We start from the raw sequence: 115,343 nt of genomic DNA on the forward strand, positions 1-115,343 counted from the left end.
GGGAAAAATAACAAATCTATCTTCATTTTCTTCCAAAATAGGCTCTACTGCTGTGGACATAGTGTTTAATGTTTTTTAGTTAAAAAGTGGTAGTGAATTTACCCGAGAACCGGGCTAACAAAGATTGAAAATTGTTAGAACAATGTAAAGTTTGTTTTATCAAATAAGGGTCAAAGTTTTTAACACAACTTGTTGAAATCTAGGTTCGCAAGTGATGTTCATTGACATTTTGCAAGAGAAATTATTTCTGCCTTTTTTTGGCGGCCTTCAACAACAAAAAAAAGACCAAAGAGTATATTGCCTATATACTTTTTGGTCTCATTATTTATGAATATTGCTACGTAATAGCCTTTTTTTGATAAAAGATCACAAGAGTACGGCCAATTCCTTTGTTTGCCATGCCTCACGATATCGCTCCAGGTAGTTCCCCCAAAACCCAGAACAACATGCAAAACACTTTTAAACCAAGGCTAAATTTTTGCAAGCAGTTTCTTTTAACAGAGGTTGGTTGCCCTGGCCGCACTTTTTCCTGTAATCTTTAAGAACTTTTGTAAAAAGCAATTATTTATTCCTTGCTGACAATTTCATCCCAATCGGCATTTATCTCAGGTTCATTATTTTCCGATACAGCCGCCACTATTAGTGCCAAAATCAAAACAAGAAATAAGATGATGCACTTTTTCATTGTAAATTTTGGTTGAGATTGTTAGCACCGCTAAACTATTGAACCTTATTCCAATACAAAAGACCTTATGTGTGATTGGTTCGCATTTGTGTATAAATGGTTTGGGAAATTTGTTTGCCTTCATGCCATTGCTGAAAAAGCGCCCCATGGTTTAGGAAAAGTTCTACAAAAACGTATTATGGGGCATTTTGACCCATTTATAGCCCCAAATAGTCCATCAACACATAATTTTAAAAAGGTTAAACAGAATAATCCTAAATTTGATTATAGTAATAACCCCGTACATGCTAGAAGCTGTAATTGTAGATGATGAGGTAAAGGCTTTGCAGAGCCTTAGTTGGGAATTGACCAACTTAAGCGATGAGGTGAACATCATTGCCTCGTTTACGGATGCACATGAAGCACTTGACTATCTTGAACGCCATACACCCGATTGTTTGTTTTTAGATATTGAAATGCCCGCTATGGACGGGTTCCAATTCATCAAAACTTTAAAAAACAAGAACTTTCCTGTGGTCATTACCACGGCCTATAATCAGTATGCGCTGCAAGCGTTAAAAAATGAGGCAATTGACTATTTGTTGAAGCCCATCGATTCGGACGACCTTCAGCTGACCCTGACAAAAATCAAAAAATTCAATGCGAAGAACTTTACCGCTGAAAAGCTGGAAAAGATTTTGTTGAACTTTAATGAGCAATCGCCCGGAAAAAAAATCACCATCAATACTGATGGGAAGTTATTGTTTTTGAACAGCGATGATATTCTTTATGCGGAATCAGATGGCAACTATAGCACCATATTTTTAAGTGATGGTCAAAAAATATTGCTCACGAAAAAGCTGAAAGAAGTAAATAATTTGCTCCCGGACCGAAGCTTTTTCAGGATACACAACTCCTATATTATCAACCTCAACAAGATAAAGGAATTTCTAAAAACGGACGGTTATGTGGTTTTGGAGTCGAACCATAAAATACCCGTCTCCCGGCAAAAAAAATCCGATTTTCTGGATATGCTGTAATTTGCAAAGAAATCAGTGCTTGCAATTTTGTTGAAAAAAACCAGTCCCAACGGACACCTAAGGAAAAACATCCTACTCTTATACCTATTTCTAGGTTCGGTAAGTTGCGCCCTGGCCCAAACGATTCCTGAAGACTTTAAAGACAAGGTTGAAAAAATAATCAAGGTCAAGGCGATGACCTATTTGACCATCGATACTGAACTTAAAACGGAGAAGCGCGACACTACGCTTTTGCGCTATTTTGCAGACCAATGTAAGGCAGAAAACTATCCAGAGGGTCTTGCTTATGCGCTCAATCAAATAGGAACTAAGTATCGCAACACCTCTCAATTTAAAAAGGCGGCAGACCTACATCAGGAAGCCCTTCAGATTTCGGAAGAAATCAACAATACTGAATTCAAAGTACTAAGCCTCAACATGCTCGGGGTGGTGTATCGAAGAACCGATGCCATAAAAACTGCCCTGGATTATAATCAAAGGGCTCTTGAACTGGCCGAACAAGTTGAAAACCCTTCTCACCATATCAAAAGGAGCATCAATGTTTCACTGAACTGCATTGGCAACCTTTACCAAACCCTGGAGCAGTATGATCTTGCCATAACGCAATTTAAGCGAGCCTTGACATTTGAGGAGGAACTTGGCAACAAATTGGGGTTGGCCATCAACCATCAGAATATTGGAGACTGTTTGGAACAAAAGGGAGACTTGGAGGGTGCTCTTGAAAACTACAGAAAATCCCTAGCATACAACGAGGAAATAAATTCCGATATGGGTCGCGTTATCTGCAAAAACAGTTTGGCCCAAGTATATTTGAAACAGGATATGCCCCATGCAGCGCTTGTACTTCTCGAACCCCTTCATGAGCTGGCACAATCCATAGGTGACTTTTTTATTACCTCCTCAGTTTTTATCAATACAGGATGGTCCCACACCAAGTTGGGTAACTATGATAGGGCAGAAGCCTTTATTTTGGATGGAATCGAAATGGCCAGAACACACAATATGCCCAGTAACGTTCTATATGGCTATGAGAAACTCTCAGACCTTGAACGGATACAGGGCAACTATAAAGAAGCTTACGAATATTACAAGTCGGCCTACGAGTATGAAAAGCAAATCTCAAATGCCACCAACCTCAGGTACATGACCGACATTATCGTTAGGTATGAGGCTGAAAAGAAGAACAACCAGATATCCGTTCTTGCTAAGGAAAATGAAATCGTACGGCTTCGGCTTCGAAAAAACCAGACTACCTTGTTGGTAAGTGCCCTTATCGTTGGGCTTATTTCTTCCATTCTTTACATTCTATATCGTCAATATCAGAGCAAGAATGAAAAAAGGGTGCTTTCCTTGGAGCAAAATATGCTTCGGAGTCAAATGAACCCACATTTTCTGTTCAATTCGTTGAACTCCATCAAGCTTTACATCATTAACAATGAGCAAAAAAATGCTGTTCATTACCTAAACAAGTTTTCGAAGTTTGTTCGCAAAATATTGGAGGCGTCTTCGGTAAAGGAAATTACGCTATCCGAGGAACTGGAAACAGTTGAGCTTTACATGAACATTGAGAACATCCGATTTTCCAATGAGATTGATTTCAAGATTGCCATTGATGAAGGCGTTGATCCCGATTTTATCAAAGTGCCTTCCCTTACCTTACAGCCCTTTTTAGAAAACTCCCTATGGCATGGACTATCACCGAAAGAAGGAAAAAAAATGGTTCATTTGAATATCAAAAGAAAGAGCGAAAACCATGTGACCATCGAAATCATCGACAATGGTATTGGTAGAACCGCAGCACAAACCAATAAAGAAAATCGTGTGCTAAAAAGAAAATCGGTAGGGATACGTATTACCAAGGAGCGCCTAGCGAACTTTGCCAAGGATTACCAAAACAAGTTCGATGTACATATCGTAGACCTTTTCGATAATGGTGGAACCCCAAAAGGGACCAAGGTAATTTTGGATATCCCAACGGTTTAACTCCTTTCACGGGCCACTTGTTCAAGCTCTGAGTACCAATCTTCACCAAATTTTCTAATCAAAGCTTCCTTGACGAATTTGTAGATGGGTACTTTAAGTTCCTGCCCAAGACTGCAGGCAGAATCACATATCTCCCATTTGTGATAATTGATGGCGGTAAACTCACTATACGTCCTTATTCTGATCGGGTACAAATGGCACGAAATAGGTTTTTTCCAATCGGTAACGCCAGCATTATAGGCTTCCTCCAATCCGCATTTGGCAATTCCCTCAGAGGAAAAGGTAACATAGGCACATTCACTTTGGTTCACCAAGGGAGTCTCCCACTCCCCATCTTCGCCTTTAACAAAGGTACCCTGTTCTTCAATCGAACGAATTCCTTCTGCCCGTAAAAAGGGCTTCACGGTTTCAAAGAGTTCTGCCAATATTTTTGTTTCTGATTCTTCGAGGGGAGCTCCGGATTGCCCATCTACACAGCATGCCCCTTTACAAGCATTTAGATTGCAAACGAAGTCATTATCCAAAATCTCCTCCGATATAATGGTTTTTCCTATTTGAAACATGGGATTTAGTGACCTTTTCGCAAAGGTAATTCAAACTCAAAAACTTAATGATTTTTGTGTGTTTGATAACGTCCAATATCCTCTTTTCCACGTAAATTTGCCGATCAATTTTTTGAACCATGAATTTCAATTTCAAACAGATTGCAACGGCGACCATGATTCTTTTTGCCGTCATAGATATTTTAGGTAGTGTTCCCGTGATCATTTCCCTTCGGAAGAAAGTGGGCCATATTCAATCGGAAAAAGCATCCATAGTGGCCGCTTGCATCATGATTGCATTTTTATTTGTTGGTGAAAGTATTCTATCGCTTATTGGTATCGACGTGAATTCGTTTGCGGTTGCGGGGGCCTTTATTATATTCTTTCTGGCCATTGAAATGATTCTTGGCATCACCTTATATCGAGATGACGAACCCCAGAGTGCCTCTATCGTTCCGATTGCTTTTCCATTGATAGCTGGGGCAGGTACGATGACCTCTATCCTATCCCTCAGAGCGGAATACTACGTGGAGAACATTGTGGTCGCCATAATTGTAAACATTATCTTTGTATATGCGGTTTTAAAATCCAGTTCAAAGATTGAACGGGTTCTGGGGAAAAACGGATTAAGTATTATTCGGAAGGTGTTTGGGGTGATTTTATTGGCCATCGCCGTAAAACTCTTCGCTACTAACATCAACCAACTTTTAAACAATTAACGATAACTTCTGTCCTATGAACAAAACCTTCATCATCATTTTGATTGTTTTGGCGCTTGCCCTTATTGCGTACAACGTCACCTTGATAGATTTTAGCAATCCACTGCAAGGAGATAGCACCATAGCCTTAATCGGTATTGTGGCATCTTTGTGTGCCATAGTGCTACTATTGATCTTTATGACCTCCAAAAAAATTGATAAGAAATTAAAAGGGGAAGACTAGTCGTTAAGTCCCAATGTCTTTTCTTCGGATTTATCCAAGGCTTCTTGTTCATCCAATTCTTTCACTATGGATAACATGGAATCATACTTACCTTTGATTTGTGCCGCTACGTTTGGTGAAAAAAGTTGCTCTGCTATGTTGGCTTTTAAATACGCCTTGATTCTGTCTTCCTGGGCATAAAAATCAAGCTTGATTTTTCGGTTCAGGACAAAATCAATGAACTGATCAAAAAGAATATCATCAACCCTGAAGTTTTCCAAAAACTCGTTCTTGGTGTAGTCCATATATTGGGTCCTGTCCTTCTCAAGGTGCTCAAAAATGAATCTTGAAAAAAACTCGTAGGTATCATCCATGCTATTGATGGCTTCCTCCTCATTACTTCCGATAGGAACAAATACATCAGGAATAATTCCACCACCACCATAGACAATTTTTCCGCCAGGTGTCTTGAACTTCAGCGAATCGGCAACTTTAATACTATCCACCGAAACCAGCTCTCCACTGCTATAGCGATCCATAAATTTCTGATAGTAGTCCTTATTGTGTCCATTTTTATAGGATCTTTGAATGGATCGGCCCGTAGGTGTATAATATCGTGAGACGGTCAGACGAACAGCAGAGCCATCTCCTAAATCCATTTCGCGTTGCACCAAACCCTTCCCGAAAGAACGTCTTCCTACAATGGTGCCCACATCATTATCTTGAAGTGCTCCTGCGATAATCTCACTGGCTGAAGCAGAGCGTTCATTGATCAATACATATACCGGTTTATCCTCAAACCCTCCTTTTTTGGTGGCAAAGGCCCTTTTTATTTTTCCTTTTTTGTTTTTGGTGAACAGGATAAGTTTGTCGTCCACCAAAAATTCGTCGGCCAATTTTTCGGCAATGCCCAAATAGCCGCCAGGATTGTCCCTTAGGTCAAGTACTAATTTTTGGGCACCCCTCAGTTTCAACTTTCGAAGTGCATCCTTAAATTCTTTATGGGTCGACTCAGCAAAACGGTTTATTTTGAGATACCCCACGTCACGGGTAAGCATGTAGTAGGCATCAACACTTTTGATTGGCACTTTGTCCCTTGTAACCGTCATGTTTAGACGACGGTCTTCTGACTTTCGATATATCTTTAGGTCAACCTTGGTGCCTGCTTTTCCTTTGAGTCGGGAAACGATTTCATTATTTGGAATACGCTTTCCATAGAGCGTGTCATTGTTAGCAAGAAGGATGCGGTCGCCAGGTTTGATTCCGCTTACATAGCTCGGGCCATTTTTGATGGCACGAATCACCGTAATGGTGTCGCGATACATATAAAAGCTAATGCCAATCCCAACAAAATCCCCTTTCATATTCTCAGAGACCTGTTTCATCTCATCTTTGGGAATATAAACGGAATGAGGATCCAATTTTCCTAGGATATTGTTTACCGTTACATCGACAATGCTGTCCGTATCAATGTCATCAACATATTCATAGTCAATGTAATCGATAAGTCGATTGAGCTTGTCCTTTTTGGAGTTTGTAGTGAACAGTTTTTCTGGAGTGTCATTAAAATGAAGCTTTCCTCCTATAAAGATACCCACGGCAACAGCCAATGCAAGTAATGTAGGTCCTATGTAACTGTTTCTCTTTTCCATACCGAATGTGGTTAAACCATTTCTTCCAACACAGGGAGATGTTCTACAACTACCCCTGCCCGCTCCAAAAAACGTAATCCTGAATCATCTTTATAGGCAGTCTGATATACCACACGTTTTATGCCAGATTGATGAATCAATTTGCTACATTCCCTACAAGGTGAAAGCGTAATGTAAAGTGTAGCTCCTTCGCAAGACTGTGTTGAAGAGGCTACCTTGGAAATGGCGTTTGCCTCTGCATGTAAAACATACCACTTGGTATATCCTTCCTCATCCTCACAAAAGTTCTCAAAACCTGTCGGGGTTCCATTGTAGCCGTCGGAAATTATCATTCTATCCTTAACAATGATCGCACCTACCTGCCTCCGCTTACAATAGGATAGCCTTCCCCATTCCTTGGCCATACGCAAGTAGGCCTTGTCATACTTTAGTTGTTTGCTATCCTTCATATGGTAAGGGAGGTAAATGATAAAAAATAAAGATACCGGCTTTGAGAGATCCCTACAACGTTATTCCATCAAATTTAACAACGTATTATACAACAAGGGTATTGTTATAACACATATTAAAATCGATAAAGAAATGATAAAATGCGACCTTTTGACTCGCAGGATGCTTTGAACAAGAAAAGCTATGGCCAATACAATCATAATGATAGCCACCTGAGAAAACTCTATCCCAGTTGCAAATCCTAGCAAAGGAACAATTTTGTCTTCTTGATCAGCCATTAACATCTTAAAATAATTGGAAAAGCCAAAGCCGTGAATCAATCCAAAAAAAGCAGTGACCAAAACATGAAGGTACATCCCTACATTTACCGCATCCCTGAACACATAAATAAAATTGAACAGTGCGGTCAAAAGAATGGTAACCGGAATCAAAAATTCAATTAGCCCTACATCTACCGTCATAACGTCAAAAGCCGCCAAGGCAAGTGAGGTGCAATGGGCAATGGTAAATATGGTGGCCAGTATAACTACTCGCTTCCAATGTTTAAACGTGAAGGGGGTCGCCAGAGCGGCAAGAAAAAGGATGTGGTCATAGGCTCCAAAATCCAAAACATGGTTAAAGCCCAATTTGATGTAAAACCAAAAGTCTTGCATAGTTTTTTAGTTTGGGGTTGTGGCTAATTTAAGAAATCCCTCTCTCCTTTTGAATAGTTTCGTATGCCTTTTGTACTTCCTTGAATTTTTCCTCTGCTCCTTTTTTAATGGCCTCGTTCTCTGTGACCACTCTATCAGGATGGTATTTCTTTGCCATTTTCCTATATGCCTTCTTCACTTCATCGTCTGAAACCGACTTCTCTATTTCCAAAATCTTATAGGCATTGTCGGCCGATTTAATGAACATGGCCATGATGCTCTGAAAATCGTATTGTCCTACTTTGAAGTATCGCGCTATTTCTTCCAATTTGCGAATTTCAGCCTCACTTACCCTACCATCGGATTGTGCAATACCAAAAAGAAAGTGTAAAAGTTGAAGCCGAACCTCGTAACGTGTTCGTTGGGCCAAATAGGTGGCAATGCGCTGGGCCGAAATTTCACGCTTTTTAATTACCTCATTGAAGGTGCGGAAAATAGCATTGGCCTTTTCCTTGCCATACGTGCTTAAAAAATATTGGCGAACATAATCAAGTTCGCGCTGGTTGACTTGCCCATCCGCTTTGATGATAATTGAGCAAAGCGATAACAGGTTCAATTCAAAATCGGCAGGAGATACATTGGGCCTTGCATAATCTTGAAAAATGGTGCGGGGATCTCTTTGGCCTCCGCCGACATTATCCAAAAGGCTACCAACGATGAATCCAAGGATTGCGCCCGGAAATCGAAACACCAAATACCCCAAAAAAGCGGCGAACCATTTGATCATTCAAAAAAAGTAAAGCGCAAAGATAATCCTTTGCCCAGAACGAAGTCTTTAGGCTTTGTTAAGAGGTTTAAAAAAAACCGACAAAAGAAGTATCTTTGAAAGCTAAATAAAAAGATGACTATGTATCCTGAAGAATTGGTTAAACCCATGAGAGCTGACCTGGCTACGGCTGGGTTCGAAGAACTATATACCGGTGATGCCGTTGAGAACGCACTGAAAAAAGATGGAACCACTCTTGTCGTGGTGAACTCAGTTTGTGGATGTGCAGCAGCGAACGCACGGCCAGCAGCAAAATTGAGCCTTCAAAACAGTAAAACACCCAATCATTTGGTTACCGTTTTTGCTGGTGTGGACACGGAAGCAGTCGACACCGCAAGAAACCACATGGTTCCCTTTCCTCCTTCATCTCCAAGTATGGCCCTGTTCAAGGATGGGGAGTTGGTTCACATGATCGAAAGACATCATATTGAGGGGCGTCCAGCAGAAATGATTGCCGAAAACCTAATGGAAGCCTATAACGAATTCTGCTAGGCTTTTTTAAAAAATTCGATTTGCAACCACCTTTAAAAAGGTGGTTTTTTTATTTTTACCTGTCATCAAGGGTTATTTATCATCGCCCCTAAAATTGACCTTAACCCATTGTTCGTGATAAAACTGCTTGCATATCCCTTTACAGTTATCTTCTTCCTTTTTTTCGGATTGACGTTGGTAGTTTTTCATCCGATACAATGGTTTTGTTTAAACGTTATTGGATACGACGCACATAAACGAAGCGTAAGCATCCTAAATTGGTTTATCATGCGGTGTACGAACCTGCTCGGAACGCGATATCGATTTGACAATACTCATAATATTCCCACCAATCGGCCTTTGGTCATAGTCACCAATCACCAAAGCATGTACGACATCCCACCAATAATTTGGTATATGCGAAAGTACCATCCCAAGTTTGTCAGCAAAATTGAATTGGGAAAGGGAATTCCCAGTGTTTCCTTTAATTTGAGACATGGAGGTTCTGCTTTGATAAATCGAAAGGATCCCAAGCAATCTATAGAACAACTGGCCAAACTAGGGGAATATATTGAGGAACATAAGCGTAGTGCCGTCATTTTTCCCGAAGGAACCCGAAGTAGGGACGGAGCCCCGAAGAAATTTAGAACCACTGGTCTAAAAGTATTAATGGACAAAGCACCCTCAGCCCTTATTGTGCCCATTAGTATTAACAACTCATGGAAGATTCTTCGTTATGGGAAGTTTCCAATGGGCCTGAGCACTTATATTAAATTCAAGGTGCACCAACCAATCGAAAATCGAGGTAATCCTGACACCTTGATCGAGCAAGTTGAGTCAGTGATTGTTCACGGTATAAATCATTCCGTATGAGTGATGACCCATTAGTTCAAAAAACCATTGACTTTGTCAAAACCACCCTTCAAGGTGCTGAAGGTGGCCACGATTGGTTTCATACCGAGCGTGTTTACAAAACTGCCAAGTTTTTGGCCAAAGAAGAAAACACCGATCAACTTGTTGTGAAATTAGCAGCTTTGCTTCACGATATCGCCGATCCAAAATTTCATAATGGAGATGAAACGATTGGTCCTGAAACAGCCAAGAAATTCTTGAAATCTCAGAGTACTTCCTATGAAGTCGTTCAGCATGTGGTGTCCATCATCAAACACATGTCCTTCAAAAATAGCTTGGGAAGCAATGAAGCAGCTTTCACCTCAGCGGAACTGAAAGTTGTTCAAGATGCTGACCGACTTGATGCCATAGGTGCCATTGGTATTGCCCGCACTTTTAACTATGGTGGCTTCAAAAACCGGGAACTCTATAACCCCGATTTGCCCCCCAACCTAAACATGACCAAGGAGGAGTATAAAAAGTCCTATTCCCCAACAATCAACCATTTTTATGAAAAACTACTTCTCCTAAAGGACAAGATGAACACGGAAACTGGAAAAAAATTGGCCGAAGAGCGTCATCAATTTATGCTCAAATTTTTAGATCAATTCTATAAAGAGTGGAATTCAGATATGTAATTTCCTCGGAACAACCATAAAGCCGAATTCTGGTCTTGTTATCCATACCGAAATACTCTTGTCAATACCCTCTTTTTTGTATCTTCAAGCCAACAACTAAACCCACCACCCAATGCAAAGAAGGAAGTTCCTCAAAAATGCTACTGCAGCCTCCGCAGCCTTTACCATTGTTCCCAGTTATGTTTTAGGAAAGACCCACGTTCCACCCAGTGACACTTTGTATGTTGCGGCCTTTGGTGTTGGAGGTCGAGGCCGTGGGGTCATCAACGGCTTGACTGGTACGCAGAAGGTCAAATTTGTATCCTTTTGCGATGTGGATGACCGACGTGCAGCAGAAACCTATAATCTCTATCCCGATGTAAAACGCTTTAAGGATTTTAGAAAGGTCTATGACGCGCATCTCAATGACATCGATGCTGTAATGGTCGCTACTCCAGATCATACGCATGCTTCCATAGCGCTTCCGTTTATGAGGGCCAAAAAACATGCCTATGTTGAAAAGCCTTTGACCCATAATATCCACGAGGCACGCTTGATGACCAAGGTTGCCAAAAAAAATGGGATTGTCACACAAATGGGAAACCAAGGAGCATCAAGCGATGATAGCCGTATTGCCCGTGAGTGGGTCGAATCGGGAATTATTGGAAAAGTACACACTATTGATTGTTGGACCAATCGTCCAGTATGGCCTCAAGGTGTGCCTGTTCCCACTAGTAAGGAGCGTGTTCCCAAGGGTTTGGATTGGGACCTCTGGTTAGGGCCCGCTGCCATGCGAGACTATAATTCGGCCTACCTGCCATTTAAATGGCGGGGTTGGTGGGATTTTGGCACTGGAGCATTGGGCGACATGGGATGTCATATTATGGAAACCCCTTTTAGTATTTTGAATTTAGGTTATCCTACCGAGGCGGAAGCCAGTTGCACCACCGTATGGGTTGGCGATTTTGTGGAGGCCGACTATAGTCCTTCTTGTCCTCCCTCCTCCAAAATCCATTTGAAATTCGAGCATCCCGAACATGGGGATATTGCGCTAAACTGGTATGATGGTGGATTGAAACCTGACCTGCCTGATGAATTAAAGGATGATGAGACTATTGGTGGCGGTGGTGGCGGAACCGTAATGTATGGCGAAAAAGGCATCTTGGTCTGTGACACCTACTCCAGAAATGCTCGCCTATTACCTTCAGAGGTAATGGACCTCTATAAATCTCCAGCACCTAAATACCCTAGAGTGAAAGACGGTCTGGATGGACATATTGCCAACTTCGTGGAATGTTGTATGAATGGGGGAACCACTTCATCGGATTTTGCCAAAGCTGGACCCCTCACAGAAACCGTGCTCATGGGTAACCTAGCTGTAAAGGCCTATCAATACAAAGTATTGAAGGAAGGCAAAAATATTGGGGATTGGGCCCCTTACGATTATCCTGGACGACGAAAGCTACTTTGGGATGGAGAAAACATGAAAATTACCAACTACGATAAGGCCAATGAATGGGTCACCCGGGAATATCGCCAAGGCTGGGAGTTGAGTTAAAAGCAATTTCATGAAATACTTAGGAATGCGATATTTTTTGGTGCTTTTTTTTCTGTTGTTTTTCTGCTTGGGCCATTCACAAAAAAGAGAGTCAATCATCCATTTTAGAAATGGTGAACAAAAAAAATGTTTGGCCACAATGCGAAAAGGGAAGATTATAGTTTTCCATGAAAACGGGAAGAAAGAAAAGCTTGATCATCGGACGGTTTCAAAAATAGAATATGGGTCTGTATGGGGCACTGGAATCTTTTATTATAAGATTCAAAAAGGTTATAGCGGTGTGATGTTAATTGAGTTGATAAAGGCAGGGGCCGTTAATCTTTACGGCGTTTACATACATCAGACTTCGTTTGATGGAGTTTCGTCGGGAGGCAATATGCTTTATTATTTAGGCAAGGAAAACGAGGGTACCCTCACTAATTTTGAGAGGCCCCAACAGTATGGTCAAACTTGGTTCGAAACCTATGCCAAAGAGTTTTTTGCCGATTGTGGTCCGGTGCTCCAAAAAATTGAAAGGAAGGAATTTAGGAGACTTGATTTGCCCGAAATAGCTGAATACTATAATTCCACCTGTGGAAATTGAATTCCAGGTCTTCCTGTTTCACAACTTATGGTGAGAACATAATCCTAGGAAATCTTTCTTTCCAAATATCGCTTGACCAGCTCATTTTCGGAATGGTCAATGGCCCTGATCAATGTCTCCATATAGGCCTTGTCCCCTAGTTCCTTGAATAGCTCGGCCTTAATGGCATAAAAAAGTCCTGATGTTTCAAAATTGAATTTCGTTTCCAGCTCCATCAAGGCTTTCAGGGCTTCCTTAGCTCCATAAACTTTTTGATGGGCGACAATCCGATTTAAGGCCACCATGGGGGAATAGTGCTGTTTCAATTGTGCATCATAGAGGTATAAAATACTTTTCCAGTCGGTTTCTTCAAAGGTCTTCGCAATACAGTGATAGTAGGATCGTGCAGCCTCCAAATGGTATTGGGATGGTGAATTTTCCACGGTATCCGACTTCTTCAAGTATTCGACACCAATATTTATCAATTCTTGGTTGTATTTGGAGCGGTCATGGTGTTCCAAGGAAACAAGCTCACCCTGATCATCAATGCGGGCATCAAAACGTGAAGCATGAAAACACATTAAAGCAATTAAAGCCTCAAGATTGGGGTGCTTGCAATATTTGTTTTCACGAAGTAATAAGGCCAATCGCAAAGCTTCATGACAAATGTCTCTTTTTAGCACCTGAGCTCCGGTGGTAGCGGCATATCCTTCAGAAAACAGAAGGTAAACTACCCTCAATACCTGGAACAGCCTGGATTGTAATCCCATCTGAACGGGGACCTTCAAGAATTGAACCTTTTCTCGAAACTGTTTTTTCGCCCTAGTGAAGGATTTGGCTACTGCCTCCTCCTTTTTTAGCAGTGCATCGGCCAACTCCTTGTTGCTGAACCCTCCGATAAGTTTCAAACTCAAAATAATTTGATGCTCTTGGGAAAGGGAGGGATGACAGCAAGCAAAAATCATGTTCAGCTGACTGTCTTGAATGTGATTATCTAAGTTGACCTCATTTTCACTGTTGGTTTCCTTTTGTGGGATGGGTCCATCCCCGAGCAAACTAGATTTTTTGTCACGCCTTAAAACATCTATCAATCGATTTTGGGCAACACGGAACAACCATGCCGTCGGATTATCGGGAATTGTTTGATATCCCCATACTTGCATTGCTTTTAGAAAGGTGTCTTGCGCCGCATCCTCAATCTGCTCCAAATTCGAAATTCCATATTTCCCGGTGAGCAAGGCAATCAACTTGCCATATTCATTTCGGAACAAGTGGTCTAAAGTATGGTCTATTTCCTTTGCTGACATTTGGGTTGGTCTATAAATCTGGTAGGGCTACGGGTTTCCATTCAAAACTAAAATCCCCTAGCCCCGACTTGTTTTTGAGGTAGTAATATCAAACATATTCCCCTAGGTCCATGATTTGTCTTACCTCCACAAAACTTCCATCATAATCAAATATGGGACATCCTTTTGATATTTCGGTGGCTTCATCCAAACTGCCCGCGGATATGATCAAATAGCCTCCAACAAACTCGGCTCCTTCGGCATAGGGACCATTGGTGACCAATTCTCCTCGATTATGAACTACTTTTCCATTCTCTGCCAATGGGAGACCGTCCAAGAGATGGCCCTTTTCTTTGAGGCCTCCCATCCACTTTCCCCACTCTTCCATATGGGCTTGCTTCTCTTCTTGTGATAATTTTTGAAAGGCTTTTTCCCCTCCTCTAAACAAATACAAAAAATTACTCATTGGTTTACTTTTTGAGTCCATTCAAACTGGACTGGTTACACTTTATTTTCACCTTTAGGACGAAAAGAAAAGAGTCCATTGGACAGTTCTCTAAATTTATTTAAAATAATCTCATTTGTCCATCCTTAAATTGCCGATGCAAATCCTTACGCAAGGCAGGAAACTTCTTATCCTTGAAATAGCGTTGTTTAGCCAACTTTGCCATGTCATGTATCTGCTTCGCCACCTGGCCTTCTCCCCTGTTTCTGACACCAAACCGGCTGTCATTGATTGATCCTCCATGACATTCTTGAATCAGGTGCAATACTTTTTCAGCCCTATCGGGAAGGGCTTTGCGTATCCAATCTGTAAAAATTTGCCCAATGGCACCATTCAAACGAACCACAGTAAACCCGAAAGAAAGGGCTCCATGGTCAGCGACCGCTTTGGACAATTTTAGCAGTTCGTGACTATTGATACCTGGAATCATCGGTGCCAACATGGCATTGACAGGAATTTTGTTTTCGGAAAGCATTTTAATTGTCTTCAACCTTTTTTGAATGGAAGCTGTTCTCGGTTCCAAAACCCTACGCGTTTTTTCCGATAGGGAAGTTACCGAGATGTTGACACCAACCAATTGATGTTGAGTAAGCTCACTAAGAAGGTCCAAGTCCCTAAGAATCAAGGCGTTTTTTGTGATGATACCGACCGGATGACGATACTTCAAAAATATTTCAAGGCATTTTCGGGTAATTTCAAACTTCTTCTCAGCGGGTTGATAACAATCCGTGTTACCAGAAAGCACAATGGTCTCTGCCTTCCAGCTTTTGCTTTTCAATTTTGCTTCCAATAATGCTGGGGCTTGCTTTTTGACCAGAATTTTTCTTTCAAAATCGAGACCAGCGCTATAGCCCCAGTACTCATGGGCATTACGTGCATAGCAATAAACACAACCGTGTTCACAGCCTTGATAAGGATTCATGGAATACATCATCCCAACATCGGGACTATCGACCTTATTGACAATGGTTTTAGGGAATACGGGTATATATTCCGTTTTATTGCTATCAGGATTTTCACCTTCAATTCTGCAAAATTCCATGAAGTCTTCACGCATTTCATAAACATGGCGAAGAAATCGATTTGGGACATTTTGCTGTGCACCCCGTCCTTTCTGTAGGTTTTTTTGGTTCAAAAGAATATTGGATTTATTCCAAATTTATGGAAATAATCCAATATTAGTGATGTGACTTATGTTAAAGTGGAAGGCGTTCTGAAAATTAAAGTGGCTAATTGAAGGCTACTTTCACCAGCTGCTTTTTCCCGCCACGCTTGGCATAGAACAGCATATTACTGTCCGCCACATTTTTTAAGGGTTTGGAAACCATCAAAGGTAATCGAGCCTCCTGTTGGTCGATGATTTTCTCGTAGTCCATTTTTCCCAGTTCGTCCAAGGAAATCAGAAACACATTTCTATTTCGGCTAAGCCCTTGTTTGAAGATCAGGCGTTCATTGTTGATCAACTGAGGGTTTTCTGCGGCTGTGCAAATGAAGAAATAAGTCTTCCCGTCCTTGATGTAAGAACTGTAAGAAGCATAAGCGCCATCCCCTTGCGTAACTTCTGATTTGTTGATGTTTCGGGCCCAGGCGAGTTTTCCATCCGCCTCCAGTTTGGCGCTAACGATATCATTGTGGTGAAAACGTTCGATTCTCACGCGCTGCCCAGCTCCCGTGACTTGAATGCTGTTGGTAACAAAGTACTCCTCGGCATTGAAGAAGACTTCATCTGCTGGTGTGACCTCCACACTTTTAAAGACAAGGTTCTTGATAACCTTATCTTCCTCTCGGCCAAATTTATCCTCCATAAATTGTTCCGAAAAGGGATTGTATTTTTTGGATTGAATTTCCAAAGAGGCCGGGTTTAATTCAAAAAAGGAGATTCCATTGTATCGATTGTCCCTTCTATCTGCATAAAATCCTGTACAGACCAGTCTGTTTTTAGAAATTAGCGGATATAAGGCCTCAGAGTATTTTCCGGGATCATCGAATGACTGGGTTTGACTTCCATTTTTGGAAACTTTGACCAATTCATATTGAAATTTTCTTTCATCCACCCGAAAACGCTTCTTCTTAAAATAGGCCTTGCCAACAATATATGCCGTTTCTAGGTCTGAAGAAATCGCCACGTTTTCAAAAGCATAGTTCTTTTCCTCAACCCCGTATGAAAAGTCATGCTCAAAACGCTTGTTCAGGCCCGTATCATAGAGATGAATAATGTGTTTGTTTTGCTTTCCTTTTTTATGATGCGTGCTGATCACGAAACCTGTTTTCTCCTTGTTGAAAAGGATTGCAGTGGTAAATCCGTTTGAGAAGTTGCGGTTATAGTAGTTCTTTCCTACAGGGTTTCGCACTTCCGCTGAGGAAATGGTCAAAAGTTTCTCTCGCTTAAAATTGAACGCAATTATTGGGCTTTTGTGTACCCAATATTCATATTGGCCTCGGTCGTAATTGTAGTCGAGAAACAGCAGGTTCAACTGGCCATTTTTTAAAAAACCATCGATGAAGTTCATGCCTTTCAACTTATAGTTATACTCATCCACCAACTCCAAATTGCTGTTGTAGTGTTCAATAAAATAGCCCTTGGGTTTTAGAATTAATCCCTGAAAATATGCTCTGACCAGAATATATCCGCCCGCACCATCATCGTCAATGGTCAAAAGGTTGGAATAGCGATACCTATCATTGAATTTTTCGCCAAAATCGTAGGACACGGGCATTTTTTGGGCATTGGAAGCAAGCCCAATCATAAAAAGAAGTAGAAGTAGTAATGGTTTTTTCATCAAAGTCCGGGTTTGGTTAGACCAACGGCTATGACCCAGGGAAATCTGCTTTTCGCTTTTCTAAAAAGGCAGTGGTGCCTTCTTTGAAGTCATCGGTTCCGAAACAGGTACCAAAAGCATCGATTTCAACGGCATAACCGTCTACGTCATAGCTATAACCCGCATTTACCGCTTTTATTGCGTGTTTTATGGCCACAGAAGAATTATTCGATATCCTGCTCGCTATTTTTAGGCAAAGTGGTAAAAGTTCCTCTTGAGAGACCATATAATTCACCAATCCAAAATCCAAGGCTTTTTGGGCATCTATCATCCCTGCCGTCATTATAAGCTCAAGAGCCCTTCCCTTTCCAACAAGTTGGGGAAGTCGCTGTGTCCCTCCATAACCCGGTATTACCCCCAGAGAAACTTCGGGCAATCCCATTTTTGCGGTTTCGCTGGCAATTCTAAAATGACAGGACATGGCCAGTTCCAATCCACCTCCCAAGGCAAAACCATTGACCGCTGCAATCACTGGAGTGGAAAGGTTTTCTACAAAATCGAATAGCTTTTCTTGCCCCTCTGCCGCGAGCCGTTTTGCTTGCTGAACCGAAAAATCTGCAAATTCTGAGATGTCGGCTCCTGCGACAAAGGCCTTTTCCCCACTTCCAGTTACAACAATTACCTTTATCCCATTATCCTCATCCAACTCTTTGAAGGCATCTTGCAACTCTTCGATGGTCCTTTTGTTCAAAGAGTTGAGTTTCTTGGGACGATTGATCGTTATGGTTGCGATATTGTTCTCTTCTTCGATGTATATGTTCTCGTAGTTCATGCGTTTAGATTTGATATTAAGCCACTTCCTTCACTACCCTAGGGAATTTTACAGTGAATACCGTGCCTTTTCCTTTTTGTGAAGTGAAATCTATTGTGCCGTTGTAATTTTCAACAATATTACGGACCATTCCCAGCCCTAACCCCATCCCACTGGTTTTTGTTGTGAATTTCGGTTCAAAAACCTTATCCCTTACCTCATCGGCAATGCCAACTCCGTTGTCGGCCACGGAAATTTTCACCTTTTCCCCTTCTGAGGCCACCGTTACCAAAATACGTGGCGAAGCAACATCGTTCATGGCCTGAATGGCGTTCTTAACCAGATTGGTGACCACGCGGATGAGTTGGGTGCGGTCCAATTTGGCAATAATTTCCTCTTCATCCGTAATGAAATGAATATAGTTTTCAGTAAAAATATCCAATGCCAATTTCACAATGTTGACCACATTCAAGGTTTCATTTTGCTGCGCCGGCATTTTTGCAAAATTTGAAAAGGCCGAGGCAATATTGCTCATGGTGTCAATTTGTTGAATCAAGGTGTTGGAGAACTCCTTTACCTTTTCTTGGGCATCTTCTGAAGTAGGGTCAAATTTTCTCTCGAAACTTTGAACGGACAAACGCATCGGGGTCAGTGGGTTTTTAATTTCGTGCGCTACTTGTTTTGCCATTTCTCGCCATGCCTGCTCTCGTTCGCTACGAGCCAGCTTAGTTGCACTTTCCTCTAGCTCATCAATCTTGCTGTTGTAAGAATCCACAAGCTTTCGAATCTCCTCACTTGGATTTTCAATATGTATTTTTTCGTTGCGCCGTGTTAAGTCGGTTTCGTTCATTTTATCAGAAATAGTTTGCAATGAACGAGTGATGTATTTTGAGATGAAATAGGCAAAAACGATGGCTGAAAGTAGCATTATAAGGTAGACACCCCCCAACCGGAAGAGAAACTCCCTGAGTTCCATATTACTAAAGGAATTATCCTCAAAATACGGCAGGTTCATTATGCCAATTGGTTTGAATGTAGGGTCTGTGATGTAGGTATAGGAGGCTTTGTACTTTCCGCCAGCGGCAACCTTTTCCTCTACAAAGCGGTGATCTCCATTAGCAGATACCTTGTTAAGGATTTCAGCATCCAAACAATTGGAAATAGAATCAGCCTCAAAACTGGGTCGAGAGCTTTTTACCAATGCCCCCTCCAGATCATATATGTTGAAATTTACATTTTGCACATCCGCAATCTTGTAAATCTCATCCATAAAAATGAACTCTAAATTCTCCGAAATCGGAGGGTAGGTAGTCTCTTTGAGTGTGTATGAAATGCTTTGCAAAATCTGCTCTTCCTTACGCTCCAAACGCTGTTCGTGATAATCCTTGCTTTGTTCACGATATTGGTAGATAGTCACCCCGGCAATCAGCACAGAGGCAATCAGCACCAAAAGAATCATGGTGATAAAAATGCGGGATCGAAGAGATAATTTCTTGAACAATCTTAAAAGAGATTTCGGATAAATTTACGCAATAATCACACCATTATTTGTTCAACCCCCAATCTTCAAATTACAATGTCAACAGATGTGATTGATTTTGCCCCTCGGCTATGCATTGGGGTTCTTGTCCCTGATTCTTTTGTAGAGTCGAATTCCCAACATTAACAAAATGGCAAGAACAAAAATGCCGATGACCCCGTAAATCCAATTAAAGGCATTCTTAAGAATCACCAAAAAGGTGACCGCAAACAGGACCAGGGTCGCAACCTCGTTCCAGATACGCATAAATTGAGAGGTATATTTCACCTCATCCCTTTGCAATTGCTTGAAGATTTGGTGGCACTTTAGGTGGTAGAAAATCAAAAGAACCACAAACCCCAGCTTTACATGCATCCACGGCTGCTCCAACCAAGCAGGCATCAACCACAACAACCAAATGGCAAATAGTGTGCACAAAATTGCCGAAGGCCATGTAATGATGTACCACAGACGTTTGGTCATCAATTTTAATTGAGAGGTCAGTATTTCTTTATCTGGAGAAGGTTTTTGAGAAGCCTCAATATGATAGATAAAAAGTCTGGGCACATAAAAGAGTCCAGCAAACCAAGTGACCACAAAAATAAGATGGAGGGATTTTATATAGTTATAGATTTCCATGGTTATCGGTTAGGATTTCGGCCAAAGGTAAAGGGTAAAAAGCATATTTAAAAAGCCTCTTACCCTTTGCCCAAAACCTATGTTCGCTAGTCTTCAATAAACAAATAGTTCAGTTTTAGGTTATTGAACTCCGTATTGAATTCTGATATTTCCTTATCCACCATGGCATCGAACTTGATGAGTTCTTGAAGTATTTTCTCCGAAAGCTCATTTCTTACGGCAACATCTTGGTCCGTGGGAGGGAAATCATCTATGGATACCAAACTACTTAAGTGCGCCAGTTTATTGGTCAATCGAATTGGGAAGTTCAGCGGGTCTTGATTACTTCGATTTTTAGTTTGGTAAAGCGCTTTTTCAATTTCCCCGAAACCTTCTTTCATTTTCTTTGCCTTCTCAACCAGGCTTTTGGTGGCCTCATTCTTTTCATATTGTTTGGTAAAGGCGTCCAATTGAGTATTGATCTTTTTAATTTTTTTGATGGATTGGTGGGCACGATCCACAGTTTCATTGATTCCAGTAATGAAATCATATTGCTTTTGCATGTCTGCTACCGACACCTCAGCCCTGGGGTCGGGCAGAATCTTAAAGTTTTGGGATTGCTCGGCTCCATTTACATTCAATGAAACTTTATAGGTGCCTGGTGCCGCTTTGGCTCCTTTCAAATTGGCCCACCAAAGAATCATGCCCTTAAGTTTTTCGGCACCCTTGCCTCTTGTATCCCAAACATGGGTATTGCCCCCTTTCTTTGTCTTCAACTTTTTATCCTTGTCCCTGGCAAATGTGTTAAAGGAAGCCAAGGTATCCCCACTTTGGGTCAAGTAAGTAAGACTTATACTGTCTTTCTCGGCTTTGTTCTTCAAATAAAAGTGCGTAATCACTCCATTTGGATGGTTCTGACCTTCGGTTTTTGAGGGTTCTTTGGCAGCGCTTCCCTTGGTTCGATAACTATTTTTGGGTCGATACAGAATGCTAGCAGAAGTTTTTTTCGAAGCATCCAATTGATGCAATACTGTTAAGTCATCGATAACCCAAACACTTCTCCCTTGGGTGGCCACCACTAGATTGTTGTCCTTAATGGTCAGGTCTGTTATGGGAACAATGGGTAGGTTCAACTGAAATTTTTCCCATCCTTGACCATCATTGAAGGAAATGTACATTCCTGTTTCCGTTCCTGCATAGAGCAACCCTTTTCTTTTTGGGTCTTCTCGAAGTACCCTGGTAAAATGCTCGCTATCGATTCCATTAGTGATCTTGGTCCAAGTCTTACCATAATCCGTGGTTTTGTACAAATAGGGCTGAAAGTCCCCTAGTTTATAGCGTGTCGCGGCCAAATAGCAAGTCCCTTCATCGTAGGTCGAAGGTTCAATACTGTTGATCATGCTCCAGTCTGGCAAATTGGTGGGGGTAACGTTCTCCCAATTTTGACCTCCGTCTCTAGTGATATGAACGAGCCCATCATCACTTCCAACCCACATCAAGCCCTCCTTCAAAGGACTTTCGCTAGCCGCGAAGATGGTGCAGTAATATTCAACTCCAGTATTGTCTTGTGTAATTGGACCACCGCTGGAAACCAGTTTTGCAGGATCGTTTCTTGTCAGATCTCCGCTCAACAGCTGCCAAGTTTGACCTTCGTTGGTGCTCATGTGCACATGATTGGAAAACGTATAGAGTTTTTTAGGGTTGTGCTTGCTGAAAATAATGGGGAAATTCCATTGAAATCGGTATTTCATTCCTTCAGCACCATACCCCATGGGGTTGTCGGGCCAAACGTTAATTCCCCGTATTGTTTTGTTCTTATGGTTCACCCTAGTAAGAAATCCACCATAACTTCCTCCATAAACAATATCATTATCTGTGGGGTCAACAGCAATATGGGCACTCTCTCCTCCCGCTGTACGCTCCCAGTCATCCTCGCCAATAGAACCATCATCACTGCGATGGTTGATACGGATGGTACTATTGTCTTGCTGGGCCACATAAATTCGATAGGGAAAGGCATTGTCCGTGGTAACCCTGTAGAATTGTGCAGTAGGTTGGTTGTAATAGGTGCTCCACGTTTCTCCGGCATCGTAACTCACTTGTGCCCCTCCATCATCTCCAATAATCATCCGCTGGGAATTTTCAGGAGCAATCCATAGATCATGGTGGTCCCCATGGGGAGCATTGAAAGTATTAAAGGTCTTTCCGCCATCGGTACTTCGGTGATAGCGCACGTTAAGCACATAAACAATATCCTCATCCTCAGTGTCGGCATAAACACGGGTATAATACCATGCTCGTTGACGAAGTTTTCTTTCATCATTTATTTTCGCCCATTTTTTACCTCCGTCTTCGGAGCGGTACAATCCTCCCTTTTCCTTGTTTTCAACAATAGCCCAAACTCTATCTGAATTGACCGGTGAAACTGTCACACCAATAATTCCCAAGGTGTCTTTTGGAAATCCTTCATTCTTGGAAATCTCTGTCCAAGTCTCCCCGCTATCCGTACTTTTCCAAAGTGCTGAACCGTCTCCTCCACTGCTCAAACTGTAAGGTGTACGTTGCACCCTCCAAGTAGATGCGTACAAAATTCTAGGGTTGTTAGGGTCAAGAGTAAGATCCACGGCTCCTGCCTGATCGTTAACAAAAAGGACCTTTCTCCAATTTTTGCCTCCATCGGTACTTTTGTAAATACCGCGTTCTTGGGTTGGCTTGTAAATATTTCCCATTACCGCTGCATACACAATATCATGATTGGTTGGGTGTACCTTAATACGAGGTACGTGGCGACTCTTTTCCAAGCCTGTTTGTTTCCATGTTTTCCCGGCATCCTCAGTTTTCCATATGCCATAGCCAGAAGAAACATTACCTCGGACTGTTTTTTCGCCACCGCCGACATAAATTACATTGGGGTCGCTTTTAGCAACTTCTACAGCACCGATACTACCTCCAAAGTAGCCATCGGAAATGTTTTCCCAAGATCTTCCTCCGTCGGTGGTCTTCCAAACACCACCACCAGTAGCACCAAAATAAAATAGATTGGGTTCTCCCGGCACCCCGGTTACTGCAGCGGAACGACCTCCTCGAAAAGGACCCACCAAACGATATTCAAGACTTGAATAGAGTTCCTGGGGATATTCAGATGTGGCAACTGTTCTCTTTTTTCGTTGTGCATTCGAAGTGATGGCGATACAACAGATGGCCAGCAGGGCCAAACCGACTTTTACAAGGTTTGATTTCATTTTCTTTTGTGTTGAATTAGTCAGACTTAAAAGTAGGGAAAAAAGGGAAGTTTATCATCAATTTCATGTGAATAGATTACCCGAACATCTTGGTAAAACAGGCATTCGAAACTCTTAAAACTCGAAGTGCTTGCAAAAGCTTCAAATATGGTATCTTAAGGACAAAACATATCAAAATGAAATACGTCATTCCACTCTTGGTCCTTATTGTTTTTTCATGCGAATCCAGAACAGAAAAGACGACAGTAAGGGAACCTGAACCTTTCTCCAAAACCTACATCAATCCCCATAACGGGTATTCAGAAGCCGTTGCTGTGCAGACAGGAAACCTGAAAACCATTTATATCTCTGGCCAAGTGGGCGAGGGTGAAGATTTTGAAGCCCAGTTTCGGGATGCCCTCGGCAAATTGTTCAAAATGTTGGAGGCTTCTGGAGTAACTTTTGATGATGTAGTGAAATACAATACGTATATCGTTGATTACACGCCAGAATATCTTCCCATTTTCCGGAAGGTTCGCAAAGAACTTTTGGGTGATTCGGATATGCCTGCCAGCACTTTGGTCGGCGTAGACGCCTTGGGATTAGAGGCCTGGGGAGTGGAAATTGAGGCTGTGGCTGTTATCCAAAATTAGGAGAACCCATTAAATTTCGGAGAATTTATGCTCTAGAAGCATATCAAAAGTGACATGGGACAATGCTTTTTCATGGGTTGCTTCTAAAATAACAGGTGGGGCCAACCCTTCCCTGTAGGCTTCCTTCCATCGAGATACACAGAGGCACCATTTATCTCCTGCCTTCAATCCCGGAAATTGATAATACGGAATGGGAGTAATCAAATCATTGCCCTTACGCTTGGTAAATTGTAGAAACTCATCCGTCATGATGGCACAAACCACATGGGTTCCAATATCATCCACGCCTGTTTTGCAATAGCCATCGCGATAGTATCCCGTTTTGGGTTCAAAACAACAGGCTTCAAGTTTCGTTCCAAGTACATTCTTATCCATAGTTCCGCAAAGTTAGTCCATGAATCGAACTCTGTAACAACCCCATAGCTTTTTGTACAAATAGAATGGAAGCTTTGGTCATTTTTCATAGCTTTAAGGACAAAACATCTAAACACTATACACATGGATATTTTTGGGAAAATCAAGGAGAAACTCAAGAATGAGTTTATCGATATTGTTGAATGGCTCGACTATACCGATGATACTATTGCCCATCGCTTTGAACGCTATCAGAACGAAATTAAAAACGGGGCAAAATTGATTGTCCGTGAAGGGCAAACCGCTGTTTTTGTGAACGAAGGTCAGCTAGCCGACGTCTTTACCCCCGGCACTTATGACCTTACCACTAAGAACCTTCCCATTTTAGCAACCTTGAAGGGTTGGAAATACGGATTCAATTCCCCATTTAAAGCTGAAGTATATTTTGTAAATACCCATTTGTTCACGGACGAAAAATGGGGAACCAAAAATCCGATAACCCTAAGTGATAATAGATTTGGGTTAGTTGAGATTCGAGCTTTCGGCACCTATGCGTTCCGAATTTCGGATGCCGGGAAGTTCATTATTGATATTGTAGGAACGGATAACAACTTTACCAACTATGAAATCAATGAACACCTAAAAAGTTTGATTGCGACCCGTTTTACCGATACCGTAGGTGAGGCCAACCTACCCATTGAGCTTTACGCCGCCAACACTTCTGAGCTTTCCGAAACCTGCCAAGAGGTCATGGCCCCGGAATTTGAAAGTGTGGGGATTGCTCTGGAAAAATTCTACATCGAGAATGTTTCCATGCCAGAAGATCTCAAAAAAGAAATCTTTGAATACAGCCGAATCGATAAGTTGGATTTGGACAAGCTCACCAAATTTAAAACAGCCAAAGCTGTTGAAGCCGCTGCCAAAAATGAAGGTGGTACGGCGGGCGCCGGTATGGGAATGGGTATGGGCTTTGTATTGGCACAGCAAATGGGTTCAATGATGAATCCGCAAATGGGAGGAACAGTTCAAAACCAGCCAGCCGCTGTACCACCTCCAATGCCTACACAAACGCTATATTATTATGCTGTGAATGGAACGCAACAAGGTCCGGTGACCTTTGAACAAATGCAAGCCCTGTTTGCAGGAAGGACCATCAATCGAGAGAGTTTGGTGTGGAAGCAAGGTATGGGCAATTGGGCTCCTTTACAAGAAGTGGAAGAGTTGAAGTCATTCTTGGGCGGTAATACCCCACCTCCATTACCAACCAAATAAGTCCGAACAATCATTTCGAGTATAGCTGTTACATAGTCAAACCCCTTTATTGAATTCCAATGCCTTCGCAATATCCGTTTGCGTTGGCCAAGAGAAATGATGCAAGAAGATATCCGAAAAACCGAGCTTAAAAAAGCCTGTATCAATTGTGGTGCGGAGCTAAAGTATAAGCCTGGAACCACTTCAATTTCATGCGAATATTGTGGGCATGAAGAATCCATTCAAATGGATGAAACCGGTTTTGAAGAGTTGGAGTTGATGCCTTATCTCCAAGAAATGGGTGCTCAGAAACACAGTGAAGAAATCAGCATGTTGCATTGCAAGAATTGTGGTGCCAATCAACATGTTGAGGAAAACTATAAATCCTTGCATTGTGTGTATTGTAGTATGCCCTTGGTCGTTGAGGATGCCTACAAAGAAGATTGGATTCTGCCAGGAGCCGTACTTCCCTTTCAAATAGATAGCTCGAAATCCCATCGAATTTTTCAAAAATGGGTTAAAAATCTTTGGTTTGCGCCCGGTAAATTGAAGAAAGCCGCTTTGGATCCTCAATTCACCAAAGGACTTTATTTGCCCTATTGGACCTTTGATGCCCAGCTTCAAGCCTCTTATTTTGGCCAAAGGGGTGAGTATTATTACGAAACCCGGAGGGTGAGAAATTCGCAAGGAAAAATGGTCACGCAACGTGTTCGAAAAACAAGATGGTATCCAGCTTCAGGCCAAGTGTCGGGTTTTGTGGATGATACTTTGATACAGGCTTCCCAACAACGAAAAGGTCGGGTGCCCCGTAAAATTTCTCGATGGAATCTGAAGTTATTGGAATCCTTCAATAGCGGTTTTTTATCAGGATTTGTTACTGAGAAATACACCATTCCCTTAAAAGAAGGTCATCTTCAATCGAAGGAAGTAGCTAGGAATATTGCCGAACGTTGGTGCAGACAGGATATTGGTGGAGACACGCAACGGGTGACCCAAATGGACATGCAATTGAGCAATGAAACCTTCAAGCACATCCTTCTTCCGGTTTATGTGAGTGCCTATCGCTATAAGGGCAAGGAATACAATTTCTTTATCAATGGGGAAAACGGAGCAATATCAGGTACAAGGCCTTATAGTTTTTGGAAAATCTTCTTTACCGCCCTTTTTGTGATTATTTTAGTGCTTGTGATTGTATATTTTGCACAAGGCTAATGCGAAACCATATTCGATGAAAAAACTTGGTGCTTTTCTTTTGGTTCTCCTTTGTTTGTCTTGTTCTCCTCCACCTAATGCCAATAATGAATGGCGTATTGTTCTCAAAACGGACAGGGAAGGCAAAGTGCTTAAGGGAAGCAAACAAAATTTGGTCAATGCCGTACGAAACGGTGCCGACCTGAAAATTGGATGGGGTGTAAAGCGGGAAGACCTTTCCATTGAGCATTTGGCCTCTCCCATTTGGTTGGCCATTCTGAGTGAACAGGAAGTGATGGCCCATTTAGACCCTCAGGTACTTTCTGGAATTAACTGGGGAGATTTAAATGCCAGCTATAAAGATTCCACGCTTTTGCATAAAGAATGGCGGGTGGTATTGACCACGAAAGGAGATTTTGATGCCATCTGGTATGACCGCAAGGTAGATTCCGTTATAAGGCGATGGCCCCAAAAGCATAGTATGACATGGTTTGCCAAAGGAGATTCCAAAGAAACCCTCTCCCCTTTATTTTCAACAAGCCCTTAAAAATACGTTGCCCTTTGTAGCGGAATTCTTGGTTTGAAGAAATGCCTCCCATAGAGCCAAAAAACATTTGGCTTCCCTGTTAAATAAATCTTAAGCCTATAAAAATAAACAGGCCCATGTTTTCATTTGACTAATTTACATATCACTTTCCATCATTTGAATTAGTCATGGCCTCGATAAATAGATTGACTTCAAAAAGCCTCTGGCATATATTGCTGCTGCTCACGCTGTTGCTCTTAACCCAAAGTCATGCACAATCAGAGTTCAATTCTCTTGAACTTGATGTAGAAAATGACCTTATTCCGGAAGGAATAGTCATTGATGCCAAATCGCAAACCGTTTTTATCAATAGCCTAAGAAGAAACAAAATTGTGTGTTTCGATTTGGACGGAAACAATCCAGAAGACTTCATTTCCCAAAATCAATACAGCTATCTCCCTGGCTTTGGGATGGAAATTAAAGGCGACACCCTTTTTGCCCTTGGAAATAGTTTGTCAAAAACGAATAACAAGTCCATTTTGCTTCTTATGAAAAGCTCAACTAGAAAGCTCATTGATTCGTATAATTTGGATTCTCCAGACCTCATCTACCTCAACGATTTAGCGGTGGATTCAAAAGGTAAAATCTACATCACAAATTCCGAGGGAAACACCATTTATTATCTCAACCGTAATGAGGGACAACTCGCCGTTTTCTATCAAAATGACCAAATCAAGTATTCCAATGGCATTTGTATTTCTCCAAATGGCCGTTTTTTGTATTTGGCCTCCTATACCTCCGGCATCAGAATCTTAGATCTTGAAACCAAAGAATTGGTCAATCCCCCGAATGCCCATAAAGGTATCGATGGTATGAAGTTTTATCGAAATAGCTTGATTTGTATGGTCAACGGACGGCGCGATTCATCACAGAACGGGGTATATCAATTTCATTTGAATAAAGACGGCAACGACATTGTTGGTAGTGAGAAGATTCACGAGTTTTTCGAAGCCTCCGACATTCCTACCACCTTTGCCATTTACCGGGATACCATGTACTTCATTGCCGATTCCCAACTACACAATTTAAATCAAGAAACAAATGAAATCATAGATGTGGACAAATTAAAAAACTATCAACTGGTCAAAAAACGGCTATCCATAAAACCTAAAAACAACTGAAATCACTATGAAACAGAATTCAATTTTCTCCTATTTAAGCACTCTTTTGCTCTTGGTTTTTTTTGTTGTGGGATGCAAGCAAACGGAAACCCGGGTGGAAAAAGAAGAACCTTTTGCAGTAAAAGGCCCCTATTTTGGAATAGTCCCAACCGAAGAGCCCCAGCTTTTGGTGCCTGAACTATTAGCGTCGCCAGTGACAGAATACAATGGTACTTTTTCACCGGACGGCGCAGAATTCTATTTTACCACTTCCCCTCCAGGGCAGGGCTATATCACCTTTACAGAACTGCAAGCGGATAGTACTTGGAGTGAGCCCAAAATTGCATCCTTCTCCGGGACTTACACCGACTATGACCCCTTTTTCTCACTCGATGGAAATCGCATTTATTTTAGTTCGCGAAGACCGGAAGGAGATATTGAAAATAGTGGGGTTTGGTATGTGCAACGTGAAAATACCGGTTGGTCCAATCCTATTTATGTAGAGCTTATGGGAGCTGAAAAAGATGAATACTATACTTCATTGTCAAAAAATGGAAATCTCTACTTTAACACCTGGTCAAACGGAATGATGTATCGGGGTGTCCCTACGGATTCCATTTATCAAGTTGAACCCTTACCTCAAATCATCAATGAAGGTTCCAATAAGGGAGATCCCTTTATTTCACCTAACGAGGATTATTTGATTTTCCGTGGATATGATGATACACTGGGAAGTGGAGACCTTTATATTTCTTTCAACATGGATGGGAACTGGACCAAACCCGAAAATCTAGGTGGGCCCATAAACTCATCTGCGCATGAAATGTGCCCATGGGTTAGTCCAGATGGAAAACTCTTCATTTTCGCAAGTGGCCGCATTTCTCAGGAACTGGAAACCCTACCCTTGGATTCCATAAAAAAAGTTCATGAGAGATACAGGTCCTTTGACAACGGCCAGCTTAATTTATACTATATGTCAGCCAGTTTTATTGAAGAGATGAAACAAAAACATCTTCAATAGGATATAAGCTTTTTACCTGGGACTGGAAACATTTGTTTAGTTGATGTATTTGTACTTTTGATTTCATGAATGAAAGTACCGTCATTTTGGTCTTAAGTTGCTTGGGTGTGGCCCAGGCCTTGTTCCTTTGTACCTACCTGTTTACCCTAAAAAAGGGGAGTAGGCCGGCCAATATTTTCTTAGCATTTGTCATATTGGGACTCACTATCCGAATTGGGAAATCGGTTCTCAATGTCTACCTAGAACTGGACCCTTGGCAGCGAAATCTCGGTATCTCTGGCATACTATTGACTGGACCCTTTCTATGGATGTACGGCAGGGCCCTGTTGACTGAAAAGAAGCATTTTCATCTTAAAGATTTCTTGCACGTTTTTCCATTCCTGCTATTTGCCATTTTCTCTTTTGTCATTCCGAATGATGGTTCCTTTTGGGGTTATGCCGTTTATATTCTGGTTTTTGTACATCTGGCAGTTTACCTTGTCCTCTCATTTTCTTTACTAAATCGCTTTGGGAATGAGGTGCATCCTCAAAAATCCAAATGGTTCCGAAACCTTGTAATAGGGGTTTTCCTGATTTGGCTTTTTTATATGGGGAATCTGGCCGGGCTCATTTCATTTTATATCGGGGGGGCCTTGTTCTTTTCACTCTTGATTTACATTTTTTCCTTTCTCTTCCTCCAAAAGCATGCTTTTCAGTTGGGAAAGTACAATGCCTCCACCTTGGATAAAACCCGTTCTAAACAGCTCATCGATTCCATTAAGTCGATGTTTGCTAAGGAAGAGCTCTTTTTGGATAGCACGTTGTCCTTGGAAAGTGTTGCCGAAAAACTGAACACTACTCCTCGAAAACTATCACAGGCCATCAATCAAAATGAGCAAAAGAATTTCTCAGATTTTGTCAACGGGTACCGCATAGAAAAGGCCAAGAACCTCCTTCAAAATCCCAAGTACAAAAGGGAAAAAATAGTCACTATAGCCTATGATTGTGGTTTTGGAAATGTTACCTCCTTCAACCTTGCCTTTAAGGCAAAGACCCATCGCACCCCCTCTCAATTTCGAGATAGCACTCCCCCTGCTAATTTTTCGTCTTAAAAATCATGTTTTTTAAAGACTTTCCATAGTACTCTTCCCTTCTTTGCATCAAAATCAGTTTTGATGAAAAGATTATTGATGCTTCTATTGATTATATCGGGAGCATGTCAGGAAAATCGGCCGGAAAAGGTTTCACAATCCAAAAGCTCCTATCATCCTACCAAGAAAGTTATTTTGGAAGGGCTTAATCATCCTTGGAGCATAGCCTTTTTATCCCAAGATGAAGCCTTGATCACGGAAAAGGATGGAACCTTGCTAAAAGTCAATTTGAAATCCAAAATAAGAACAGTGGTAAAAGGTTTTCCAGAAGACTTGACTGATAGTATTAGAGCCTACAATTTGGGAGATAACTCCGGTATTTTTGAAGTGCTTCTTGACCCACAGCATGAAAAAAACCAGTGGGTATATTTCTCTTATGCCGCAAAACGAAAGGGAGAAGGGAGAACCACCAAAATAGTTCGAGCAAAGTTGACACAGGATTCGCTTTATGGGCATGAAACCCTCTTAGAGGCCGAACCCTTTACCCGTGAGTATTTCCATTTTGGTGGAGGAATGACTTTTGGCACAGATGGCAAGTTGTACATTACCATAGGGGAACGTCTTTTTTGGGAAAGGGATAATCCCCCTATCCCCATTGCCCAAGACATTACCGATAGAAGAGGAAAAATCTACCGTATCAATCCTGATGGAAGTATTCCGGAAGATAATCCTGACTACGGACCAAGCGCAGTTGCAGGAATCTATGCCGTGGGAATTCGAGCGGCACAGGGCATTACCGTAGAGCCTAAAACTGGAAACATCTGGTTCAGCGAGCATGGGACCATTCAAGGGGATGAAATCAATTTATTAAAAGCAGGAGCCAATTATGGTTGGCCCAATGTTACCTCCGGGAAACTCAGGAGCAATGATTATACGCCTCCTAAATTGGAAGGTGCCAACTTTACCCCTCCTGTTTGGTTTTGGCCCCATACCGTAGCGCCTACGGGCTTAACCTTCTACACTGGTGACGACTTTCCCAATTGGAAAGACAATCTTATTGTTCCGGGCCTGTCCCGAGGAAGCCTATGGCGATTTCGAATAGAAAACGATACTGTAAAAAGTGCGGAAGAACTCTTTATTGATGACCGAGTCCGCATTCGAAAAGCTAGGCAAAGCCCTTCGGGCAAACTCTATATTCTAACGGATGAGGATAATGGAAAACTAATTCAAATCCTTCCTCAATAAACCTAAACCCATAATTCAAATGAAAAAACTTGTATTACTGATTGTACTTATGCATGGCGGAGCTGTATCGGCGCAATCTGAAACCCAAGCTATCAAAGCAACTCTTGAAGATTATCTGGAAGGTTCTTCCTATAACAACCCAGAGCAAATAGTTTCTGCATTTTACGAGGGTGCCGATTTGTTCTTGCATAAAAAAGATGAAGAGCTTTTTATAATGTCCCCTGCTGAATATGCGGCACTTTTTGCCAAAAGGGAAAAAGGAACGTTCAATGGGCGTGAGGGAACCATCCTTCATATCGATTATGACGTTGACATTGCCACGGCCAAGGTGGCAATATTTATCCCAAAACCCAATCTTCGTTTCATCGATATCTTTCTTTTGAAAAAGTTAGGGGGTAAGTGGAAAATCGTTAGCAAGGCAGCCACCTTGATTAAAGAGTAATCACAACATCATTGTGAAACCTCGAGGGTTGTCTTGATTTCCTTCCTGAGGTAATAGCCTGTTACAATGGTTGCAAGGACATCCGCGATTGGAAATGAAAGCCACACACCCAATTCTCCCAAAAAATTGGGTAAAATCAGTATCAACGGAATAAAGAAGAATCCTTGCCGGGTTAATGTAAGCAGTAAGGCGGGTACTGCTTTACCCACCGCTTGAAAGTAGGCCGCCCCAATCAATTGAAGGGCAATTATGGGTGTTGCCGCAAACACCAAACGCATCGCTGTAGGAGCATGTTCCATTACAAAAGTATTGGTTGCCAATTCTTCAGGTGGTAAGTCTGATCTATTGCTCAAAAATAAATCTGTAAAGAATTCCGGAAATACCATTAATCCGATAAAAACCAATGTAGCCACTAAGGCTGCATACTTTATGGCCGTGTAGATGGATTCCTTTACACGATCGTACTGCACTGCCCCATAATTGAATCCGGCAATGGGCAAAAATCCTTGGGTGACACCAAACACCGGGAAGAGGGCAAACATCAACATACGTCCAATGATGGCGTAAACCGCTACCAGAGCTTCTCCCCCCAAATTGAAAAGTATATTGTTCAGCAAAAGATAAATGATGCTTGTAACGGCCTGTCTGGCCAAGGTTACAAATCCTAAAGATCCTATCTCCCTTAAAATCGTATTGTTCAGCAAAAAATGGGAAAGTCCAATTTTGAGTTCTGAATTTTTGGAAAGGAAGAAATAAAAAATATAGAAAAAGCATAAAAGATATCCAGCGGTTGTGGCCCAAGCAGCGCCGTGCATCCCCCAATCGAAAACATAAATAAAAAGGTAATCCAAAAACAGATTCCCCACTGAAGGGATGATCATGGCAATCATGGCAAACTTGGGCTTGCCCTCAGCGCGAATCACCGTGTTCCCCATCATACAAAGCGCTAAGAAAGGCACTCCATAGAGGACAATGATATAGTAGATTTTTGCCGGAGCAAAAATGCTTCCCTTACCTCCGAAAGCTGGAATTAAGTCATCAACAAAGTAAATCCCCAAAATCACCATGGAAATGGTCACTAAAAGGGTCAGTGTAATCTGGTTACCAAAAGTTTTAAGGGCTTTTTGTTTGTTTCCAGAACCCAAGGCCCTAGAAATGATACTTGAACCCCCGATGCCAATGGCCATACCCAAGGCAGCAATAAAAAATGAGACGGGAAGGACCACGTTGATGGCAGCAATGGCAATAGATCCTATCCAATTCCCTACAAAAATTGAATCCACAAGAACATTAAGGGACATCACCAATATCCCAATAGAAGCTGGAACTGCCTGCTTGACTAGCAGTTGGCCAATGGGTTCGGTTCCTAGTTGTTCTGAAGAGACTTTTGCCATTTACACAGGCAAGGTTTCTTTGGATTCCCATTTGTTTACCCATTGGGCCATAAGGGAAACCCAGGCTTCACTATCGTTCAAACAGGGAATATGTATATAGTGCTCTCCCCCAGCTTCCTCAAACTGCTCTTTGCCTTCCATGGCAATTTCTTCCAAGGTCTCCAGACAGTCGCTTACAAAAGCTGGGGTGATGACGGCCAGTCTTTTCTTTCCTTCTTTGGCTAGTCTTTCAAATTCGTAGTCCGTGTAGGGTTTCAGCCAAGGGTCTCCGGCCAAACGCGACTGGAACGAACTGCTTACTTTGTCTTCTGGTAATCCTAAATATGCTTTCACCAATTCCGTGGTATCATAACATTGATGCCTGTAACAGGTATGATGGGCCACCGAATTAATTTTGCAGCAACTTCCATCAATCTTGCAATGAAATTTTGTTGGATCGGATTTGCGAATATGACGTTCGGGGATTCCATGATATGAAAACAATATATGATCATACTCAAAATCCTTTAGACCTTCAGCAATACTTTCGGATAGCACCTTAATGTAATCAGGACTGCTATAAAAAGCCGGCATCGTCGTCAACTGCATCTCTGGAAAATGTTCTTGCTGAACCTCCATGGTCTTCACCACAACTGTCTCATAAGAAGACATGGCATAATGTGGATAAAGTGGTACCAAGAGAACCTCATCAACATCTTTTTCCTTGAGTTCCTCCAATGCCTTTCGTATGCTCATGGAGCCGTAGCGCATTCCAAGGGCTACGGGCATATCGGTTTTTTGCCGAACTTTCTCCGCGAAGCGCTCAGAAATGATAATGAGAGGGGAGCCTTCCTCCCACCAGATTTTGGAATAGGCTTCAGCCGATTTTTTAGGTCTGGTTTGCAAAATAATTCCCCGTACCAAAACATTGCGCAACCATTTTGGGACGTCAATGACCCTTTCATCCATCAAAAATTCATCGAGATATGGTTTTACGTCCTTTGGGGTCGGACTGTCGGGGGAACCTAAATTGACCAATAAAACACCTTTCATAGCAAGAAAATCAGTTTTTCAATTGTCCCGCAAAAATACTACTTGAAGCTGATCTAACTTTTGTCTGGCCCAATTAGTTTCCTTATAATTCCATAGATAACATTAATTTTGGGTTAATCATTGCCCCATTGGTATGCGCCATTATCCCGTCGTTGTATTTTTCCTCTATTCTTTTTTGAATCTACAGGCACAAATCACCTGCTCTCCTGAGGATTCCACTCTATTTAAGATTAAAATAGAGCAGCTTACGAAAATTGAGGCCGCTCAATGGGGGGATAGCCTCGTCTTCATAGGAAAAACATTTTTAGGAACACCCTATGTGGAAAAAACTTTGGAAATAGGAGATAAGGAGACCTTGGTAGTCAACCTTAGGGGGCTGGACTGCACCACATTTGTGGAAAATGTCTTGGCTTTTGGTCTATGGTTTAAAAATGGTAACAAAACCTTTGAAGATTTTACAGAAAATTTAAAAATCATTCGGTACAGAGATGGCCTTCTTAACGGCTATCCCTCACGTTTACATTATTTTACAGAATGGATACGCAACAATCAAAGCAAAGGATTGGTAAAGGATATCACTTCGGAATTGGGCGGCGAAATCGTGCAAAAACCCATAAATTTTATGGGTACACATCGTACTCTTTATCCCTTTCTGCAGGATGATACGAACTATGAGCGAATGCTCGAGATTGAAAATGAAATTGCCAAAGAAACCATCTGTGTTCTTTCTCAAGAACAAATTATCCAGCAAGAAAATCTAATCAAGTCTGGTGATATCATAGCACTGGCTACTTCCATAAAAGGATTGGATGTAACACATACCGGTATAGCAGTTCGAAAAAATGGAAGAATTCATTTATTGCATGCCTCTTCTTCAGGCAAGGTGACCATTACCGAAAAACCGTTGGTGGATTACCTGAAGAAAATTAAAAGCAACACAGGAATCATTATTGCCCGACCTACCCCTTGATGTATTCGTTGTAAATAGCTATCGGAATTAGCCCCGTCCATCCACAAAAATCCAGTTTGGCGGGCATTCCGTAAGAAATCAAGTCTGGAGCATAGTTTTCCCAAAACGTATCGGTAGCTTCAAAAACTTCAGCTATGGCCGCATAGGTTTTCTCCGCTAAATCTTGAGCCAAATCGTCTTTGCCATTGGCCGTTAATCCTTTGAGTACCATATAGGAAGTAGGTGCCCAAACACCTCCCAACCAATAATCACCCCAACCCTTATAATCCGGGTCAGCCGCAGATAGAGCGGGCAGAGGGGTTTTCCGATAGAATTCATCAGGATTGGTCAGATGTGCCAAAAAGTGGTCCATGTTTTCTTCAGGAATTAACTCACCAAGCAAGGCCCAATACATTCCGATGTGCTTTCTTTTTACTTGCTCTCCATAGCCCAAATCATAATAGAATGTATCTTCTTCATTCCAGCAGAGCCTATTCAGGGCTTCTTTTACTTCAGAATGAAATGTTTCATATTGGCCAAGGTCTGACTCCTCTCCAATTTCCTTGGCAATAAACATCAATTGCTTTGCATACATGGCCATTTGGGAAGTAAAATCGACCAATCGCCCCTGTTTGTTCCAAACCCCTTGAAGGGTCTCAACATAATCGGCAATGAACATATTCAAACGTTCCTCAGCAGTGGACCCTCCCATTTTTCCGAGTTTGTCCCCTAGCTCGTGGTGGGTCATTCCATTGCCTTCATCCGTTGTCCAATTTCTCGGAGACCTTGGAATATTGTCCATTCCCATGCCTAAGGTATCTCCCCAAAAAAGTTTGTCTTCTCCTTGATAGCGGTTCACATGAAACTCAAAGTTCTTTTTCAAAATTGGATAGGCATAGCGCAATCGTTCCTTATCCTTTTTTACAGCATAGATCTCTGTTTCCGCCAAGGCCAACAAAGGTGGGTTTATCGACACAGGATGATCCTTCGACCACAATGGCCGACCATCTTTTCGGTACTCACGACAGATGTAGCCGTCTTCCTCCATACGATCATAGAAATTATCCAAGGCCTGGTATACCGGAAGTTCGTCCATGTGGTATTTGGCAAAACAAACAATGAAGCAGGTATCCCACAAAAAAATATTATCGGAGAAAGCCGCGTCAACAAAGGGTTTTTTAAAGAAGGGTTCGCTATCACCTCCGCGTACTTTCCTTTTTGTAATCTCCAAAGCTTTGGCGTACATGCGCTCGCTAAGTTCAGGTGTCACTTTAAAACCGGTATCAATAGGAACAGGTGCGGTTGTTTGCGTTTCTTCCTTGCAACCCATCAACATCGAACTTCCAATCGCACCAAGTCCCAAGGCTTTGTTGAATTCCCTTCTTTCCATACGTTTATTTGATCTTGTTGTCTATTCGGCCCTACCCAAACACCATAAAATACCCCCGAGAAGATGTTCTTTGAAATCTGGCTCGTCAAAGGATTCTTCCGTATGCCCTCCACCAGTATAAAAAGCACGACCACCATCAAAGGTATGGTGCCAAGCTATTGGGTGATTATCTCCATTGGTGCCCCCTTCATAACTCTTTTCGTCTAGATTGAGCAGTACGGTGATGTTGGGATTAAGGTTTTTGTAATTGTACCATTCGTCACTTCGACTCCAAGTGTCACTTAAATGGGCTGTTGAAGGGTGATTTTTGTTTACTACATCAATCTTTGCATCACGCACGTTTGGATCATTGGGATGACTTTCAAAATAACCGCCGACCAATTTTCCGTACCAAGGCCAATCGTATTCCGTATCCGAAGCGGCATGGATACCCATGAAGCTACCACCACCTTTAATATATGACCTAAAGGCCCTCTGCTGCTCAGCGTTAAGGACATCTTGGGTCGTACTTAAAAAAATGACAAGCTTGTAATTCTCCAAGTTAGAGGGATTGAAATCCTCAGAAGTTTCGGTTTGCAAAACAATGAATCCGTTTTTTCTTCCCAATCGTCTTAAGGTATGCACCCCTTTTTCAATGGATTGATGACGATAGCCTTCAGTTTTGCTAAAGACCAAAATGAAGTCAGGCAATTTTAAGCTATCCTGTTCCGTAGAGGAAGTTTCCTGGGCATGGATGCAGCATACAAAACCTAGGGCAATACAAAGCGTTCTAAAAGGATTCATGGTATGGCAGATTTACACGATGGAAGATAAATATTTTTTGGGGGTTGTGCCATACTTCTTTTTAAAGGATGCAATGAAATGACTTGCCGTGCTATACCCCACTCTCAGACCTACCTCATTGACATTGTGTTTCCCCGATTCCAACATTTTTCGTGCATATTCCATTTTATAGTCAAAAAGAAAACCAAAAACCGAATCGCCATATATCTGCTTAAAACCTTCCTTAAGCTTTCTTAAACTTAATCCGATTTCATTGGACAGTTCGGTTAAGGTAGGGGGTTCGGCCATTCTGGAAATAATAATCTCTTTGGCCATTTTAATGCGTCGTACATTGTCCTCATCTGCCAAAAAGGGACATTGTTCCAAATCGGCATCTTGTGTTTTATTGAAGTATAGCGATATCAATTCATAGACCTTCCCCCGAACGTACAGTTCCTTCATAAAAGGATGTAGGTTATAGTTCATCAATTGGCTGAGTACTACCGCTATGGCAGGAGATACCATCTCTTGGGCATAATATTTCTTTTCCGCAAAATCATCACTTAAAAAGGGAATATAATTGGCTTCGTTGGAGAAGAGCGAATGAAACTTGCGAATGGTCATCACTATGGAAAGCAGCCAGGAGTTGGGTTCTATGATCAAATTCAATGGCAAATCCAATTGGGTATTATATAGCAGCAATGAATTTTCCTCGCTGACTTCCAGTTGGTAATTCCCTTGATTGAATTGAAACTTCGACCCTCCTTTCAAACAAAAATGAAACTGGATAAAAGAACTATCTATTTCCCTTTCAACCAATGCTTTATCTTCGGTTTCATTTTGAATTTTCAACACATAAAACCCGTCTTCAATCAAGATTTCCTCGTAAGAACCTTTGGCGACATTTTTCATTGATATCTAAGTTAATTTCTGTTGTTTTTAATTATTTAGAATTACTCTAAATTATGCAATAAGATATCCCTTTTATCAACAAAATCAGTACTTCAACAAATTTTGCCCGAAACATTGCCCAATCGGGCAAGGATTGTTATTAATTGTACCGCTAGCGTTATTTTTTCAAATATACGGCTTCTATTTTTGTGCTGCGATTTTGTGCTTTATGCGGAATCATCATATTTCACGACATAATTCTTTCTACGCAATTGGCCTTAGTTATAAAAAGGCCGATGCGGAAGTGAGGGGTAAATTTAGTTTGGACGTGCCTGCCATTGATTGTTTAATGGCACAAGGCAAGCAGGAAGGTATTGATGGTCTTTTGGCTATATCCACTTGTAACCGCACGGAGCTATACGGTTTTGCCCAGCACCCTTTTCAATTGATTAAATTATTATGTGACCAAACCCAGGGCAGCGTTGAGGAATTTCAAAATGTGGCCTACGTCTACAAAAATCATGATGCCATCAGCCACATGTTCAAGGTGGGTACTGGACTCGACAGCCAAATTCTTGGGGATTTCGAAATTATCAGTCAAATCAAACAAGGGTTTTATCGGGCAAAAAAGCACGAGATGACCAATCCTTTTTTGGAAAGACTCTGCAATTCGGTTATTCAGGCCAGTAAGCGCATAAAAAACGAGACCGAGCTCTCTTCTGGTGCGACCTCGGTTGCCTTTGCCTCAGTTCGTTATATCTTGGATACTATTCCCAATATCTCCAACAAAAACATCTTGCTCTTCGGAACTGGTAAAATTGGAAGAAATACCTGTGAGAATCTCATCAAACATTCTGATAATTCCCATATTACCTTAATCAACAGAACTCGAGAAAAAGCGGAAGCCATTGCTGGTAAATTCCAGCTAACGGTAAAGGACTACGGTGAATTGCAGACCGAGATAAGGAAAGCGGATATTTTGGTGGTGGCCACCGGAGCTCAGTTACCTACCGTTTCAAAAGCACTTATATATTCCAAAAAACCGCTTCTTATTTTAGATCTTTCCGTTCCTAAAAATGTTTCTGACGATGTTAGGGAATTGGACAATGTTTCCTTGGTACACCTTGATCAGCTTTCACAGGTTACCGATGAAACCCTGACACGTAGGAGGAAATTTGTTCCCAAGGCCGAAGAAATCATAGAGCATGTTAAAAAGGATTTTTTGAAATGGTTGGAAACCCGGAAGTTTGCTCCGGTCATCAATGCATTAAAGGAAAAACTGAAGGTCATGAAAGCAGAGGAAATCGACTTTCAATCCAAAAAGTTATCCGATTTCAATACCGATCAAGCCGAAATCATTTCGGAGCGCATTATTCAAAAAATCACCAAACAGTTCGCCAATCATCTGAAAAAATCCAATGGCGATATGGATGACAGTCTTGAACTCATCCAAAAAGTATTTCAGTTAGAAATCGAATCCAAATGGGCAGACTCATAAGGATTGGAACTCGGGAAAGCGAGTTGGCCCTATGGCAAGCAAAGACGGTTCAATCCAAGATTGAAGCCCTTGGCCATGATACCATATTGGTCCCCATAAAATCCACAGGAGATCAAGTGCTCGACAAGCCACTATACGAACTAGGCATTACGGGTATCTTTACCAAGACACTGGATATTTCCATGCTCAATGGACAAATCGATATCGCCGTACACTCCATGAAAGATGTGCCGACACAGCTTCCAAAAGGAATTGTTCAAGCCGCTGTGTTGGAGAGAGCTGCTACACAGGACATTTTGGTTCATAAGGGATTGGATTTTCTCGAAAGTGAAAATTCAACTAGTACCATTGCCACAGGAAGTTTGCGTAGGAAAGCACAGTGGTTGCATCGTTATCCTCACCACAATGTGGTCGATTTGAGGGGCAACGTGAATACACGCCTTTTGAAAGTGATAGAAAATGACTGGCAAGGTGCCATTTTTGCCAAAGCGGGCCTGGAACGTATAAAGTTAATGCCCAAAGATGCGCTTATTTTGGATTGGATGATTCCCGCTCCGGCACAAGGGGCCATGGTGGTTGTTACTCTGGACAAGGATGAACATTGCAAAGAAGTAACAAACAAACTGAATCACGCTCCTTCAGAAATTGAAACACACATGGAAAGGGAGTTTTTAAGGACCCTTGAAGGGGGTTGCACGGCTCCTATTGGCGCCAGGGCCAAATTTGAAAACCAATCAGTACATTTTAAGGGTTGTCTTTTTTCTTTGGATGGCAAACAAAAAATTGAAGTAGAAAAATTGGTCAAAACAAAAGATTTTAAAGGGTTTGGGGAGCGATGTGCACTGGAAGTGCTAGAAAAAGGTGGGTCCTTATTGATGCAAGAAATCAGGAATGAAAACAGTGCTCTCCACTAAAACACTAACGCTTCCCCAAAAAGAACTCCTATTAAATGCAGGGGTAGCTTTTGTGGAATACAACGCCATTCAAATTGATTTTCTTCCTGTGAAAATCCCCCTAGACTTTACAGATTTTATTTTCACGAGTAAAAATGGTGTTAAGGCTTTTTTGCGGGCTTTGGAGTCAAAAAATGAAAATCTAGACCGCAAAAGAATCAACTGTTTTTGTGTTGGAGATAAAACAAAATGGTTGTTGGTAGAATCTGGCCTTACCGTTTTGGAAACGGCATTAAACGCCTTGGAGCTTGCACAAATCATAGCGGATAACTACAAAACCAACCGGTTTATTTATATTTCAGGAAATCTTCGAAGAAACGAACTCCCCGAACAGCTTTCAAAAAATAACGTTTGGTTTCAGGAAATTACAGCATATCAAACGAGTCTCATCAAAAAACAATTTGATAGAAGTTTTGATGGGATTCTTTTTTTCAGCCCAAGTGGTGTTCGAAGCTTTATGAAAGCAAACAATGCCGTAAAAACTCCATTTTTTTGTATTGGAACAACCACAGCCGACGAAGCCAAAAAATATACAAATAACATTATTATTGCCAATCGACCAACAACGGAAAACGTTTTGGTCCAAGCCATAAAATATTTGAACCAAAATGATTAAAAACGATTTATTTCTAAGAGCACTCAAAGGAGAAACTGTTGACAGGCCTCCGGTATGGATGATGCGGCAAGCGGGGCGTTATTTGCCGGAGTTCATGGAGCTCAAAAATAAATATGACTTTTTTACACGCTGCCAAACTCCGGAATTGGCCTCAGAAATCACTATACAGCCTATTCGCCGTTATGGGATGGACGCTGCTATCTTGTTCAGTGACATTCTTGTCATTCCGCAGGCCATGAACATTGAAGTTCAAATGAAACCTAACTTTGGCCCCTATCTTCCCAATCCCATAAGGGAAGCAAAGGATCTGGACCGTGTTATTGTGCCAGAAGTGCATGACGCACTGGATTACGTTATGCAAGCCATATCAATGACCAAGGAAAAACTGAACAACGAAATTCCATTGATTGGTTTCGCTGGTTCACCTTGGACCATTCTATGTTATTGCGTTGAAGGACAGGGTAGTAAAAGCTTTGATAAGGCACGGGGGTTTTGTTTTACCCAACCGGAGCAGGCTCATCAGTTGCTACAGAAAATTACAGATACCACTATAGCCTATTTAAAGGCGAAGGTGAAAGCTGGCGTAAACGCAGTGCAGGTTTTTGACTCATGGGGAGGCATGCTTTCCCCAAATGACTACCAAGAGTTTTCCTGGCGCTATATCCAACAGATTGTGGATGCCCTTAAAGATGATGCCCCTGTAATCGTGTTTGGAAAAGGGTGCTGGTTCGCATTGAAAGAAATGGCAGAATCGGGGGCTTCCGCTGTTGGGGTGGATTGGACCTGTTCCCCAAAAAATGCCCGTTACCTAACGGGTGGGAAAATCACACTCCAGGGGAACTTTGACCCTGCCAGATTGTTATCCCCTCCATCTAAAATCAAGCGGATGGTTGCTCAAATGATTCGGGAATTTGGAAAAGATCGGTACATAGCGAACTTGGGCCATGGTATTTTACCCAACATTCCGCTAGAGAATGCCAAAGCCTTTATTGATGCCATTAAGGAATTCAAGGAATGAAGCTGGTAAAAACCTTGGGAAGGGTTGGAATCGATAAATTATGGGCCCTGTTAATCCTTGTTTTGAAAAACATTCCCTTTGTTGTTCCGACGATTTTGGCAACAAAACGTTGCGTCGGAATATCGACACAGTATTACGGCCGCCGTCATTATCAAAACGGACCGGCCAATGCCTTTAGGCATGCACTTTGGAACTATCTCATTGTAAAAAGTAGCTTAAATTGGTGGAAAAATGAAAATTGGGCACTTCGTTGGTCACAACAGATAACCGATTGGCATGAGGAAGCCTTTCAAAATATTCCCCTTGCCAAGGCTATGGATTATCATAACAATGAGGTTGGCCGTAGCGTCTTTATAAAACATAGAAATGATGAGCCAGAAGATGTCATTCAATTATTAAGAAAAATGACTGAAGCTTCAATTCCAATAAGTTCGGAAAGTGAGTTGCTCAAGTTGAAACACCGATTGGTACACATCACAGAACCATATGAAGGATAAATTTTACGCTTACATTCAAAACTTGCAAGACAGTATAACCTCAACCCTAGAGGAAGTCGATGGAAAAGCCAAATTTCAAGAGGATCTTTGGAAAAGACCTGAAGGTGGGGGCGGGAGAACTCGGGTGATTGAAAATGGGAATATTTTTGAGAAAGGCGGGGTAAATATATCTGCTGTCCACGGGGAATTGCCTAAAAGCATGCAAGCCTATTTCGGTGTCGAAGACGCTGATTTCTTTGCCTGTGGATTGAGTCTCGTCATCCATCCTAAAAGTCCAATGGTTCCCACTGTACATGCTAATTGGAGATATTTCGAGATGTACAACAAGGAGGGAGAAATTTTTGACCAATGGTTTGGTGGAGGTCAGGACCTTACCCCCTACTATTTGTTTGAGGAGGATGCTGCCCATTTCCATGCTGTTTGCAAAAAAGCCTGTGATGCGCACGACCCAGAATTCTACTCCTCATATAAAAAACGATGTGATGAATACTTCTGGAATGCCCATCGCAATGAGGCTCGCGGCGTGGGGGGACTCTTTTTTGATTATTGCAAGGCCACCGATGATATGAAAATGGAGGACTGGTACAATTTTGTTTCAGAAGTGGGGGATAGTTTTTTGGAGGCCTATGTCCCCATAGTTGAAAAGAGAAAGACAATGCAGTATTCGCAACTTCAAAGGGATTGGCAAGAAATAAGACGCGGGCGCTATGTAGAATTTAATTTGGTCCATGACAAAGGCACCTTGTTCGGCCTGCGCACCAATGGACGCATTGAGAGTATTTTGATGAGTCTCCCACCCTACGTGCAATGGCGTTACGATCATCATCCCGAAGCTGGGAGTGAAGAGGAAAAACTAATTTATGTATTGAAGCATCCTAAGGAATGGGTCTGAAGTTCAAACTTTTGTTAGTTGGGTTCTTGCAAAGCATTTTAGGTTTTGGCCAAAAGGACTCAGTGCAAATACAGGAATATATCAAAACATTTCCAGATAAATTCACCATCCGTCTGGGTCTTTTGAACACTTCCAACAATTTTATTTTTACAGATACCAATACTACAAATAGAATAGAACTCGAACCTAACAAGAAAACATATATAGGTGCTTCATTTTTATTTCGTTCTTTGGAACTGGATCTTGGCTTCTCCCCTAATTTTATTTCAAACAATGCTGATAATGAAGGTTCCAGACTATTCACTCTCAATTTTAGGATGTTCTGGAAACAATGGATGCAAACTTTGGATTTTTATGGTCAAAAAGGCTTTTTTGTCAACAACGATTTAGGCGATGAACAATTTCCCAATATCCGTACTTTGAAAGTTGGTGGGACGACCGCCTATATTTTCAACCAAAAGTTTTCGTTCAGAGCTATAGGGTTTCAAAATGAATGGCAAAAAAAAAGTGCGGGCAGTTTCATCCCTCGTTTCACGTTTTATTACACAAAATATAAGTTACTAGAGACTGACTTTGAGGACGAAGTTAATTCCTATGACATTGCCATTGGTCCTGGATATCACTATAATCTGGTAATTGATGAAAATTACCTATTTGGGGTGGGATCTACCTTGGGAAGTGGGATAAATATTACGAGTTCCGCAATAGATAAAACTGTTTCCGCTTTGTACGAGGTTATTTTTAGAGGAAACCTAGGCTATAATTCCGAAAGGTTCTATTCAGGAATAAATGCCAATGTTATTTTTTTAGAGCATAACACGGACAGACAGACAAGATTGGATGATAGAATATCCTTTTTAGAGTTCTATTTAGGTTATCGATTCGATGCACCAAAAAAGTGGATAAAAGCAGCGGAAGGATTTAATCGTACATTTGGTTTTGATTAAAAAATGAAACAAAAACTTTATCAAATCGACGCTTTCGCCTCTGAGGTTTTCACAGGAAATCCAGCAGCTGTTTGTGTTATGGATTCTTGGTTGAAGGATGAAACAATGCAGAAAATTGCGCAAGAAAACAATTTGGCCGAAACCGCATTTACGGTTAAAGAAGGCAGTCAATATATCCTCCGTTGGTTTACACCGGAAACTGAGGTAGACCTCTGCGGGCATGCGACTTTGGCCACCGCTTATGTCCTTTTCAACTATTATCAAGTTCATGAAAATACCATTCGGTTCTTTTCCCCAAGAAGCGGAGAACTCCTTGTAGAACAGGGCGATGACGGATCGATGAGCATGAATTTTCCTGCGGATGATTTGAAAAAAATTGAAAATGTGGCAGCCATCAATGAGGCTATTGGCAAGGTTCCATTGGAGACCTTCAAGGGCAAAACCGACTATATGGTAGTTTATTCCTCTCAAGAGGAAATCGCTAACATCGCACCCAATTTTTTCTTGTTGGATCAATTGGATTGTCGAGGGGTAATCGTTACTGCCCCAGGAGAAAAGGTAGACTTTGTTTCCCGTTTTTTTGCCCCTCAATGTGGAGTACCTGAAGACCCGGTTACAGGATCGGCACATACAACTATGACCCCTTATTGGGCCAAAAAGCTTGGAAAAAAAGAGCTCACAGCAAAACAGATATCGAAAAGAGGTGGGAATTTGCTGTGCGAATACTTGGAAAACCGAGTAAAAATATCAGGGAGGGCCATTCCCTACCTAATTGGTGAAATTGAAATATAGCTTATGTATCCTTTAATTCGAAACAGAAGACTTCGCGCTTCAGAATCCATTCGGAGGCTGGTCAGGGAAACCATAATCACTCCTGACGACTTTTTGGTGCCTCTTTTTATCGTGGAAGGTAAAGGCATTAAGGAAGAAATTCCTTCGATGCCCAACTATTATCGCATGAGCTTGGACCTTGTGGAAAAGGAGGTTAAAGAGCTGTGGGAAATGGGGTTATGCGCGGTATTACTTTTTGTAAAAGTTCCGGATGAGCTTAAGGACAATAAAGGTTCGGAAGCTATAAATCCCAATGGTTTGATGCAACGGGCCATAAAAACGGTCAAGACCGCGTGTCCTGAAATGCTTGTTATGACTGATGTGGCCCTCGATCCTTTTTCATCCTATGGTCATGACGGAATCGTGGCCGACGGACAGATTCTCAATGATGAAACTTCAGAGATATTGGCCAAAATGAGCGTATCCCACGCCCAAGCAGGGGCTGATTTTGTTGCCCCCAGTGATATGATGGACGGTAGAATTCTGACCATTCGTGAAGCCTTGGAAGATGAAGGTTTTCAAAACACCGGCATCATGAGTTATTCTGCAAAATATGCCAGTGCTTATTATGGGCCATTTCGAGATGCTTTGGATTCTGCCCCGGTGGATATCAAAAATATTCCAAAGGATAAAAAGACCTATCAAATGGATTCTGCAAATCGATTTGAGGCTATTCGTGAAACCCAAATGGATGTGGATGAAGGGGCGGATATCGTTATGGTGAAACCCGGTTTGCCCTATTTGGACATTGTTCGCGAAATCAAAAATGAGGTCGACGTGCCTGTGGCCGTATATCAAGTATCCGGTGAATACGCCATGCTTAAGGCAGCAGCTGAAAGAGGTTGGTTGGACCATGATGCTGTCATGATGGAGCAACTTCTGGCCATAAAAAGAGCAGGCGCCAATGTCATTGCAAGTTATTTTGCCAAAGATGTCGTAAAACTGTTAAGTTGATTCATAAAAAATATCCCTACTTTTAAATCAACCAAAACGTTATGGGAATTCTCCTTTTTTACGCTTTCATTTCCATTTTTTTCTCATTTCTCTGTTCCATTTTGGAGGCAGTGCTATTGAGCATTACACCAACATTTATTAATGTCAAAAAACAAGAAGGTAAAGAATACGCGGCTCAATTGGAATCCCTAAAAAAGGATGTCGATAAGCCGCTCATAGCCATTCTTACCCTTAATACCATTGCCCATACCGTCGGTGCCATTTTGGTGGGGGTTCAAGCCAAGGTAACTTATGCGGAGCTTTACGGAACGCAAACTCTGTTCGGATTGGAATTCACGGAAGATTTAATGGTAGGTGTGGTGTCAACCATTATGACCATTCTTATTCTGGTCGCTTCGGAAATCATTCCAAAAACCATTGGGGCCACCTACTGGAAACAACTGGCCAACTTCACGGCGAAAGCTTTGAACATCATGGTGTTTATACTAAAATGGACAGGTTTGCTTTGGATATTGCAATTGTTCACCCGATTGATCGGTAAAAAAGGGCATCATGGCAGTGTTTTGAGCCGGGAAGACTTTACGGCCATGACAGAAATCGCACATGAAGAAGGGGTTTTTCAAGAATCTGAGTCCAAAGTCATCAAAAACCTTTTGAAGTTTGATGAAATATTGGCCAAAGATGTCATGACGCCCCGTACCGTTATGAAAATTGCTTCGGAAGAAACCACAATCCAATCCTTTTTTGAGGAAAACCGTCCCTTGCGCTTCTCAAGAATTCCGCTTTATAAGGAACGGACGGACAATATCACTGGGTTTTTTCTAAAGGACGAACTTTTGGAAGCCATCATCAACAAGAAAGGAAAAGAGCCTCTCAACACCATCAAGCGTGAAATTTTGGTGACCAATCGAACCAAACCAATTCCCGAGCTGTTCGAAAAGTTTGTTAAGCAAAGAGAGCATGTTTCCCTAGTGGTCGATGAGTACGGTTCGGTCAGTGGGCTGGTGACCATGGAAGATGTAATTGAAACTTTGCTAGGATTGGAAATTATGGACGAAAGTGATAACGTAGAAGACCTTCAAGTACTAGCTCGTAAGACCTGGGAAGCCCGCGCCAAACGTCTTGGAATTATTGAAGAAAAAGATGAATTGGAATAATGGATATTGCTTATTTACAGACACCTATAGGCATTGCCGAGTTTAAAGGTGATGAAAATGGGTTATCTAAAATATCAGTTTTAGACACCAATATACCTATCGGAATAATTCCAGAAACTTTAATAGAGCCTATTCATCAGTTTAAAGAATACTTTGAGGGAAAACGGCAGGATTTTGACTTAAAACTCAATCCTTCAGGTACCGAATTCCAGCAAAAAGTCTGGGAAGCCCTTGTTAAGATTCCATATGGAAAAACAGTATCCTATTTGGAACTTTCCAAAAGATTGGGCGACCCAAAAGCGATACGCGCCGTAGCGGCCGCGAATGGTAAAAACCCTTTGTGGATTGTGGTTCCCTGCCATAGGGTAATTGGTAGCAATGGTGATTTAATTGGCTATGCTGGAGGACTACACAGAAAGAAATGGCTGTTGGAACACGAAAGTCCCGCTCCACAGCAATCGTTGTTCTAATTCCGAACAAAATAGGTAGGGAAAAAAGACAAGGGAACATCCGCCAATAAATCGCCATTTACCGAAGCTTGAATCACTCCGCCCTGGGCTTCATTATCCAATATGGCATATCCTATTAGAAAAACATTACTCAACGGATCATACACCTGAGTGGTAATGGTCAAGTTAGCTCCTACCTCTTGCTCCACTTCTTCAACTATGGAAAACATATCAAGGATATTAATCTCCTTTGTACTCAAATTGTATACTGCCGGACCTTCCGAAAATCTTGAAGGCTGTGGGTAATCGACATTAAAATACAACACATCTCCTGCAAGAATTACATCATTGACCGCGCCAGGTGAAAATCCGAGATTAATGTCCATCGGCACACTATTGATGAAAAGCAGATCGTCAGCCCCGTAGGTGTCCAATGAGGTGTCCAACTGGTTTTTTACAACGGCCAATTCCCCCGCATCCGTAATGAAGAAGCTTATTGGCGTTGTGTTAAAATCAAGTATGGGACCTACTGCCATAACCTCAGTATCATAAAAGGTTAATTTATAGTTACCCATACTATCCGTAAAGGAGATGTAAACTTTTCCATCGAATAACAAGGGGGTAAAGGTAGCAGTGATATTAAAGTCAATGGTAAAGTCTGTACTTTCCGACCCTTGTAGTTCAAAGTCTTGAAGCGCCAGGTTACGAGCTCCATTCGGACCAAAGTATCCAAAAAATACCGCATCCTCATCATTGATACCCCAAGCAATCGATCGTTCTAGGGTGTTCAAGTAAAAATCTTCATAAAGTGTGGTCTGCCCCGTATTTACGTTTTTCAGGGATAAAGAAAAAAAACCATCCTCAAAGGAGTAGAAGGAAAGCACATCATCTTTTTGACGAAGTGTTAAGTAATCCGAGGGTACATTTAATTCTTCAGTTAGATCAATGGAAGAGCCGTTTCCCACAGTAGCGCTATACGTAAACTGATATACCTTATCTAGGTCTTCCCCTACAACCATAAAGTCAACTCCTTGCCCTGAAGTGGGGGTCAAAGGTTGTTCGACGGGCTCAAATTCAGAGGAACATGCAGCAAGGCCCAAAATAAGGGCCAATCCTATCCAATTTTTCGATTTCATAGCTTTTTATCAATTACAAGATACGATTTATTGATTCATACCTATCATTTATCAGTCAAATTAGTATTTTCCCGCATGATCGAAAAACTACTTTTAGAAAACATCCTATTCCTTGATATTGAGACGGTTCCCCTTGAAAAGGAGTTTTCAGAACTGGATGCCAATACTCAAATGTTGTGGGAACAAAAATCCCAATACCAGCGAAAGGACGAAATATCCGCTGAGGATTTTTATGATAGGGCTGGGATATGGGCCGAATTTGGAAAGATTATTTGTATTTCCGTTGGTTATTTCAACATAGGGGAGAATTTCAAAAGCTTTCGGGTAACTTCTTATTCTGGGAACGAGATTACCTTGTTGAAACAATTCAGAAAGCTGATGATCGAGCATTTTAGTCAACCCAAACATCTTCTCTGTGCCCATAATGGTAAAGAATTCGACTTTCCCTACATCGCTAGGCGAATGGTCATCAACGGCATCACTTTACCCTACAAACTTGATCTCTTTGGAAAAAAACCATGGGAAGTTCCGCATTTGGATACCATGGAACTCTGGAAGTTTGGAGACTATAAACATTATACCTCACTAAAACTTCTTGCCAATGTTTTGGGAATTCCTTCCCCAAAGGAAGATATGGATGGCAGTATGGTGAAAGATGTCTATTACGAGGAAAATGATTTAGATCGCATTGTCTCTTATTGCGAACTCGATGTGGTTACCACCGCACAAGTATTTCTTCGTTTGAGAAACGACGAATTACTATCCGAAGACGAGATTAGAAAAATTTAATGGAATCTTGGTAAACCTCAACTTTTTATCTATTCAATAAATTCCATTGGAAACTACTCACTCTAATTTTGCGAGCAATCGGGGCCTAATCTAGTTTTTATAAAACTTGCTGCTTTTTATTCCTGCATAATCCTGAACCACTAAAATATACAATCCAGATGCCAGGTCCGCGACATTGATTTTCTCGGTCGCGCTCCCTTGTTTGGCCACAAATCCAGAAGAGGTCACCACGGAATAAACTGCATCATTAGACAAAGCCGCATCAACCGTAATATAGTTTGTGGCGGGATTGGGATAAACACTAATCTCCAAAGGCTCATCAAAAGAAAAGGTTTCATACCCTATAACTTCAGTATCCCTGCCGTTAAACCAAAACTGGTATTCATCCGAAAAATCAGATACTTTGTTTTCCGTACAAATGGAGCGAATTCGCACCTGATATTCGGTGTCCATTTCAAGTTCCTCCAATGTAAGATTGTTTTCATAAACGTACTCAATTTCCCAAGAGGCAGCGCCTGAAGCTTTGTACTGCACTTCAAAAAGGGTGTCTTCGCTTTCAGCCCAACCCAACATGGCACTTTCTTCATCGAAGGAGGTCAGTTCAATTCTGTCAGGGACTTCCGTGCTACAATTTGAAACTTGAACCCCGCTCACCGCCAAGGCGACATCCTGAATGCCATTTTTTAACTGTCCTTTATGCGTAATGACTATGGTATAGTTTCCTTTTGCATTTTCAATTTCAATCCGCTCATATGGGTCAACTAAGTTGTCTCCTTTGGTTGCCGCATCGTTTGCTCGGTTTGGGTTTAATTTCCAGGGAAGGTAAGCTGTTCCGTCTTTAAAGATCCGGATGTCCAAATCATTCACCAGTGCCCTTGTCGTGCTATTCAATTCCCCTCTATTCACATACTCACCTTCCGGATCGGTCCAAGAAATGGAAGCCATCAAAGGCAAATCTCCTGAAGCCTTAAACTCATAGATCAATGTATCTCCCTGAGACAATCTGGTCTCTTCCATATAGGTCCGGTAGTCCTTGTCCTGTAAAACCTCGGCGGCTCGTTTGGTATTGATCACGCCCCACCCCATTTTGTAATCTGGACCCTTGCTCCCAACATCATCGGCCGTATGCAAAACCAACCCTTTTAAGGTTGCTGCCTTCATATAATTGCCGAACAGCTCACTGTGGTATTGCTGAAGCAACAAGAGCGATCCGGTAACTCCTGGGGCGGCCATGGAAGTTCCCACGGAAGTTTCGTAGCTCGAATTGCTTTTGGAAGAGGTGGAAAGCACTGTAGATCCATCTCCCGCCAAATCAGGCTTTATTCTACCGTCATCCACAGGCCCTAAACTGCTGTAGGTGGTAACACTTGCCTCCTTTAGTTCCCCTCGATTGTCAATTTTGGTGTTTGCACCGGCAATGGTGAGTGCATTCTTGCTTGTGGTAAAGCCCAGTAAAAGGTCGAAACCGTCCGCTGTTTTGCCAAAGATTGGAGCTTCATTGTCAAATGATTTTTGCGCGTTTCCTGCCGCCGATACCATTAAATAGTACGGGGCGTTGTACATAATCTTATCCCAATCCTGTGAAACTCTAATGTAGGCGCCAAAGTACCAATCCGGTACCCGGTCTGATTTAATACCATAGGAATGGTTACTCAGCAAAAGTCCCGCTGCTGCTGCTTGAGCTACCTCTATCTTGTCGCGGGTCCAATCGTGGGTAAAGGCTTCCGCTCCAAAGGCAACTCCTTTAGCCTTTGGTTTCATTCCAGAAGATATTATGGTTCCGGTTACTAAAGTTGCGTGGGAACTAACCGATTCCGATTGATCCCCATTGAAGGCACGCACATCGAATTCTTGATGACTTTCCAAGGCGGTTCCGGCATCCCAAACCCCAACTTGCATCCCTGTTCCATTCAAACCCAATTCTAATGCTCCATTTGTGTATAAAGAATTCGCTCTGGAAACCTCGCTCGATGGTGAATTTAGGGTTGCATAAAAAAGTGGGGTGCCATCATCTCCGACATCATTTAGTTCCACAAAAGTTCCATCAGAAGTTTTTTCTACTTGTTTCCAGCCTTTGCCCGCTAGTAGCTTTTTCATTTGAGTGTCTTTCGAAAGCTGTTCTTTTTCAAACTGGAAAATCAAGGAACGAAGTTGCTCTTTGTTATATGATTTTTGAATCTGATTTCGCTCATTCTTGGATTGTCCAATGACGGAAACAACACAAAAAAAGCAGGTCATTGCGAGGAAAAAAAGCCTAATTGCCGAAATAGGTTTTTTGCAGTCCATGATGTTGGTTAAGTAAGATTTAGACTACAAATCTATTTTATGACCTGTGCTCTATCGACAAAAACCTCCTTTATTTCGATGAACTGCAAGGGTTTTTTAGATGAGCTGTTGTGAAAGTGGAATTTTTTGTGGTATGTAGTATTTTTCTTTCTTTCAATTTTCCTTTAATACCACATAAACCGGAAAATGATCGCTATAACCTCCCAGATATTTTCTTCCCACATAGGTTCTATAGGGGTTCCCTTTATACCTACCTTTCCATTCCTTAAGGAAGCGAGGGGCAAAGATTTTTGCTTTCTTAAAGCTATGGGTGCCTTCTTCAAAATTCAGAAAGCTATGGCTCAACAGAATTTGGTCAAACAGGCTCCATTCGCCCCTGTAATTCGCGCTGCCTGAACCAGGAGATAACAAAGATTGCATCGGATTAATGAACTTTCCTGTTTCCATAAGCCGTTGAATGCTCTTGGACTTGGGGTCATCATTGAAATCCCCCATAATTATGTAATTGTTCCCGGTTACAGACAGTACCTCCAACTTATCAATAATGGTTTCAGCAGCCTTTATTCTTTTATGCTCCGTTTCTTCAGAGCCAGCACGGCGTGAAGGCCAGTGATTCACAAAAACGTGTATCTCTTCCTCATGCAATTTTCCATGTACATATAAGATATCACGGGTCAAGTCACGCTCACCATTTTCTGAGTTCACCCAAAGGGGAATGGTCTCAGACGCTATAACCTCAAAATGGTCTGCATGATAAATCAGGGCTGTATCAATGCCGCGTTCGTCCGGCGAATCGAAATGCACATAGCGGTACTTAATGTCCTTAAGCGCTTTTGTAGACAATAACTTATCAATGGCTTCCTTGTTCTCGATTTCTGCAATGCCCACTAAAACTGGTGGCAAGGCAGTATCGTCTTCCCCAATACGGGCAATGGTCCTGCCCAACTTTTTGGCCTTCTTCCGAAACTTTGTTTCACTCCAATTTTTTACACCTTCCTTAGTAAAGTCATCGTCCAAAGTGTATGGATCATTCTTAGTGTCAAAAAAATTTTCGAGATTATAAAAGGCTACGGTGAATTGATCTTCAGTTTTGCTCAAGGAATTTATTCTTATTGATGTGCTGGTTACACAACCCAAAATACGAAAATCCACTACCAAAACATTATGTAGATTTGCACTTTAGATTCATTTCATGCTTGAAAAGAAGGCCATCGCCTACGAAAAGGCGGTACTTATTGGGGTCATCAACCAGAACCAAAACGAAGAGAAAGTCAAGGAGTACTTGGACGAGTTGGAATTCCTGACCTACACCGCTGGAGGTGAGGTTTGTAAACGTTTTGTGCAACGCGTTGAGGTGCCCAATCCCAAGACCTATATTGGTAGTGGAAAGATGGAAGAAGTGGAAAAGTTTGTCAAATCGAACGAAATAGGTTCGGTTATTTTTGATGACGAACTTTCACCAGCACAGCAAAACAATATCGAGAAATTGCTTAAGTGCAAAATTTTGGACAGAACCAGTCTGATTCTTGACATCTTCGCACAGCGTGCTCAAACCAGTTATGCACGAACCCAAGTGGAGCTTGCACAGTATGAATACCTATTGCCTCGACTTACTGGACTATGGACCCACTTGGAACGACAGCGCGGGGGTATCGGTATGCGAGGACCAGGGGAAACTGAAATTGAAACAGATAGACGGATTGTACGTGATCGTATTGCCCTTTTAAAAAAGAAGCTTACCAAAATTGACCGGCAAATGGAAACCCAGCGTGGTAATCGGGGAGCCTTGGTTCGTGTGGCTTTGGTGGGTTATACCAATGTGGGTAAATCCACTCTGATGAATGTAATTAGCAAAAGCGAGGTGTTTGCCGAGAACAAACTCTTTGCCACCTTGGATACCACGGTGCGCAAGGTGGTTATTGGTAATCTTCCTTTCCTATTAAGTGATACGGTAGGGTTTATTCGCAAGTTGCCCACCCAATTGGTTGAAAGTTTTAAGAGCACCTTGGATGAAGTACGGGAAGCTGACCTTCTTCTTCATGTGGTTGATATATCACATCCCAATTTTGAAGAACACATTGCCTCGGTAAATCAAATTCTGGATGAAATTGGCAGTTCAGACAAAAAGACCATAATGGTCTTCAATAAGATTGATCAATATCACCCGGACATAATTCCCGAAGATGATTTGACAACCGAACGCACTTCTTCCCATTTTACGATGGAAGAATGGAAGAAAACTTGGTTTAATAAAATTGGGGATAGGGCACTTTTTATTTCGGCCTTAAATAAGGAAAACCTGGACGAATTTAGAAAACGGGTCTATAAAGAAGTAAGAGATATTCACGTAACCCGGTTCCCATATAACAACTTTTTGTATCCAGAGCATTTGGATGAGTACCACTCCTAATTTGGACAAGCGGTTTAGTTTATCGACGAAATACAACTGTCTTTCTTTCCCACCACAACTTTCGCTGTGTTCACAACAAAAATTTAAGGCCAAACCACAGAAAAAGTATTTTCATACTGTTTTTAAGTGTTAGTGTTACTGCAGGTCTTCCATAAGCTTAACCTACTTAGACCATGGTATAAAAAATGCTTAAAATTTTAATTCGCCCCAAATAAAAAAACCCTCATTTCGAGGGCTTTTTTTATTTTATGTCCAGCCTATTTAGAAGGAATAACTCAACCCTAAGGTCCAATACGTTTGTAACTCATTATCAATGGAATCAAATGTTGCTGTGGGGTCTGGGGTAGGCGCCAAGTTTCGAACATAATTCAAGGTTTCCTGCTTGTTGCTTCGCAAGCCAAAATCAAATCCGACCCCGATTACCTTCCATAAGGTATATGCAAAGGAATTGGTCCAGGTCCAATTGCTCAAATCCCCATCTTCATAACTCTGAAACATGGATAAGTTGCTTTTAAAACTGACCGCTCCCAATTTTTTGGTGTAGTCGGCCACAATCTTTGCACCGGCCGAGGATTGAAATATGGTATCCTCGCTACTAAAAACAAAATTGTAGTTCAGTGGATGTATTACCACAACAAGATCGGTGATAGGGGTCCAAGTAGCCCCTACACCCAAGTCCAAATAGCCCGGGTCATTAAAGTTGCTCAACAAGGTTGTTCGATATTCCATCAAGCCCGAAATTGCAAATTTTTCACTGAGCTTTCTTCCGTACAAAGACGAAATATTGAAGACATCCGTGGCCTCCCGGAAACTGTCGTCATCCGTTGGGTCATCTTCATCATCCAATTTTACCCAAGTCAAGTTTACATTGGCCGCGTTGCGCCAAAAGAATTTTTCCTGCTGCAGATTGGCATAAGCGTTTACCGTGAATCCAATGTTTCCTGAAGAGTTGTTCGGAATACCCTGGGCAAACCAATTATTGAAATTTGACAGACTTCCGCCTATGGTTCCAAAAGCTCCAATTTTCCACCCGGGAAGGGCATCAAGCTGTTTTTGCAACGGGTCTACCCGCCCTTGAATGGCAGCAATGGAATCTTTTTTCTCGGCAATTTGGGATTTCAATTCTTCGGCTGTCTGAGCACCGGCAACTGTAACCAATAAAATAGCGGCTACAGATAAAAGTAGTTTTTTCATAGTATGGAGTTTAATGCTTAGAACCCCAAAAGTAAAAAATGTCACATTGAATGTGACATTTTACCTACGTTTATATAGGGGTACGGCCGAACAGGCCTCTCCATACATCACACTTTTGGCAACAGTCTGAATTTTGGAAATGGCGAAAATATAGGCATTCTCTGGAACAGGTTTGTTGGAGCAGCCTTTAATAATAACAGGTTTGTCTTTGAATTCCTCCAAGTCAACATTTTCAAGCTTTTCTTGGTAAAGGGAAGTTTCCAGGTCCACTAAATTCCCCACCACTATTTTTTTCGCAAAGGGGACTAACTTGGATGTCACTAACATAAAGGCCCAGCCCGGTACAATGGCTTCAGAAGAACAAGTAAGCGCTACATAGGCATCTTGGTAGGTTGACCAATCGTGAGCATCCAAATACGCTCTGAATTCCTTCTCCCTTAAGATGAAACCTTCGTGCAGCCAGTCCTTGATATCTAACAATACCCTATCTCCTTCGACATAGAGTTCTTCTAAATCGAAGGTGATCAACTTGCTTTGGGCAACTCGGTTTACAATTTCTTTTTCCATCTTTAGTCTATAAAAACCTTAGAGCATTCCCAGCTCCAGTTTGGCCTCTTCACTCATCAATTCTTGGGTCCAAGGGGGGTCGAAAGTAATCTCTACTTCCACATCTTTAAGTTCGTCAAGCGATTTCACCTTTTCTTCTACCTCAACCGGAAGCGTTTCTGCCACCGGGCAGTTGGGTGATGTTAGGGTCATTAGTATCTTCACGTCGTAGTCTTCGTTGACGAACACGTCATAAATCAAACCCAACTCATAAATATCCACAGGAATTTCAGGGTCGTATATGGTCTTAAGGACCCTTACGATTTTTTCTCCCAGTTCTTGTGTATCTATCGTAATTTCTTCGCTCATAGCTTTTAATTTAATTGGGTTTGGTAAGCCACGGCATATAGCTTTAATTGCTTGATCATGCTTACCAGTCCGTTGGCCCTTGTGGGTGATAAATGCTCCTTTAGACCTATTTCATCAATGAAGTCGGTATTGGCATCAATGATTTCTTGCGGTTTTTGGTTGCTAAAGGCCCGTATCAAAATAGCAATGATTCCTTTTGTAATAATGGCATCACTATCTGCTGTAAAAACCAACTTGTCATCTTCCAATTCTGCATGTACCCAAACTTTGCTTTGACACCCTTTAATAATGTTGTCCTCCGTTTTATATGATTCATCAATCAAGGGAAGTGATTTTCCAAGTTCGATCATGTATTCATAACGTTGCATCCAATCATCAAACATCGAAAACTCATCAACAATTTCCTCTTGTATCTCTGCTATGGTCATTTGTGAATTTTGTTCAAAAGTACGATTCGCTCTTGTTTGAATCAATGTTTTAAGAGAAAGATAACTTCTCTCTACACCAACATATTTTTTGCTCGTTTTACCCCCTCCACCAAGCTATCCACCTCTTCTTTGGTATTGTAAAAACTGAAACTGGCACGAACTGTTCCTGGAATTTGATAAAAGTCCATAATGGGTTGTGCACAATGATGCCCTGTTCGCACGGCAATGCCCAATTTATCCAATATGGTTCCGATATCATACGGATGTATGCCTTCGATATTGAAGGAAATCACAGAAGTTTTTTTTGCTGCAGTTCCGTAAATCCTCAGGCCTTCAATAACCAAAAGTTTTTCCGTTGCATAGTGAAGTAGTTCCTCCTCGTAGTGCGCAATCTCATCAAAACCAATACCATTCATATAATCCAAAGCGGCTCCAAAAGCAATTCCTCCACAGATGTTGGGCGTACCCGCTTCAAACTTATGCGGTAAATCGGCATAGGTAGTCTTTTCAAAAGTCACCTCTGCAATCATTTCACCTCCACCTTGATAAGGCGGAAGTTTCTTTAGCCACTCCTCCTTCCCATAGAGCATGCCAACACCCGTGGGTCCACATACCTTATGTGCAGAAATAGTATAAAAATCTACATCCAGTGCCTGTAAATCGGCCCTAATGTGAGGTGCGGCTTGAGCCCCGTCAATCAATACCGCGGCTCCCACTTTATGTGCGGCTTCAATAATTTCTTCAATGGGGTTGATGGTCCCCAAGGCATTTGAAATATGATTGCAGAATACAAGCTTGGTCCTTTCGGTAAGAAGTTTATGGTACTCCTCCATGATCAACTCTCCCTCTTGATTCATGGGAATAACTTTCAATGTTCCACCCGTTCGCTCGCACAGCATTTGCCAGGGAACAATGTTCGAATGATGTTCCATGGCCGATACCAAAACCTCATCCCCTTTTTTCAAAAATGAAGAAAATCCATTGGCCACCAAATTGATACTATGGGTGGTTCCAGAAGTGAAAATCACCTCATGGGACTTGGCAATATTAAAGTGCTCCTGTATTTTTTTTCGTGCTGCTTCATACGCATCCGTAGCCTCCTGCGAAAGCGCATGTACCCCGCGGTGAATGTTGGCATTATAGTTTTGATAATAATCCACAATTACATCAATAACCTGCCGTGGAGTCTGAGAAGTAGCGGCATTATCCAAGTATACCAAAGGCTTCCCATTGACCTCTCTTTGAAGAATGGGAAAGTCTTTTCGGATGGTCGCTACGTCAAGTGTTGCCTGTATCATACTATGGATTTGTACTTGGGCGGAAAACCGTCCTAAGATTAAAGATCAAATCCTAACCGAACACCAAGTTTATTGGCTATCAGTTTGTTGATTCTTGATTTTAACTCGGGAATTCGAACGCTTTCCAAAACGTTATTGGCAAAGGCATACATCAACAGTGCACTGGCTTCTTTCTTTGGAATACCTCTGGACTGCAAATAGAACATAGCTTCCTCATCCAATTGGCCCACGGTGCATCCGTGTGAACATTTTACGTCATCCGCAAAGATTTCCAGCTGTGGTTTGGTGTTAACAGTCGCCCTGTCACTGATCAAAACATTATTGTTTTGCTGAAAGGCATTGGTTTTCTGCGCAATCTTGTCCACAATAATCTTTCCATTGAACACTCCTGTGGATTGCTCTCCGAATATTCCTTTGTAGTCTTGGTGACTTTCACAATTGGGTTGAGCGTGGTGCACTAAAGTATGATGGTCCACATGTTGCTTCTCTCCCAAGATGGTCACCCCTTTTAGGGTAGAATCAATACGTTCTCCATTTTGATAGAAATTGAGATTGTTGCGGGTTAATTTTCCGCCAAAAGAGAAGGTATGCACCCGAACTACGCTATTGTCTTTTTGTGAAATATAGGTGTTGTCAATCAGCGAAGCTGTGTTTGCATCGTTTTGTACTTTATAATAGTCCACGATAGCATCTTTCGCTGCAAAAATTTCCGTTACCGAATTGGTCAACACCTCATTTCCAGTCAAACTCTGATGACGCTCAATGACCTGTAGTTCTGCATTTTCCTCTGCAATCACCAAGTTTCTGGGTTGCAATAGTAAAGCAGACTCATTCCCAGTCGCCAAATGCAAAATTTGAATGGGCTTTTTGGGCATTTTATTCTTGGGAATATAAATGTAAGCGCCCTCTTTGCTAAAAGCTGTATTCAAAGTGGTCAAGGATTCATCCTTGGAAGCTGCTTTGTTGAAATACACATCGATTACCTGACGATATTGTGGTTTGGTCAGGGCTGAGCTCATCAAACAAACATCAACTCCGTCGTGGGTAGTCTCAGAAAGGTAAGAGCTATACACCCCATCAATAAATACAATCTTATAAGTGTCTATTTCATGAATGAAATATTTCTTGATGTCCTTGTACTCCAAGGTGCTTTCCGTCTTCGGAAAGATACTGAAGTCAACTTTCTGCAAGCTGTTCAAGGAAGTATACTTCCAAGCCTCTTCCCGCTTTGAGGGAAACCCTTTGGTCTCAAAATTCTTGATGGCCTCTGAGCGAACCTCATGAACTGGATTGTCCAGGTCGATGTTGTTCTCGAAGGCCAAAAAGGAAGAAAGTAGTTTATCTTTTAAATCCATCTTGTTCTACTATAAAACGGCTTCTTGCTTAATCCAATCGTATCCTTTTTCCTCAAGTTCCAATGCCAACTCCTTTGTTCCTGATTTCACAATCTTTCCATCATGGAGCACGTGTACGTAATCTGGCACGATATATTCCAACAACCTTTGGTAGTGTGTAATCACGATAATGGCATTGTCTTTTCCGCGAAGCTTGTTGACGCCGTTGGCCACAATGCGAAGCGCATCAATGTCCAATCCGGAATCGGTTTCATCCAAAATGGCCAGTTTTGGTTCCATCATGGCCATTTGAAAAATTTCGTTTCGTTTTTTCTCCCCACCAGAAAAACCTTCGTTCAAGGATCGGGACAAGAATTTGCGGTCAATCTCCAACAATTCCGATTTTTCACGAATCAGTTTTAGCATCTGATTGGCAGGCATATCTTCCAACCCTCTTGCTTTTCTTGATTCATTGATGGCCGTTTTCATAAAGTTGGTCACAGAAACTCCGGGAATCTCAACAGGGTACTGGAACGACATAAATATACCTTTGTGTGCCCTCTCCTCCGGTGCCAATTCTTCCAAGTCCTCGCCTTCCAAGGAAATCGTTCCTTTTTTAATTTCGAACTCTTCTTTTCCAGCAATTACTGAAGCCAAGGTACTTTTCCCTGAACCATTGGGACCCATAATGGCATGGACTTCTCCGGCGTTTACCTGAAGGTTGATTCCTTTGAGGATTTTCTTGTCCTCAACACTGGCATGTAAATCTTTTATTTCTAACATCGTACTCACTTTCGTTATTTCAAATAGTTGGGAACTCTTGGAAACTTATCAAAGTCTTCCTTGGAGTGCTGTAAATAAACTTTCGCATTTTTTTCAAGAGCAAAGGCTTCAAACGCATCCATACTTGCTTGGGTTTGGGCCACATCACTATTGAAAATGGGAATTCTTCTAAACTCTCGATTCTCGGAGAAATGATATAAATCTCCAGAGAGCAACAAGGGTCCATGTTCGGGTAAATCAAGAAAAAGTACTTGATGCCCTGGGGTATGGCCAGGCATAAACTTCATTACTACAGCGCCATCACCAAAAACGTCATAGTCCCCCTTTATTTTTTTGATATTGGTCAATCCCTTAATGGAGTTGTACATCTCAGGATTTGATTCTTGAACTTTCTTGCTGGTCACAAAATCATATTCCAGTTCTTGTACCAACCATGTGGAACCAGAAAAAGCATTGGCATGTCCAACATGATCAAAATGGGTATGTGACATAGAGAGATAATCAATATCATCAACGCTCATTCCTATGCTTGCCAATTGGTTGAGCACAGAGTCTTTTCGTGAAACCGTGAATGCCCCGCTAGGGTCTGTGTAGGGTTCTTCCATGCCCACCAAAGATTCTGGAAGGCCTGCATCCCACATTAAATCACCTTTTGGATGGCGAATTACATAAAAAGCATCAGCAAACTCCTTGCTTAGTCCTGTATACGTAGTGTCTTGTGAAAAAAGATTTAACTGGTTTACCTGCACAGTGCCCCCATTAAAAACGTATAGCTTTATTTGTGGCTTTTCTGCCACAACTTTCAAGGTATCAGCTTGCGCCGTTTCTTTCTTCTGCTCCTTGCAGGCGAAGGTTGAAAGTATAATAGTAAAGAGTAGCAGTTTTTTCATTTTCCAATTTCTCCTAGTCAAACGAATTATCCTACAGAACCTTCAAGGCTGATTTCCAATAACTTTTGTGCTTCAACTGCAAATTCCATAGGAAGCTTGTTCAATACTTCCTTACTAAACCCATTGACAATAAGGGCAATGGCTTTTTCGGTATCGATCCCTCTTTGGTTGCAGTAGAAAATTTGGTCTTCCCCAATTTTACTGGTAGTGGCCTCATGCTCTATTTGTGCCGACTTATTTTTGGTTTCGATATAGGGAAAAGTATGCGCGCCACAATTGTTCCCCATCAACAAGGAATCACATTGTGAAAAATTACGGGCATTCTCTGCTCTGCTATTCACCTGTACCAATCCACGATAGCTGTTTTGTGACTGGCCGGCCGAAATGCCTTTGGAGATAATAGTGCTTTTTGTATTCTTCCCCAAGTGAATCATTTTGGTGCCCGTATCCGCTTGTTGAAAATTATTGGTAACCGCAATGGAGTAGAATTCTCCAATGGAATTATCCCCTTTCAGCACGCAGGAAGGATATTTCCATGTTACGGCAGAACCTGTTTCTACTTGTGTCCAAGAAATTTTTGAGTTCTTTTCGCAAAGTCCTCGCTTGGTCACAAAATTAAAAACCCCACCTTTTCCTTCTTTGTCTCCAGGAAACCAATTTTGAACCGTAGAGTATTTAATTTCAGCATCATCTAGTGCAATCAATTCCACCACTGCGGCGTGTAATTGATTTTCATCTCTTGAGGGCGCCGTACATCCTTCCAAGTAACTTACGTAACTGCCTTCGTCTGCTATGACCAAGGTTCTTTCAAACTGTCCCGTGCCGGCTTGGTTAATACGGAAATAAGTAGAAAGTTCCATGGGACATCGTACTCCCTTAGGGATATAACAGAAAGACCCATCCGAAAATACCGCTGAATTGAGTGCAGCGTAAAAGTTGTCTTTTCTAGGAACTACGGTGCCAATATATTTTTTGATTAACTCTGGGTGCTCTTGTATTGCTTCGGAAATCGAGCAGAAAATAATGCCTTTTTCTGCCAGGGTTTTTTTGAAGGTCGTCGCTACCGAAACCGAATCCATAACAATATCGACGGCCACCCCAGCTAACTTCTTTTGCTCGTCAAGGGAAATACCCAACTTCTTGAAGGTTTCCAATAGCTCTGGATCTACCTCATCCAAGCTGTTGTACTTGGGCTTACTATTTGGGGCCGAGTAATATGAAATATCCTGAAAGTCCGGCTTTTGATAGGTTACATTTGCCCATTCCGGTTCTTCCATTTCCTTCCAGACCCGAAAAGCTTCCAAACGCCATTCGGTCATCCATTCAGGCTCCTCTTTTTTCTTGGAAATCGCAATAACGATATCCTCGTTCAACCCTTTGGGTAGGGTATCAGACTTAATATCCGTATAGAAACCGTACTCGTATTCTTTGGTTTCCAGTTCTTTTTTTAATTCCTCTTCTGTGTAAGCCATGTTTTCTTGTTAGTCAATTGACACTTCAATCAACGCTTAGAGTGAAAAACTCTCACCGCATCCACAAGTGCGTTGTGCATTGGGATTGTTGAACACAAACCCTTTTCCGTTTAAACCTCCTGAATATTCCAAGATCGTCCCCACCAAATACAAAAAGCTCTTCTTGTCCACAAGAATTCGAACTTGGTTATCTTCAAAAAGCTTGTCAGCCTCTCCAGCCGACTTATCAAACTTTAATTCGTAGGATAATCCACTGCATCCACCACTTTTTACACCAACCCGAACAAAATCGGTATCGGCGTCAAAGCCTTCTTCAGTCATCAACGACACAACTTTTTGTTTAGCGGTCTCAGAAACTTTGATCATTTTTACTTGGATTTATTCTAAATAGTGCACAAATATAGGTTATTAGTGGGGTTTTACCACATATCCTAACATTATAATAACGTATCGATTGATAAGGTTTTTCTATGAACAGAAAGAAGTTTTGTTTAACGATTTATAATTTACGCCAAACGGCAGGTGTTTGTAGGCCTAGAAATCCCCTTACTTGATTTTGATGAGCATTAGATCAATCATTCCTATTGATGGAATGTTGGCAATATCGGTACTGGCAGTTTCCCCAACAAGCAACAAACTGCCATCTATACTTTCGACCACATCAAAACCAAAATCGAGGCCAGAACCCCCAAAGTTTTGTTGGTATTCCAAGTTACCGGAAGCGTCAGTTTTAATGACCCAAAGATCATTTTCTCCAAGGTTTTGTGTCAAATTTCCATCAACGCTTTTCGAATTTCCAGCAATGACAAAACCACCATCCAATGTTGTTTTCACGCTTTGGGCAGCATCGAATGCCGTTCCTCCATATGTTTTTTCCCAAACCAAATTTCCTTGGTCATCTACCTTGATCAACCAAACATCAGATTCCCCATTGTTCTTTGAGATATCAATGTCTACACTAAAGGTGTTCCCGACAATAACATAAGCGCCATCCTCAGTTTTGGTAATATCAAAGGCTTTATCGATTCCTGTTCCCCCAAAGGAGCGCTCCCAAACCAACTCCCCTTTTGGACTTACCTTCACCACCCAAAAATCATAGCTGCCTTTAGCATTGGAAATATCAAAATCATCACTTTCTGAAGCCCCTGTGAGTACCAAACTCCCATCATTGGCTTCAACAACCCCATAGGAGCGGTCGTTGTTGGTGCCACCGAAGTATCTTCGCCATACCAATTCCCCATTGGCATCTAGCTTGGTGCCCCAGAATTCCCCAACACCATGTTGGGTCAAATAGTTTCCCTTGCCCGTATTTCCTTCACCGCCCGATGAGGTCACGTCCAAAAAACCTGAAAAGAAAAATCCGCCATCAGCTGTTTGCACAACATCGTAGGAATGATCGTGCCCAGAAAATCCAAAACTTTTCTCCCAAAGTATGGCCCCGTTGGCATCCAATCGCAATATCCAATTGTCGTGAAACCCTTCATTATTGCTTCCATCACCATCATCACTCATGGCATAGCCCACAATGGCATAACCGCCATCGATGGTCTGGATCACCGACTGTCCCCTATCATCTTTGCTTCCCCCATAGGTTTTGCTCCACTGCAAGTTTCCATCGGTATCCAACTTAAGCAACCAATAATCATTTACGGTTGTAGTTTTTCCTATCAAATCTCCATCGGCACTATTGCTATAGCCCAAAATCGCATATCCACCATCCGAGGTTGAAGTAACCGATTGGGCGGTATCATCCCCTGATCCGCCATAGGTTTTCATCCAATCCACTTCTCCAAGGAACGACACAGCGGAGGGTGGGTCGCTCGAACTATCATCGTTGGAACACGAGAAACCAAGTATGATCACTAAAAGGGCAAATGTCCTTTTTATCGCATTCATTTAATTGGATTTTTGAATTACAAAGAATCCGGAATTGACATCACTGACAATAATCTTCCCACTTTCGAAATAGGGATACACGCTCCAAACCCCATTGAATGATGGTGTATTATTTTGGGGATACGTATCAAAGAAAGCTTCTTCGGTAATATTTTGATTGTCGATATCGGAAATATCCAAAATACGGACCCCTGCCGTATAGTTGGCCAGAAAAAATTGGTCACCCAAAACATACCCATTGTGATCTATGGCAGTTGTGGGTCCTAAATAGGTCATGTGCAAAACGGGATTGTCCAAATCGGTAAAATCAAAAACCAAAGTTCTTGAGCTGAAACCAAAATTGGTTTCATCCAATTCGTCTCCTAAAATAAAATAGCGTTGGTCATCTGTGAACCACCCTTGATGGGTGTACCCAATTCTATCGTAAGTAAGGGTCTCAATTTCAGCAGGGCTGTTCTTATCTGTAATATCCACAATGGCAATCTGGTCCTCGTTGGCTCCTACAAAAATTTCCCTTCCTGTATAATCTGCATCTGGTCCATTGTAGGTAATCACTTGTGCGTCGTGGCTATAGCCATTGGCGCCATAACCTCCTGCAAGAACCGGTGTTGACGGGGTTTGAATATCTATAAAATGTACTCCACCGGAGAAGGCATCGTTGCGTGCGGTTCCCACGGGATAGGCAAAGCCTGTAGCTTCATTGATGACCACATTGTGTGCATTTCCAATTCCAGTGTACCGCGCATCCGCGGTAAAAACTTGGGGCGGATCACTTACATTTCTTAGTCTTTTGAGGTCAAAAACCTGCATGCCGTGATTGGTAGCTTCGGCCACAATAAAGGCGAAGTCTCCATACACCTTAACATCGCGCCATGGGCTTGCATTGGTAGCTGTTAAAAGTTTTCCCAAATAGATGGGATTTTCCGTATCGGTGATATCTACAAAAGCGGTTCCGTTGTCCAAGCCAATCAGTGCATACTCCCGATTGGTGGTCGTATCTGTCCATCCCCAAATATCATTCGCAGATGACGCCCCAAAGGCACTTAACTGCATTTGCACTAAAAGGTCATACCCATTGCAGGCGTAGATATCGGAAGAACCACCTTCGCAAGCGGTGAATGTCAAGTTAACGGTGCCATCCCCAATATTTGGATCGTTGTCTCCTTGGGGAGGATTTGAGTTAGGATTCATAGTTTGGTTTTGGTCAGCTGAATCATCGGATGAACAGGCAATAAACCAAAAACAAGCTATAAGAGCTAAAGGGAAAATCAGCTTTTTCAATGCAATTTCATGTTTACTTAAAGATACAACTTAAAATTATCCTAGTTATTTTTGCCGAATGTTAGAAAACAAGAATCCACAACGAACCTCATTGGAAAAAATGGGAGAGTTCGGTCTGATTAAACACCTTACCCAAAATTTTGAATTGGTCCAGCCTTCTTCTTTGAAAGGCATTGGCGATGATGCAGCGGTGATGGATTTTAAAGAGGATAAAACCGTGGTATCAACGGATCTTCTTGTTGAAGGGGTTCATTTTGATTTGGGTTATATGCCCCTCAAACACTTGGGTTATAAATCGGTAATAGTGAATCTGTCCGACATCTACGCCATGAACGCAGTGGCCACGCAAGTCACGGTGAGCATTGCGGTTTCCAATCGATTCGGTCTTGAGGCCTTGGAGGAGTTTTATGACGGAGTTCGAACGGCCTGCAAGTTATACCAAGTGGATTTGATTGGTGGGGATACCACCTCTTCCAATAAAGGTATGCTCATCAGCGTTACGGCCATTGGCACAGCCAAGGAAGAAGAACTCGTTTATCGAAGTGGTGCCAAACCCAATGATTTGCTTGTGGTTTCTGGAGATTTGGGCGGGGCCTATTTGGGACTACAGGTTTTAGAAAGGGAAAAGGAAGTCTTTAAGGTGAATCCCAACAACCAACCTGATTTGGAACCATATTCCTATATCGTGGAAAGGCAATTGAAGCCAGAAGCGCGAAAAGACATCTTAGAGATTTTGAATAAACTAGAGGTAAAACCTACTTCCATGATTGATATCAGTGATGGTCTTTCTTCAGAAATTCTGCATCTGTGTGAACAGAGTGAGGTGGGATGCAATTTGTTTGAAGACAAAATTCCACTAGATCCTACGGTAATTTCTACTTCAGAGGAATTCAAAATGGATTCCACTATGATTGCTTTGGGCGGGGGTGAGGATTATGAGTTGTTGTTTACGATTGACCAAGCAGATTTTGATAAGATCAAGGGTAATCCAAACCTGACTGTGATTGGCCACATGACAGACAAAAAGGAAGGAGCTCATCTCATTACAAGAGCAAATACAAAGATTCAATTAAAAGCTCAGGGCTGGAACTCTTTTTCAGAAGAGTAGGTACAAAAAATCCCGAAAACCAAGGGCATTTCCTCACTAGACGGTCTTGGGGCACATGACTGCAGCTAGGGCGCCTTCTTAATCTCCGGGAATAAATCCGAAGTACTAAATGAACGTTAGAATGGAATTATGCTACGTGCTGCACTGTCCTGTTCTTTCTTTTTTGATACATATCTCCCAAAGTATTGTTGATTTCCTGCATTTGAGGAGTCAATACGGAAAGCTTGCCACTAACATCGGTAGTAACCTGCTTCTGACAATGAAGACACTTGTATTCTTTAATATGTTGCGTGACTTTTTTGGACACTACATAATGGTGACCAAACAAGTTGCAGAAGAAAGAAGAAAATTTGTTGCCATGGTGTTGGGTAGTGGTTTTTTTCATAAGTCGGATTTTGGGGGAGCATGGTTTCTCGATTTGGGGTCGGAAAAAATGCCGATATGTTGATTAGTTATATTACGAAGTATGCTTTAGTTTGGATTACAATTCTATAATAAATGAACGATTGTTGATAACTTTTTATTTTGTGAAAAAAACCTAAAAGGTCTTTTTTCGATGAAATGCACAATATTCGGTCATCTGCTAAATTTCTCCGCTGAACAACACCCTCGAAAGTTAGTATTTTGATTTACTTTCACAAAAATTTATCAACACTTTTATGGATAAAAAGTCCATCGCCGTAGTGGCCTTCGCCCTATTTTCCCTTTTTTTTGGCGCGGGCAATCTAATCTTGCCGCCCCAGCTCGGTTTTAAAGCCGGTAATTTATGGTGGTTGGTCGCTCTGGGATTCAGTCTTTCTGCAGTTCTCATTCCCATTTTAGGAATATTGGCACACTCTCGGTTGCAAGGCACCATGTTTGATTTTGCCGATAAGGTGTCTCCCACCTTTAGTTTGGTCTACTGTTATATCGTGTATGCCATTTCCATTGCACTTCCCTCGCCCCGTACTGCATCGGTGACCCATGAAATGGCTGTTGAGCCCCTTTGGGATACTTCTTCGTTGGTAACCAGTTTGATCTACTTTACTTTGGTCTATATCTTCGTGATCAATCGCTCCAAGATTTTGGACGTTATTGGAAAGTTTCTCACCCCGGCCATTTTATTGGTCTTGGTCTTGGTCATCGGAATTGCCTCGGCAACTCTTGATTTTTCCTTTGGGGCAACGTCATTTGCCAGTCCTTTTTCCCATGCCATCTTAGAAGGTTACCAAACCTTCGATGCTATAGGTGCTGTTGTTGTTGGGGGTGTTATCATTATTTCCATTAATCTGAAACATAAAGACGCTAGTTACGAGGCCAAGAAATCTTTGATTGCCAAAGCAGGGATCTTTGCCGGGCTCGGACTCTTTTTGGTCTACACCGGTTTAATGCTGACGGGGGCTCTTTTTCAAAATGATTTTGAAGCCGGTATTACACGAACGGCTTTGTTGAGAGGCATTAGTTTGGAAACTTTGGGCAATGTCACCAATGGATTTTTGACCGTTTTGGTCAGTCTGGCTTGCTTTACAACGGCCGTAGGTATCGTCACGGGGACCGCCGATTTTGTAAAGGGTAGATTTGGTGACTCACAAAAAGCCTACATCTTCACGGCCATACTGGGCTGCGTATTGGGCGTGCTCATGGGTCAATTTAACGTGGGCTACATAATCGCCGTAGCGCTGCCCGCTTTGATGTTCATTTACCCCATTACCATTGTTTTGATATTATTGAACATCCTTCCAACGAGGTATGCAACTCCAAAAGTCTTTCGGTGGGTGGTGACAGCAACCATACTTTTTAGTGTTCCTGATTTTATGGCCAGTGTAGGATGGGGTGATGCCATTTTACCTTATGTTTCCTGGATACCTTTACAATCGTTTCATCTGGGATGGGCGCTACCGGCTCTTTTCGTTTTCTTGGTTTCAAACAATCTTGAAAGGAAACAATAATCCAAGAGTCTTTTTGCCCTTACTTAGAACCCCTCCTCTTTTTATTGTAATAATAAATGGCATAGGCAATACCAACCAAAAGGACAAAAGGCAAGTAACTACCAATCACCACTCCTATTTCGTAGGCGCTGTCTGGGGCCTCTTCCATCTTCTTTTCAATGTCGGGCTGTTGCCAGAAAATGAGAAGTAAATTTTTCATCGATTCATCAATTCTTCAATTTCTTCCACCTCAATGGGTATACTACGCATCAAGTTAAAAGGCTCTCCATTTTCTTGAATCACCACATCGTCCTCAATGCGTATCCCCATCCCTTCATCGGGAATGTAAATTCCCGGTTCAACCGTAAATACCATATTGGGTTTCATGGGGGTTTTTAAAGCTCCGTAATCATGGGTGTCCAATCCAATATGGTGGCTGGTGCCATGCATGAAGTACTTTTTATAGGCCAGCCAGTTTTTGTCCTCATTTTGCACATCGGCCTTGTCCAACAGACCAAGGCCCAATAGTTCGGATGTCATGATCTTGCCCACCTCCTTGTGGTATTCGGCCCAAAGCGTTCCTGGCACCAACATTTGGGTGGCTTCATTTTTAACACGCAGCACTGCATTGTAGACTTCTTTTTGTCGGTCCGTGAACTTTCCATTGGCTGGAATAGTCCGTGTCATATCACTGGAGTAATTGGCATATTCGGCACCAACATCCATCAAAATCAGGTCCCCGTCCTGTACTTGCTGATTGTTCTCGATGTAGTGAAGTACATTGGCACTATTGCCCGAAGCGATAATAGGAGTGTAGGCAAATCCTTTGGACCGATTTCTTATAAATTCGCTCAGGTATTCAGCTTCCATTTCAAATTCCCATACTCCCGGTTTTGTGAATTCCAAAATTCTTCGGAAGCCCTTTTCGGTAATTTCACAGGCCCGTTGCATCAATTCGATTTCCTCAGGTTCTTTTACGCCGCGAATCTCTTGTAAAATAGGATTGCTCTTGGCCCAGTTGTGTGCTGGAAAGTCTTTTTTGCATTTCGCGATAAACCGATCCTCGCGGGTTTGGGTCTCTACCGCCTGACGGTAGTGCTCATTAGTGTTGAAGTAAATCGTATCGGCCTCGGTCATTAAGTCAAAAAAGACCTTGTCAAAATCCGTTAACCAATACACGGTTTTGATCCCGGAAACCTTTGTGGCTTGTTCCTTGGTCAACTTGGCTCCTTCCCAAACCGCAATGTGTGCATTGGTCTCCCGAACAAATAGAATTTCTTTGTGTTTTTCGTCCATGGCATCCGGAAAAAGCAACAAGATGGTTTCTTCCTGATCCGCCCCGCTCAAATAAAAAATATCGCGGTGCTGTTGAAAGGGCATAGTGCTATCGGCACTTATGGGATAAATATCATTGGAGTTGAAAACAGCAATACTTTTGGGCCTCATTTGAGCCATAAACTTCTTCCGGTTTTTAATGAAGAGCTCGTTGCTTATGGATAGGTACTTCATGATGCAAAAATCGATTTCTCCAAATGTAGCCAATTGCGATACCGAAGACAAATTCATACCTTCCATCTCCAAACCAAAAACTGACTAAATGAGATTCCTCGCTCTTTCTATCTTCTTTCTGCTTTTTCAAATTTCAATAGCCCAACAATCGGCCACACAAGGCGATAAGGTTATGTCTGCTTTGGAAGAAAAATCTAATATGGGCCAGACCTCCTTGGTGAAGAACATCCCTATAAAAAACATAGGTCCTTCAGTCATGAGTGGACGCGTGGTGGACTTGGATGTCAACCCTGACAATCCCACCGAATTTTATGTGGCCTACGCCTCAGGTGGATTATGGCATACCCAAAACAATGGGATTTCCTTTACTCCTATTTTGGACAATTCGGACACCCAGAATATTGGAGACATTGCCGTGGACTGGACCAATGGAACCATTTGGGTGGGAACTGGTGAGAACAACTCATCCCGTTCCTCCTATGCCGGAATTGGAATGCTAAAATCTCCGGACAAAGGAAAAACATGGCAAAACATGGGCTTGCCTGATTCCCATCACATAGGCCGAATTGTAATCAACCCCAACAATCCGAATGAAGTTGTAGTTGGAGTGACCGGCCACCTATATTCCCCAAATGAAGAACGCGGGATTTACAAAACTTTGGATGGTGGAAATACATGGCAAAGAACCCTGTTTGTCAACAATGCCACAGGAATCATTGACGTGGCCCATGCCCCAAACAACTTCAATATCCAATATGCAGCAGCATGGCAGAAAGATAGAAAGGCTTGGAATTTTACCGGAAATGGTTCCGGTTCGGGCATCTACAAAAGTACCGATGGTGGAAACTCTTGGAAACTCATTTCAACTCCTGAAAGTGGCTTCCCAACGGGAGAGGGTGTGGGCAGAATTGGATTGGCAGTTTTTGATGATTCAACGGTTTATGCCGTTCATGATAGTCAATTCCGAAGAGAGAAAAAAGAAAAGGAAAAAAAGGACGAATTGACCAAGGAAGATTTCAAATCCATGGACAGGGCTTCTTTTTTGGCTTTGGATGATAAACAACTGAACGATTATTTAAAGACCAATGGGTTTCAGGAAAAGTATCGTGCCGAAAACGTCAAACAGATGGTTCGTAGTGGTGCTATTCAGCCTGTTGACTTGGCCAAATATTTGGAAAATGCCAATTCCCTGCTTTTTGACACTCCAGTTATCGGTGCTGAGGTATATCGAAGTGATGATGCTGGGGCCACTTGGCAAAAAATGAATCAGGACTACATCAATGACCTTTTTTATAGCTACGGATATTATTTTGCCCAGATTCGGGTAGACCCCAATAACAAAAATCGTATTTATCTGGCGGGGGTACCCTTAATCAAATCGGAAGATGGTGGAAAAACATACACTTCCATCAGCAAAGAAAATGTGCATGCCGATCATCATGCCCTTTGGATAAATCCGAAACAATCGGGCCACCTCATCAACGGCAACGATGGCGGGGTCAATATTACTTATGATGATGGGGCACACTGGATGAAGAACAACTCACCAAAAGTCGGTCAATTTTATGCTATCAATATAGATCATGAAAAGCCTTACCATGTATACGGAGGGCTTCAAGATAATGGAGTTTGGAAAGGCGCCCATACCAATGTGGAAGACAGTCGCTGGCACCAAACCGGTAAAAATCCATGGGAGATGATCATGGGTGGTGATGGTATGCAGGTGCAAATCGACAATCGCAACTCCAATATAGTCTACACCGGATTTCAGTTTGGCAATTATTACCGCCTCAATTTGGAAAATGGAAAGCGCAAGTACATCCAACCCAAGCACGAACTTGGGGAATCTCCATACCGGTTCAATTGGCAAACGCCCATTTTGCTTTCAAAGCACAACCAAGATATTCTGTATTTGGGTGGGAATAAATTACACCGTTCCCTGAATCAAGGAGATGATTGGGAAGCTATTTCGGGTGATTTGACCCAAGGAGGCAAAAAAGGAAATGTCGCCTATGGTACCTTAACCACAATTTCAGAATCACCTTTTAAATTTGGGTTGTTATTTGTGGGTAGTGATGACGGCTTGGTCCACATATCTAAAAATGGGGGTGGAAGTTGGGAAAACATTTCCAGTTCACTACCCAAGAATTTGTGGGTGAGCGAAGTTGCGGCATCCCAACATCAGAAGGAACGGGTTTATGCAACTTTGAACGGATATCGCTGGGATGATTTTACTCCTTATATATATAGGAGTGATGACCTCGGGAAAACCTGGAAGAATATTGCAGCCAATATTCCTGCCTCTCCTGTCAATGCTTTGGTCGAAGACCCGTCAAATGAAAACCTTCTTTTTGTGGGAACCGATAACGGATTGTACGTTTCATTCAATCGGGGAGAATCGTGGGAATTATTTCAGAATGGAATGCCTAATGTAGCTGTGCATGACTTGGTAATTCAACCGGAAGCCAAACACCTTTTAGTGGGTACCCATGGACGAAGCATTTACAAAGCTGACATTTTAGCTCTGCAGCAAATGACTTCTGAGGTAATGGATAAAGATTTAGTGGTCTTTGGTGTGGAAGACATCAAGCATTCCAAAAATTGGGGAAGCTCTCGAAGCACTTGGGCCAAACCTGAGACTCCAGGTTTGGATGTCAACTTCTATACTTCAACTTCCGGAACCTATTCCGCTAGTGTGAAATCTTCTGATGGAACCGAAGTAAGCTCAACTTCCATTGATGGGGATAAGGGTTTGAATATTTTATCCTATGATCTTGCTTTCTCTAAAAAAGGGAAAAGCAACTTTCTAAAGAAGAACAAGATGAAATTGGTGGAAGCCAAGAATGGGAAAACCTATCTCCCCAAAGGAAGTTATTCTATTGAGATTTCTGGCAATCGACAAGCAGAAAAAATAGAATTTAAGATTGAATAATGTATAACCCAAGTAATCAAAAAAGGCAAGTGAAAGTCATGAAGATGAACTTTACCTACTCTATTGGAACGTTGTCGGATTTCCATAATCTTTAAGAACCATGCCTCTCTCCTCTTTGATACATAGCTTTAAAAAATATTTACCTCTCAACCAAGAGGAAATTGAGGAGCTTGAAAGACGCTCGAAAATTCGTAAGATTAAACGTAGACAGTTTATTTTAAGCGAAGGTGAAGTTTGTAAACACTACACCTTTGTGATCGAAGGTTGTTTTAAGATGTACAAAGTGGACGAGACTGGAAAAGAGCATAACATTATGTTTTCGGTTGAGGAGGATTGGATTGCTGATATAGGCAGTTTTCATGATGAAGTACCGAGTCAGCTGCATGTGGAGGCCGTAGAGGCCTCGACCATTGTTCAAATCGCTAAGCCCGATCTATTGTTCTTCTACACCAATTATCCCAAGTTCGATAGAAATTTTCGAGTAATCCTGGAAAACCAATTTATCGAACTACAAAATCGACTGTTACAGACCATCAGCACCACTGCAGAAGAGCGTTACAATAGTTTTGTTTCCGATTTCCCCCATCTTCAACATCGACTTTCCAATACGCAAATTGCTTCCTACATTGGTATCACCCCAGAATTTCTGAGCAGAATCCGAAGCCAGCAACTTCGAAAATAACGCCTTACCTTAAACTAGTTTAAGATTCTTTCTTGAAAAAGGTCAAAGCCTAAGTCCTTATGATCGGTCGAACTTTGCTCGTAACAAAAAGTACGATCATGAGAAATTCAATCTTAATTTTAATAGCAGTTTTAGGCCTACAAAGCATAGTGGGTCAAAAGCAGTTGGAAGACTATAAAAAAGTACTTCCCAAAACCCTTGAACGTTCCATCAATTTCGATATAACCAAAGGATACGCGATACAAAAGGTAAAACCAAATATCTACGTTCTTACCGATGGTATATGGCAATCCGTAGCAGTAGTTACCACTCAGGGTGTGGTGCTTATAGACTCTCCTGAAAGCTTCGGAGCAAAAATTCAGGAAGCTGTTAAATCGGTATCGAATCAACCTATAACTACCTTAATCTACAGCCACGGACATTCTGATCACATCGGCGGTTCACAACATCTTTCCAATATTAAGAACTTGGAAATCATTTCACTCACAGGAACTGAGGCATTTTTACGGGAGCAAAACGACCCAAGAAGGTTGATCCCAAACAAAACGTTTGAGGGCGCTTTCATCCTTAAAAAGGGAAACACCCGTATCCACCTGAACAATCATATGAACCACCATTCGCCCGAAGGTGACCTGTTCATTTCTATACCTGAACAACAGTTTTTGATGGTCATTGATGTATTGGCACCTGATTATGTTCCTTTCAAAAATTTGGATTTAAGCAATAACATCCACGAATACCTACAAGTCTTTGATCAAATTCTAGCATACGATTTTGATGTATTCGTTGGTGGTCATTTAACTTCTCTGGGGACAAGAAAGGACGTAGAAATTACAAAGGCTTATGTGGATGATGTTCATAGCACGGTAACCCGTATACATCAAAACACCAATGCAATGGCGGTAATGTCAGCAGCGGCCGAAAAAGTAGGGTGGGACAACAAATATCTACTATTCAAAGTTTTCTTGGACAAGGTAATTGATGACAGCTATGCTGAAATTGAATTACGCTGGATCAACAAGTTGGCGGGTGTCGATGTGTGGGGAAGAAGTCATGTGTCGACCATGTTGAACTACGTAAGATGGGACGATTAAACTTATTCGAATCTAAAAACTGGAGACAATGAAAAATATGATGGCAACCATGTGTCTATCCCTGCTGTTGACTGGATGTGGCACTAATACGAACAAAAAAGAAGAACAAATTGAAAATAAAACGGATATGAAAACGGAAGAAAGTCAAAAAATTAAGAAATTATTGCTGGATTACAGGGACGCGTTGAATACCTCAGACGTCGAAAAAGTAATGTCGCTATATACTCAAAATGGTGTGTTTATGGCATCCGCGGCGCCTACCGCAGTGGGAACAGATCAGGTTAAAGGAGCCTATGAGTTTGTTTTTAGCCAAATTCAATTGAGTATTGAATTCTTTATCGATGAAATTCAAGTTTTGAATGGTTACGCAATCGCACGATCTACTTCTAAGGGATCTACGCTCATTCACGCTACAAATGAAACCGTTCCAGAAGAAAACAGAGAAATCTTTGTACTAAAACAGGAAGATGGGGATTGGAAGATAGATCGCTATATGTTCAACAAAATGCAATAGGACCGTTATGATGAAAGCCGCAGTAACCACAAAAGTAGGTGGGCCAAACGTTATTGAAATTCAAAAAGTGCCAATTCCCTCCACAAAGGAGGGTTGGGTGCTTATAAAGGTAAAAGCATTCGGTCTGAATAGGTCGGAATTGTTTACAAGGCAAGGACATTCTCCAAGTGTAACCTTTCCAAGGATCCAAGGCATTGAGTGCGTTGGACTGGTAGAGAACGATCCTTCCAACACTTTTGAAAAAGGACAACAGGTAGCAGCGATTATGGGTGAGATGGGGCGTAATTTTGATGGAGGCTATGCAGAATACACATTGGTCCCATTGGAAATTGTTTTCCCCTTTGAAAGCTGTTTGCCTTGGAGTACTTTGGGAGCTATTCCGGAAATGTTCCAAACTGTTTCGGGATCGTTATATCAAGCACTGGAAATAAAAAAGGGCGAAACTTTGTTAATTCGTGGGGGCACATCCTCTATAGGCATGCTAGCATGGCAATTGGCAAAATCCGATGGCCTTACTGTAATCTCAACCACTCGAAATCCCGAGAAGGAAAAAGTACTATTGGAGAATGGCGCTGACCATGTGGTTATAGACAATGGGCACATTTCAAGCCAAGTCAGGGAAATTTATCCTGAGGGCGTCTCGAAGGTTTTGGAATTGGTGGGAACTCAAACGTTGAAAGATTCCCTTCAATGTATCACGACCAAAGGCATGGTCTGTATGACGGGAATACTCGGAAGCGAATGGACCATGAAAGCTTTCACTCCTATGGGTGACATTCCATCCTTAGGCCGATTGACCGTTTATATGGGTGAATCCAAAAATTTGTCAAAGGAATTATTGCAGAGCTTTATTTCAAAAGTTGAGGAGGGCTCTGTAAGATTGAACATCGATTCAATTTTTACGTTGGATAATATTGTTGAAGCCCATGAATACATGGAGCAAAACTTAGCAAAGGGAAAGTTGGTGGTCGAAATCTAGAAATATGTATTTTTAGAAAAAGTATTGATGCAACTGAACCTAAGCATCCCTGCCCTGTTGTTTCCAGCCATCTCGTTGACCATGTTGGCCTATAATGCGCGCTATTTGGCCATTGCCGCTTTGATCAGGCAATTGCACAAGCAGTTCAACGAGACTGCAGATTCTCCCCTAAAACGACAAATTGATTCGCTTCGAAAGCGATTGGGCATTATTAAAAACATGCAGGCCAGTGCTATTATTAGCTTTTTGCTGTCGGCCATAACCATGTTTTTGATCTATGTGGAACTGAACGTTTGGGCCAACATTATTTTCGGCATCAGTTTGGTTTTTTTAATGATCTCATTGGTGCTTTCCCTTATTGAAGTCCAGCTTTCCACCAAAGCCTTAGGGATTCAACTGAAAAATATGGAAGAGTAATCCTACTTTAATGGAATAATCCCAGAGTTTTATCAACAAGTTGTAGGGTTTCATGCTTTGAGACCTAAGATTTGTTACTTTTGGTATCCCAATAAATTGATTTAAGCGAGTTTAAGTGATTCTTCTGCTATGCAACGGGTAAAAGAGACAGGTTTTTTTAAAAACATCAGGGAAATACGGGAGTATGAGTTCGGTGTATTCTATTTCTTTGAAAATCTGGTAATCTCTGAAATCAACGAAGGTGTTCTTTTTGGTTGGGAAATGGCCACCAAAGCTGTTGATGCCGCCTATGAAATTATTGGTAGGGAGAATCCCATTGCTTACATATCAAATAGAGTCAATAACTATTCCGTTGTTCCCACAGATTGGAGAAAATTTTATTTTAATAGGCACCAGCTTGCTTTTTATTCGGTCGTGGGCAACACGCAAGGTAGTTTCGCCAGTCTGATTCTTGAGCGAATGTTCTTTAGGAACAACATTCGGCAGTTCTCCGATTTGGAAACCGCTATTACATGGAGCTTGGCCCAAGTTGAGGAACAGAAGAAAAAAGAATCGGCCAACGACGCTTTACTTTCCGATTCGAAATAGGGCATCCCCCTGATTCACCACAGCTTGATTATTGATACTAAATATATACCCTTCATAGGGTGCTTTGATGCTTTTGCTCTTTTTAGCGTACGTATCTGTGATTACTCCTAGTTCTTCCCCTTTTGAAACTCGTTTTCCATTTACTGCTGAAGGAATAAACATGCCGGCTCTCGAAGCCCTAATCCATCGTGTTGACTCAAAATGGATGGATTTTTCTTTTCGAAAGCCATTTTCTTTGGACAACATTTTGTGCACAACCAATACGTTGGATATTCCTTGAATACCTTTTACAATGGCCTCTTCATTAAACCGCATGCTCTCCCCTGCCTCATAAACTATCGTGGGAATTCCTAATTTAAAAGTGGTTTTTCTAAAAGAACCCCCTATTAACCTGGATGCAAAACAAAAAGGGGCGTTGAATGCTTCTGCCAAAATTTTGCTGCGTTCATCAGCGGCCGTATATCGTATTTGTGGAAAATTATGTCTTTGCGAACCTCCTGTATGAAGGTCGATGCCAAAATCGATTTGTGGAAGAATTTCTGAGGTGTAGTTATAGGCAATCCGGCTCGCCAATGATCCCCTACGAGTTCCCGGAAAACTCCGATTGACATCTTTGCCATCAGGTACATCCCTTGAAAAATGTATGAAGCCAAAAATATTCAAAATCGGAACGACAATGACAGCTCCCCGTTTTATCTTGAACAAATCGTTCTGCAGCATTCGTCTCAGGGTTTCCACGCCATTGATTTCATCTCCGTGAAGCCCTGCCTGAACCAAGATAGATGGTCCTGGTTTTTTTGCATTGAAAACATGGATCGGAATATCAATTAAGGTTCCTGTAGGTAATCGTGCAATGTTGATCTTAACCTGACGATTTTCACCGGGCGCAACCGCGTCACCATTTATGGTGATGACCTTATTTTCTTTTTCTGAAGCCATTTCTTTCCACAAACTGTATAATGTGTTTGGCGACATTGACGTTGCTAGCCGCTTCTATTCCTTTTAGTCCCGGAGAGGCGTTAACCTCAATTAAAAGAGGTCCTTTTTTTGAACGTATCAAATCAACTCCGGCCACCCCAAGGCCCAAATACTTTGTCGCATTCAATGCAATGAATTGCTCTTTGCCTGTGGGTTTTATTGCTTCGGTATCAGCACCCCTATGGATATTGGACCGGAAATCATCCAACCCGCTTTTACGTTTCATGCTGGCCACCACTTTATTGCCCACCACAATAAGTCGGATGTCCTCCCCATTAGCCTCCTCAATATACTCTTGAAGCAAAATGCTGGTGTCCATTTTGTAAAAGGTGTCGATAATCGACTTCGCCGATTTTTTGCTTTCCGCAAGAATAACGCCTAAACCGTGCGTTCCCTCTTGCAGTTTGATAATGACCGGGGGGCCTCCCAACAACTTAATTTGATCTTCAATGTCATCAGGGTTTATCGAAAAAACAGTTTGTGGAATGGGAATACCCTTTCTCGCCATGATCTGCAATGTGCGCACTTTGTTTCTGGCACGTGTAATTCCTAAAGAGCGAGCTGTGCTGAAAACATCATTCATTTCAAATTGTTTCACAATGGCCGCTCCGTGCCGGGTAACTTTAGCGCCTATTCGAGGAATAATGGCGTCAAACTCATTGGTAACATTATCCTCTCCTAAATAAATCTGAGGTCTTCCGTCTCCCAGTTTCACAGAACATTTGGTGTGATCAATCAATTCCACATAATGACCGGCGTTTTGTGCTTCCTCCAAAATGCGTCGGGTGGAGTGTACATTTAAACCTACAGAAAGTATGGCAATGTCCATGGTGGAGGTATGGTTACTAGGCTTCTCCAATATCGGGTAAAAAAATAAACCGTCCAATTCTCCGCACCGTTACGGGATGCATTTCGTCGATTCATACAGTTTTAAGTACCACTTGGGAAAAACTAATTTCAAATACTTGCCCATCCACTTATTTTTAAGTTGTTAACCCCATCCCTAAAGAATTTGGCTATGTCTTGGAACCTCTTTAATTCCCTAATTCTAACTGCAACCTTCACTTTAGCGTTGTTCTGTACAGTAAAACTTGCATCCAAAAACTTAGGCAAATCGGCCAGGCTTATGCTTTGGTTCATTCTACTATCCAATCTTGTTATTCTTCAGGTCATATTGATTGATATTGGCCTAACAAAGAGTTTCCCAATTTTGCTGCTTTTCTACCTGCCGTTTCAGTTCCTGTGCCCTGTACTTTTTGTAGCATTTACCTATTCTTATGTTGATCGTTTCGGCTTCTTTAAAAAATATCGATTCCTTTTTTTGTTGCCCTTTGGAATCTTTCTTGTTCTCTACACTTTGTTGAAAGTGAATGTTTTTTTGGACTATGCTTGGATATCCAAGGGAATGGCAGCATGGATTGGAGCCGAGTTGGATGAAAATAGTGCCTTGGCCTTTTCTTTATTTGCGGCACTTTGGAACTATCGAGTGATAAGAAGATATGAGAACGAATTAGGAGGTTTTCCTTATCAACTCGTAATAAAGAAAACGGCTTGGTTAAAAAAGATCTTTGTGATTATGACAGTGCTCTGCTTTCTGTGGGTGTTGGTAATCCTCTATTTGAAAATTGATGAAAATGTTTCTGGCCATGGCCCGTATTATCCGCTTTGGTTGTTGTTTATTGGCTATTATGTCGGATGCTTGATTTGGGGGTCAAAACATATTAAGCAAGTAGAGGACAAAAAGACTACTGAAAAGGCAACGTTACGTTCTGTAAATGAAAACTTTCAAATTTCGGGTCTACAAAAGATTTTTTCTGAAACAGAGCTCTCTGCCATACAGGAAAGTCGACATCAGGTTACCGAGATACTGGGCTATTTTGCCACCTCTTTGTTCGACAAGAATACAGAGTCGGACGTGCTTTGGGATATCGTAAAAAACTGCATCTCCAAATTGAAATTAGAGGATTGTGTAATCTACCTTCATGATAAAAAATCCAACATGCTTGTCCAAAAAGCGGCATTTGGGGATAAGGATATGGGAGGCAAAAAAATTGTAAGTCCCATTGAAATTCCATTAGGAAAGGGCATTGTGGGAAGCGTTGCCCAAAACCTGCAATGGGAAATAGTGAATGATATAAGCCAAGATAGCAGATATCTTTTTGACGTTAGAAGTGCAAAGTCAGAGTTGACCGTCCCCATTATTCATGAAAATAATCTTGTTGGCGTGTTGGATTCTGAAAACTCAATGAAAGGTTTTTTTACCGAAAAGCATCTTTTGGTATTTCAATTGATCGCCAAATTAACAGCGACCAAACTCTATCAAATTAAAAAGAATACCGGGATATCTTTAACCGACGACAACTGTTATTACAAGCAATTTGTAAGCTGGTTGGAAGGTCAAAAAAAATATCTTGACCCCAACCTGAGTCTACAGATTTCCAGTGAGCACCTCAACATAAGCCCGGGTTACCTTTCCCAAATAATCAATCAGTTGGGCGGTATTAACTTTTCCGAATTTGTAAATGTATATCGGGTGAACGCCTCAAAAAAGATGCTCATTAATCCTGAGTTTGGAAACTACACCATTCTGGCCATTGGCCTTGAGGCCGGGTTCAATTCCAAGTCTGCATTTTATAACGCTTTCAAAAAACAAACAGGAGAAACCCCTTCAGAATATCGACAGCGTTACTTAATGGTGTCCTGATTTTTCGAAAGTGGAAAATACTGGACTTTAAAACTTCTCATCAGTTCTAGGTTTGCCCTTGAATTCATTAATAATTTTATTATGCAATCTAGAAGAAGTTTATTAAGCATTATTACCGTATTTGTTTTGGGAGCACTCCTTTTTGTTTCTTGCTCCACAGAAGATGGAGAAACGGGGCCAGCAGGACCTGCAGGGCCGGCCGGACCTCAAGGGGCCCAAGGTGATCAAGGCCCGCAAGGCGAACAGGGAGATCCCGGTACCGCCAACGTAATCTTTTCGGGCTGGATCGATTCAGAATTTGACGCCAACATCATCGCAACCAGTTCCTCGTTTAGTATTGATGCGCCAGATTTAACGGAAGCCATTTTAAACGAGGGTGTTGTTCTGGTGTATGGCAGGTCTTTTCCAGCTCCCATTACTGATGATACTGACGTCTTTCCCCTTCCGATGGTTTTCGGAGCCGCTAGGCAACAGTCGTACTACTTCAGGGTCGAACAGGCTACCCAACTGGATATAGTTGTGGCTGCAAACGAAGAGGGAGATCCTGTCGGAAGTCCTTTTTTTGCTGAATTTAGGTATGTACTGATTCCTGGAGGGCAACCTGCCACAGATCCCGTTTCAAAGTCTTACATAGATTTTTCCAAGCTCAGTTATCAACAGCTTATCGATATGTTTGCCATTCCAGAATAATGCAAGCAGCTCTTTTGGTTGTTTAGGGCCCTCTTTGAGGGTCCTTTTGCATTATACATTTTGTATAGATCGAGTTACTTCGAAATCGATTTTCATAGACACTACTTCAACAATTTCTTGCACTTTCCTATAATCGGTCTAAATAAGGTGTCTTGCCGCTTCCTAAGTTTGTTAAAAACTCCACCGTGCCGTAAATTTGATGGTAAAACCAGCACGAATGAGTGGATTGATAAAATCTTCGATTGCCCGAAAAGTAGTGATGGCACTTTCGGGTCTTTTTTTGGTCATATTTTTGGTGTTGCATGTCACCATCAATTTGGCATCCGTCATCTCTCCCGACTTTTTTAACGAAGCTTCCCATTTTATGGGATACAACCCCTTAGTTCAATATTTGATGCAACCTATTTTGATTATCGGGGTGATTGTGCACTTCGTTATGGGCTTCGTTTTGGAAATTCAAAATAAAAAAGCGCGAAGCGTCCGTTACGTAAAATTCAAAGGGAGTGCCAATGCGCCTTGGGTATCTAGAAACATGATTTACTCCGGCTTAGTGGTTTTGGCTTTTTTAGGACTTCACTTTTATGATTTTTGGGTTCATGAGATGACCTACAAATACATTGAGATATTACCCGAAGACCCTACACGCTACTATGCGGAGACTGTCGAAAAATTTGCTCCTATGTGGAGAACCCTAATTTATGTGGTCGCCTTTGTACTCTTGGCCCTGCATTTATGGCATGGCTTTGCTTCTTCATTTCAGACCATGGGTGTCAACAACAAATACAGTAAGGGCATCAAAACATTCACACAACTTTTTGCGGTGGTCGTGCCGTTGGCATTTGCTTTCATTGCCATTTACCACCACCTTAACCCAATAACACATTAACTATGGCCGTATTGGATTCCAAAGTTCCCTCTGGTCCCTTAGCGGACAAATGGACCAAGCATAAAAATGAAATCGACCTGGTAAACCCAGCCAACAAAAGAAACATTGACATCATTGTTGTTGGAACAGGGCTTGCCGGTGGTTCGGCAGCAGCAACGCTTGCCGAATTAGGATATAACGTAAAAACCTTTTGCTATCAAGATTCTCCAAGAAGGGCCCACTCCATAGCCGCCCAAGGTGGCGTGAACGCCGCAAAAAACTATCAGGGCGATGGGGACAGTGTTTACCGTCTTTTCTATGATACCATCAAAGGTGGGGATTACCGTTCCCGTGAAGCCAACGTTTATCGATTGGCTGAGGTATCTACCAATATCATTGATCAATGTGTCGCGCAAGGGGTTCCTTTTGCCCGGGAATATGGAGGCTTATTGGACAATCGTTCCTTTGGAGGAGTTTTGGTCTCAAGAACATTTTACGCCAAAGGGCAAACCGGTCAGCAATTGCTCTTAGGAGCATACGCGGCTATGAACCGTCAGATCCAAAGAGGAAAGATCAAATCGTATACACGACATGAGATGTTGGACCTGGTCTTGGTCGATGGCAAAGCACGAGGTATTATTGCAAGGGATTTGATCTCAGGTGAAATTGAAAGACATTCGGCCCATGCCGTGGTTTTGGCCACAGGAGGGTATGGAAACTTGTTTTTCCTCTCTACCTACTGTATGGGGGCCAATGTAATGGCAGCCTGGAAAGCCCATAAAAAGGGAGCATACTTTGCAAACCCATGCTTTACCCAAATCCACCCTACCTGTATTCCTGTTTCTGGAGACCACCAATCCAAATTGACCTTAATGTCCGAATCCCTTCGGAATGATGGACGCATTTGGGTACCTAAACGATTGGAAGATGCCAAGGCGATTCGGGAAGGTAAGTTGAAACCGACCCAATTAGGTGAGGAAGAAAGAGATTACTATTTAGAAAGACGTTATCCTGCGTTCGGTAACTTGGTTCCACGAGATGTAGCGTCCCGAGCGGCCAAAGAGCGATGTGATGCCGGGTTTGGTGTCAACAAGACCGGGGAGGCCGTTTTTCTGGATTTTTCAGCAGCCATCATGCGTTATGGAAGAGAAAAGGCTTTGACTTCCGGGCTTAAAGACCCCGATGATAATACCATTCGACAACTCGGAGAGGAAATCGTTGAGGCCAAGTATGGCAACCTGTTTCAGATGTATGAGAAAATCGTAGATGAAAATCCTTATAAAACTCCGATGATGATTTACCCTGCTGTGCATTATACCATGGGCGGACTTTGGGTAGATTACAATCTTCAGACTACTATTCCTGGTTGTTATGCCGCTGGAGAAGCCAATTTTAGCGACCATGGAGCAAATCGATTGGGTGCTTCAGCTTTGATGCAGGGTCTTGCGGATGGGTATTTTGTACTTCCCTACACCATCGGTGATTATCTTTCGGATGATATTCGAACCGGACCTATTTCCACAGATTCTCCAGAGTTTGAGCAGGCAGAGGTTGCCGTTCGTGATCGTATTGAAAAATTAATGTCAGGTCGAGGCATCCACTCCGTGGATTACTACCACAAGAAACTTGGCAAGATCATGTGGAACAAATGTGGTATGTCTCGAAACGCCAAAGAGCTAAAAGAGGCCATTAAGGAAATTGCAGAGTTACGGAAGGATTTCTGGGAAAATGTCAAGATAACTGGAACTCCAGACTCCAAAAACCAAGAACTGGAGAAGGCCGGTCGCGTTGCCGACTTCTTGGAGCTTGGAGAACTTTTTGCCAAAGATGCCTTGGAACGCAACGAGTCATGCGGTGGGCACTTTAGGGAAGAATATCAAACAGAAGAAGGTGAGGCCTTGCGAGATGATGAGAACTTTACGTTTGTCTCAGCTTGGGAATATGTTGGTGACCCTAGCGCATCGAAGTTGCATAAGGAAGACCTGAATTATGAAAATATAGAAGTTAAGACACGTTCCTATAAATAATATTGCTATGAAATTATATTTGAAAATATGGCGTCAAAAAGACGCGAATTCCAAAGGAGCCATGGTCGATTATACCCTAAACGGCGTGGAAAGTGATATGTCTTTTTTGGAAATGTTGGACATTCTCAATGAAGAGTTGATCTCTAAAGGAGAGGAACCCGTGGAATTTGACCACGATTGCCGTGAAGGTATTTGCGGGACTTGTTCCTTGATGATCAACGGACGCCCACATGGGCCCGATAGTTTAATCACCGTTTGTCAATTGCACATGCGAAGCTTTAACGATGGGGATGAAATTGTAATAGAGCCCTGGAGGGCCACCGCTTTTCCGGTGATCAAAGATCTTATTGTGGATCGCTCGGCTTTTGAGCGTATCCAACAAGCTGGGGGCTATATTTCTGTAAATACCTCGGGAAGACCTGTGGATGCAAACGCCATTCCCATTGAAAAGGATATGGCTGACCAGTCGTTCAACGCTGCCACCTGCATAGGTTGTGGTGCCTGTGTGGCCGCTTGTAAAAATGCAAGCGCCATGTTGTTTACTTCTGCCAAGGTTTCCCAATTTGCACTTTTACCGCAAGGACGGGTAGAAGCTGCCGAGCGTGTTCAGAACATGGTGCGCCAAATGGATTTGGAAGGTTTTGGGAATTGCACCAATACAGGAGCTTGTGAAGTGGAATGCCCCAAAGGAATTTCTTTGGAAAACATCGCCAGAATGAATCGAGAATATCTTTCGGCTACGACCAAAGGCTAAAATTCAAGCCACATAAATAAACAGTAAGGCCAACCCTAGGGTTGGCCTTTTTTATTGGATAGGTATGCAAATATCCACAATGAACAACCCTTCAGGGTCTTGCGTACCATCATTGTGATAAATCTCATGGTAATGTCCATCACGTAGTTCAAAGCCATGCTCCGGCACCCATAGTGACATGCTGTTCCAAGCTTTTTCAAACTCATCATATTTCAGTTTGAAACTGCCCACGGCAAACTTTCCTTTGGGGATAGTCACTTTGCCTACCTCGCCGTTTACCTCAACATCTTCCTCAATGGTGACACAGGCGCTGGACTCCATTTTGTTCTCGTCCGTAATCCTTGGACTGTCATAATAGATAGCGACCATCTTCGTTTTTGGAAAATTCAAGAGGCCTCTTGGACCGGCCCATCCCATTAACTTTTGAAAGGCTTCCCCGATTTTTGGGTATGGTCCCCGATGTCGGATATCCACCATCTGTAATTTGGGCATTTCCTTAACTTTTACTTCTGTTCTCATTGTTAACCAGTTTTTAAGATTTTCAATGGTGTAAAAGTATTTTTCAAAGGAAATTTGATGTTCTCCATTCTTGCTTTCCGTTTTACCAATCTTGCTAAATTCAAATCTCCCTCTTTTCTGAAATTCAGAAGCGCTCATTCCGTAGAAGTTTTTAAATGCCCGTGAAAAGGAATGAATGCTTTTGAATCCATATTGGTGGGCGAGAACCGTCAATGATTCAGGGCCATCGCCCAATAGAAGTGCGTTAGCAATTTTTTCAATGCGGCGTCTTGAGATATATTGATTAGGTGTTTCGCCTATAAGTGCAGAAAAAATACGGTGAAAATGAAAGGGAGAAAAACAGGCCACATCGGCAAGTTTTTTTAAGGAAAGGTCGTCATCCAAGTGATGGTAAATGTAGGCGACAACCTTGTTGATTTTTTTGATGTATAGGAGTTGCTGTTCGTTTTTGTTCTGACTCATAAAACATCAAAATTATCAGTTTCAGACGTTCTCCAAAATGAAAACCAAAATATAGCAAGATTGGTTAAGCGTTTGGAATATTAATATATAATTGGTGTTTCACTACCTTTAGTGTATGTCTGATAAATACCCCAAGGAACGTATTAAAGTGCCACGTTTTAATGAAGCGGCAGGGTTTTATACCACACCAGAACGTTCCAAGATCATGGGCAAGATTCGAGGCAAGAACACAAAACCTGAGCTTGCCTTTCGCAAGGCGCTATGGAAAGCTGGCTATCGCTACCGAGTGGATTACAAAAAACTTATTGGAAAACCTGATGTTGCCCTAAAGAAATACAGAACCGTAATTTTTATTGACGGTGAGTTTTGGCACGGCCATAATTGGGTAGAGAGAAAACAGAAAATAAAAAGCAATCGGGAGTTTTGGATTCCAAAGATTGAGCGCAATATGCAGCGGGATGAGGAGGTGAATGTACAGCTAAAAGTTTTGGGCTATACGGTGTTTCGTTTTTGGGAAAGTGAGGTGAAAAAAGACCTGGAAGGTTGTTTAGATAAAGTATTGAGTCACCTTGAGCGGATCAGAACTGCCTTTTGATCACCAAGTAGATTTCTTGCAAATCATCCAAAGCAATTTCAAAATCGGTGTACTCTGGCGAGGTATTCAGGTTATGGCATTGAATTTTGGTCTTTGTAGCATCGATTCCTGTAATACTTTTACAGATTATTCGATTTTTAAGGACCAATATCCAGGCATCACTCTTTTTGATGTCTTCTTGCCGAACTAACTTGTTTTTATTGTATTTCAAACCAAGAACAATGGCCTTGTTCGGGATAGCCTCAATACTGCCATCATCCATGGAATCCCCAGCAATTTCAAAGGCTTTGTGGTTTCCATCCTCTAAGGAATCAACGACAAATCCAGCACTGATCTTTCTGTCCTTTTGAGAATTATCAGCCAATTTCTCAGCATATTCTTTTTGATCCTCCAAAAAATACAGCGGAGCGCGAACCAGAAATTTTCCGTGATCTAAGGTGTAACAAATGTTGCCAAAATGGGAAAATGGTTTCTGTTTTGCATAGGTTCCTTCGCTTTCATTTACCTCTTGCATGTAAAGTTCGGCGATGGTCATGTCGAAAAATGCAGCAATTTTCGAAAGATTTTTAATGGGAATGTTGGCATCCTTCTTTTCGTAAAGCTGTATAGTACGCAGGCTAACGCCAATTTCTTTGCCTAAATCAGTTTGACTTATGTTTTTTTTACGCCTTAATTGTTTTATTATGTACATTTAATCACTATATTGTGTAGGATTATTACGCATATCATTATTCATGAATTTTTGAATAATATATCTGTAATCCAATTACAACAAATATAGAAAATAAGTAATAATATTGTTTAATTCCCCCAGATTCCATGAATATACTCAATGAATTGGGCCCGGTCGTTAATAGCGAGACCATGTTTGCCAAAGAAGAATATGGCAAGCCCATCAACGAAAGGTTATCCTCGGTGCTTCGAAGAAATGCAACCAAAAACGACTACGCCAATGTTTCGATCCAGAGCAAGGTGAGTTATTCCACAATCAGAGATGTGGTCTATCGAACGAACAGTCTCACGAAAATCAATGCCAAGGCAATTTCCCTGTTGATACATGCCGCTTTTGAAAACTCAATCGCTTCCAAAATCCAGTCCGAGGCAGATATGATTTATTTAAACGAGTTTTTAAAGCTCTAAACGGAGGAGCCAATCGGTTTGTTTATCTGAGCCAACGAAGTAAGGGTGTGTACCAAACTTTGTGAAGCCATTTCTTTGATAAAAGCGAATGGCCTTAGGATTATGTTCCCAAACGCCGAGCCATAGATACTGCTTTTGCGCATCTCTTGCCATTTGAATGGCTTGCTGTAGCATCCAAGAACCGACTTGGCTTCCTTGAAATTGAGCTTTCACATAGATGCGCTCCAGTTCCATGGTATGCTGGTCTTGAAATTCTGTCTGGGCGTCTGTGGTATTCAATTTAAAATACCCGACGAGATTGTCGGCCTCAAACACAAAATAAAATTCGGAGTGCTCGTTGCTGAGTTGAGCTTTAATGGCTTCCCTACTGAAGGCTGAATTGACGTAATCCCAAAAGTCTTTGGGATTGTTATCCTTCTCAAAGGCAGCAACAAAGGTCTCTTTTGAAATTTGGACAAGGGAATCCAAATCCGATAATAAACATTTACGAAGACGGAGGTTCATCCTTTTTTAAGGCAAAATAGGGCAAAAAAAAAGAGCCTGACACATCTTGCCGGCTCCACTTTATCTTTTCTTGAAGAAAGATATATTAAAGCATGAACAATTTTCTGATCAAAAGCATTACGCCGGTTAGAAAATCGTTTCTGTAGACTTGCATACTGTCGTCAGTAGCTGTGGTGTTAAGTTTGGATGCCATGGTAAAAGATTAAGGGTTACAATTTGTCGAAAAAATCAACAATTTCAAAGATATTTTTAGATTATTTAATAATAAAATGTTTGTTGCGAATTTTACGATTTCTGTGGTGTACCGTATGTAGGTTGTTTTAAAGCTTCATTTCCGGGATTTCCCCCTCAACTTTTAGTTTTCCTTCTGTCGCCTTCACTATTTCATCTACCGAAACTCCCGGGGCCCTTTCCAAAAGCTTAAAGCCCTCTCCGGTAATCTCCAAAACTGCCAGATTGGTGACTATTTTTTTTACACAGCCAACACCTGTTAGTGGTAGGGTACATTTTTTGAGCAATTTGGACTTTCCGGCCTTATTGGTGTGCATCATGGCAACGATGATATTTTCCGCCGAGGCGACAAGATCCATGGCTCCTCCCATTCCTTTCACCATCTTACCGGGTATTTTCCAATTGGCAATATCTCCATTTTCAGCCACCTCCATGGCTCCCAATATGGTCAAATCCACATGCTGCCCACGAATCATTGAAAAACTCATGGCAGAGTCGAAAAAAGAGGCGCCTGGCAGGGTGGTTATGGTCTGCTTGCCCGCGTTGATGATATCTGGGTCTTCTTCCCCCTCAAATGGGAAAGGACCCATACCCAAAACGCCATTCTCGCTCTGAAATTCAACACTGATATCTTCCCGAACAAAATTTGCCACCAATGTTGGAATTCCGATACCGAGATTAACGTAGTAACCGTCCTTTACTTCCTTGGCGATCCGTTTTGCTATTCCATTTTTATCCAACATGCCTTATGCTCTTTGTCTAACGGTTCGTTGTTCAATTCGTTTTTCATAATTCTCTCCTTGGAAAATACGCTGCACAAATATTCCAGGAATATGAATTTCGTTGGGGTCCAAACTTCCAGCCGGCAGTAGTTCTTCAACCTCGGCCACGGTGATTTTTGCCGCCCCACACATGCAAGGGTTAAAGTTTCGTGCAGTGCCCTTGAATATGAGGTTGCCAGCTTCATCCCCTTTCCAAGCTTTTACAAAGGAAAAATCGGCCTTAAAGGCAGGCTCCAACACGTACATCTTCCCATCAAATTCACGGGTTTCTTTCCCTTCGGCCACTTCGGTTCCGTACCCTGCTGGGGTATAAAAAGCGGGGAAACCAGCTTGGGCCGCCCTACACTTTTCTGCCAGTGTACCTTGAGGGGTTAGTTCAACGTCCAATTCCCCGCTCAGCATCTGTCGCTCAAATTCATCGTTTTCCCCGACATAGGAGGATATCATTTTCTTTATTTGCTTGTTCTGAAGTAGAAGACCCAAACCGAAATCATCTACCCCGGCATTGTTAGAGATACAGGTGATATCGTTAACTCCAAGTTTAACCAGATGGGCTATTGCCTTTTCAGGAATTCCACTTAGCCCAAATCCTCCGAGCATAAAGGTCATTCCATTTTCAACTCCAATGAGGGCTTCTTCTACACCGGAAACCGTTTTTTTAATCATAATTCAATCGATTTCGTAAGTTCCTCAAAATACGACTTAAATGAAAAAGCCCCAAGATAATTTATCATCCTAGGGCTACTATTTTTTATGTAATGTTCTAAATCAAAATCCGAGGTCGTCCAAATCGTCTTCGGTGTCCAAATCGTCTTGAATTTCTTTTAATATTTTGGTACAATCTACATTAATGGACATATTCTCCGGCTCTTCAAATGCCCCTTGGGATACGCCCAATTCCTCGTTCTCATAATTCTTTTTCATGTACAAGGCCCAAATAGGCAATGCCATGGATGCGCCTTGTCCGTAGGTAAGGCTCGCGAAATGAGCGGCTCTATCTTCACCTCCGACCCAAACACCAGTCACTAAATTGGGGACCATACCCATAAACCAGCCATCACTTTGGTTTTGGGTTGTTCCTGTTTTACCAGCAATAGGATTGGTGAGTTCATAGGGGTATCCGGTAATGATTTCCTTGTACACGGTCTGGTTCTTTGCGAATGAATGGCGTAGCCTGCCACCCGATCCGAACTGTGTGACTCCTTCCATTAGATTTACCATCGCATAGGCCACATCCTTGCTCAAAACATCTTTGGTCTCTGGGGTGTACTCGTAAAGTACTGTGCCGTTTTTATCTTCAATACGGGTAACCATCACGGGTTTTACATAAACTCCCTGATTGGCAAATGTGCCGTATGCGCCCACCATTTCATAAACATTAAAGTCCGGTGTTCCCAAAGCAATGGAGGGCACTTCCGGAATCTCTCTAGTGAGACCCATATTTTTTGCAATGTTTACAACAGAGCCAGGCCCTACCTTATCGATTAACTGTGCCGTAATTGTATTGATGGAATTGGCCAACGCCCTTTTTAGGGTAAGGTTTTCGCCCGAATATTTTCCATCTGAGTTTTTCGGACACCATGCTTCCGGGTTACCATGCTTTAGTGGTTCGATACAATACTGATTGTCTGGAAGGGAATCACAAGGGGAATACCGCAATTGATCGATGGCTGCTGCATAAACAAACGGTTTAAAGGTAGACCCGGCTTGCCGCGCCCCTTGAATTACGTTGTCATACTGAAAATGTTTATAATCAACTCCTCCCACCCAGGCTTTAACGTGACCTGTTTGGGGTTCCATGGACATCATCGCTGTTCGCAAAAATGTTTTGTAGTACCGGATGGAATCCAAAGGAGTCATCACCGTATCTTTTTCAAAAGAATTGCTATTCCAATCAAAAACGGTCATCTCGGTTTCCTTTCTAAAGGAAGCCCTTATTTCATTTTCGGAAACGCCCTGTCGCTTCATAGCCTTCCAACGGGCTGAAACCTTCATCGCCCGCTCCATGATATTGTCTATTTCAAAGGTTTCCAATTCTAAAAAGGGAGCTGTGGGGTTCCTATCGGGCGTATTTTGGTGGAAGAACTCTGTTTGCAGTCTTTTCATATGTTCTTGAACTGCATCTTCGGCGTTCTTCTGCATTCTTGCGTCAACCGTAGTGTACACCTTTAACCCATCGAGATAAATATTATACTTCTCTCCATCGGGTTTGGGGTTTTCCTCAATCCACCTATTGAGGAAGCGCTGCAAATACATTCTAAAATACGTTGCCAAACCCTCACGATGCGATTCCGGATTAAAATTGATGTCCATCTCGAGTTGTTGCAAGGAATCCTTTTCAGTTTCCGTGAGATATCCGTATTTGGCCATTTGCCCCAAAACCGTATTTCTGCGGTTGAGAACAAGTTCTTCCCTACGAATGGGGTTGTAGAGAGAAGAATTTTTGAGCATCCCCACCAGAACTGCCGACTCTTCCGTTTTTAATTCTATGGGTTCTTTGCCAAAGTAAATGCGCGCCGCTGAGCGAATTCCATCAGCGTTATAATTAAAGTCGTACAGGTTGAGGTACATCTGTACAATTTCTTCTTTGGTATATTGCCGCTCCAAGCGAATGGCTATTACCCACTCTTTTACTTTTTGAATGATTCGACCGAAACCTCCAGAAGGTTTTTTTGTAAACAATAATTTGGACAACTGCTGCGAAATTGTACTTGCTCCTCCCCGTGTTCCTAAAAAAGCCAAGGCTCTTATCGTTCCCCGGGCATCAATTCCAGAATGCTCATAATATCTGGCATCCTCGGTAGAAACAAGGGCGTGGACCAAGTTTTCAGGAAGTTCCTTGTAAGCCACTGGAGTCCGGTTATCGTCCAGATAAAACTTTCCCAAGGTTTGATTGTCTGAGGAAATGATTTCAGTGGCCAAATTGGTATTTGGGTTCTCCAGGTGTTCAAAAGTGGGCATGGTTCCGAAAACTCCCCAAGACGCCAAGAGGAAAACCAGTATTACCAAGAAAATCCCGGAGCCAAATAGAATCCAGAACCATTTGATATATTTCCAAAAACCTTTTTGTTGATTTTGCTTAGCCTTTGCCATTTTACTGGGTGATTTTTTCAATTTGCAAACCTACATCCGTAACTCCATCTAAAATGCTCAACCCTTCAACATCCCCATTTCTCCGCATTGCATGTGTGACACTAACCTTATATACGCCAGAATTATTAAAAACGATGTTTTCCTTATACCATAGTTTATTCTCTTTTATACTTCCAAGTCCCTTTCCTAGCCATTCCCCGTTCGGTCTGGCCATGGCATATTCAAGGGTATCCTTGGTAGTATTTCCGTCAGGAAATTCCAATTCTGTAATCAGGAAAAGGTTGCTGTACTCGTAGGCATTGTTATTTCTCACATGTATAAACATATGATGGGGCTGTACCGAATCCAGTTCAGAGAATTCAAAATTAATTGGGGTGCTTGTGGCCCATTCCCCGTCTTGTATGGCACGAAAATCAGAATAAACCAAATTCTGCTCACATGATATTAAAACCCATGCCATTAGAATGATACCAAGAAATCGCCTAGCCATTGGAAGATGCTTTGGGTTTGCTGTTTCTTTTCTTCTTTTTCCTTCTATTTTTCTTAGGTCTATCAAAACGAGTTAAGCTATCCTGCCCCACAACATTTTCAAAGACCATTTTTTCGTCGTCCATGTTTTCTTGTGCATATTCTTCCAAACTAGCTATTCTTGTATTGTTTTTGTTCAGCTCCAAAATCTCCAATACCTGGTCCTTTTTTAGTGCATGCCAAGTGGCAGGGTCATCTTTGTAGGAATACCAGAGGGTTTCTTTGAAGATGTCCGATTTTTGACAGAAGGCAATCCCCTTTTTAGTCTGTAGTTTACTTTCTTGAGGAGGAAAGTTTTTCAGTGCTTCCAAATACATATCCAGCTCATAATTCAAACAACATTTGAGTTTGCCACATTGTCCCGCCAACTTTTGAGGGTTCAACGCGAGTTGTTGATATCTGGCCGATGCAGTACTTACGGACCTGAAATCGGTAAGCCATGTGGAGCAGCAAAGCTCACGACCACAAGAACCGATTCCTCCAAGGCGCTGTGCTTCCTGGCGATACCCAATCTGTCTCATCTCGATTCGAATTCCGAAAGCTTTGGCCATATCCTTGATCAACTGCCTAAAGTCTACTCGGTCTTCTGCGGTGTAATAGAAAGTTGCTTTTGACCCATCACCCTGAAACTCGACATCGCTCAATTTCATTTGAAGCTTTAGGGAAATTGCGATTTCCCTGGATCTCTTTTTGATTTCCTCTTCTTTGTTACGGCATTTTTGCCAGATATCGATATCCCTTTGGGAGGCCTTACGATAAACTTTTGGGAGGTTTTTGTCAACGGGGTCGACCTTCTTCTTTTTCATCTGCACCCGAACGAGTTCACCAATAAGGGTAACGATGCCGACATCATGTCCGGATTTTGCCTGAGTGGCAACTACATCACCAATCCCCAAAGAGAGGCCGTCGACATTTCTGAAGAATTCTTTTCTGCTATTCTTAAATCGCACCTCAACACAGTCAAAAGGTTTTTGTCCGTTGGGAAGCGACATATTGGCAAGCCAATCAAAAACTGTAAGCTTGTTACAACCATCTGTGCCACAAGTACCATTGTTCTTGCAACCACGCGGCTGTCCATCCTTACCGGTTGAACAACTGCTACACGCCATATTTAATATCTTGATTTAAAGAGAACTATTGGCCCTCCTTAAATAGGGTTCATAAAATTATTAGATGTAAATATAGCACAAATTGCTGCAGCAGGGAAATCCTACTTTTTGAACTTTAGCACCGGCGAACGGCCTTTTTTGAAAATCTTGTTGCTGTCCACTTTTCCCTTTCTCAAGCGTTTTTGTTCCTCAAAAGGCAGGGCGTGGATTTCCTTACATTCATCCGAACAACAATCGTCCATGGCCTTGGCACATTCTTCACATTGAATGAAAAGCAAATGGCAGGCTTCGTTGGCGCAGTTCACATGTGTATCGCAAGGTTTTCCACATTGATGGCAGTTGGCAATTACTTCTTCCGATATACGCTCACCCCGTCTATGGTCGAAAACAAAGTTTTTCCCTTTAAACTTATTCTCAAGTTCCTGATCTTTTACCTGTCTTGTGTATTCGATGATGCCTCCTTCCAATTGGTAGACATTCTTGAACCCCTTGTGCTTGTAATAGGCACTGGCCTTCTCACAACGGATTCCTCCTGTGCAATACATTACCAATTTTTTGTCCTCCTTGTGCTCGGCAAGGTCTTTTTCAATAATGTCCAATGAGTCCCGGAAGGTATCCACATCTGGGGTGATGGCATTTTCAAAATGGCCGATTTCACTTTCATAGTGATTTCTCATGTCCACCAAAACGGTTTCAGGGTCCTCAATTAGCTCATTGAATTCTTTCGCCCCAACATGAATTCCTTTGTTGGTCACATCAAAGGTGTCGTCATTCAATCCGTCGGCCACAATTTTATGCCGCACTTTGACCTTGAGTTTGAGAAACGACTTGTTGTCTTGTTCAATAGCAATGTTCAGTCGTACGTTTTCTAAAAAGGTGATGCTATCCAAATGGGCCTTAAAACTGTCAAAGTTTTCCGCAGGAACCGAAAGTTGGGCATTAATGCCTTCGTTGGCCACGTAAATACGGCCAAGGACGTCTAGTTGATTCCAATGGACAAAAAGATGGTTTCGAAAAATCTTGGGGTTCCCGATGTGTGCGTACTTGTAGAAAGAGATGGTAAGCCGGTCTTTGCCGGCCTCCTCAATAAGTTTCTCCCTCTCTTTCGCACTTAATGTATTGTACAGTTGCATGCTATACCAATGCTTAAGTTAAAGAATGGATTTCTAAAAAGTAATGGCAAAGGTAAAAAGAAAAAGACTCCCTATAATTTAGAGAGTCTTTTCAACCACATGATTTCTTTTCATAGCGCAATTTTCCCAATCACTAAAGATATGCGGAACGCGAACAGCCCGTTCGCTATTTTGTCCATTTAGGAAGGTTACCTGACAGATGTCATATTTTCAAAAAGGTTGCGCATGCATTGTAGCATGAAAAAAGAAATGGTAATTTAGCTCGTCAAATATCATAATTATGAGCAACGAAAAAGAAGCAAAACTCAAAGCCTTAAAACTCACCCTCGACAAACTGGATAAAACCTATGGCAAAGGAGCCGTTATGAAGATGGGGGACAGCGTTGTAGAAGACGTCGAGGTAATCCCTTCGGGATCATTGGGCTTGGATATTGCTTTAGGCGTAGGGGGCTATCCCAGAGGAAGGGTCATCGAAATTTATGGTCCAGAGTCCTCGGGTAAAACCACCTTAACCCTTCATGCCATTGCGGAGGCTCAAAAGGCCGGAGGCATCGCTGCCTTTATAGACGCTGAGCATGCCTTTGACCGTTTTTATGCCCAAAAATTGGGTGTGGACATTGATAATTTGATTATCTCACAACCCGATCATGGGGAACAGGCTTTGGAAATCACAGACAACTTGATTAGGTCTGGAGCCATCGACATCGTAATTGTGGATTCCGTAGCTGCCCTTACACCAAAAAGTGAGATTGAGGGTGAGATGGGGGACTCCAAAATGGGACTCCATGCCAGGTTGATGTCCCAAGCACTTCGAAAGCTAACCTCAACGATAAGCAAAACCAACTGTACCGTAATTTTTATCAATCAATTACGCGAGAAAATTGGCGTGATGTTTGGAAACCCAGAAACAACAACTGGAGGTAATGCACTTAAATTCTACGCTTCCGTTCGACTTGATATTCGCCGTTCGACCCAAATAAAGGATACCGATGGTACCGTTCAAGGAAACAAAACGAGGGTAAAAGTGGTTAAGAACAAAGTGGCTCCTCCTTTTAAGACTGCCGAGTTCGACATCATGTATGGAGAGGGTATCTCAAAAATTGGGGAAATCCTTGATTTGGGCGTGGCTTATGAAATTGTGAAAAAGAGCGGTTCGTGGTTCAGTTATGGGGAGACCAAACTAGGACAGGGAAGGGATGCTGTAAAGACCCTGCTGGCGGACAATCCAGAGCTTTCCGAAGAGTTGGAGGGCAAGATCAAGGAGGCCATCGCCGCTGTTACGGCCTAAGCAGGCAGTCCCACCAATTTCTTTGTTAACTTTAGGTTGTGAAAATCTTACGCAACCCTTGATTACCATGGTCATCTAGGAGATAAACAATATCAATGATGAAAAAGGCAATTGTGATATTTGCTCTTTTTGGGGTATGCTCCTTATTTTATTCATGTGATTTGGATGATGATGAACAAAACTTTCATTTCACCACACTTTCGGTAGTCGATGCCAATGTTCCGGATTCCTTTGCGGTAAATACAACCTATAATATTGAGGTCACTTATTTACGACCCAATGGCTGTACCTTCTTTGAAGGTTTTGATATTACCAAAACTGGGGAAACCGATAGGGATGTGCTGGTTATCGGTTCTGTAATTACGGATGAAACTGCCTGTACCCAGGCCGTGGAAGAAGTAGCAGCGACCTTTCAATTCACAGTTATTTTTACCGAGGATTATCATTTCAGGTTTTATGCCGGTCAGGATAACGAAGGTAATTCTAGGTATTTGGAGTATACGGTGCCCGTGGAAACGGACACTGGACCGGCAAACTAAAAAATCAACAATCCAAAATTAACCAACATTTGGATCTTGAGGAGCTAATACATAATTGTAAACAAGGAAAACGAAAAGCGCAAGCTGAATTGTACCGGAAATATTCCGGTATTCTTTTCGGTATGTGTCTGAAATATTCCAGAAACAAAATCGAAGCAGAAGATAATCTGCACGACAGTTTCATTACGATTTTTGATAAGATTGGCCAGTTCAATTTTAAAGGCTCATTTGAAGGATGGATTAAAAGAATAACTGTTAACACTGTACTCCAAAAGTACAGGAAGGAACAATACATGGATGTTGTTTCTGAAAATGTTGGGGAGGATATCACAGAGGTCGACGTAGATCAAGTGGATATCAGTTTGTCCACACTCTTGGGGCACATTCAGGACTTACCGAACAAATACAGAATTACATTCAACCTTTATGTGCTTGACGGTTACAGTCACAAAGAAATAAGTGAGATGTTGGGGACATCCACTGGGACTTCAAAATCAAATTTGGCCCGTGCCAAAATGATATTGAGGGAAAAAATAGAAAAAGAAAACATAAACATTGCTTAAAGGATTTAAGAATGGGGAAAAAGAATTTAGAGCAATTGTTCAGGGATACCTTTAAGGATTTCCACGAAAAGCCCGATGAAGGGGTTTGGAAATCCATTGAGGATACTTTGGACAAGAAGAAGCAGAAGAAAAGGGTTATACCCATATGGTGGCGCCTTGGAGGAGTTGCGGCTTTGTTGGCCCTTCTCTTCTATATAGTTAATCCGTTGGGGGATACTTCACCATCCAATGAAACAAACACTCCTGTACTTACGGATATCGAAACGCAAGAAAAATCATCAGAAACCAATGATTCATTGATTACCGATACTGAAGTTGTTGATGAAAATAATGATGGCAGAGTGAGTGATCCTGCGATACAATCCAAACAGCTAGATAATTCAAATGAAATAGGAAGCACCCTGGCCGAATCTGACGAACGAAAAAATGACTCCAAAGAGATTGATTCTAGTAAAAAGGCAATTCCTAACACAGTAATCGCTGAGGCCAACGAAAAGGGAGAGCCAGTAGCTTCTGATAAGAAACAGCAAGAACAGAATCTAATTGACAGAAAGGTTTCGGAGAAAGAGGCTGTTGCACAAAATGATGCGAAAAAGGAAAACACCTCCGACAAATCCAAATTGGACTCCAACAATATTTTGGAAAGCAAAAAATCTGAAGTTGCCGTGGTGAATCAACAGGAAAGTCTGAAAAATGAAAAGGAAGAACGTCCTACTCCTAATTTACTGGACAAAAATGCGGTCGATGACCAATTGAAAAAAGAAGCCGTCGCGCAAACTGAGACGGAAGAAAAAGAGGACAAGAAGGATGATGAAGAATCAGAAAAGAAATCAATATTTGATGCCATTGCTGAGCAAAATGCTGAGGAAGAAGAAGAACTGATAGCCGAAAATTCAGGCGCCAAATGGTCCGTTGGGCCTTCAGTTGCCCCGGTTTACTTTAACGGGTCGGGTGAAGGTTCTCCAATCCATTCCAATTTTAGTTCGAATTCAAAATCCGGAAATGTAAACCTGAGTTATGGTCTTACTGTGGCCTATGATCTGGGCAAAAGGCTTAAGGTACGATCTGGTGTGCACCGGGTGGATTTTGGATATGACACGAATGAAATTGTGTTCTCTTCTTCGATAGAAAGTTCGACCAATGCGCTTATCGATAATATTAACTATAGTCAGACCTCACGCAACTTGGTAGTACAAAGCAAACGAAGTGTGCCCAGTGCCGCTGCGAATGACGCCTTCGTAGAGTTGAATTCCACGGAAACCCCAGGGCTTGAAGGTAAGATGGTACAACAACTAGGATATATAGAGATTCCTTTGGAGCTTAATTATGCCCTTATTGACAAGAAGTTTGGAGTTGATGTAATTGGTGGTGTTAGTTCACTTTTTCTAGTGGACAATACAGTTTTGTTGGAATCCAATGAATTGATTACGGAAATGGGTGAAGCCAACAATGCCAACTCCGTGAATTTTAGCACCAATGTGGGCATTGGCCTTAACTACGAATTTTCTCCCAAGGTGCAATTGAATTTAGAGCCCATGTTCAAATATCAATTGAATACTTTTTCAGAAACAGCTGGTCCGTTTAGACCTTTCTCAGTAGGGGTCTACAGTGGGGTTAGCTTTAAGTTCTGATGTACAAAGTTGGTTAGGAAGATTGCTCCTTAAGGCAATCAATTAGCACCCTGCCCATGTGGTAGGGTGTTTTTTTGAGGTTTACGTCAAAGAATTTAATAGCACTTCCCTGACTTCCTCCCGCAGGGTTATTTTATCATCTTCGGCTAATATTCCTGTTTCAAAAAAACGGTGTACTTTGGCCCTGACCTTCCCAGGTCCTCCACTTAAAAACTTGAACGAAAAACGTTTTTTATTGTCGTAGAAGGTAATGGGTACCACGGGTATTTTGTGTGCTATCGCCATTTTGAAAGCTCCATCCTTAAAATCTCCCAAAACAACTTCCTCATCAGGCACACCGCCTTCAGGAAAAATGCAGATACTTAGTCCCTGATCAAGGCGTCGTTGTGCACGTCGGTAAACTCCTGTTCTACTTCTTATATCTTCGCGATCTACCATAATGCAGACTCTCTTGTAGAAAAAACCAAATACTGGAATCTTCACCAATTCTTTTTTTCCCACAAAGACAAAAGGGTTCCTGCTTACCACCAACATCAGCATTATGTCCAACATACTGGTATGGTTGGCCACCAACATATAGCTCTTGCCCTTTACCAAGTTTTGCTCATAGGTAACCTTTGGGAAACATCCCATTCCATATAAGATAGGTTTGGCCCATAGGTTTCGGGCCAACCAAAAAAATTCTTTGTAGGTTTTCTCAGAAATTGTGGTTAGTAGCAGTGCAGGAAGAAAAAGAAATATAGGAACCGCCACTAGAACATAAAACCATATTCTGTAAAGTACATGCCCGATGTTCTTAACTGCTTTTAGCACGTTGCCAAAAGTAAGAATTTGACCTTGTATTTTTTGAATTCTTTTACCTTTGCCCTTTTACAAATTCATCCATGGCACGAATCTTAACGGGCATTCAAAGTACAGGCACCCCTCATTTGGGCAATATTTTGGGAGCTATAGTTCCCGCAATACAAATGGCGCAGGACCCCAATAACGAATCCTTTCTTTTTATTGCGGACATGCACTCGCTAACCCAAATTAAAAATGGCGAAGAGCTGAGGAAAAACACTTATGCCACGGCAGCCACTTGGTTGGCATTCGGACTTGATATTGAGACCACGGTCTTTTACCGACAAAGCGATGTACCACAAGTAACCGAGCTTGCCTGGTACCTTAGTTGCTTTTTTCCTTACCAGCGACTTACCCTGGCACATTCATTCAAAGACAAGGCTGAACGGCTCGAGGATGTTAATTCTGGATTATTTCAATATCCCATGTTGATGGCAGCTGATATTTTGTTGTACGATGCGAACATCGTCCCTGTTGGAAAAGATCAATTACAGCATTTGGAAATGACACGGGATGTAGCCTCAAGATTCCATCATCAAATGGGTGAAACCTTTGTGCTTCCCGAAGCCCAGGTTCAAGAGGCAACCATGTATGTTCCGGGTACCGATGGACAAAAAATGAGCAAGAGCAAAGGCAACATTATCGACCTCTTTCAAACGGACAAAAAGCTCCGCAAACAGATTATGGGGATTGTAACCGACAGCACTCCGATGGAAGAACCAAAGGACCCTACCAATGATAACGTGTTTGCACTATACAAACTTCTGGCGAGCGAAGAACAGATTGAGGAGATGAGCGCCAATTATTTGGCAGGGAACTATGGTTATGGGCACGCCAAACAGGCCCTTTTTGAAGTAATCTCGACCAAATTTCAAGAACCAAGGGAGCGCTTTGATTATTACATCAACCATTTAGATGAAGTTGATGAGGCACTTTCGATTGGAGCCGAAAAAGCGAAAAAGGTGGCTGATGAGGTTTTGAACCGGGTTAGGGAAAGAGTTGGGTATTAATTCTGGAATTCCTTTAAACGGTTTATCCGGTTAGACGGCCTCAAAAAGTTTACCGGGCAAGGGTCGTATCACCCCCTTCATTTCCATTTCGAGCAAAGTGGAGGAAACCCTAAAAATTGGCATATTACATTCCAGGGCAACCGTATCCAATTGTTGTTTTCCATTTTGTTGTAAATACTCATAAATGGACCTTTCCTTATCATCCAAATCAACGAATAATTGTTTTTGTACGCTTAAGGGTTCTTTTTTTTCATCGATTTCCCATCCCAATAAATAAATCAGTTCGGCCGCCGAAGTCAGCATATGTGCCTTTTGTCGCTTGATTAAATCATTGCATCCCTTGCTGAATTTGTCAGAGTATCTTCCTGGTACGGCAAATACCTCCCGGTCATAGCCATTGGCCAAATCTGCCGTCACCAAACTTCCTCCCTTTTCGGCCGATTCCACCACAATAGTGGCCTCGCTCATTCCTGCAATAATTCGATTTCGCTTTAAAAAGTTTTCCCTATCCGGGTTGCTCGTACTCCAAAACTCTGTAATAAAACCTCCATTTTCCATTACTCTCGACGCATACTTTTTGTGTGCTTTCGGATAAAACTGATTTAACCCATGGGCCAAACATCCAATGGTTTGTAGCCCTTTTTCCATGGCCGCCCTATGCATGGTGATGTCAACTCCATAGGCAAATCCGCTTACGATAATGGGATCCAGAGGTGCAATTTCCTCAACAAACCTCTCACAGAAAGCCATTCCGTAGCTCGTACTATTTCGGGTACCTACCACACTGATTATTTTCCGGTTCTTTAAATCGATATTTCCCTTTTGGAACAATAGTATGGGAGAATCGACACAATGTTTCAGGTATTCAGGATAATCAGAATTCATAAAATAACTCAACTGTAGGTCGTTTCTAACGCAAAATTCATACTCTTCTTCGGCCTGTTCTTTGTGGACTTTGTTGAAAAGTCCCTTGAGGGTGTGTGTGCCAATCCCATCAATTTTTAGAAGGCGCTGCATTTTGTCCTCAAAAATTGCTGTTGGACTACCGCAGTGGGCTATCAGTTTTTTCGCGGTAATATCGCCAATATTGGGAACGGCTTGCAATCTTAGGGCATCAATGAATTCATTATCAGTCATTTATTTTTGGTTAAAAAAGCCGTTCAAAATACTGTTTTTTAAATGTTAATAAAAAGTTATGACCCATATTTCGTGCTCTTCTAATTTTTATAATATTTGCGAATATGCGCATTGAGTCATACATACAAGAGTTGTTGTACGAATACAACTGTGTGGTTGTCCCCGGTTTCGGTGCTTTTCTGGCACATGGAAAATCCGCTGAAATCGATGTGAATAGTAACACTCTTATTCCCCCGGGCAAAACCATCTCGTTCAATGCACAATTGAGCAAGAATGACGGGCTACTTATTTCGCATATTGCCAAGGAAAAAAAGCTAGGCTATGAGTCGCTTTTGAATGAAGTTGAACAGGTCGGTGAAGATTGGATGGAAAGGATGAAGGAAGGCGAACACATTGAGCTTTTTGGTATCGGAAAACTTTGGTTGAATGGCGAAAAAAGAATTCAGTTTCAGCCAGAGAACAAAATCAACTACCTTACTTCTTCCTTTGGTCTTGCTACATTTGCTGCCACTCCCATTCAGCGGGAGGTTTTGAAAGAGGAGGTGGAACAACTTGAGGAAAAGATTCCGTTTATTATCACACCAGAAAAAAGGGAAGAAACTTCTTTTCGCCCATGGTTGAAATATGCAGCCGTAATTTTGTTGGCTGTTTCCTTCGGATTTACGGGTTATAAAACCTACGGGGATTTTCAAAAAAAGCAGGTCACTGCACAGCAAGATGCTCAGGTACAAGTATCCCGTTTGATACAGGAAGCCACTTTTTTTGACTCCTCTCCTTTGGAACTGCCCGCTCTAAGTTTGGAAGTAAAAAAGAAGAGCCTGGGCAGCCACCATGTCATTGCTGGCGCTTTTCGGATACAGCAAAACGCAGAAAAGAAAATAGCCCAGCTGAAAAGAAAAGGATTCAATGCTTTTTATTTGGGTGAAAACCGATTTGGGTTGCATCAAGTGGCCTATGACAGCTTTGAAGACCCGAAAGAAGCACTTGTCTTTTTGAAAAAAGTTAAGCGTACTGATTCTCCTGACGCTTGGCTCCTATCGGAAAAATAATTCCCTCTATCTCCATTTAAATTTTAGGGCTGGCCTATATTTGCCGAAAAAAGTATGGCACCTAAAACTCCCAAAGAATCCAAAACCGTAATGACCGATATGGTTTTGCCGGGTGAGACCAATCCCTTAAACAATCTTTTTGGGGGTGAGCTGTTGGCCCGTATGGACAGAGCTGCCAGTATTGCTGCCCGGCGGCATAGTAGGCGAATTACGGTTACCGCTTCAGTAAACCATGTTGCATTCAATAGAAATGTTCCGCTAGGCAGTGTAGTGACTATAGAAGCTTCCCTATCCCGCGCTTTTCGAACTTCGATGGAGGTCTATATTGATGTATGGATGGAAGACCGATTTACAGGTGAACGTTCCAAGGCCAATGAAGCTATATACACTTTTGTTGCCGTGGATGAAACTGGGAAACCAACAGATGTGCCAGAAATTACCCCGGAAACCGATTTGGAGAAGGAACGTTATGCCGGAGCACTGCGTAGGCGTCAGTTAAGTTTGGTTTTGGCTGGTAAAATGAAGCCAGGAGACGCAACAGAGCTGAAGGCACTATTTACCTCTTCCTAGAAATCAAAGTTGTCGGGGTCAGGGCCGAACCTTTTTCCTTGGTCCATGGCATCCAACAACGCCATATCCTGTGCATCCAATTCAAAATTGAATATATCGGCATTGGCGACGATACGTTCCTTTTTTGAGGACTTGGGAATAGTAACCACGCCTTTTTGCAAATCCCAACGAAGTACAATCTGTGCAATGGTCTTATTGTATTTTTTGGCTAAATTCTTGAATTCCTCCATTCCAAAAATATGCCCTTGCATCATCGGGGACCATGCTTCATACTGAATCCCATTTTGATGACAGAAATCAACTAAATCTTGTTGTATCAAAAAGGGATGAAACTCCATCTGGTTAATCATTGGAACTATTTCTGCCCCAGTAAATAAGTCCTCCAAATGGTGCTTTAGAAAATTGCTCACACCAATCGCTCGAACCCGCTTTTCTTTATAAAGTTTTTCAAGCGCCCTCCATGTTTCCTTGTACAGCCCTTCTTTGGGCCAGTGGATTAAATAGAGATCGAGATAATCAAGTCCCAATCTTTCCAGACTATCCTCGTAGGCCTTAAGCGTAGATTCATAGCCTTGATCGCTGTTCCAAACCTTGCTTACCACAAAAATATCCTCACGGTCAACCTTACTTGCCCTTATGCCCTCACCAACACCATTCTCATTATTATATATGGAGGCCGTATCTATATGTCGATATCCGTGTTCTAAAGCATCCTTCACAGCCATTATAACTTCGTTTCCATCCTTGGATAGGTATACCCCTAATCCAAAATAGGGCATTTGCACACCATTATGAAGTTCAAAGGTGCCTTGTAAATCAGTGATTTTCCGCATAATTATAGTTGATAGATCCACTCTTCAGGGTTTAGCCTGTTTGAGTCTTGATAAAGATAAAACTTAAGCTTCGTAGTGCCATCAAACCGATTGGTATTTATTTCTCCCAACACTTCTTTAGCTCCTACTCTATCTCCTTTTTTTACAAAAAGTCGGGACAAATTATAATATGTGCTAATATAGTTACCATGTTTGATTTGCACTCCTCTACTGCCTCCCGGAACCGTTAAAATGGCAATTACTTCCCCCTCAAAAATCGCCCTTGCGGTACTGCCCTTATCGGTTACAATGGTCACTCCGTTGTTTCTATGTTTAATGCCAGGGTAAAGTTTGTCATTGTAAACGCCAAAACCCTGACTTTTGATTCCTTTTTCCACCGGCCAGATGAGTTTGCCCTTATTTGCAGAAAAATTATTAGCTACCAACCTCGCTTCGGGGGTTAGGGCAAACTTAGTAGCGCTCTTGCTTCCCGTTTTCCGGTTATTCGATACAATCGCACTTTTTATAAGCCGGTCTATTTCGCGATCTATCTTACGGGCTTCTCTTCGCTTCTTATCAATAGCGGCAGTGTATCGAGTCTCATTTTGCCTAATGCTGGTCAATAAATTCTTTTGGGATTCTATTTCACGAAATAACTCTGTTTTTACCTTTTTGTTCTCAGCCAGCAACTGTTCCTTTTCTTTTCTTTGGGTAATAAGGTCTCGGTTTCTTGTTGACAGTTCTTCAGTTTTCGAAATAATTTCCTCCCCCTGCTTTTTCCGCTGTTGCGCGTATTGTTTCATGTATTGAAGCCTTTTATAGGCTTGGTAAAAGCTCTCTGCGGAAAGCAAAAACATCAATCTGCTGTTCTGCGTCTTATTTTGATAGGATTTTTGGACCAAGGCTGCGTAATCCTCTTTAAGCACATCTAAGTCCTTCCTCAATTTGCTAATGCTGCGAATGTTTACATTGATTTGTCGGTTCAATAGATTGGATTGCTGATTCGTCACTCTAATGAGTTCCTGTCGAACATTAATCTTCTTATCTAAAGCCTCCATTTGCTCCAAAACACTTCCCTTTTCCTTTCTCTCAGCAAATAAAAGTCTGTTGATTTCCTTGATTTCTTGTTGTAGTCGGTCCCGTTTGGCCTCTAACGACTTCTGTTCACTGGTTTGACCAAAACCAGTAAAGCAAAAAAACAGCGTAACTAAAACGAAATAAACATAATATGTGGTCTTAACTCTCATATTACTTTAATATTATTTCATCATAACCCTTGGGGATTTTATAGGGAAAGTTAAGGGATTTGTTCAATTCCAGGTTCCTGAAATTAAGGTCAATAGTAGTTTTGTCATCCTGATCAATAGCCAAAATTCTAACTTCATTGGGAAGAACTTTGCCAGAAACATCCTGATAGGTATAATCTGCACTCAACACAATTTCCTTTTCCGGTTGGATAATCTCTTGTGTCGCTATTTTAAAATTTTTCGGCTCCAATTGGAACAATAGCTTAAAGAATTCCTTGGTGCGTTTCGGCTTAAGTTCATAATTACCGTCACTCACAGAAGAAACGTATCTGTCTTCCCTTAAATCACGGAGGGCATTACCAAGTAGAAGGTTTTGAACAATTTTAAAATCAAGCTCTGTCCCCAACAACTGACTCAAATAACCAAAGTCCCCATCAAAGTATTCGCCTTGAAGTTTATTATAAAAAGAAACTCTTTCCGGGGTTATATGGGCCTTCACCACACCTAAAGGAGCGCTCATCCAAATGACCCTATCTTTCTGCATCCTGAGGCTTACCGAAACGGCTTGGTTTTCTTTGCCATTGAAATAATCAATTTTAACCTTACCCCTCAGGGTTTTGAAATCGGTTTGGTTCTCATAGTGGTTTGAAATGATCTTCTTGGTTGAAATACCCAAATCAACTTCTCCAGAGGCAATGGCCTTTGTGCTCTTGCATGAGGACAATAACAAGGCTACCAACCCAAAATAAACCAATTGTTTTATTTCTATTCCTTTCATCATCAGGACCTTGGTTCAATTTTGTTTAAATATTCTTTGGATTTTTCATTATCCCCCAAATTCGCATGGGCCTTGGCGAGTTCTTGATACATTTTATTGCGGAGTACCGTATTATCCAAAATGAAATCCAAGCCGGCTTCTAAAACTTCTATAGCTTGTTTTTCCCTTGAGGTTCTGCCCAAAGAAAGGCCATAGGCATAATGAAAATATGGTTGTAGAGGATAATTATCCAAGGCTTCCTTGGCCACTTTTTCCAATGTATTAAATTCAGAACCTAAAATCAATTTTTCGATTTGACTGCTATAATTTGTAACAGGATCGTTTGCTATTTCTTCTTCCTGCTTAGGTTTTATCCGTTCTGTGTGGTTCCTTTGCAAGGAACGAATAGAGTCATTTATCTTTTTTCTAAGGCTTTCAACGGACGAATTATTTCCCAACCCTTCCAGGGTTTGAAGGGCTTCCTCATATTTTCTTTTGTAAAAGTAAACTCGAGCTAGATTTTCCCTTAGCTCTCCCTGGATTACGGGAACACTGCCTTGGAGATTATTGATATTGCCCCCCTGATTGTCCAAAATGGTCACCAAATTTTCCAAATACCAGTAATTACTTGGTTCGGCATTAAGTGCCATAATGGCATATTGCTGTGCTTGAGGGTACTTCTTATCCAAGAAAAAGGTACGCGCCAACTCATAGTCCACCACACTCTTGGAAGAATCCAATCTTTTGCATTGAAAAAAATAAGAGGTAGCCCTATCATAATTTTGAATTCCCTTCTGCTTTAAGGCCTCAAAAAAAGCTTCTTGGAACTCGTCGGTATAGTCCTCAAGGAATACCTCGGCGCTTTCCTCTTCCTGGGCCCATAACGCAACCGGAAGCAATAAGATGAGCATATATTTCAAGAAGACTTTCCTCAATTGATTTTCCTTTATTTTTTAGCGCCTAGCTACTTCATCTCAGAGTAGTCCCCTAGGCTTACTGTTTCAAACTTACCGTCAAATACCACATGGTTGCCAACCATTGCATTGTCGAGGTTGGCATTCATAATCTTCGTATTACTTTGGATGATGCTATTTTTTATGGTTGAGTTTTCCAAAACCGTGTTAGCTCCTACTGAAACATAAGGCCCCACGGTTGTATTTCTTATGGTAACATCTTCCGCGATAAAACAAGGCTCAACGATATTGGCATTTTCCAGGATAACTGTTGGTGCAACCAATTCTTCACCATCTTTTTCTAAAAATCCAAGCATGCGTTGATTGGTTTCCACGGTGACATCCTTGTTGCCGCAATCCATCCATTCATCCACTTTCCCAGGCACAAACTTCATGCCTTTTTCCATCATTCGCTTAATGCCATCATTGATTTGGTACTCTCCCCCATTGATTACATTATGGTCGAGAACATATTGCAACTCTTCTTTTAATTGGCCAACATCCTTAAAATAGTAAATACCAATAACCGCCAAATCGGATACGTATTCCTTTGGTTTTTCTACAAGTTCAACAATTTCGTTGGCCTCACTTAACTTAACTACACCATACGCTTCAGGCCTATCTACTTGTTTCACCCAAATGACACTATCTGCTTTTCTGTCCAAATCAAAATCCGCACGAATCAAGGTGTCTGCGTAGGCTATTACCGCAGGTCCGCTTAGGGATTCCTTTGCGCTCATAATGGCATGTCCCGTGCCTAAGGGCTCATCTTGCCTGTAGATGGAGGCCTTGGCTCCTAGGCCTTCCGCAAGCTCTGTCAAGCTTTCTACAACGTCATCCCCAAAAAAAGCTGGGTCTCCCAAAATAAAGGCAATTTCCTCTATGGGCTCTCCCAATACTTTGGCAATATCTGATACGAGTCGATGCACAATAGGTTTGCCCGCCACCGGAATCAAAGGTTTTGGAACTGTTAGGGTATGTGGCCGTAATCGGGAACCCCTTCCTGCCATGGGTACAATTATTTTCATGTGTTCTTTAGTATAACGTATTTAGTGTTTGGGTTTATTGTGTGCCTGTACTGCCAAAGCCTCCCGACCCACGTTCTGTCGCTGTTAAGGTCTTGGACTCACTCCATTCCACTCGTTCATGTTTAGCAATGACCATTTGCGCAATGCGTTCACCATCTTGAACTACAAATTCGTCTTGTGAAAGATTTACCAATATCACCCCAACTTCGCCACGATAGTCCGCATCAACGGTACCCGGGGCATTTAAAACTGTAATCCCCTTCTTTGCAGCCAAACCACTCCTGGGGCGCACCTGGGCCTCATACCCAATGGGCAGTTCCATAAAAATTCCAGTGGGGATTATTGCCCTTTCCAAACTCTTCAACGTAATCGGCTGCTCAAGATTTGCCCTTAAGTCCATTCCTGCGGAAGCAATGGTCTCATAACTTGGCAAAGCGTGATTGGAAGTGTTGATAACCTTAATCTCTATGTTCATTCTGTTTCAATTGTTCTATCATTTATCCCTTGAATATGTCTTGCGTTGACTCCTTCAATGTTCAAAATTGAAGTTATCTGATTTGGCGAGGCCTCGTAAATATTTTTAGTAACATACCATCTTACTGTTTCTGAATATGGTGGGGTGGTAAGCGAGCCTTTATAATGATAGTAATGGCCCAACAAATCATCGCCTTCTTCAATAAAATCAGAAAATTGGATCTCTCCCAAGTCCACTTCTTTTATTGCGTTTTCCTCTTCAGGAACCGAATTAAGAACATGTGATACAAATGGGTTGGAATCTCCCATTTTGAAAAGAAAGCCAAGTACCAGAAACTCCGTTTCTTGGCCCGCTTCTTGGCCTTTTAAGGTATTGACCACATGCATTTCCATAGGATAGGTTACCCCATCAATAAGATGCTCAGAGGGAGTGTGAAAGTGTGCCTGTTTAAATTCAAAGGTTTCACCATCGACTTCAACCGTGCTTCCGATTTTAAAATCAACTTGGACCGTATGTCCCAAATTTTCCACCGAATTGATCTCGTCTTTGAAACTAAATGTGATATTGTGCTTTCCATCTTTTTGTTCGGAAGACAAAATGTTAATGGGTGACTGGGCATGACAAACTGTACCGTCTTCATGGACATATACGGAGTCTGGTTCAATGACTGCTCTCTGCTCAATTTCCTTTTTGTGGGTCCTTTCCACACAGGAAGAAAGCAGGATAGGCAAGAGGAAAGGTAGAATCTTTATCGCCTTCATGTCCTAGGTTTTGGAAGGTTTCTGAAATATCATCTTGAGCTTATCACCTTCTAGCTTATAAAGCATGCCCAAAAATAACAAAAGTAGAAGCCCCCCGGCTATTAAATTTCTGCCAAAAACATAAAAGGCCAATACGGAAAAAAGGATTGAAATCGAAAGATAAAAAACAATTTTACGCGTGTTGTAAGGTACCGGATAATACCGCTTTCCAAAATAATACGATAGCAACATCATACTGGCATAGGCGGTTAATGTCGCCAGGGCTGAAGCCATATATCCGATTTTTGGGATGAAAATAAAATTGATCGCCAGGGTAAGAATTGCACCCACAGAAGAAATGTACGCGCCAAAGCGGGTTCTATCCGTAATTTTATACCATACGGATAGGCTGTGGTATATCCCCAAACAGAAACTTCCCAATAAGATAATAGGCACTACATCGAGAGCCTCCCAATAAACTGAATTCCGAATTAAGAGTTTGGCCAACGGATCTACCAAAACCACAACGGTCAACAATATCGTGCTCCCTAGGATTACGAAGTAATTTGTGATTTCCGCATAGGTTTTTTGGGGTTTTTCGGTGCTCGCATGGCTAAAGAAAAAAGGTTCTACACCCATGCGAAATGCCGTTCCAAATAGGGTCATGAAAAGCGCCAATTTGTAGCAGGCCCCATATTTACCTACTTCAGTTTCCGCAATATCAGAAGGTAGAAGTTCTGTAAGTAGAATTTTATCAAAAACCTCATTGATGGTGAAAGCAATTCCAGCAATCATAACAGGTCCCGCATACTTTAGCATTTGTTTCCAAAGCTGGATGTCGAAGCTATATTTTGTTCTAAAATAAGTAGGTGATAGCAATAGCAAGGTAATTCCACTTGCCAAGATATTGGAAATGAAAATGTATTGAATCTCCCAGTTTTCTTTGAAGATGGAGCTGAAGAATGAATCTTCCTGATCGGCCACCAGCTTTGGTAATATAATCAAGAAAAAGATGTTAAAGCCCAAGTTGATGGCCACGTTTATCACTTTCAACAAGCCATATTTCATGGGCTTTTCGTTCGCTCTTAAGAGCGCGAATGGAATGATGACCAAGGCATCCAAAACTAAAATATAGGTGGTAAACCGTATGAAATCGGGATTGATGTTGGTAAAATCGGCCAACCATTGTTTTATGGTGAGGGCCAATATCAAAAACAAAAGTGACGATCCCAGAAGAGACAGCAAGGAGGTAGAAATTACTTTGCCTTTGTTTTCACTTTTAGTATAAAACCGAAAAAAAGCGGTTTCCATGCCATAGGCGAGGAAAACATTGAAGATGGCAATCCAAGCATATATGTTGGTATATTGACCATAGCCCGCGGCATTTTCAAAAACTGAAGTGTACAGCGGAAGTAAAAAGAAGGAAATGACCCGAGGTAAGACCGTGGCCAAACCATAAATGAAGGTCTGTTTAAAAAGCTTTTTTAATGGGTTCAATGCGAAATAATTCGTTTCAGGACTCCATAAACCGCGTCACAAGTTACATAAAACCCCAAAGTTACTATTTCAGGGGAAGCTTAGGGGAGTTTGGGAAAGACTATTTAGTTTTTTGGCATGGGTTGATAGAACAAAGGCTTCCCATCCTTTATGCCGATAACCTTAAAATATCTCATTTTCCCCTTATCATTGTAGCTTATTATCGCCTCCGAGGATTCAAGCTCAAAGGGAAATTCTTCCTGTTTGTGCAAGCTTGGTGGTTGGTTCCCAACTTCTTCTTTAGGGTCAGCATCCATGATGATATCGGGTTTTGTCCGCTCTTCAATTTTGAAATCAGCCACCAGTATTTGGCCTTCTTTTCTTTTTTCCCAGCGAATGTCGGTAACCATACCTCTAAAGAATGCCTGTTTTACATCTATATCAGATACTTCGTCCAAAACAGGGATTTCCAAGAGTAGACCCTTGCCACTTTCTTCAGTGCTGCCATACCATTGTTTACAACTTGCTTCGCCCAAAGTCACAGGTGATGTTTCAATCATACTTTTCTGGGATGAACAACCTGATGATAAAAATATCATCATGAAAGTTAGAAGGATAAAAGTTCGCATAATAGTTAGAATTCATGGTTTCTAAAGATATAAAACCAAAAGTGGTGCCAAAACTTTTCATGACCCCCTAAACAAAAAAACCACCCATTAAGGGTGGTTTATCAGTTCTATATAAACAAAGGCCTAGTTGTTTAGCGCCTCAGCTCCACCCACGATTTCCAATATTTCATTGGTGATAGCAGCCTGACGGGCCTTGTTATAGGTCAATGTCAGTTGATCCTTTAATTCACCCGCGTTGTCCGTGGCTTTGTGCATAGCAGTCATTCGAGCTCCGTGCTCACTGGCAAAGGAATCACGAATTGCCTTGAAAAGTTGGGTTTTTAAAGATTTTGGAATCAATTGCTCCACAATTTCCGGCTTTGATGGCTCAAAAATGTAATCCGCACTATTTTGACTGCCGCCTTCCGTCGGTACTATGGGAAGGAACTGCTCAGTCATCACGATTTGTGTAGCCGCATTTTTGAATTTGTTATATACCAATTCAATTCGGTCGTACTGTCCCTCGGTAAATTTGGCCATCAAGTCCTCTGCTATTTCGGAAACGTTGTCAAAGGTAAGGTTATCAAACACCTGACTGTTGTTGGCGATGACGTTCCCCTTTTTTCCAAGAATATCATTTCCTTTTTTACCTATGGCCATAAAGTCAACCTGTTGGCCTGCATAGGTTTCGTTATTCAAGAGAATACTCTGCTTTATAATGTTGGAATTAAAAGCTCCACAAAGACCTCTATTTGAGGTTATGGCCACCACCAATACCTTCTTTACTTCTCTATTGTCCGCAAACTTGCTACCGGCATCACCATCCAAGCTTGCACTTAAATTCTGCAATAGCTCGGTCAATTTATTGGCATAAGGTCGCATTGCAGTAATAGCATCCTGTGCTTTTTTCAATTTTGCAGCAGATACCATTTTCATGGCACTGGTTATCTGCATCGTCGAAGACACCGTAGATATTCTGCTTCGTATTTCCTTTAGATTCGCCATTCTTAATTAGAATTTAGTATTGAGTATTAGGTAATGAGACCTTCTCACTTCCCAATACTGAACCTATGCTCTATATTTTCCTGAAAGGTCCTTGGCAACCGCCGTTAAAGTTTCGGTTACCTCGTCGGTCAACTTTCCGGCCTTTAGGGTTGTCAACACATCAGCATGCTTTGCTTTCAAGAATTCGATAAAATCGGTTTCGAATTCCTTTACTTTTTCCACAGGTACATCCCTCAACAAGTTCTTGGAACCTGCAAAGATGATAGCTACCTGATCCTCAACGGTAAATGGGTCGTTTTGCGCTTGCTTCAGAATTTCAACGTTTCTACGTCCTTTCTCAATCACATTCAAAGTAGCAGCATCCAAGTCAGAACCAAATTTGGCGAACGCCTCCAATTCACGGAATTGCGCCTGGTCCAATTTCAAAGTACCTGCTACCTTCTTCATGGATTTAATCTGTGCGGAACCACCAACACGTGATACGGAAATACCTACGTTAATCGCTGGTCGAACCCCTTGGTTGAACAAGTCTTGCTCCAAGAAAATCTGACCATCGGTAATCGAAATCACGTTGGTTGGAATATATGCGGATACGTCACCTGCCTGCGTCTCAATGATTGGAAGTGCAGTCAATGATCCTCCACCTTTTACCATAGGTTTCAAAACATCTGGAAGATCGTTCATGTTTTGTGCAATGCTATCGTCATCAATAACCTTTGCGGCACGTTCCAATAGTCTTGAGTGTAGGTAGAAAACGTCCCCAGGATAAGCCTCACGGCCTGGAGGTCTTCTCAAAAGCAAGGATACCTCACGATATGCAACAGCCTGTTTTGACAAATCATCATAGATGATCAATGCCGGGCGACCTGTATCCCTGAAGTATTCTCCAATCGCAGCACCAGCAAAAGGAGCATAAACCTGCATTGGTGCAGGGTCAGATGCATTTGCGGCAACAATTGTAGTGTAAGCCAAGGCCCCTTTATCT

Annotated in this window: 117 protein-coding genes (2 of these 117 cut by a window edge); 55 read left to right on the forward strand and 62 right to left on the reverse strand. The window is 41.9% G+C overall.

Annotated elements, in window-relative coordinates:
- Window positions 1–60, reverse strand: partial view of a ribonucleotide-diphosphate reductase subunit beta gene (locus EW142_RS12040; protein ID WP_130614164.1) — the start only. 927 nt of this gene lie to the left of the window's left edge; the window shows 60 of its 987 coding nt (coding positions 1–60); it begins with the start codon at window positions 58–60; the stop codon falls past the left edge of the window.
- Between the two features lie 909 nt (window positions 61–969).
- On the opposite strand from EW142_RS12040, the gene EW142_RS12045 reads away from it, so the two are divergent.
- On the forward strand, window positions 970–1,704 hold the full coding sequence (locus EW142_RS12045) for a LytR/AlgR family response regulator transcription factor (RefSeq protein WP_130614166.1): 735 nt from the start codon (window positions 970–972) through the stop codon (window positions 1,702–1,704).
- A gap of 30 nt (window positions 1,705–1,734) precedes the next feature.
- Window positions 1,735–3,687, forward strand: a complete 1,953-nt coding sequence (locus tag EW142_RS12050; RefSeq protein ID WP_240740209.1) for a tetratricopeptide repeat protein — start codon at window positions 1,735–1,737, stop codon at window positions 3,685–3,687.
- Here EW142_RS12050 and EW142_RS12055 read toward each other — a convergent pair.
- A complete protein-coding gene (locus EW142_RS12055; RefSeq protein ID WP_130614170.1) occupies window positions 3,684–4,250 on the reverse strand; it encodes a DUF3109 family protein in 567 nt (188 codons plus the stop codon). The two genes, EW142_RS12050 and EW142_RS12055, sit on opposite strands and share 4 nt — an antisense overlap.
- A gap of 119 nt (window positions 4,251–4,369) precedes the next feature.
- Here EW142_RS12055 and EW142_RS12060 point away from each other — a divergent pair, with 119 nt between their 5' ends.
- Window positions 4,370–4,948 (forward strand): MarC family protein, encoded by a 579-nt coding sequence (locus tag EW142_RS12060; RefSeq protein ID WP_130614172.1) that lies wholly within the window; start codon window positions 4,370–4,372, stop codon window positions 4,946–4,948.
- Between the two features lie 16 nt (window positions 4,949–4,964).
- Window positions 4,965–5,171, forward strand: a complete 207-nt coding sequence (locus EW142_RS12065) for a hypothetical protein (protein WP_130614174.1) — start codon at window positions 4,965–4,967, stop codon at window positions 5,169–5,171.
- Here the strand turns inward: EW142_RS12065 and EW142_RS12070 are convergent.
- The 4 genes from EW142_RS12070 to EW142_RS12085 are packed head-to-tail and all read right to left on the reverse strand — an operon-like array spanning window position 5,168 to window position 8,671.
- Complete coding sequence (locus tag EW142_RS12070; RefSeq protein ID WP_130614176.1) at window positions 5,168–6,802, reverse strand: S41 family peptidase; 1,635 nt, start codon at window positions 6,800–6,802, stop codon at window positions 5,168–5,170. The genes EW142_RS12065 and EW142_RS12070 overlap by 4 nt on opposite strands.
- Window positions 6,803–6,813: 11 nt before the next feature.
- A complete protein-coding gene (locus EW142_RS12075; RefSeq protein ID WP_130614178.1) occupies window positions 6,814–7,251 on the reverse strand; it encodes a deoxycytidylate deaminase in 438 nt (145 codons plus the stop codon).
- 60 nt (window positions 7,252–7,311) lie between these two features.
- Window positions 7,312–7,905: a HupE/UreJ family protein gene (locus tag EW142_RS12080; RefSeq protein ID WP_130614180.1), complete on the reverse strand. Its 594-nt coding sequence runs from the start codon at window positions 7,903–7,905 to the stop codon at window positions 7,312–7,314.
- 28 nt (window positions 7,906–7,933) lie between these two features.
- Window positions 7,934–8,671, reverse strand: a complete 738-nt coding sequence (locus EW142_RS12085) for a tellurite resistance TerB family protein (RefSeq protein ID WP_130614182.1) — start codon at window positions 8,669–8,671, stop codon at window positions 7,934–7,936.
- A gap of 120 nt (window positions 8,672–8,791) precedes the next feature.
- On the opposite strand from EW142_RS12085, the gene EW142_RS12090 reads away from it, so the two are divergent.
- The 5 genes from EW142_RS12090 to EW142_RS12110 all read left to right on the forward strand — a co-directional run bounded on the left by EW142_RS12090 (window position 8,792) and on the right by EW142_RS12110 (window position 12,830).
- A complete protein-coding gene (locus EW142_RS12090; protein WP_130614184.1) occupies window positions 8,792–9,202 on the forward strand; it encodes a BrxA/BrxB family bacilliredoxin in 411 nt (136 codons plus the stop codon).
- A 114-nt stretch (window positions 9,203–9,316) separates the two neighbouring features.
- The gene (locus EW142_RS12095; RefSeq protein ID WP_130614186.1) at window positions 9,317–10,054 is read left to right on the forward strand and encodes a lysophospholipid acyltransferase family protein; all 738 of its coding nucleotides are present in this window, start codon (window positions 9,317–9,319) and stop codon (window positions 10,052–10,054) included.
- Entirely contained in the window at window positions 10,051–10,710 is a 660-nt protein-coding gene (locus EW142_RS12100) for an HD domain-containing protein (RefSeq protein ID WP_130614188.1), read from the forward strand. The genes EW142_RS12095 and EW142_RS12100 overlap by 4 nt, the downstream gene beginning before the upstream one ends.
- Before the next feature lie 112 nt (window positions 10,711–10,822).
- Window positions 10,823–12,247 carry a Gfo/Idh/MocA family protein gene (locus EW142_RS12105; RefSeq protein WP_130614190.1) on the forward strand — a complete coding sequence of 475 codons (1,425 nt, stop codon included), beginning with the start codon at window positions 10,823–10,825 and terminating at the stop codon, window positions 12,245–12,247.
- Between the two features lie 10 nt (window positions 12,248–12,257).
- Window positions 12,258–12,830, forward strand: a complete 573-nt coding sequence (locus tag EW142_RS12110; protein ID WP_130614191.1) for a hypothetical protein — start codon at window positions 12,258–12,260, stop codon at window positions 12,828–12,830.
- Between the two features lie 44 nt (window positions 12,831–12,874).
- Here the strand turns inward: EW142_RS12110 and EW142_RS12115 are convergent, their stop codons facing one another.
- The 8 genes from EW142_RS12115 to EW142_RS12150 form a co-directional block, all read right to left on the reverse strand.
- On the reverse strand, window positions 12,875–14,116 hold the full coding sequence (locus EW142_RS12115) for an RNA polymerase sigma factor (protein ID WP_130614193.1): 1,242 nt from the start codon (window positions 14,114–14,116) through the stop codon (window positions 12,875–12,877).
- Between the two features lie 88 nt (window positions 14,117–14,204).
- The gene (locus EW142_RS12120; RefSeq protein WP_130614195.1) at window positions 14,205–14,561 is read right to left on the reverse strand and encodes a YciI family protein; all 357 of its coding nucleotides are present in this window, start codon (window positions 14,559–14,561) and stop codon (window positions 14,205–14,207) included.
- Between the two features lie 100 nt (window positions 14,562–14,661).
- Complete coding sequence (locus EW142_RS12125) at window positions 14,662–15,735, reverse strand: PA0069 family radical SAM protein (RefSeq protein ID WP_130614196.1); 1,074 nt, start codon at window positions 15,733–15,735, stop codon at window positions 14,662–14,664.
- A gap of 94 nt (window positions 15,736–15,829) precedes the next feature.
- Entirely contained in the window at window positions 15,830–17,380 is a 1,551-nt protein-coding gene (locus EW142_RS12130; RefSeq protein ID WP_130614198.1) for a hypothetical protein, read from the reverse strand.
- Between the two features lie 28 nt (window positions 17,381–17,408).
- Window positions 17,409–18,191: an enoyl-CoA hydratase/isomerase family protein gene (locus tag EW142_RS12135; protein ID WP_130614200.1), complete on the reverse strand. Its 783-nt coding sequence runs from the start codon at window positions 18,189–18,191 to the stop codon at window positions 17,409–17,411.
- Between the two features lie 16 nt (window positions 18,192–18,207).
- On the reverse strand, window positions 18,208–19,629 hold the full coding sequence (locus EW142_RS12140) for a sensor histidine kinase (RefSeq protein ID WP_130615708.1): 1,422 nt from the start codon (window positions 19,627–19,629) through the stop codon (window positions 18,208–18,210).
- A gap of 150 nt (window positions 19,630–19,779) precedes the next feature.
- On the reverse strand, window positions 19,780–20,328 hold the full coding sequence (locus tag EW142_RS12145; protein ID WP_130614202.1) for a CopD family protein: 549 nt from the start codon (window positions 20,326–20,328) through the stop codon (window positions 19,780–19,782).
- A gap of 86 nt (window positions 20,329–20,414) precedes the next feature.
- Window positions 20,415–23,549: a WD40/YVTN/BNR-like repeat-containing protein gene (locus EW142_RS12150; protein WP_130614204.1), complete on the reverse strand. Its 3,135-nt coding sequence runs from the start codon at window positions 23,547–23,549 to the stop codon at window positions 20,415–20,417.
- 176 nt (window positions 23,550–23,725) lie between these two features.
- Between EW142_RS12150 and EW142_RS12155 the strand changes: the two genes are divergently transcribed.
- Entirely contained in the window at window positions 23,726–24,181 is a 456-nt protein-coding gene (locus EW142_RS12155) for a RidA family protein (protein WP_130614206.1), read from the forward strand.
- A gap of 9 nt (window positions 24,182–24,190) precedes the next feature.
- Here EW142_RS12155 and EW142_RS12160 read toward each other — a convergent pair whose 3' ends face one another.
- Window positions 24,191–24,556 (reverse strand): DUF2237 family protein, encoded by a 366-nt coding sequence (locus EW142_RS12160; RefSeq protein WP_130614208.1) that lies wholly within the window; start codon window positions 24,554–24,556, stop codon window positions 24,191–24,193.
- A gap of 123 nt (window positions 24,557–24,679) precedes the next feature.
- Between EW142_RS12160 and EW142_RS12165 the strand changes: the two genes are divergently transcribed.
- The 8 genes from EW142_RS12165 to EW142_RS12200 all read left to right on the forward strand — a co-directional run bounded on the left by EW142_RS12165 (window position 24,680) and on the right by EW142_RS12200 (window position 32,441).
- The gene (locus EW142_RS12165) at window positions 24,680–25,807 is read left to right on the forward strand and encodes an SPFH domain-containing protein (protein ID WP_130614209.1); all 1,128 of its coding nucleotides are present in this window, start codon (window positions 24,680–24,682) and stop codon (window positions 25,805–25,807) included.
- A 96-nt stretch (window positions 25,808–25,903) separates the two neighbouring features.
- Complete coding sequence (locus tag EW142_RS12170; protein ID WP_130614211.1) at window positions 25,904–26,998, forward strand: TFIIB-type zinc ribbon-containing protein; 1,095 nt, start codon at window positions 25,904–25,906, stop codon at window positions 26,996–26,998.
- A 16-nt stretch (window positions 26,999–27,014) separates the two neighbouring features.
- Window positions 27,015–27,524, forward strand: coding sequence for a hypothetical protein (locus EW142_RS12175; RefSeq protein ID WP_130614213.1), 510 nt, complete (start codon window positions 27,015–27,017; stop codon window positions 27,522–27,524).
- Window positions 27,525–27,691: 167 nt separating this feature from the next.
- Window positions 27,692–28,684, forward strand: coding sequence for an SMP-30/gluconolactonase/LRE family protein (locus EW142_RS12180; RefSeq protein ID WP_130614215.1), 993 nt, complete (start codon window positions 27,692–27,694; stop codon window positions 28,682–28,684).
- Between the two features lie 7 nt (window positions 28,685–28,691).
- Complete coding sequence (locus EW142_RS12185; protein WP_130614217.1) at window positions 28,692–29,684, forward strand: TolB-like translocation protein; 993 nt, start codon at window positions 28,692–28,694, stop codon at window positions 29,682–29,684.
- Window positions 29,685–29,749: 65 nt separating this feature from the next.
- Window positions 29,750–30,775, forward strand: coding sequence for a helix-turn-helix domain-containing protein (locus EW142_RS12190; RefSeq protein WP_130614219.1), 1,026 nt, complete (start codon window positions 29,750–29,752; stop codon window positions 30,773–30,775).
- A gap of 63 nt (window positions 30,776–30,838) precedes the next feature.
- Window positions 30,839–31,999, forward strand: a complete 1,161-nt coding sequence (locus tag EW142_RS12195) for a PQQ-dependent sugar dehydrogenase (protein ID WP_130614221.1) — start codon at window positions 30,839–30,841, stop codon at window positions 31,997–31,999.
- 19 nt (window positions 32,000–32,018) lie between these two features.
- The gene (locus EW142_RS12200; RefSeq protein ID WP_130614223.1) at window positions 32,019–32,441 is read left to right on the forward strand and encodes a nuclear transport factor 2 family protein; all 423 of its coding nucleotides are present in this window, start codon (window positions 32,019–32,021) and stop codon (window positions 32,439–32,441) included.
- Window positions 32,442–32,449: 8 nt separating this feature from the next.
- Here the strand turns inward: EW142_RS12200 and EW142_RS12205 are convergent, their stop codons facing one another.
- The gene (locus tag EW142_RS12205; protein ID WP_130614225.1) at window positions 32,450–33,835 is read right to left on the reverse strand and encodes an MATE family efflux transporter; all 1,386 of its coding nucleotides are present in this window, start codon (window positions 33,833–33,835) and stop codon (window positions 32,450–32,452) included.
- Window positions 33,836–34,867 carry a ferrochelatase gene (gene hemH / locus EW142_RS12210; RefSeq protein ID WP_130614227.1) on the reverse strand — a complete coding sequence of 344 codons (1,032 nt, stop codon included), beginning with the start codon at window positions 34,865–34,867 and terminating at the stop codon, window positions 33,836–33,838.
- A gap of 133 nt (window positions 34,868–35,000) precedes the next feature.
- On the opposite strand from hemH, the gene EW142_RS12215 reads away from it, so the two are divergent.
- Window positions 35,001–35,837: an N-acetylmuramoyl-L-alanine amidase-like domain-containing protein gene (locus EW142_RS12215; protein ID WP_130614229.1), complete on the forward strand. Its 837-nt coding sequence runs from the start codon at window positions 35,001–35,003 to the stop codon at window positions 35,835–35,837.
- On the opposite strand, the gene EW142_RS12220 is transcribed toward EW142_RS12215, so the two are convergent.
- From EW142_RS12220 to EW142_RS12230, 3 genes are read right to left on the reverse strand one after another with little or no spacing between them, the layout of a single operon-like run.
- The gene (locus EW142_RS12220; RefSeq protein ID WP_130614231.1) at window positions 35,827–37,206 is read right to left on the reverse strand and encodes an MGH1-like glycoside hydrolase domain-containing protein; all 1,380 of its coding nucleotides are present in this window, start codon (window positions 37,204–37,206) and stop codon (window positions 35,827–35,829) included. The two genes, EW142_RS12215 and EW142_RS12220, sit on opposite strands and share 11 nt — an antisense overlap.
- Window positions 37,207–37,227: 21 nt before the next feature.
- Window positions 37,228–37,989: a ThuA domain-containing protein gene (locus tag EW142_RS12225; RefSeq protein WP_130614233.1), complete on the reverse strand. Its 762-nt coding sequence runs from the start codon at window positions 37,987–37,989 to the stop codon at window positions 37,228–37,230.
- A gap of 12 nt (window positions 37,990–38,001) precedes the next feature.
- Window positions 38,002–38,880: a helix-turn-helix transcriptional regulator gene (locus EW142_RS12230; RefSeq protein WP_130614235.1), complete on the reverse strand. Its 879-nt coding sequence runs from the start codon at window positions 38,878–38,880 to the stop codon at window positions 38,002–38,004.
- Window positions 38,881–39,088: 208 nt separating this feature from the next.
- Here EW142_RS12230 and hemA point away from each other — a divergent pair, with 208 nt between their 5' ends.
- The 11 genes from hemA (at window position 39,089) to EW142_RS12285 (ending at window position 48,692) form a co-directional block, all read left to right on the forward strand.
- Window positions 39,089–40,357, forward strand: coding sequence for a glutamyl-tRNA reductase (gene hemA / locus EW142_RS12235; RefSeq protein ID WP_130614237.1), 1,269 nt, complete (start codon window positions 39,089–39,091; stop codon window positions 40,355–40,357).
- Window positions 40,342–41,271: a hydroxymethylbilane synthase gene (gene hemC, locus EW142_RS12240; RefSeq protein WP_130614239.1), complete on the forward strand. Its 930-nt coding sequence runs from the start codon at window positions 40,342–40,344 to the stop codon at window positions 41,269–41,271. Before hemA ends, hemC begins: the two co-directional genes overlap by 16 nt.
- Window positions 41,249–41,926 (forward strand): uroporphyrinogen-III synthase, encoded by a 678-nt coding sequence (locus EW142_RS12245; protein WP_130614240.1) that lies wholly within the window; start codon window positions 41,249–41,251, stop codon window positions 41,924–41,926. Before hemC ends, EW142_RS12245 begins: the two co-directional genes overlap by 23 nt.
- Entirely contained in the window at window positions 41,919–42,944 is a 1,026-nt protein-coding gene (gene hemE / locus EW142_RS12250; protein ID WP_130614242.1) for a uroporphyrinogen decarboxylase, read from the forward strand. Before EW142_RS12245 ends, hemE begins: the two co-directional genes overlap by 8 nt.
- Window positions 42,941–43,441 (forward strand): DUF6973 domain-containing protein, encoded by a 501-nt coding sequence (locus tag EW142_RS12255; RefSeq protein ID WP_130614244.1) that lies wholly within the window; start codon window positions 42,941–42,943, stop codon window positions 43,439–43,441. The genes hemE and EW142_RS12255 overlap by 4 nt, the downstream gene beginning before the upstream one ends.
- Window positions 43,431–44,333 (forward strand): oxygen-dependent coproporphyrinogen oxidase, encoded by a 903-nt coding sequence (hemF, locus tag EW142_RS12260; protein WP_130614246.1) that lies wholly within the window; start codon window positions 43,431–43,433, stop codon window positions 44,331–44,333. Before EW142_RS12255 ends, hemF begins: the two co-directional genes overlap by 11 nt.
- A 62-nt stretch (window positions 44,334–44,395) precedes the next feature.
- Window positions 44,396–45,280 (forward strand): DUF4421 family protein, encoded by an 885-nt coding sequence (locus EW142_RS12265; protein ID WP_165395273.1) that lies wholly within the window; start codon window positions 44,396–44,398, stop codon window positions 45,278–45,280.
- A 3-nt stretch (window positions 45,281–45,283) separates the two neighbouring features.
- Entirely contained in the window at window positions 45,284–46,072 is a 789-nt protein-coding gene (locus tag EW142_RS12270) for a PhzF family phenazine biosynthesis protein (protein WP_130614250.1), read from the forward strand.
- Window positions 46,073–46,075: 3 nt separating this feature from the next.
- Window positions 46,076–47,065: a porphobilinogen synthase gene (gene hemB / locus EW142_RS12275; protein ID WP_130614252.1), complete on the forward strand. Its 990-nt coding sequence runs from the start codon at window positions 46,076–46,078 to the stop codon at window positions 47,063–47,065.
- A 41-nt stretch (window positions 47,066–47,106) separates the two neighbouring features.
- A complete protein-coding gene (locus EW142_RS12280) occupies window positions 47,107–48,222 on the forward strand; it encodes a CNNM domain-containing protein (protein ID WP_130614254.1) in 1,116 nt (371 codons plus the stop codon).
- Window positions 48,222–48,692: a methylated-DNA--[protein]-cysteine S-methyltransferase gene (locus EW142_RS12285; RefSeq protein WP_130614255.1), complete on the forward strand. Its 471-nt coding sequence runs from the start codon at window positions 48,222–48,224 to the stop codon at window positions 48,690–48,692. Before EW142_RS12280 ends, EW142_RS12285 begins: the two co-directional genes overlap by 1 nt.
- On the opposite strand, the gene EW142_RS12290 is transcribed toward EW142_RS12285, so the two are convergent.
- Window positions 48,689–49,807, reverse strand: a complete 1,119-nt coding sequence (locus tag EW142_RS12290; RefSeq protein ID WP_130614257.1) for a hypothetical protein — start codon at window positions 49,805–49,807, stop codon at window positions 48,689–48,691. The genes EW142_RS12285 and EW142_RS12290 overlap by 4 nt on opposite strands.
- Before the next feature lie 75 nt (window positions 49,808–49,882).
- On the opposite strand from EW142_RS12290, the gene EW142_RS12295 reads away from it, so the two are divergent.
- On the forward strand, window positions 49,883–50,596 hold the full coding sequence (locus tag EW142_RS12295; protein WP_130614259.1) for a 3'-5' exonuclease: 714 nt from the start codon (window positions 49,883–49,885) through the stop codon (window positions 50,594–50,596).
- 90 nt (window positions 50,597–50,686) lie between these two features.
- Here EW142_RS12295 and EW142_RS12300 read toward each other — a convergent pair whose 3' ends face one another.
- On the reverse strand, window positions 50,687–52,693 hold the full coding sequence (locus tag EW142_RS12300) for a S8 family serine peptidase (RefSeq protein WP_240740210.1): 2,007 nt from the start codon (window positions 52,691–52,693) through the stop codon (window positions 50,687–50,689).
- A gap of 342 nt (window positions 52,694–53,035) precedes the next feature.
- Window positions 53,036–53,980: an endonuclease/exonuclease/phosphatase family protein gene (locus EW142_RS12305; protein ID WP_240740211.1), complete on the reverse strand. Its 945-nt coding sequence runs from the start codon at window positions 53,978–53,980 to the stop codon at window positions 53,036–53,038.
- 94 nt (window positions 53,981–54,074) lie between these two features.
- Between EW142_RS12305 and hflX the strand changes: the two genes are divergently transcribed.
- Window positions 54,075–55,292: a GTPase HflX gene (gene hflX / locus EW142_RS12310; RefSeq protein WP_130614263.1), complete on the forward strand. Its 1,218-nt coding sequence runs from the start codon at window positions 54,075–54,077 to the stop codon at window positions 55,290–55,292.
- Between the two features lie 261 nt (window positions 55,293–55,553).
- On the opposite strand, the gene EW142_RS12315 is transcribed toward hflX, so the two are convergent.
- From EW142_RS12315 to EW142_RS12370, 12 genes are all read right to left on the reverse strand, one after another.
- The gene (locus EW142_RS12315) at window positions 55,554–56,486 is read right to left on the reverse strand and encodes a DUF3078 domain-containing protein (protein ID WP_130614265.1); all 933 of its coding nucleotides are present in this window, start codon (window positions 56,484–56,486) and stop codon (window positions 55,554–55,556) included.
- Between the two features lie 60 nt (window positions 56,487–56,546).
- Window positions 56,547–57,053, reverse strand: a complete 507-nt coding sequence (locus tag EW142_RS12320) for a DUF2480 family protein (RefSeq protein WP_130614267.1) — start codon at window positions 57,051–57,053, stop codon at window positions 56,547–56,549.
- A gap of 18 nt (window positions 57,054–57,071) precedes the next feature.
- Complete coding sequence (locus tag EW142_RS12325) at window positions 57,072–57,401, reverse strand: DUF59 domain-containing protein (protein ID WP_130614268.1); 330 nt, start codon at window positions 57,399–57,401, stop codon at window positions 57,072–57,074.
- A 5-nt stretch (window positions 57,402–57,406) separates the two neighbouring features.
- A complete protein-coding gene (locus tag EW142_RS12330; RefSeq protein ID WP_130614270.1) occupies window positions 57,407–57,829 on the reverse strand; it encodes a SufE family protein in 423 nt (140 codons plus the stop codon).
- A gap of 71 nt (window positions 57,830–57,900) precedes the next feature.
- Window positions 57,901–59,127: an aminotransferase class V-fold PLP-dependent enzyme gene (locus EW142_RS12335; RefSeq protein WP_130614272.1), complete on the reverse strand. Its 1,227-nt coding sequence runs from the start codon at window positions 59,125–59,127 to the stop codon at window positions 57,901–57,903.
- Window positions 59,128–59,165: 38 nt separating this feature from the next.
- Window positions 59,166–60,482 (reverse strand): Fe-S cluster assembly protein SufD, encoded by a 1,317-nt coding sequence (gene sufD, locus EW142_RS12340; RefSeq protein WP_130614274.1) that lies wholly within the window; start codon window positions 60,480–60,482, stop codon window positions 59,166–59,168.
- Window positions 60,483–60,491: 9 nt separating this feature from the next.
- Window positions 60,492–61,244, reverse strand: coding sequence for a Fe-S cluster assembly ATPase SufC (gene sufC / locus EW142_RS12345; protein WP_130614276.1), 753 nt, complete (start codon window positions 61,242–61,244; stop codon window positions 60,492–60,494).
- A 14-nt stretch (window positions 61,245–61,258) separates the two neighbouring features.
- Window positions 61,259–62,134 carry an N-acyl homoserine lactonase family protein gene (locus EW142_RS12350; protein WP_130614278.1) on the reverse strand — a complete coding sequence of 292 codons (876 nt, stop codon included), beginning with the start codon at window positions 62,132–62,134 and terminating at the stop codon, window positions 61,259–61,261.
- A gap of 26 nt (window positions 62,135–62,160) precedes the next feature.
- Entirely contained in the window at window positions 62,161–63,606 is a 1,446-nt protein-coding gene (gene sufB / locus EW142_RS12355) for a Fe-S cluster assembly protein SufB (RefSeq protein WP_130614280.1), read from the reverse strand.
- 36 nt (window positions 63,607–63,642) lie between these two features.
- Window positions 63,643–63,972 (reverse strand): HesB/IscA family protein, encoded by a 330-nt coding sequence (locus EW142_RS12360; protein WP_130614282.1) that lies wholly within the window; start codon window positions 63,970–63,972, stop codon window positions 63,643–63,645.
- Between the two features lie 180 nt (window positions 63,973–64,152).
- Window positions 64,153–65,502, reverse strand: coding sequence for a hypothetical protein (locus EW142_RS12365; RefSeq protein WP_130614284.1), 1,350 nt, complete (start codon window positions 65,500–65,502; stop codon window positions 64,153–64,155).
- Window positions 65,503–66,693 (reverse strand): choice-of-anchor B family protein, encoded by a 1,191-nt coding sequence (locus EW142_RS12370; protein ID WP_130614286.1) that lies wholly within the window; start codon window positions 66,691–66,693, stop codon window positions 65,503–65,505.
- Window positions 66,694–66,841: 148 nt separating this feature from the next.
- On the opposite strand from EW142_RS12370, the gene thiL reads away from it, so the two are divergent.
- Window positions 66,842–67,891 (forward strand): thiamine-phosphate kinase, encoded by a 1,050-nt coding sequence (gene thiL / locus EW142_RS12375; RefSeq protein ID WP_130614288.1) that lies wholly within the window; start codon window positions 66,842–66,844, stop codon window positions 67,889–67,891.
- Window positions 67,892–68,018: 127 nt separating this feature from the next.
- Here thiL and EW142_RS12380 read toward each other — a convergent pair whose 3' ends face one another.
- Window positions 68,019–68,276, reverse strand: coding sequence for a hypothetical protein (locus EW142_RS12380; protein ID WP_130614290.1), 258 nt, complete (start codon window positions 68,274–68,276; stop codon window positions 68,019–68,021).
- Window positions 68,277–68,550: 274 nt separating this feature from the next.
- Here EW142_RS12380 and EW142_RS12385 point away from each other — a divergent pair, with 274 nt between their 5' ends.
- Window positions 68,551–69,819 (forward strand): branched-chain amino acid transport system II carrier protein, encoded by a 1,269-nt coding sequence (locus EW142_RS12385; RefSeq protein ID WP_130614291.1) that lies wholly within the window; start codon window positions 68,551–68,553, stop codon window positions 69,817–69,819.
- A 19-nt stretch (window positions 69,820–69,838) separates the two neighbouring features.
- On the opposite strand, the gene EW142_RS12390 is transcribed toward EW142_RS12385, so the two are convergent.
- Together EW142_RS12390 and EW142_RS12395 are read right to left on the reverse strand one after the other, a co-directional pair.
- The gene (locus tag EW142_RS12390; protein WP_130614293.1) at window positions 69,839–70,018 is read right to left on the reverse strand and encodes a hypothetical protein; all 180 of its coding nucleotides are present in this window, start codon (window positions 70,016–70,018) and stop codon (window positions 69,839–69,841) included.
- Window positions 70,015–71,307 (reverse strand): aminopeptidase P family protein, encoded by a 1,293-nt coding sequence (locus EW142_RS12395; RefSeq protein ID WP_130614295.1) that lies wholly within the window; start codon window positions 71,305–71,307, stop codon window positions 70,015–70,017. The genes EW142_RS12390 and EW142_RS12395 overlap by 4 nt, the downstream gene beginning before the upstream one ends.
- Before the next feature lie 88 nt (window positions 71,308–71,395).
- Here EW142_RS12395 and EW142_RS12400 point away from each other — a divergent pair, with 88 nt between their 5' ends.
- The 7 genes from EW142_RS12400 to EW142_RS12430 all read left to right on the forward strand — a co-directional run bounded on the left by EW142_RS12400 (window position 71,396) and on the right by EW142_RS12430 (window position 78,513).
- On the forward strand, window positions 71,396–74,239 hold the full coding sequence (locus EW142_RS12400; protein ID WP_130614297.1) for a beta propeller repeat protein: 2,844 nt from the start codon (window positions 71,396–71,398) through the stop codon (window positions 74,237–74,239).
- 100 nt (window positions 74,240–74,339) lie between these two features.
- A complete protein-coding gene (locus EW142_RS12405; RefSeq protein WP_130614299.1) occupies window positions 74,340–74,921 on the forward strand; it encodes a Crp/Fnr family transcriptional regulator in 582 nt (193 codons plus the stop codon).
- 98 nt (window positions 74,922–75,019) lie between these two features.
- Entirely contained in the window at window positions 75,020–76,015 is a 996-nt protein-coding gene (locus tag EW142_RS12410; protein ID WP_165395274.1) for an MBL fold metallo-hydrolase, read from the forward strand.
- Between the two features lie 28 nt (window positions 76,016–76,043).
- The gene (locus EW142_RS12415) at window positions 76,044–76,529 is read left to right on the forward strand and encodes a YybH family protein (RefSeq protein WP_130614303.1); all 486 of its coding nucleotides are present in this window, start codon (window positions 76,044–76,046) and stop codon (window positions 76,527–76,529) included.
- Between the two features lie 7 nt (window positions 76,530–76,536).
- Window positions 76,537–77,508: a zinc-binding alcohol dehydrogenase family protein gene (locus EW142_RS12420; RefSeq protein ID WP_205783269.1), complete on the forward strand. Its 972-nt coding sequence runs from the start codon at window positions 76,537–76,539 to the stop codon at window positions 77,506–77,508.
- 27 nt (window positions 77,509–77,535) lie between these two features.
- The gene (locus EW142_RS12425; protein WP_130614305.1) at window positions 77,536–77,925 is read left to right on the forward strand and encodes a DUF2721 domain-containing protein; all 390 of its coding nucleotides are present in this window, start codon (window positions 77,536–77,538) and stop codon (window positions 77,923–77,925) included.
- Between the two features lie 129 nt (window positions 77,926–78,054).
- A complete protein-coding gene (locus EW142_RS12430; RefSeq protein WP_130614306.1) occupies window positions 78,055–78,513 on the forward strand; it encodes a hypothetical protein in 459 nt (152 codons plus the stop codon).
- Here EW142_RS12430 and EW142_RS12435 read toward each other — a convergent pair.
- Entirely contained in the window at window positions 78,493–79,452 is a 960-nt protein-coding gene (locus EW142_RS12435) for a succinylglutamate desuccinylase/aspartoacylase family protein (protein WP_130614308.1), read from the reverse strand. The genes EW142_RS12430 and EW142_RS12435 overlap by 21 nt on opposite strands.
- Entirely contained in the window at window positions 79,430–80,320 is an 891-nt protein-coding gene (locus tag EW142_RS12440; RefSeq protein WP_130614310.1) for a RimK family alpha-L-glutamate ligase, read from the reverse strand. Before EW142_RS12440 ends, EW142_RS12435 begins: the two co-directional genes overlap by 23 nt.
- Before the next feature lie 297 nt (window positions 80,321–80,617).
- Here EW142_RS12440 and EW142_RS12445 point away from each other — a divergent pair, with 297 nt between their 5' ends.
- From EW142_RS12445 to EW142_RS12465, 5 genes are all read left to right on the forward strand, one after another.
- Window positions 80,618–82,195: a helix-turn-helix domain-containing protein gene (locus tag EW142_RS12445; protein WP_165395275.1), complete on the forward strand. Its 1,578-nt coding sequence runs from the start codon at window positions 80,618–80,620 to the stop codon at window positions 82,193–82,195.
- A gap of 81 nt (window positions 82,196–82,276) precedes the next feature.
- On the forward strand, window positions 82,277–82,885 hold the full coding sequence (locus EW142_RS16810; protein WP_205783271.1) for a hypothetical protein: 609 nt from the start codon (window positions 82,277–82,279) through the stop codon (window positions 82,883–82,885).
- Between the two features lie 217 nt (window positions 82,886–83,102).
- The gene (locus EW142_RS12455) at window positions 83,103–83,771 is read left to right on the forward strand and encodes a succinate dehydrogenase cytochrome b subunit (RefSeq protein ID WP_130614314.1); all 669 of its coding nucleotides are present in this window, start codon (window positions 83,103–83,105) and stop codon (window positions 83,769–83,771) included.
- A 2-nt stretch (window positions 83,772–83,773) separates the two neighbouring features.
- Window positions 83,774–85,777 carry a fumarate reductase/succinate dehydrogenase flavoprotein subunit gene (locus tag EW142_RS12460; RefSeq protein ID WP_130614316.1) on the forward strand — a complete coding sequence of 668 codons (2,004 nt, stop codon included), beginning with the start codon at window positions 83,774–83,776 and terminating at the stop codon, window positions 85,775–85,777.
- A 7-nt stretch (window positions 85,778–85,784) separates the two neighbouring features.
- The gene (locus EW142_RS12465; protein ID WP_130614318.1) at window positions 85,785–86,531 is read left to right on the forward strand and encodes a succinate dehydrogenase/fumarate reductase iron-sulfur subunit; all 747 of its coding nucleotides are present in this window, start codon (window positions 85,785–85,787) and stop codon (window positions 86,529–86,531) included.
- Window positions 86,532–86,582: 51 nt separating this feature from the next.
- Here EW142_RS12465 and EW142_RS12470 read toward each other — a convergent pair whose 3' ends face one another.
- Window positions 86,583–87,512 (reverse strand): AraC family transcriptional regulator, encoded by a 930-nt coding sequence (locus EW142_RS12470; protein ID WP_130614320.1) that lies wholly within the window; start codon window positions 87,510–87,512, stop codon window positions 86,583–86,585.
- A gap of 115 nt (window positions 87,513–87,627) precedes the next feature.
- Between EW142_RS12470 and EW142_RS12475 the strand changes: the two genes are divergently transcribed.
- Window positions 87,628–88,107: a very short patch repair endonuclease gene (locus EW142_RS12475; protein WP_130614322.1), complete on the forward strand. Its 480-nt coding sequence runs from the start codon at window positions 87,628–87,630 to the stop codon at window positions 88,105–88,107.
- On the opposite strand, the gene EW142_RS12480 is transcribed toward EW142_RS12475, so the two are convergent.
- The gene (locus tag EW142_RS12480; protein ID WP_130614324.1) at window positions 88,091–88,798 is read right to left on the reverse strand and encodes a helix-turn-helix domain-containing protein; all 708 of its coding nucleotides are present in this window, start codon (window positions 88,796–88,798) and stop codon (window positions 88,091–88,093) included. The two genes, EW142_RS12475 and EW142_RS12480, sit on opposite strands and share 17 nt — an antisense overlap.
- Before the next feature lie 128 nt (window positions 88,799–88,926).
- Here EW142_RS12480 and EW142_RS12485 point away from each other — a divergent pair, with 128 nt between their 5' ends.
- Window positions 88,927–89,247 (forward strand): hypothetical protein, encoded by a 321-nt coding sequence (locus EW142_RS12485; protein ID WP_130614326.1) that lies wholly within the window; start codon window positions 88,927–88,929, stop codon window positions 89,245–89,247.
- Here the strand turns inward: EW142_RS12485 and EW142_RS12490 are convergent.
- From EW142_RS12490 to trhO, 7 genes are all read right to left on the reverse strand, one after another.
- Window positions 89,236–89,751 (reverse strand): GNAT family N-acetyltransferase, encoded by a 516-nt coding sequence (locus EW142_RS12490; protein WP_130614328.1) that lies wholly within the window; start codon window positions 89,749–89,751, stop codon window positions 89,236–89,238. The genes EW142_RS12485 and EW142_RS12490 overlap by 12 nt on opposite strands.
- A 320-nt stretch (window positions 89,752–90,071) precedes the next feature.
- Complete coding sequence (locus EW142_RS12495) at window positions 90,072–90,725, reverse strand: CoA transferase subunit B (protein WP_130614330.1); 654 nt, start codon at window positions 90,723–90,725, stop codon at window positions 90,072–90,074.
- A 3-nt stretch (window positions 90,726–90,728) separates the two neighbouring features.
- Window positions 90,729–91,430, reverse strand: coding sequence for a CoA transferase subunit A (locus EW142_RS12500; RefSeq protein ID WP_130614332.1), 702 nt, complete (start codon window positions 91,428–91,430; stop codon window positions 90,729–90,731).
- A 102-nt stretch (window positions 91,431–91,532) separates the two neighbouring features.
- Window positions 91,533–93,857, reverse strand: a complete 2,325-nt coding sequence (locus tag EW142_RS12505) for a penicillin-binding protein 1A (protein ID WP_130614334.1) — start codon at window positions 93,855–93,857, stop codon at window positions 91,533–91,535.
- Between the two features lies 1 nt (window position 93,858).
- Window positions 93,859–94,347 (reverse strand): gliding motility lipoprotein GldH, encoded by a 489-nt coding sequence (locus EW142_RS12510; protein WP_130614336.1) that lies wholly within the window; start codon window positions 94,345–94,347, stop codon window positions 93,859–93,861.
- Window positions 94,340–95,494 (reverse strand): PSP1 domain-containing protein, encoded by a 1,155-nt coding sequence (locus EW142_RS12515; protein ID WP_130614338.1) that lies wholly within the window; start codon window positions 95,492–95,494, stop codon window positions 94,340–94,342. The genes EW142_RS12510 and EW142_RS12515 overlap by 8 nt, the downstream gene beginning before the upstream one ends.
- A 101-nt stretch (window positions 95,495–95,595) precedes the next feature.
- Entirely contained in the window at window positions 95,596–96,627 is a 1,032-nt protein-coding gene (trhO, locus tag EW142_RS12520; RefSeq protein WP_130614340.1) for an oxygen-dependent tRNA uridine(34) hydroxylase TrhO, read from the reverse strand.
- Window positions 96,628–96,907: 280 nt separating this feature from the next.
- On the opposite strand from trhO, the gene recA reads away from it, so the two are divergent.
- From recA to EW142_RS12540, 4 genes are all read left to right on the forward strand, one after another.
- On the forward strand, window positions 96,908–97,915 hold the full coding sequence (gene recA, locus EW142_RS12525) for a recombinase RecA (protein ID WP_130614342.1): 1,008 nt from the start codon (window positions 96,908–96,910) through the stop codon (window positions 97,913–97,915).
- A gap of 98 nt (window positions 97,916–98,013) precedes the next feature.
- The gene (locus EW142_RS12530; protein ID WP_130615714.1) at window positions 98,014–98,454 is read left to right on the forward strand and encodes a hypothetical protein; all 441 of its coding nucleotides are present in this window, start codon (window positions 98,014–98,016) and stop codon (window positions 98,452–98,454) included.
- Window positions 98,455–98,483: 29 nt separating this feature from the next.
- Complete coding sequence (locus EW142_RS12535) at window positions 98,484–99,017, forward strand: RNA polymerase sigma factor (RefSeq protein WP_130614344.1); 534 nt, start codon at window positions 98,484–98,486, stop codon at window positions 99,015–99,017.
- An 11-nt stretch (window positions 99,018–99,028) separates the two neighbouring features.
- A complete protein-coding gene (locus EW142_RS12540; protein WP_130614346.1) occupies window positions 99,029–100,648 on the forward strand; it encodes a hypothetical protein in 1,620 nt (539 codons plus the stop codon).
- 81 nt (window positions 100,649–100,729) lie between these two features.
- Here the strand turns inward: EW142_RS12540 and EW142_RS12545 are convergent, their stop codons facing one another.
- Window positions 100,730–101,461, reverse strand: coding sequence for a lysophospholipid acyltransferase family protein (locus EW142_RS12545; RefSeq protein WP_130614348.1), 732 nt, complete (start codon window positions 101,459–101,461; stop codon window positions 100,730–100,732).
- Window positions 101,462–101,532: 71 nt separating this feature from the next.
- Here EW142_RS12545 and trpS point away from each other — a divergent pair, with 71 nt between their 5' ends.
- Window positions 101,533–102,501 carry a tryptophan--tRNA ligase gene (gene trpS, locus EW142_RS12550; protein WP_130614350.1) on the forward strand — a complete coding sequence of 323 codons (969 nt, stop codon included), beginning with the start codon at window positions 101,533–101,535 and terminating at the stop codon, window positions 102,499–102,501.
- A 30-nt stretch (window positions 102,502–102,531) separates the two neighbouring features.
- Here trpS and dprA read toward each other — a convergent pair whose 3' ends face one another.
- A complete protein-coding gene (dprA, locus tag EW142_RS12555) occupies window positions 102,532–103,638 on the reverse strand; it encodes a DNA-processing protein DprA (protein WP_130614352.1) in 1,107 nt (368 codons plus the stop codon).
- Window positions 103,639–103,742: 104 nt separating this feature from the next.
- Between dprA and EW142_RS12560 the strand changes: the two genes are divergently transcribed.
- Window positions 103,743–104,687 carry an HU domain-containing protein gene (locus EW142_RS12560; RefSeq protein WP_130614354.1) on the forward strand — a complete coding sequence of 315 codons (945 nt, stop codon included), beginning with the start codon at window positions 103,743–103,745 and terminating at the stop codon, window positions 104,685–104,687.
- 54 nt (window positions 104,688–104,741) lie between these two features.
- On the forward strand, window positions 104,742–105,257 hold the full coding sequence (locus tag EW142_RS12565) for an acyl-CoA thioesterase (RefSeq protein WP_130614356.1): 516 nt from the start codon (window positions 104,742–104,744) through the stop codon (window positions 105,255–105,257).
- Here EW142_RS12565 and EW142_RS12570 read toward each other — a convergent pair.
- The 11 genes from EW142_RS12570 to atpA form a co-directional block, all read right to left on the reverse strand.
- Window positions 105,254–106,090 carry an aldo/keto reductase gene (locus EW142_RS12570; protein WP_130614357.1) on the reverse strand — a complete coding sequence of 279 codons (837 nt, stop codon included), beginning with the start codon at window positions 106,088–106,090 and terminating at the stop codon, window positions 105,254–105,256. The genes EW142_RS12565 and EW142_RS12570 overlap by 4 nt on opposite strands.
- Window positions 106,091–106,092: 2 nt before the next feature.
- Window positions 106,093–107,316 carry a murein hydrolase activator EnvC family protein gene (locus EW142_RS12575; protein ID WP_130614359.1) on the reverse strand — a complete coding sequence of 408 codons (1,224 nt, stop codon included), beginning with the start codon at window positions 107,314–107,316 and terminating at the stop codon, window positions 106,093–106,095.
- Between the two features lies 1 nt (window position 107,317).
- Complete coding sequence (gene lolB1, locus EW142_RS12580; protein ID WP_240740212.1) at window positions 107,318–108,097, reverse strand: lipoprotein insertase outer membrane protein LolB1; 780 nt, start codon at window positions 108,095–108,097, stop codon at window positions 107,318–107,320.
- Window positions 108,097–108,984, reverse strand: a complete 888-nt coding sequence (locus tag EW142_RS12585; protein WP_130614361.1) for a tetratricopeptide repeat protein — start codon at window positions 108,982–108,984, stop codon at window positions 108,097–108,099. Before EW142_RS12585 ends, lolB1 begins: the two co-directional genes overlap by 1 nt.
- 53 nt (window positions 108,985–109,037) lie before the next feature.
- Window positions 109,038–110,054: a sugar phosphate nucleotidyltransferase gene (locus tag EW142_RS12590; RefSeq protein ID WP_130614363.1), complete on the reverse strand. Its 1,017-nt coding sequence runs from the start codon at window positions 110,052–110,054 to the stop codon at window positions 109,038–109,040.
- A 34-nt stretch (window positions 110,055–110,088) separates the two neighbouring features.
- Complete coding sequence (dut, locus tag EW142_RS12595; protein WP_130615718.1) at window positions 110,089–110,523, reverse strand: dUTP diphosphatase; 435 nt, start codon at window positions 110,521–110,523, stop codon at window positions 110,089–110,091.
- Window positions 110,524–110,525: 2 nt separating this feature from the next.
- A complete protein-coding gene (locus tag EW142_RS12600) occupies window positions 110,526–111,290 on the reverse strand; it encodes a carbonic anhydrase family protein (RefSeq protein ID WP_130614365.1) in 765 nt (254 codons plus the stop codon).
- Between the two features lie 3 nt (window positions 111,291–111,293).
- Window positions 111,294–112,766 (reverse strand): lipopolysaccharide biosynthesis protein, encoded by a 1,473-nt coding sequence (locus EW142_RS12605; RefSeq protein WP_130614367.1) that lies wholly within the window; start codon window positions 112,764–112,766, stop codon window positions 111,294–111,296.
- 104 nt (window positions 112,767–112,870) lie between these two features.
- On the reverse strand, window positions 112,871–113,305 hold the full coding sequence (locus tag EW142_RS12610; RefSeq protein ID WP_130614369.1) for a hypothetical protein: 435 nt from the start codon (window positions 113,303–113,305) through the stop codon (window positions 112,871–112,873).
- Between the two features lie 192 nt (window positions 113,306–113,497).
- Complete coding sequence (gene atpG / locus EW142_RS12615; protein WP_130614371.1) at window positions 113,498–114,358, reverse strand: ATP synthase F1 subunit gamma; 861 nt, start codon at window positions 114,356–114,358, stop codon at window positions 113,498–113,500.
- A gap of 63 nt (window positions 114,359–114,421) precedes the next feature.
- On the reverse strand, window positions 114,422–115,343 hold the 3' portion of the coding sequence (atpA, locus tag EW142_RS12620; protein ID WP_130614373.1) for a F0F1 ATP synthase subunit alpha. The gene runs 659 nt beyond the window's last position; only the last 922 of its 1,581 coding nucleotides appear in the window; its start codon lies beyond the right edge, outside the window; it ends in the stop codon at window positions 114,422–114,424.

This window comes from Flagellimonas allohymeniacidonis (assembly GCF_004296335.1).
GTDB lineage: Bacteria > Bacteroidota > Bacteroidia > Flavobacteriales > Flavobacteriaceae > Flagellimonas > Flagellimonas allohymeniacidonis.

Bases quoted from the DNA above. Each gene is read 5' to 3' on its own strand.
- EW142_RS12075 (WP_130614178.1), bottom strand. From the start codon at position 7,251: ATGAAGGATAGCAAACAACTAAAGTATGACAAGGCCTACTTGCGTATG.
- EW142_RS12065 (WP_130614174.1), top strand. From the start codon at position 4,965: ATGAACAAAACCTTCATCATCATTTTGATTGTTTTGGCGCTTGCCCTT.
- EW142_RS12440 (WP_130614310.1), bottom strand. From the start codon at position 80,320: ATGGACATTGCCATACTTTCTGTAGGTTTAAATGTACACTCCACCCGA.
- EW142_RS12055 (WP_130614170.1), bottom strand. From the start codon at position 4,250: ATGTTTCAAATAGGAAAAACCATTATATCGGAGGAGATTTTGGATAAT.
- EW142_RS12335 (WP_130614272.1), bottom strand. From the start codon at position 59,127: ATGATACAGGCAACACTTGACGTAGCGACCATCCGAAAAGACTTTCCC.
- EW142_RS12070 (WP_130614176.1), bottom strand. From the start codon at position 6,802: ATGGAAAAGAGAAACAGTTACATAGGACCTACATTACTTGCATTGGCT.
- hemC (WP_130614239.1), top strand. From the start codon at position 40,342: ATGGGCAGACTCATAAGGATTGGAACTCGGGAAAGCGAGTTGGCCCTA.
- EW142_RS12270 (WP_130614250.1), top strand. From the start codon at position 45,284: ATGAAACAAAAACTTTATCAAATCGACGCTTTCGCCTCTGAGGTTTTC.
- EW142_RS12100 (WP_130614188.1), top strand. From the start codon at position 10,051: ATGAGTGATGACCCATTAGTTCAAAAAACCATTGACTTTGTCAAAACC.
- EW142_RS12195 (WP_130614221.1), top strand. From the start codon at position 30,839: ATGAAAAGATTATTGATGCTTCTATTGATTATATCGGGAGCATGTCAG.
- hemH (WP_130614227.1), bottom strand. From the start codon at position 34,867: ATGAAAGGTGTTTTATTGGTCAATTTAGGTTCCCCCGACAGTCCGACC.
- EW142_RS12295 (WP_130614259.1), top strand. From the start codon at position 49,883: ATGATCGAAAAACTACTTTTAGAAAACATCCTATTCCTTGATATTGAG.
- EW142_RS12465 (WP_130614318.1), top strand. From the start codon at position 85,785: ATGAAATTATATTTGAAAATATGGCGTCAAAAAGACGCGAATTCCAAA.
- EW142_RS12110 (WP_130614191.1), top strand. From the start codon at position 12,258: ATGAAATACTTAGGAATGCGATATTTTTTGGTGCTTTTTTTTCTGTTG.
- EW142_RS12045 (WP_130614166.1), top strand. From the start codon at position 970: ATGCTAGAAGCTGTAATTGTAGATGATGAGGTAAAGGCTTTGCAGAGC.
- EW142_RS12140 (WP_130615708.1), bottom strand. From the start codon at position 19,629: ATGATTCTTTTGGTGCTGATTGCCTCTGTGCTGATTGCCGGGGTGACT.
- hemB (WP_130614252.1), top strand. From the start codon at position 46,076: ATGTATCCTTTAATTCGAAACAGAAGACTTCGCGCTTCAGAATCCATT.
- EW142_RS12570 (WP_130614357.1), bottom strand. From the start codon at position 106,090: ATGCGGAAAATCACTGATTTACAAGGCACCTTTGAACTTCATAATGGT.
- EW142_RS12255 (WP_130614244.1), top strand. From the start codon at position 42,941: ATGAAGCTGGTAAAAACCTTGGGAAGGGTTGGAATCGATAAATTATGG.
- EW142_RS16810 (WP_205783271.1), top strand. From the start codon at position 82,277: ATGCAATCTAGAAGAAGTTTATTAAGCATTATTACCGTATTTGTTTTG.
- EW142_RS12530 (WP_130615714.1), top strand. From the start codon at position 98,014: ATGAAAAAGGCAATTGTGATATTTGCTCTTTTTGGGGTATGCTCCTTA.
- sufC (WP_130614276.1), bottom strand. From the start codon at position 61,244: ATGTTAGAAATAAAAGATTTACATGCCAGTGTTGAGGACAAGAAAATC.
- EW142_RS12560 (WP_130614354.1), top strand. From the start codon at position 103,743: ATGCGCATTGAGTCATACATACAAGAGTTGTTGTACGAATACAACTGT.
- EW142_RS12175 (WP_130614213.1), top strand. From the start codon at position 27,015: ATGAAAAAACTTGGTGCTTTTCTTTTGGTTCTCCTTTGTTTGTCTTGT.
- EW142_RS12500 (WP_130614332.1), bottom strand. From the start codon at position 91,430: ATGATTAAAAAAACGGTTTCCGGTGTAGAAGAAGCCCTCATTGGAGTT.
- EW142_RS12180 (WP_130614215.1), top strand. From the start codon at position 27,692: ATGGCCTCGATAAATAGATTGACTTCAAAAAGCCTCTGGCATATATTG.
- EW142_RS12145 (WP_130614202.1), bottom strand. From the start codon at position 20,328: ATGGAAATCTATAACTATATAAAATCCCTCCATCTTATTTTTGTGGTC.
- EW142_RS12415 (WP_130614303.1), top strand. From the start codon at position 76,044: ATGAAAAATATGATGGCAACCATGTGTCTATCCCTGCTGTTGACTGGA.
- EW142_RS12540 (WP_130614346.1), top strand. From the start codon at position 99,029: ATGGGGAAAAAGAATTTAGAGCAATTGTTCAGGGATACCTTTAAGGAT.
- trpS (WP_130614350.1), top strand. From the start codon at position 101,533: ATGGCACGAATCTTAACGGGCATTCAAAGTACAGGCACCCCTCATTTG.
- EW142_RS12365 (WP_130614284.1), bottom strand. From the start codon at position 65,502: ATGAATGCGATAAAAAGGACATTTGCCCTTTTAGTGATCATACTTGGT.
- EW142_RS12285 (WP_130614255.1), top strand. From the start codon at position 48,222: ATGGATATTGCTTATTTACAGACACCTATAGGCATTGCCGAGTTTAAA.
- EW142_RS12120 (WP_130614195.1), bottom strand. From the start codon at position 14,561: ATGAGTAATTTTTTGTATTTGTTTAGAGGAGGGGAAAAAGCCTTTCAA.
- EW142_RS12495 (WP_130614330.1), bottom strand. From the start codon at position 90,725: ATGTTGGATAAAAATGGAATAGCAAAACGGATCGCCAAGGAAGTAAAG.
- thiL (WP_130614288.1), top strand. From the start codon at position 66,842: ATGTTAGAAAACAAGAATCCACAACGAACCTCATTGGAAAAAATGGGA.
- EW142_RS12185 (WP_130614217.1), top strand. From the start codon at position 28,692: ATGAAACAGAATTCAATTTTCTCCTATTTAAGCACTCTTTTGCTCTTG.
- EW142_RS12160 (WP_130614208.1), bottom strand. From the start codon at position 24,556: ATGGATAAGAATGTACTTGGAACGAAACTTGAAGCCTGTTGTTTTGAA.
- EW142_RS12455 (WP_130614314.1), top strand. From the start codon at position 83,103: ATGAGTGGATTGATAAAATCTTCGATTGCCCGAAAAGTAGTGATGGCA.
- EW142_RS12230 (WP_130614235.1), bottom strand. From the start codon at position 38,880: ATGAAAAATGTCGCCAAAGGTTCTTACGAGGAAATCTTGATTGAAGAC.
- EW142_RS12515 (WP_130614338.1), bottom strand. From the start codon at position 95,494: ATGGCGTGTAGCAGTTGTTCAACCGGTAAGGATGGACAGCCGCGTGGT.
- EW142_RS12590 (WP_130614363.1), bottom strand. From the start codon at position 110,054: ATGAAAATAATTGTACCCATGGCAGGAAGGGGTTCCCGATTACGGCCA.
- EW142_RS12400 (WP_130614297.1), top strand. From the start codon at position 71,396: ATGAGATTCCTCGCTCTTTCTATCTTCTTTCTGCTTTTTCAAATTTCA.
- EW142_RS12330 (WP_130614270.1), bottom strand. From the start codon at position 57,829: ATGACCATAGCAGAGATACAAGAGGAAATTGTTGATGAGTTTTCGATG.
- EW142_RS12325 (WP_130614268.1), bottom strand. From the start codon at position 57,401: ATGAGCGAAGAAATTACGATAGATACACAAGAACTGGGAGAAAAAATC.
- trhO (WP_130614340.1), bottom strand. From the start codon at position 96,627: ATGCAACTGTACAATACATTAAGTGCGAAAGAGAGGGAGAAACTTATT.
- hemE (WP_130614242.1), top strand. From the start codon at position 41,919: ATGATTAAAAACGATTTATTTCTAAGAGCACTCAAAGGAGAAACTGTT.
- EW142_RS12405 (WP_130614299.1), top strand. From the start codon at position 74,340: ATGCCTCTCTCCTCTTTGATACATAGCTTTAAAAAATATTTACCTCTC.
- EW142_RS12610 (WP_130614369.1), bottom strand. From the start codon at position 113,305: ATGATTGAAACATCACCTGTGACTTTGGGCGAAGCAAGTTGTAAACAA.
- dprA (WP_130614352.1), bottom strand. From the start codon at position 103,638: ATGACTGATAATGAATTCATTGATGCCCTAAGATTGCAAGCCGTTCCC.
- EW142_RS12220 (WP_130614231.1), bottom strand. From the start codon at position 37,206: ATGGAAAGAAGGGAATTCAACAAAGCCTTGGGACTTGGTGCGATTGGA.
- EW142_RS12460 (WP_130614316.1), top strand. From the start codon at position 83,774: ATGGCCGTATTGGATTCCAAAGTTCCCTCTGGTCCCTTAGCGGACAAA.
- EW142_RS12565 (WP_130614356.1), top strand. From the start codon at position 104,742: ATGGCACCTAAAACTCCCAAAGAATCCAAAACCGTAATGACCGATATG.
- EW142_RS12170 (WP_130614211.1), top strand. From the start codon at position 25,904: ATGATGCAAGAAGATATCCGAAAAACCGAGCTTAAAAAAGCCTGTATC.
- sufD (WP_130614274.1), bottom strand. From the start codon at position 60,482: ATGGATTTAAAAGATAAACTACTTTCTTCCTTTTTGGCCTTCGAGAAC.
- EW142_RS12115 (WP_130614193.1), bottom strand. From the start codon at position 14,116: ATGTCAGCAAAGGAAATAGACCATACTTTAGACCACTTGTTCCGAAAT.
- EW142_RS12080 (WP_130614180.1), bottom strand. From the start codon at position 7,905: ATGCAAGACTTTTGGTTTTACATCAAATTGGGCTTTAACCATGTTTTG.
- EW142_RS12105 (WP_130614190.1), top strand. From the start codon at position 10,823: ATGCAAAGAAGGAAGTTCCTCAAAAATGCTACTGCAGCCTCCGCAGCC.
- atpG (WP_130614371.1), bottom strand. From the start codon at position 114,358: ATGGCGAATCTAAAGGAAATACGAAGCAGAATATCTACGGTGTCTTCG.
- EW142_RS12510 (WP_130614336.1), bottom strand. From the start codon at position 94,347: ATGGCTAGGCGATTTCTTGGTATCATTCTAATGGCATGGGTTTTAATA.
- EW142_RS12225 (WP_130614233.1), bottom strand. From the start codon at position 37,989: ATGAATCCTTTTAGAACGCTTTGTATTGCCCTAGGTTTTGTATGCTGC.
- EW142_RS12320 (WP_130614267.1), bottom strand. From the start codon at position 57,053: ATGGAAAAAGAAATTGTAAACCGAGTTGCCCAAAGCAAGTTGATCACC.
- sufB (WP_130614280.1), bottom strand. From the start codon at position 63,606: ATGGCTTACACAGAAGAGGAATTAAAAAAAGAACTGGAAACCAAAGAA.
- EW142_RS12290 (WP_130614257.1), bottom strand. From the start codon at position 49,807: ATGAAATCGAAAAATTGGATAGGATTGGCCCTTATTTTGGGCCTTGCT.
- EW142_RS12490 (WP_130614328.1), bottom strand. From the start codon at position 89,751: ATGAACCTCCGTCTTCGTAAATGTTTATTATCGGATTTGGATTCCCTT.
- EW142_RS12585 (WP_130614361.1), bottom strand. From the start codon at position 108,984: ATGCTCATCTTATTGCTTCCGGTTGCGTTATGGGCCCAGGAAGAGGAA.
- EW142_RS12135 (WP_130614200.1), bottom strand. From the start codon at position 18,191: ATGAACTACGAGAACATATACATCGAAGAAGAGAACAATATCGCAACC.
- EW142_RS12485 (WP_130614326.1), top strand. From the start codon at position 88,927: ATGAATATACTCAATGAATTGGGCCCGGTCGTTAATAGCGAGACCATG.
- EW142_RS12480 (WP_130614324.1), bottom strand. From the start codon at position 88,798: ATGTACATAATAAAACAATTAAGGCGTAAAAAAAACATAAGTCAAACT.
- EW142_RS12475 (WP_130614322.1), top strand. From the start codon at position 87,628: ATGTCTGATAAATACCCCAAGGAACGTATTAAAGTGCCACGTTTTAAT.
- EW142_RS12190 (WP_130614219.1), top strand. From the start codon at position 29,750: ATGAATGAAAGTACCGTCATTTTGGTCTTAAGTTGCTTGGGTGTGGCC.
- EW142_RS12350 (WP_130614278.1), bottom strand. From the start codon at position 62,134: ATGAAAAAACTGCTACTCTTTACTATTATACTTTCAACCTTCGCCTGC.
- hflX (WP_130614263.1), top strand. From the start codon at position 54,075: ATGCTTGAAAAGAAGGCCATCGCCTACGAAAAGGCGGTACTTATTGGG.
- EW142_RS12380 (WP_130614290.1), bottom strand. From the start codon at position 68,276: ATGAAAAAAACCACTACCCAACACCATGGCAACAAATTTTCTTCTTTC.
- EW142_RS12390 (WP_130614293.1), bottom strand. From the start codon at position 70,018: ATGAAAAATTTACTTCTCATTTTCTGGCAACAGCCCGACATTGAAAAG.
- EW142_RS12445 (WP_165395275.1), top strand. From the start codon at position 80,618: ATGCTTTGGTTCATTCTACTATCCAATCTTGTTATTCTTCAGGTCATA.
- EW142_RS12505 (WP_130614334.1), bottom strand. From the start codon at position 93,857: ATGGCAAAGGCTAAGCAAAATCAACAAAAAGGTTTTTGGAAATATATC.
- EW142_RS12245 (WP_130614240.1), top strand. From the start codon at position 41,249: ATGAAAACAGTGCTCTCCACTAAAACACTAACGCTTCCCCAAAAAGAA.
- lolB1 (WP_240740212.1), bottom strand. From the start codon at position 108,097: ATGATGAAAGGAATAGAAATAAAACAATTGGTTTATTTTGGGTTGGTA.
- EW142_RS12425 (WP_130614305.1), top strand. From the start codon at position 77,536: ATGCAACTGAACCTAAGCATCCCTGCCCTGTTGTTTCCAGCCATCTCG.
- EW142_RS12150 (WP_130614204.1), bottom strand. From the start codon at position 23,549: ATGAAATCAAACCTTGTAAAAGTCGGTTTGGCCCTGCTGGCCATCTGT.
- EW142_RS12205 (WP_130614225.1), bottom strand. From the start codon at position 33,835: ATGGCAAAAGTCTCTTCAGAACAACTAGGAACCGAACCCATTGGCCAA.
- EW142_RS12090 (WP_130614184.1), top strand. From the start codon at position 8,792: ATGTATCCTGAAGAATTGGTTAAACCCATGAGAGCTGACCTGGCTACG.
- EW142_RS12315 (WP_130614265.1), bottom strand. From the start codon at position 56,486: ATGAAAAAACTACTTTTATCTGTAGCCGCTATTTTATTGGTTACAGTT.
- EW142_RS12085 (WP_130614182.1), bottom strand. From the start codon at position 8,671: ATGATCAAATGGTTCGCCGCTTTTTTGGGGTATTTGGTGTTTCGATTT.
- EW142_RS12410 (WP_165395274.1), top strand. From the start codon at position 75,020: ATGAGAAATTCAATCTTAATTTTAATAGCAGTTTTAGGCCTACAAAGC.
- EW142_RS12420 (WP_205783269.1), top strand. From the start codon at position 76,537: ATGATGAAAGCCGCAGTAACCACAAAAGTAGGTGGGCCAAACGTTATT.
- EW142_RS12280 (WP_130614254.1), top strand. From the start codon at position 47,107: ATGGGAATTCTCCTTTTTTACGCTTTCATTTCCATTTTTTTCTCATTT.
- hemA (WP_130614237.1), top strand. From the start codon at position 39,089: ATGCGGAATCATCATATTTCACGACATAATTCTTTCTACGCAATTGGC.
- EW142_RS12470 (WP_130614320.1), bottom strand. From the start codon at position 87,512: ATGAGTCAGAACAAAAACGAACAGCAACTCCTATACATCAAAAAAATC.
- EW142_RS12060 (WP_130614172.1), top strand. From the start codon at position 4,370: ATGAATTTCAATTTCAAACAGATTGCAACGGCGACCATGATTCTTTTT.
- EW142_RS12600 (WP_130614365.1), bottom strand. From the start codon at position 111,290: ATGAAGGCGATAAAGATTCTACCTTTCCTCTTGCCTATCCTGCTTTCT.
- EW142_RS12385 (WP_130614291.1), top strand. From the start codon at position 68,551: ATGGATAAAAAGTCCATCGCCGTAGTGGCCTTCGCCCTATTTTCCCTT.
- EW142_RS12300 (WP_240740210.1), bottom strand. From the start codon at position 52,693: ATGAAAAAGCTACTAGCGGGCAAAGGCTGGAAACAAGTAGAAAAAACT.
- recA (WP_130614342.1), top strand. From the start codon at position 96,908: ATGAGCAACGAAAAAGAAGCAAAACTCAAAGCCTTAAAACTCACCCTC.
- EW142_RS12360 (WP_130614282.1), bottom strand. From the start codon at position 63,972: ATGATCAAAGTTTCTGAGACCGCTAAACAAAAAGTTGTGTCGTTGATG.
- EW142_RS12165 (WP_130614209.1), top strand. From the start codon at position 24,680: ATGGATATTTTTGGGAAAATCAAGGAGAAACTCAAGAATGAGTTTATC.
- EW142_RS12215 (WP_130614229.1), top strand. From the start codon at position 35,001: ATGCGCCATTATCCCGTCGTTGTATTTTTCCTCTATTCTTTTTTGAAT.
- hemF (WP_130614246.1), top strand. From the start codon at position 43,431: ATGAAGGATAAATTTTACGCTTACATTCAAAACTTGCAAGACAGTATA.
- EW142_RS12430 (WP_130614306.1), top strand. From the start codon at position 78,055: ATGCAACGGGTAAAAGAGACAGGTTTTTTTAAAAACATCAGGGAAATA.
- EW142_RS12200 (WP_130614223.1), top strand. From the start codon at position 32,019: ATGAAAAAACTTGTATTACTGATTGTACTTATGCATGGCGGAGCTGTA.
- EW142_RS12130 (WP_130614198.1), bottom strand. From the start codon at position 17,380: ATGAAAAAACCATTACTACTTCTACTTCTTTTTATGATTGGGCTTGCT.
- EW142_RS12155 (WP_130614206.1), top strand. From the start codon at position 23,726: ATGAAATACGTCATTCCACTCTTGGTCCTTATTGTTTTTTCATGCGAA.
- EW142_RS12395 (WP_130614295.1), bottom strand. From the start codon at position 71,307: ATGAAGTACCTATCCATAAGCAACGAGCTCTTCATTAAAAACCGGAAG.
- EW142_RS12575 (WP_130614359.1), bottom strand. From the start codon at position 107,316: ATGAGAGTTAAGACCACATATTATGTTTATTTCGTTTTAGTTACGCTG.
- EW142_RS12370 (WP_130614286.1), bottom strand. From the start codon at position 66,693: ATGAATCCTAACTCAAATCCTCCCCAAGGAGACAACGATCCAAATATT.
- EW142_RS12435 (WP_130614308.1), bottom strand. From the start codon at position 79,452: ATGGCTTCAGAAAAAGAAAATAAGGTCATCACCATAAATGGTGACGCG.